The sequence below is a fragment of the Ruegeria sp. BHSC043 genome (assembly GCF_059612985.1).
This window is the reverse complement of sequence record NZ_JBXWRS010000003.1, coordinates 54,480-164,846: the sequence shown is the minus strand read 5'-3', so window position 1 is coordinate 164,846 and position 110,367 is coordinate 54,480. Positions and strand designations below refer to the sequence as shown.

Genomic DNA, 110,367 nt, shown 5'->3' with positions numbered 1-110,367 from the left:
GCACGTCGATATAGTTCACGACATTGTCGCGGTCCTCGCCCGGGATCTGCGGGTCGCGCGGGTTGACGCCGGTGGCGATCACCACCTCGTCGAACCCGGCCAGATCGTCGGCGCCAACCTCGCGGCCCAGTTCGACCTTGACGCTCAGATCGTCCAGCATGGTGCGATACCAGTCCACCAAGCCCCAGAACTCTTCCTTGCCAGGCACCTGCTTGGCCATGTTCAGCTGGCCGCCGATCTCGTCGGCCTTGTCGAACACGGTCACGTCATGGCCGCGCTGGGCGGTGGTCATCGCCGTGGACAAGCCCGCCGGACCCGCACCCACGATGGCCACGCGCTTGGGCGTGGCGGCCTTTTCGATCACCAGTTCGGTCTCGTGGCAGGCGCGCGGGTTCACCAGGCAGGAGGTCAGCTTGCCGCTGAAGGTGTGATCCAGACAGGCCTGGTTGCAGGCGATGCAGGGCGCGATCTTGGCCGACTCGCCGGCCATGGCCTTGGCCACGAAATCCGCATCCGCCAGCATCGGCCGCGCCAGAGAGACCATGTCGGCGCAGCCCTCGGCCAGCACCTGCTCGGCCACTTCGGGCGTGTTGATCCGGTTCGAGGTGATGACCGGAATCCCCACCTTGCCCATCAGCTTCTTCGTCACCCAGGCAAATGCCGCGCGCGGGACGCTGGTGGCGATTGTGGGAATCCGCGCCTCGTGCCAGCCGATGCCGGTGTTGATGATCGTGGCCCCGGCCTTTTCGACCGCTTGCGCTAGCTGCACCACTTCTTCATGAGTCGAACCATTCGGCACAAGGTCGATCATCGACAGCCGGTAGATGATGATGAAATCGGTACCCACCGCCGCGCGGGTGCGGCGGACGATTTCCAGCGGCAGACGCATCCGGTTCTCATAGGACCCGCCCCAGCGGTCGGTGCGCTTGTTGGTATGGGTCACCAGGAACTGGTTGATGAAATACCCCTCGGACCCCATGATCTCGACCCCGTCATAGCCCGCCTTCTGCGCCAGCACGGCGGCGTTCACGATGTCGCTGATCTGTTTCTCGATGCCGTCCTCGTCCAGCTCGGTCGGCGGGAAGGGCGAGATGGGCGACTTCACCGGGCTGGGCGCCACGCATTTCGGCCCATAGGCATAGCGGCCCGCGTGCAGGATCTGCATGGCGATCTTGCCGCCCGCCTGATGCACCCGGTCGGTGACGATCGAATGGTTCGCCACGTCCTTGTCGCTGGTCATCATCGCCGCCCCCGGCAGGACCGAGCCTTCGAGGTTCGGCCCGATGCCGCCCGTCACCATCAGCGCCACGCCACCGCGCGCGCGGGCAGCATAGAACTCGGCCACCCGGTTCCAGTCGCCGGTTTCCTCCAACCCGGTATGCATCGAGCCCATCAGGACCCGGTTCTTCAATGTGGTAAAGCCCAGATCCAGCGGGGCCAGCAGGTGTGGGTAGTCGGTCATCAGAATCTCCCTTGCTTGCGCGCACCATTGCTTTACGCGCAGGTCATGTCACGCCAAACGCCGCGTCAGACCCTTGCACTGACGCAACGACCGATTAGGAATGGGGCGACATCAAGCCCGGAGACCCCCATGACCCCCGAACAGATCGCCAAGCTGCCCTACCGCCCCTGCGTCGGCCTGATGCTGATGAACGATCAGGGCCAGATCTTCGTCGGCCAGCGCAACGACCGGTTCGAGGACGCCTGGCAGATGCCCCAGGGCGGCGTGGATGAAGGCGAAGACGCGCGCGAGGCGGCCCTGCGCGAGTTGCAGGAGGAAATCGGCGTCACCCCCGACCTCGTGGAAATCGTGGCCGAAACCGACGGCTGGCTGCCCTACGACCTGCCGCACGACATCGTGCCCCACATCTGGAAGGGCCGCTTTCGCGGGCAGCAGCAGAAATGGTTCCTGATGCGGTTTCTGGGGACCGACGACCAGATCGACATTCAGACCGAGCACCCCGAGTTCACCCGCTGGAAATGGCAGGACCCCGACCGCCTGATCGCCGAGATCGTGCCATTCAAGCGCGCGGTCTACGAGCGGGTGATGGAGGCGTTTGGGGGGTATTTGGGGTGAACTAGACCCCGGTCGAGTGGGTTCCGCATTGCGCACAAAGTGCCCAGCCCATGGTTCTCTGCTATGAAATTCGCGAACCTGTGTTAGGCCTTGGTCATGGCAAAGACCTCGACACAAACCGGACCGGCTATTCCCTTTGCGCTTGCGGTTGCAGGCGTTCTTTTCGCGTCGATCTGCTTTGGGCTGGTGCCCTATTTCAGCAGAGGGCTGACGCAGCAGGGTGTCGCGCCTTATGCCGTCGCATTCTACCGCTACATCGTCGCGGCAATTCTGCTGCTGCCCGTTCTCGTCATGCACCGCAAAGCTTGGCGCGAGATTTGTTGGGGCCTCTCGGCAGGAGCCGTGATGGGACTTGGGTGGATTGGATACGTGACGGCGTTGGAGACCTTGCCCGCGTCAACCGTAGGCGTGCTCTACATGACCTATCCGGTTTTTACATTGGTCATCGCCTGGGCGCTTTTCTCTGATGCACCCACGCGGAGCGCCTTGCTCGCTTCTGGCCTTATCGTTCTGGCTGCAATCATTGCTGGTTCGCCCGCATCCGTGTCACCACAACACATACCAACTCTATTGGTGGCACTGGCGGCCCCGTTCGGCTTTGGTTTCGGTATTTGTGTTTTGGTCCACAGGCTGTCCCGCATCGCGCCGCTAGCGCGCATAGCCTCGGTTTCCTTGGGATCGGTTCTTGGGCTCTTTCCGCTGATGCTGAGTGCCGATGTGCAACAGTTGCTCCCGGAGGGGCAATCCGACTGGATCTTGATCGTCGGAATTGGCCTGGTCACGGCGCTTGTGCCTCAGCTCATCTACACGATCTGCTCGCCGTTGATCGGCGCCTCTCAAACCGCGGTCGTCGGAAGCATAGAATTGCCCACGATGTTCGTGGTCGGATTTGTTGCTTTTGGCGAAGCAATCACGGCGCCCCAAGCCATAGCGTGCGCTTTGGTTCTTGGTGCGATTGGAATCACCCGAAGCCGAACGACACGCACCTTGACCACTGTGATTGCGAAAGAACCGAAAAGGTAGGTTTGACCTCAAACCAACCCTTCTTCCCGCAACAACTCCAGCACGTTGGTATCCGGCCGCGGGCCGATATGGCTGATCACCTCACGGGCGCAGACATTGCCGATGCGGGCGCAGGTTTCCAGGTCGCGGCCCGTCGCCATGCCGAACAGGAACCCGGCGGCGAACTGGTCGCCCGCGCCGGTGGCGTCCACCGGCACGATCTTCTCGACCGGCACGTCGATGCGCCCCTCGCCGCTCAGCACCGTCACCCCGTCGCCCGAGCGGGTGCAGACCACCAGCGGGCAGATCGCCGCCGTGCGCCGCAGTGCCTCTTCCAGATCGTCGGTCTCGAACAGTGACTTGATCTCGGCCTCGTTGCCGATCACGAAATCCAGCTCGTTCTCGATCAGCGACAGGAAATCGGCGCGATGGCGTTCCACGCAGAACGGGTCGGAAATGGCGATGCCGGTCTTGCCGCCGCCCTCGCGGCAGTCGCGCGCGGCCTCCAGGAACGCGGTTTTGCCCTTGTCCTTGTCGAACAGATACCCTTCGAGGAACATGATCTGCGCATTTCCCGCCACCTCGCGCGGCACGTCGGCGGAACTCAGCTCCGAGGAAATACCCAGGTAGGTGTTCATCGACCGCTCGCCATCGGGCGAGACGAAGATCATTGACCGCGAGGTCGGCAGCTCGCCATCCTGCACCGGCGGATTGACGAAATCCACCCCGTCCTCGTTCATCGCGGCGGCATAGAAATGGCCCAGCCGGTCGTCATGCACCCGCCCGATGAAGGCCGCGTCGAGCCCCAACGCGCCCGCGCCCGCGATGGTGTTGGCAACCGAGCCGCCCGGCGTCTGCACCCGGTTCTCCATCGAGGCATAAAGCAGCTCGGCCCGTTCGCGCTCGATCAGCTGCATGATGCCCTTCTCGATATCCATCATCTCGAGGAAATCGTCGTTGCATGTGCTGATGACATCGACGACGGCATTGCCGATGCCGACAAGCTGGTAGGTTTTCATAGATTCTTGTCCTCGAATTGGCACAGGTCGCGGATGATGCAGGTGGCGCACATCGGTTTGCGCGCCTTGCAGTGATAGCGGCCGTGCAGGATCAGCCAGTGATGGGCGTGCAGCTGGAAATCGACCGGAATGTTGTCCTCGATGGCGCGTTCCACGGCGTCCACGTCCTTGCCGGGGCAGATGCCGGTGCGGTTGCCGACGCGAAAGATATGGGTGTCGACCGCCTGCGCCGGGTGCCGCCACCACATGTTCAGAACCACGTTGGCGGTCTTGCGCCCAACGCCCGGCAGCGACTGCAGCGCCGCGCGCGAGTTGGGCACCTCGCCGCCGTACTGTTCGACCAGGATGCGCGACATCTTGATGACGTTCTTGGCCTTCTGCCGGAACAGGCCGATGGTCTTGATGTGCTCGATCAGCCCCTCTTCGCCGAGGTCGAGCATCTTCTGCGGGGTATCGGCGATCTTGAACAGCGCGCGGGTGGCCTTGTTGACGCCCGCATCGGTCGCCTGCGCCGACAGCGCAACGGCGACGACGAGGGTATAGGCGTTCACATGCTCCAGCTCGCCCTTGGGTTCGGGGTCGGCCTGCTGGAACCGGGTAAAGATCTCGCGGATCGTGTGATAATCAAGCTGCTTTGCCATCCGGGCCTTAATGCCGCCCGCGGTGCCGGGTGACAAGCCCAAAGCCCGCTGCACCGGCAATGCGCAAGTTTCGGGTCGCCCCGTCGGGCCCGGCCCGGCTAGGATGGTGCAAGCCACAGCAAGGTGAATGCCATGAACGTCCAAACATCCGAATCCGGGTACCACTACAACGTGATGCGGCGAGCGATCGAGCTGATCGACCGGGGCGGCGAGTCCTTGTCGCTGGAAGAACTGGCCCGCCAGATGGACATGAGCCCTGCGCATTTCCAGCGCCTGTTCTCGCGCTGGACAGGCGTGTCGCCGAAACGCTACCAACAATATCTGACGCTGGGCCATGCCAAGGCGCTGCTGCGCGAGCGGTTCACCACGCTGGAGACCGCGCACAGTGTCGGCCTGTCCGGCAGTGGCCGCCTACACGACCTGTTCCTGAAATGGGAGGCGATGAGCCCCGGCGAATACGCCCGCAAGGGCGCGGGGCTGACCATCTATTGGGACTGGTTCGACAGCCCCTTTGGCCAGGCGCTGGTGATGGGCACGGCCAAGGGCATCTGCGGCATGGCCTTTGCGGCCGAGACCGGCGAAGAGGCCGCGATGCAGGACATGCTGTCGCGCTGGCCGATGGCCGACTATGTCGAGGATCCGATGCGCCTGCGCCCATGGGTCCTGTCGGCCTTCGGCGCGGCCAGCGACCGCCTGGAGCCAACGCCGCTGTACCTGATCGGCTCACCCTTGCAGATCAAGGTGTGGGAGGCGCTGATGCAGATCCCCTCGGGCCAGGTGACGACCTATTCCCAGATCGCGCAGGCCGTGGGTGCACCGCAGGCGGTGCGGGCGGTGGGCACGGCGGTGGGCCGCAACCCGGTCAGTTGGCTGATCCCCTGCCACCGCGCGCTGCGCAAATCGGGGGGTCTGGGCGGCTATCACTGGGGGTTGCCCGTCAAACGCGCCATGCTGGCCTATGAGGCGGCGCAGGCCGATGCCTGATTGACTTGGGGTCCCGCGCCTGCCACAAGGCGCGCAGGTTCGGGTCTCCTGCCGCTCGCGGCCCTTTGGCTTTGGTGAAACCCGGTTCAAACCACATCTGTTGCCCTTTCCCGGCGCGCGGATGGCAAGGCGAGCCCCGTCCAATACTCGCGCCCGTTTTTGGAAACGAGGCAAGACATGACACAGATCCGAAACATCGCCCCCGTGGGCGAGCTGAAAGTGCAGGCCAAACGCCTGCGCGAGAAACTGCATGGCGCAGGTGTGGCCCTGAGCCATGCGCAATCGCTTGAGATGATCGCCCATCAGCACGGCGCGCGCGACTGGAACACGTTGCACGCGTTGGCCGGAAACCGGCTGCACCTGAAGGTCGGAGACCGCGTGCGGGGCACCTATCTGGGCCAGCCCTTCACCGGGGAAATCCGCGGCGTGACGATGCTGGGCGACGGCGCGCAGCGGCGGATCACGCTGCAGCTCGACACTCCGGTCGACGTGGTGACCTTTGACAGCTTCTCCTCATTCAGGCAGCGCGTCAGTGGTCAGATCGGCTGGGACGGTCGGTCGACCCGCCACACGTCCAACGGCGAACCACAACTGGTGGTGCGCCCGGCATGACGAAAACGGGGCAAGGTGCCTGTCCGCGCCTTGCCCCGCATTTTGTGCGTTCCTGTGCCGGGTTTATTCCGGAGTCCAGCCGCTGACGGCCTTGACCTCGAGGAAGTCCTCCAGGCCCCAGACCCCGCCTTCGCGTCCGTTGCCCGACTGCTTCATGCCGCCAAATGGCGAACCGGCGGCGCGCGACTGGCCGTTCATCTCGACCATGCCCGAGCGCAGTTTGCGCGCCATGCGGTTGGCGCGGGCGCCATCCTGCGTTTGGACATAGTTGGTCAGGCCATAGGGCGTGTCATTGGCGATCTCGATGGCCTCTTCCTCGGTATCGAAGGGGATCATTGTCAGGACCGGGCCAAAGATCTCCTCGCGCGCGATGGTCATCTGGTTGTTGGCGTCGGCAAACACGGTGGGGCGCACGAAGTAGCCTTTGTTGAACCCTTCGGGCCGACCGGGACCGCCGGCGACCAAGCGCGCACCCTCGTCGATGCCTTTCTGGATCAGGGCCTGGATCTTGGTCCATTGCAGCTCGTTCACGACGGGGCCGATATGGCGGCCTTCCTGCATCGCCGGGCCCACGGTGACCTTGTTGGCCACCTCGGCCGCGGTTTCCACCGCCTTATCATAAATCGGGCGCTGCACCAGCATCCGGCTGGGCGCGTTGCAGCTCTGGCCGGTGTTGTTCATCATGTGTAGCACGCCGCGCTTGACCGCCTTGTCATCGGCATCGGCAAAGATGACGTTGGCGCCCTTGCCGCCCAGTTCCAGATGCACTTTTTTCAGCGTGTCGGCGGCATTCTTGGAAATCGCCGTGCCCGCGCGGGTCGAGCCGGTGAAGCTGACCATGTCCACGTCGGGGTGGCCCGAAAGCTGAGTGCCCACGCCGGCCCCGTCCCCGTTCACAAGGTTGAACACGCCCGGCGGGAAGCCCGCCTCGTGCATCATCTCGGCAAAGATCATCGCGTTCAGCGGGCTTTGCTCGGAGGGTTTCAGAACCATGGTGCAGCCCGCGATGGCCGCCGCGCCAACCTTGAGCGTGATCTGGTTCATCGGCCAGTTCCACGGGGTGATCAGCGCGGCCACGCCGACCGCCTCATAGATGATCCGGTCACCGGGGGCATGATCGCCCAAGGGGCGTTCGAACTGGAAGTTCTTGGCCGCACGAATGAAATTCTTCAAATGCCAGATCCCGGCGCCCACCTGCTGGGTGCGCGACATGTCGATCGGCGCGCCCATTTCCATCGACATCGCCTGCGCGAGGTCTTCGGCGCGGGTGGGGTAGATCTCGATCAGCTTTTCCACCAGCGCGATCCGTTCGACCACTGGCGTGGCCATCCAGCCCGGCAGCGCCGCCTTGGCCGCCGCCACGGCCGCATCGGTATCGGCCTGACCGCCCAGCGAGATCACCGTGCAGGGCTCCTCGGTCGAGGGGTCGATCACATGGAAATCATTGGGCTGGCTGGGGGCGACCCACTGGCCGTTGATGTAAAAGTCGCGTTTCTCGATCATGGCGTGTCCTCTTGATCCGCATTCATTCGACCGCGCGGTCGGTTTTCTCGGGCACTCTGTCATTGCGGCCCCCTTGGGGCAAGGCAATTCTGGGAATTTGATCAAATTATTGATCGCACGTTTTTTGTCGCTGTGCCACATCAATGGTTTAACCTGTGGGCAAAGTGATTAGGTTTGCACCAACCGACTCGGGTTTTCACAGGAAAGGAGATGCATCATGGGTTTGCGCATCAACGATACCGTCCCCAATTTCACCGCTGAAACGGACCAGGGCACCATCCAGTTCCACGACTGGATCGGCGACAGCTGGGCGATCCTGTTCTCGCACCCCAAGGACTTCACTCCGGTCTGCACCACCGAGTTTTCGGCCGTCGCGCAATTGAACGATGAATGGGCCAAGCGCAACACCAAGGTGATCGGCGTATCAGTCGATGGTGTCGAGGACCACAAGAAGTGGAAAAAGGACATCGAGGCCTATGGCAAGGCCAACCCCGGCTTTCCGATCATAGCCGATGACGGACTGGCAGTGTCCAAGGCCTTCGACATGCTGCCGGCCGAGGCATATCTGCCCGACGGCCGCACCCCAGCAGACAGTGCAACGGTGCGCTCGGTCTTTATCATCGGGCCGGACAAGCAGCTGAAACTGTCGATGACCTATCCGATGACCGTGGGCCGCAATTTTGCCGAGATCCTGCGCGCGCTGGACGGGTTGCAGATGAGCGCCAAGGGTGTGGCCACCCCGGCCAACTGGGTGCCGGGCGAAGACGTGATCATTCCGCCTTCGGTTTCGGACGAAGACGCGAAGGAGAAGTTCGGCGAGTTCGAGACGATCTTCCCCTATCTGCGCAAGACCAAGGCGCCGGCCTGACGGCGACCGGGTCGGGGGCTGTCTGCCCCCATCGCGCCCCAAGGTGCGCGATTCCCCCGAGGATATTTTCAGCCAGATGAAGCAGGCGCGCGCTGCGGATGCAGATGCAGTTGTGCTCGGTAGGCGGCGCGCTTGAATTCGCGGGTCAGTTTGTCGGTCAGAGGCGGTTTCGCCTGGATCGTCGAGCCGCCGATTTCGCCGGCCACCTCCCGGTTGCCGCTGCCCAACAGCGCATGGACGGGTTGGCCCGTGATCCAGTGCATTTGCAAAAACGTGTCCACCGGGCGGTCAATCTGGTCGGTGGCGGCGAGTAGGCGTTCGGCGGCATTCCGCCCCACCACCTGACAGCAGCATTGCAGGCCGATGACCTTGGGCAGGATCAGGCGCAAACCGTCGCGCTCGGCCAAGGTTTGGGCGGCGGTTTCGCGCTGCTTGACCGGGATACGGATATAGTGGTCAGGCGTTGCGATCGGGCGTAGTAGTTCCAGCGCCGCTGACATCCGGTCGGGATCGATACGCAGGTCATCCTCGGCGGTGATGGCCAGATCGATCCCCTCATCGACCATCTTGCGCCAGATTCGTCGGTGGCTTTCGAACACGCCGATTTCGGCCGGGCGCAGGGCGAAGGGGTAGCGCGGGCGATGCAGGTTTCCCGGGTGCAGTGTAACCCCGGCAATCTGCGCTGGATCCCGCCCGTCGACCGCTTCGATCAGTTCGGCATTGGGCAGCTCGGCGCAGAGTTTCTCGGCATTCGGGCGGCGCGCGGTGCTGGACGACATGTGTATGACGAAGGATCGCATGGTACCGTCCATAAAACAGGGGCGCGGCCCGGGAAAGGCCCCGGGCGAACAAAAAAGACCCCGGCCGGAACCGGGGTCTTGGATCAAGCAAGGGGCAGGGCGGATTATTCCGCGCTTTCCTCTTTCTTTTCCTTCTTCTCGGGCACGATCTCTTCGCCGGTTTCCTGATCGACGCATTTCATCGACAGGCGCACCTTGCCGCGATCGTCAAAGCCCAAGAGCTTGACCTTCACTTCCTGACCTTCCTTCAGAACGTCCGAAGGATGGTTCAGGCGGCGGTTCTCGATCTGGGACACGTGGACCAGACCGTCGCGCTTGCCAAAGAAGTTCACGAAGGCGCCGAAATCGACGATCTTCACGACCTTGCCGGTATAGATCTTGCCCTCTTCCGGCTCGGCCACGATCGAATGGATCATGTCATAAGCCTTCTGGATGGCTTCGGCGTTCGGCGAGGCGATCTTGATGATGCCGTCGTCGTTGATGTCGACCTTGGCGCCGCTGGTTTCCACGATCTCGCGGATCACCTTACCGCCCGAACCGATCACTTCGCGGATCTTGTCGGTCGGGATCTGCATGGTTTCGATGCGCGGGGCGTGGACCGAGAACTCGGCGGTCTCGCTCAGCGCCTTGCTCATCTCGTTCAGGATGTGCAGACGGCCGTCCTTGGCCTGGGCCAGGGCCTTCTCCATGATCTCGGGCGTGATGCCCGCGACCTTGATGTCCATCTGCAGCGAGGTGATGCCGTTTTCGGTGCCCGCCACCTTGAAGTCCATGTCGCCCAGGTGGTCTTCGTCACCCAGGATGTCGGTCAGAACGGCATAAGAGCCGTCTTCTTCCAGGATCAGGCCCATGGCCACACCGGCCACCGGCGCCTTGAGCGGAACGCCCGCATCCATCATCGACAGCGAGCCGCCGCAGACCGATGCCATCGAGGACGAGCCATTCGACTCGGTGATCTCGGACACAACGCGGATGGTGTAGGGGAAGTCGGTCGGCGCCGGCAGAACCGCCTGCAGCGCGCGCCAGGCCAGCTTGCCGTGGCCCACTTCGCGGCGGCCCGGAGGGCCAACGCGACCCACTTCACCGACCGAGTAGGGCGGGAAGTTGTAGTGCAGCAGGAAGTTCGATTTGAAGTTGCCGTGCAGCGCGTCGATGAACTGTTCATCGTCACCGGTGCCCAGCGTGGTCACGGCCAGCGCCTGAGTTTCGCCACGGGTGAACAGGGCCGAACCGTGGGTGCGCGGCAGCAGGCCGGTTTCGGCCACGATCGGGCGCACATCGGTGGTCGAACGACCGTCGATCCGCTTGCCGCCCTTCACCACGTCGCCGCGCAGGATGCCGGCTTCGAGCTTTTTCATCGCCGAGCCGAGATTCGGGTCTTCCAGCTGCTCTTCGGTCAGGGCGGCCTTGATGGCCTCGCGCGCGGCGGCCACGGCTGCGGTGCGCTCCTGTTTGTCGGTGATCGCGAATGCGGCGCGCATCTGCTCTTCACCGGCGGCCTTCACGGCGTCGTACAGCGCGGAATAGTCCGGCGGGGTGAATTCGAACGGCTCTTTCGCGGCTTCTTCGGCCAGGCTGATGATCAGGTCGATCACCGGCTGGATCTGCTGATGCGCGAAAGTCACTGCGCCCAGCATCTCGGCTTCGGACAGCTCGTAGGCTTCCGATTCCACCATCATCACAGCGTCCTTGGTGCCGGCAACAACCAGGTCCAGGCGCTGCTCGGGGTTCAGGCGCAGGTCCTGCATGTCGTCAACGGTCGGGTTCAGGACGTATTCGCCGTTGGTGTAGCCCACGCGGCAGCCGGCGATCGGACCCATGAACGGTGCGCCTGAGATGGTCAGAGCGGCCGAGGCGGCGATCATCGCCACGATGTCGGGGTCGTTGACCAGATCGTGGCTCAGGACGGTGCACATCACCAGAACTTCGTTCTTAAACCCGTCAACGAACAGCGGGCGGATCGGACGGTCGATCAGGCGCGCGGTCAGCGTCTCTTTCTCGGTCGGACGCGCCTCGCGCTTGAAGAAGCCACCCGGCACCTTGCCGGCAGCATAGTATTTTTCCTGATAGTGCACGGTCAGCGGGAAAAAGTCCTGACCGGGCTTCTGTTCCTTGGCGAAGGTCACGTTGGCCATGACACTGGTTTCGCCCAGGGTGGCAATCACGCTGCCGTCGGCCTGACGGGCAACCTTGCCGGTTTCCAGTGTTAGCGTCTCTTCGCCCCACTGAATTGATTTCTTCGTTACATCAAACATTTGCGTATCCTAGAAGGGAGCTCTCCCAGGCCCATCCCGGGTCTCCCGTTTGCGTGGCGGCCCCATTGCCGCCGACCCCATTCATCCTTGTTTCGAGTGCCGGGGTCAGGGCACAACGTCTCAGATGCTGCGCGCATACAATAGAATCCGCCGGATTGAAAGAGAAACCGAACGGCCCCGGCCCGCACGGGCAAGTGGGGCTATGGACGCACCGGGGTCGCGGCGCTAGGGTAGCGGAAGGAGGCGTTCCGTTGTCGTCGGATCGACCCAAGCGGAGGGACAGGTATGCGAGGCGGACGAGTGTTGGCTCCGTTGGCAGCCTTGCTGATGGCGGCTCAGGCGACCTTGGCCGGACCCGCGTCGCTGAACTGGTCCGACCTGCGCGACCCCTCGGTGCAGCAGTTCGAGGACCCCTATCGCGACCTCAGCCCCGAACAGTTCGACGATGTGCTGTTTGCCGTGCGCCTGCGCGGGCGTCTGCAACAGGATCGCGGCACGTCCGAGGACCGCCAGAACTGGCAGGAATTGCTGGATGAAACCGAAGACGCCCTGGCCGCCGACGGGATCGATGTGGATTGGTTGCTAGGCCAACGCGAAGCGGTCACCGAGCGCCGCCGTCGCGCTGCCACGCAGGGCAATCCCGTGCTTGACGGTCAGACCGTGACCTTGGCGGGCTTTGCGATCCCCGCGCCACCGGATCCCGACGGGCGCGCCGTGGCTTATCTGGTGCCCGAACGCGGCATGTGCAGCCACATGCCGCCGCCGCCGCCGAACCAGATGGTCCGCGTTCGGCTATCCGATGACTGGGTGCCCACGTTCAATCACGAGCCGGTCCGCCTGACAGGTCGGCTTGTCATCGACCCGTCCGATCAGCAGATGGTCGTCGTGGACGGGTTGATGCCGATGCGCGCTACGTTCCGTCTTGATGTGATGGACGCCGAGCCGTTGGCACAGACGGCGCCGTCGACCGAGGATGCCGCCGAACGGCTGCGCGCCGCTGCCCGGCGCAAGACCGGCGGGGCCTCGGACTGATCCTGCCGGTCGAGGGCCGGCGAAAATCGCACCGAAACTGCAATATTGCGCAACCGGTCGTTTGGTCACGAGGTAGAATTCGTTCGCCGCAAAAAATGAAACGATAGGATTTCCGCCGGAACCCGCCCGGACTTGGACTCCTGCGAAAAACACGAAGCCTTACGGTAAGCAGTCATTTCTGTGCGCGTCCGGTCGCCCCGGGAAGTCGGGCGAATTGCCCTGCGGTTGGAGTTGCTGGCGTCATTGCCGCAACAAAGCCTTCGCAAATTGAATGAACATTGCGATGAATACGCCGACCCCGACGAAAATGTAGATCACGGTGAAGATCTTGCCGATCTTGGTCGCCGGGGACAGATCGCCGAACCCGACCGTCGAGAGAGTGGTCGCGCTGAAATACAGCGCGTCCACCCAATGCCAGCCCTCGACACTGCTGTAGAACAGCGTGCCGGACAGAAGAATAAGCACACACAGCAGCAACCCACCCCGAAAATGCGGATCATCCCAGGATCGGACGATCGCCTTGAGCAGACGGTAGGCATTGAGGATCAGAGCAATCATTCTATGCGCCCTCAGGTTGTTTTGACGATTTCTCAGTTAGGCTTCAACTTCTCGAGTGAAATTCCGCATGTACAAATCGGATTATTTGCTAAGATGCCGGTGTTTGACAGGAGATACTTTATGCGTATTCATCTTTTGGTGGCGATGGTTGCCGCCACCTCGGTTTCCGCGCAGCAAGACCCGGCTCAGACCCTGATCACCAATGTGCATGTATTTGATGGCGTCAACGACGGGCGCATCGAAAACGCGAATGTTCTGATCGAGGGTAACCTGATTGCGGCTGTGTCAACAGACCCGATCTCGGCCGAAGGAGCAAATGTGATCGACGGTGGTGGGCGCACCCTGATCCCGGGTCTGATCGATGTGCACTAGCACACCCTCTATTGTTGCAGCCCGCAAAGCTCGGTTGTGACCGATGATATTTTGGGTGTGGCGATCCGTGGCGCATTGGGGTCCGAAGGCACTCTGATGCGGGGCTTCACGAGCGTCCGTGATGTTGGCGGCAATTCCTTCGCCATCAAGAAGATGATCGACGCCGGCGAAATCCCCGGTCCGCGAATCCTGCCGTCCGGTCCGCCGATCACGCAGACGGGCGGGCATTTTGATTACCGCCCTTATCAGGCGGTGCCGACAAACGAAGGCGATGCTTTGTGGTATTGGTACAGTGTTGGCCTGATGATGCAGGCAGACGGCGTCCCGGAAGTCACCAAGCGGGCTCGAGAAGTCATGCGTATGGGGGCCACGCAGCTAAAGATTTCGGGCGGCGGCGGTGTGTCGTCCACATACGACCCGCTGGACGTTCGCCAATACACAAAGGATGAAATCGAAGCCTTTGTCGAAGTGGCCGACACCTACAACACCTATGTTGCCTCTCATCTTTTCACCGACGATGCTGCGCGCATCGCGATCGAGGCCGGTGTGAAATCCATCGAGCATGGCTTCCTCATGAGCCGTGAGACCATGGAAATGATGCGTGACAATGACGTGTGGCTGTCCGTGCAACCGCTGCTGGATGACGAAGACGGGTTTTCCTTTGATGACCCCGTCAGCCAACAGAAGTGGATCGACGTGACCAACGGCACCGATTTCACCTACAAGACCGCAAAGGAAGTGGGGGTCAAAACCGCCTTCGGGACCGACATCCTGTTCGACCCGAAATTGGCCGAGCGGCAGGGGGCGTTTCTTGCCAAGCTGCAGCGGTGGTACTCTCCTTACGAGGTTTTGCAGATGGCCACTTCGACCAATGCCGAACTGCTGGAATTGTCCGGCCCCCGGCACCCTTATCAGCAAGGACCGCTGGGCCAGATTACAGAAGGCGCTTATGCCGATTTGATCCTTGTGGATGGCAACCCGCTAGAAGACATCGATCTGGTTGCCGACCCACACGAAAACTTCGACCTGATCATGAAAGACGGTGTGGTCTACAAGAATACGCTGGACTGAACACCGTGCTCCTCTGACAATAAAACGCCCGCCAAATGGCGGGCGTCTCGAACTTGAAAGCGGTGTGTTCCGCGCTTAGCGGCGGATGCCCAGCTTTTTGATCAGGTCCTGATACCGGGCTTCGTTCTTGCCCTTCAGGTAGTCCAGCAGCTTGCGGCGCTGGGCGACCATCTTCAGCAGACCACGGCGGCCGTGGTTGTCTTTCTTGTGGGTCTTGAAGTGCTCGGTCAGGGTGTTGATGCGCGAGGTCAGGATGGCAACCTGGACTTCCGGCGAACCGGTGTCGCCGTCCTTGGTTGCGAATTCTTTCATGACGCGTGCTTTTTCTTCGGCAGTGATCGACATCGGGGTCTCCTTTACAGGTTAGAGTTGATGGCGCAGGCCGGGATGTCGTCCAGCACAGGCCCATGGAGAAAACCGCACCGATTCCGATGCGGATGGGCGCGTATAGGCGCATTTGGCGCAAATGGCAAAGGGATTCTGGTCCGTCAGCCGGTGGCGGTGGATTGGGAGTTCGTCAAGGTCGAAACCAACTCGATATCGTCCAGCGTCAGCCCCTCGGCGTCGAGCAGCTGTGCCACCAACTGCCCGTTGACCAGCACCTGCGTCATGTCCGGGTTGTCGGCATCCTGTTCGATCGAGATCTCGGGCGCCTCGGGCTGGTCCCAGGACACCAGCAGCTTGTCCTGCCCGTGGGCAAAATCCATGACGGTCACTTCCGGCCCGTCCGGGGCGCCGTCGAAGATGAACGTGTCGCTGCCCGCGCCGCCGGTGGCGATGTCGCCCGGGCCGGCCAGGATAGTGTCGTCTCCGGCCCCCCCGTTCAGAAAATCGGTGTCCGGGGTGTCTTCGCCATAGGACCCGTCCAGCGTGTCGTCCCCGTCGCCGCCGAACAGGGCATCCTCGCCCGCGCCGCCGGACAGGTGGTCATCGCCATCGCCGCCCTGCAGCGAATCCTCACCCGCATCACCGACCAAGCCGTCGTCACCCTGCCCGCCGTAAAGCTTGTCCGCGCCGGAACCGCCGGTCAGCCTGTCGTCGCCGTAATGGCCAAACAGCCTGTCGTCGCCGGTGCCGCCATCCAGAGTGTCGTCGTCATCCTGCCCGTGCAGGGTGTCGTCGCCCGCGCCGCCGGTCAGCCTGTCTGCGCCCTGATCGCCGAACAGAACGTCATCCCCGTCGCCGCCTTCCACGGTATCGTCGCCGCCATATCCGTTGATCTGATCATTTCCTGTACCTCCGGCCAGAACATCGTCGCCTTCGGTCCCGGCAATGACCAGGTTGCCGTCATAGTCGGACAGTACGGTGCCGGCAGAGGGTGTCTCCTCCGCATTCGTCGCGCTGTCCTCGGGCGCAATTTCGTCAGTCGCGGTTGCCGTGATGGGCTCGACAAGGTTGCCCTCGCTGGGCACGTCGTCGATCTCGAGCAGGTTGCCTTGGGACAGGTCGTCGATCTCTTCGTCATCGATCACGTCGGTGTCTGTCTCGTCCTCTACCGAGGGCGAGAGGACATCGCTCATGGCATAGGCGGCGCCGCCGATGGCGGCCAGTCCAAGCAGGCCAAACAGGAACATGAAACCCTCCGAGCGGAAATTGCTCCGAGTGTGAAATATCCCACCCGATCAGGGCGTTGGTCAAAGGCTACCTTCCTCTGTGGTTAACCGTTGGTCACCGGCCCCAAGACTGCGGTTGCTGCGAATAGGCGATGTACAACGGGTGCTTGGGGTGGCCGTCCTTGGTCAGGCCCAGGTGGAACAGCGGCTGGCCGGTGCCGCGCAGCAAGCGCTCGACCGCCGGGCCGCGATCCAGATGCGCGCCATGGGTGCCCCAGGCGGCGATCACCTGATCGGCCCAGTCCACGCCGGCCAGGATGGCGGCGTCGTTTTCCGGCCCCACCGGATCGGCCGCTGCGCGCATCTTGCGCGGGTCGGTGTCGCGCCAGGCAAAGATGTTGGTCACTTGGAACGCCCCGAACCCCAAGGCCCGCGCGCGCCGCTCGCAACGCTCGACGGTCGGGTCGTTCTGCACCTCGGTCGCGGTCGAGGGGTTCAGCATCACGAACAGCGCCCGGCGCCCGGCCGGATCCCAGATGCGGGTCAGGCTGTAGCGATAGCGTTCGCAGTCGGAATAGACAGCTGTTGAGGGCGCATCGCCCTTGGTGTGGGAGCGGGTGATCATGCGCCTTCGCTTAGCACGGGACCTAACCGGCGAACACCCGGCTGGGGTGCAACTCACCGGATTTGTAGATCCCCACCGCCACGGCCTTGCCGTCGAACGAGGCCCAGGCCTCGTCGCCGTATTCCACGTCGTTGGCCAGAACCATGCCGGGGTTGCCGTTGCGCAAGCGGGTAGCGCCTTCGGGGGTGCATTTCAACTCGGGCAGGTCGGCCAACCCTTCTTCCAGCGGGCGCAGGTAGTCATCCAGCGCCGGGGTTTTCGCCATCTCGTCGATTTGCTCGATGCTCAGGCCGTCTTCGACCTCGAACGGTCCCGACCAGATCCGGCGCAGCGCCTTGACATGGCCATGGCAGCCCAGCGCCGCCCCCAGATCACGGGCGATCGAGCGGACATAGCCACCCTTGCCGCAGGTCATTTCCAGCACGACATGATCGGGATCGGGGCGGTCGACCAGCACCAGTTCCTCGATCCATAGTGGGCGGGCGGTCAGTTCGACATCCTCGCCGTCGCGGGCCAGCTTGTAGGCGCGCTGGCCGTCGATCTTGACCGCCGAGAACTTGGGCGGCACCTGCATGATCTCGCCCACGAAGGGCAACAGGGCCTGCTTGATCTCGTCATCGGTGGGGCGCAGGTCGCTTTCCGCGATCACTTCGCCCTCGGCATCGTCGGTATTGGTGGCCTGACCCAGCCGCACGGTAAAGGTATAGGCCTTGAGCGCATCGGTGATGTAGGGAACGGTCTTGGTGGCCTCGCCCAAAGCGACGGCCAGAACGCCGGTGGCCTCGGGGTCGAGCGTACCGGCGTGGCCCGCCTTCCTGGCGTCCAGCGCCCAGCGAACTTTGTTGACCACGGCGGTCGAGGTCATGCCCGCGGGCTTGTCGACCACCAGCCAACCGGAAATGTCACGACCCTTGCGTTTGCGTCCCATGATGCACCTTGTCGTCTGTTAAGGCGCGCGACCTAGCGGATCGGTCCGACGCTGTCAATTTGCCGGGATGTCCTCGACCACGCCGACGATCGGTCCCAGCGAGAAGCCCACGTCCGACCGGTTCGCCGCCCGGTCATACATACGCGAGATGTTGCCGTCGAAAAACAGCGCGTTGGGCGTGTTCAGCACGTCGCGGAACAGACGACCGAATTCATGGAAGGTGACATAGTCCTCAGAGATCACGAACACAGCACGGCTGCCATCGGCGCTGGTGCCCACCCCGTTGCGAACATAGCGCGAGGTCGAATCCTCGAGAAACCGTGGATGCAATTCGCCGTCGATCACCAGCATCGGGCCGGATTGGGTGGCAAAGCGGCAATCGGGTTTGCGATCAAGATAGTCCAGCGTCTCGAACACGTCGGCGCGGCCTTGGCGGATGCAGAACACCCCGTTGGGCAGCAGGCCGAAATTGCCAGGGCCGGCGTTGGGAATCACGCGCATGAGTTCCTGCCCGTCTTCGACATAGTGGCCCACGGGCGAGCGGTCCTCGTGATACATGCCGGCGTTCATCGCAAAGCTCAGGCGCTGGCCAGCATCGGCCAGTTCCTCGTTTACCGACGAGAAATGGCCCAGCACCTGGCCCGCGTCGTCATACAGGAACAGGCGCAGGTCCTCGGTGGTGGCGTCAACCTCGCACACGGTATAGCGCCGGTCTTCGTGGACCATACGCTCGCACGTCACAGCCGCGGCCTGTCCGGCCCAGAGCAATGCGATCACAGCGGCGGTCCTGCGGATCACTCGTCCAGGTCCCGGCGCACGGCGTCCTGTTCGAACATCCGGCGGGTGTCGTCCATGCGGTCGAACGTGTCGTCCAGCCGGAAGCGCAGGTCGGGGGCGAATTTCAGGCCGACCTTCTTGCCGACCATGCGACGCAGCTCGCCCTTGTTGCGGGCCAGCAGCTCGATCACGGTGTCCTGCCCCTTGCCGCCCAGCGGCAGCACATAGGCGGTGGCGATCTTGAGGTCGGGCGAGGTGCGCACTTCGCCCACGGTGATCGACAGGCGGTTCAGGTCAGGGTCGTGCACGTCGCCGCGCGCCAGCACCTCGGACAGGGTGCGGCGGATTAGTTCGCCGACGCGAAGTTGCCGTTGCGAGGGGCCGGGGCCGTCGTGGAATTTGTTCTTAGCCATGTCCCCGATCTAAGCGCAAAGCGGGGCTTTGCCAAGCGGCCCCGAACCGGGTAGGAGGCTTTGAGCCGAATTTCAGAAGAAGGACCAGCGCAATGACGCATATTCCGGGAATTGTCGTGACCGGGGCTTCGGGCCGGATGGGGCAGATGCTGATCAAAACCATCTCCGACAGCGATCTGGCGCGGCTGGTCGGCGCGGTCGAGCGCGCTGGCCATGACTGGATCGGTCAGGACGTTGGCACCGCGATGGGCGCCCAGCCGCTGGGCGTGACCGTCACCGACGATCCGCTCGAAGCCTTTGCGCAAGCCCAGGCGGTGATCGACTTCACCGCGCCCGAGGCGACGCTGGAGTTCGCCGCACTGGCGGCGCAGGCGCGCTGCGTGCATGTGATCGGCACAACCGGCATGAGCGATGAACAGATCGCTGCGCTGGAACCTGCCGCGCGCCATGCGGTGATCGTGCGGGCGGGCAACATGAGCCTGGGCGTGAACCTGCTGGTGCAGCTGACCAAAAAGGTCGCCGCCGCGCTGGACGAGGATTTCGACATCGAGGTGATCGAAGCCCATCACCATCACAAGGTCGATGCGCCTTCGGGGACGGCTCTGATGCTGGGCGAGGCCGCGGCCGAAGGGCGGGGCGTAGACCTTGCCGATGTCGCCGACCGGGGCCGCGACGGGATCACCGGCGCCCGGCAGCGGGGCCATATCGGCTTTCACGCCATCCGCGGTGGCGACATCGTTGGCGAACACGACGTGCTGTTCGCCGCGGCGGGCGAACGGATCGTGCTGCGCCACGTGGCGACTGACCGGGCGATCTTTGCCCGAGGCGCGCTGAAGGCGGCGCTGTGGGGGCAGGGCAAGGCCCCCGGCCAATACGACATGGTGGATGTGCTGGGGCTTTAACCCTCGCCCAGATGCCGGTCGACCATGCGCTGAACCATCGGCGCGAAATGGTCGAAGCCGGGCGTGTCCATGTCGGGCCGTTTGCCGGCTTCGTCCAGATACCGGACCTGGATGATTTCCTTCAGGTTCGGATTGGCCTCGAATGCGGTGACTTCCTCGGCGCTCATCGGGCCGCCCTGCAATTCCAGCGTATGGACCGAGGCCGCCGACAGGCGGTTGAAATACTCGGGCTTGGTTGCACACAGATATCGCTTGGCCGCGACGTGATAGCGGCAGCAATCGGTGATGACCGACGGAAAGAACCGCTCCAGCATCTCGGCGCCGGCATCCTCGTGGTGGCGGTCCTCGGTGTCGTCGGGGTGGTAGGTGCCGAATTCCGAGGTGAAATGTCCGATATCGTGCAGCAGAGCGCCCACGATGATCTCTTCGGGCATGCCGTTCTGCTCGGCGATGGTGGCGCCCTGCAGCATGTGCTGGGCCATGGTGACCGGCTCGCCCAGGTATTCCTCGCCCCCGCGCCGGTCGAAGATATCGGCGATGAAGGCCACGATGTTGTCGCGGGTCAGGGTCTGGAAATCGGGTTTCATTCCGCCGCCTCCGGTTGCGCCATCCGCATAGCGGCGAGGGTCGACAGCAGCCCGTCCTTGTCGGCATAGCATCCCTGCAGCCAGCGCGACCCGGCACCCGAATATCCCAGACGCGCATGCAGGACGCGGGTGTTGTCGACGATGAAGCTCTCGCCCGGTTCCAGCTTGAACGCCACGCCCATGGCTGGGTCGTCGATGATCTCGCCCAAACGGCGGTAGGCGGCGTAATAGGCCTCCATCCGGTCGAAGGGCACATCCACGAACGGGGCCGAGGACCGGTTGTTGAAGCGGATGCCGATCAATTCGCCATCGGGCGACAGCTCGATCATCGGGCGGCGCGCGCGCAGGCAGACCCCGTCCGAACCGCGGTATTCGAACCGCGCGGGATAGCCGGCCAGCAGGGCAAAGCCTTCGGGGTTTTCGTCGCGCAGGCGCTGGGCCGCGCGAAAGCCGTCGACCACGATCGACTCCCCGCCTTCGGCGCTGTTTTCCAGGCAATAGAGGATCTGCAACGTGGGGACCGGGTCGCGATAGGGATTGTCGGTATGCGCCTGCAGGCCAAGGCCGGTATAGGCCAGGTTGGTCGGGTTCACCTCGGTCCGAACCTCGAAATAGGGGCCATAGTTGGTCTCGCGCACATAGCCGAACAGATCGGCGACCTTCAGCAGCGAACCGGGTTCCGTCGGGCCGTTGGTCAGCTTGGCAAAGCCGTATTCGGCGACCGCCGCCAGCCAGTCGCGCTTGGCGGCGGGGATTTCATGCACCTGCGTCCAGTCGCCGGCCGGGGCCGCGAACCCGCCGTCCCAAGTGGTGATGCCGGGCGACAGCCAGCCCATCGGGCGGGTCTGGTCCCGATCATAGACATGCGCGGCCAGCCAGTTTGCGGGGAAGCTGACGGTCTTGTCTTCGGGGGCGAAGGTCACCTGCAGGTCACCGCCCGCCACCTCGGCCGCTTGAATCGCGATCTCTGCCGGAATGTCGCCGATCGTGATCAGGCGCTGGCCGTTGCCGGGGTCGCGCGTCTGCGGGTCCAGCGCATTGTCGCGCAGCCAGATGGCGTGGAAACGGGCGCGGGTGCCGTCTTCGAACTCAACCGAAACGACCGCCGGGCCATGGGTGGCGTAGCGCAGCATGGGACTCTCCTGTTCAGCGCAGGCTTTGATTGAGGAGATACGCGCGATATGGCATTACGACAATTAAGTCTTGTTTCCTCTGAGGGTTGGAAAATCTAATGAGCAAGAAAAAGGTCGGCCTGCCCCCGCTGGACTGGCTGCGCGTCTTCGAGGCGGCCGGGCGGCTGGGCGGATTTTCGGCCGCGGCGCGCGAGTTCGGCCTGACTCAGGCGGCGGTCAGCCAGCGCATCGCCAATCTGGAATCCTGGCTGGGCCGGTCCCTGTTCGTGCGCGAGGCGCGCGGCGTGTCGCTGACGGTCGAGGGCGAAAGCTATCTGCCGCTGGTGCAGGACAGCCTGCGCGCGTTGGAACGCAACACCGAGGATCTGTTCGGCACCGCCCCGCGCGCGCTGCGGGTGGCCGGGCTGTCCTCGCATATCCAGGCGCTGGTGTTGCCCAGCCTGGGGGGCTTTCGCGCCCTGCGGCCCGAGGTGCAGGTCACCACGGATTCGGTGGCCCGGCGGTCCTCGCTGGAGGACGAGCGGACCTGGCTTCAGATCCGCTATGGGCGTGGCAACTGGCCGGGGCGCGCCGCGGACCTGATCGCGCCCGAGATTCTGACCCCGATGGCGGCACCGGGCGTCGACTGGGGCGCGCCGGTGATCGACCTGCGCGGCGAACGGCCTGGCTGGCAGGACTGGATGCAGAAGACAGGCGATACAGACCTGCCACGCGCCGGTCTGAGCTTTGACTCGATGGAACATGCCCTGAGCGCGGCGCGGCAGGGGCTGGGGGTCGTTCTGGGGTCGGTCGCCCTGGCCTCGGTGGATCTGGCCTCGGGCCGCCTGATCCGGCTGGGGCGTCTCGACCTGGAAACCCGCGACGGATACTGGCTGACATGGCCGCGGGACCGGGCGCAGTCGAAAAAGCAGCAGGCCCTGATCGGCGATTTCCTGCAGGCCCTGCGCGCGGCAGTCTGAGCGGTCAGAAATCGATCGCGATGCCCTTCTTCTCCCAATCGCCATAGCGCGCGGGATCGGGGCCGTCGCGCCCGCCAAGTTCCTTGGGCAGGGGTTTGGCCTCTGCTTCGGCCTTGCGCCGGCGCTCTTCGGCCTCGGCCAAGGCGCGCTGGGCGGCGGGTGGCAGATCTGTGCGGTCGTCGCTCATGACATCGGGTTCCTTTCCGTGCATGGCCTTGATATACGCCCTCGTCCGCTGATGGCAATGCGGGCGAAAACCTTGCAAAGGCGGTTTCATGTCCAACACCCCGACAGAGGCGCGGCGCAGCGTCATCTATCTGCTGGATCAGATCCTGGGCGAGGGGCGCTTGCTGTCCGAATGCCTGGCGGCCGGGGCGCTGGATCGCCTTGCTCCCGAAGACCGCGCGCGGGCGCAGCGGCTGACGCTGGAGACCTTGCGCGGACTTGAACGCGCCGACCGCCTGCTGGAGGGGCATCTGCGGCGCACACCGGCTTTGACCGTCCAAAACGCGCTGCGTCTGGGAACGGTCGAACTGTGCCAAGGCGAGGCCGCGCATGGCGTTGTGAACGCGATGGTCGAGATCATCGGCCGCTCGCGCAAGCACGGGCGGCTCAAGGGGCTGGTCAACGCGGTTCTGCGCAAGATCGCGGCCGAAGGCCCCGAGGCCTGGCCGAAGATGCGGGTGCCGCGCCTGCCGGACTGGCTGCGCGAACCGCTGATCGCGGCGTGGGGTGCGGATGCGGTCAAGGGCATGGAGCAGGCCCATTTCGCCGGCGCGCCGCTGGATCTTTCGCCAAAACCCGGTGCAACGATCCCCATGGGCATCGAACTTCCGACCGGCTCGGTTCGGGTTGCTGACGCGGGTCAGGTCTCGGCCCTGCCGGGTTATGCGAGCGGAGACTGGTGGGTGCAGGATGCCGCCGCTGCCCTGCCGGCGCGGATTCTGGCCCCCCGGCCCGGCGAGCGGGTTCTGGACATGTGCGCCGCGCCCGGCGGCAAGACGCTGCAACTGGCGGCGGCGGGGGCAGAGATCACCGCGCTGGACATTTCCGAGGCCCGGCTGTCGCGGGTGCGGGAAAATCTCGAACGGACCGGGCTGTCGGCCCGGGTGGTCGCCGGCGACGCGCTGGACCATCAGGGCCAGTACGATGCGATCCTGCTGGACGCGCCCTGTTCGGCGACCGGCACCATCCGGCGTCACCCGGATCTGCCCTTTGCCAAGGACGGCTCCGAATTCGGCGGCTTGATCGCATTGCAGGCCCGGATGCTGGCCCATGCCTGGACCCTGCTGAAACCCGGCGGGCGGCTGGTTTATTGCACCTGCTCGCTGCTGCCCGACGAAGGCGAAGTGCAGATCGAAGAGGCTCTGCCGCAATATCCCGACATGCAGGTGGACCGCGCCGCGCTGCAGGTGCCCGGCGTTCAGCCCGACTGGCTGACCGATGAAGGCGGGTTGCGCCTGCGTCCCGATTATTGGCCCGATCTGGGCGGCATGGATGGGTTCTACATCGCCTGCCTGAACAAATCGGCCTGACCGGTCGCTTTTCGATGACTTGACGAACCGGCCCGGCTATCGTTGGTTCAAACGCCAGCAGAGCGGCAGGGGCAGAGCAACACACGTCATGTCGAATTCGGACACCATGGCCAACCGATGGGTGCGGTTTCAGAACCGTCTGTATGCGCGTCTCAGCCAGCGCCGCAAGCCCGTCAGCGGCTTTGCCGGTCAGCCCGAGCCGCGCACCGTCGGTTCATTTGCGCGCGGGCGGCAGCTGGTGGCCGGAAATCTCTTGTTTGCCGGTTTTCTGGTCGAGGCCCGCGATACCGGCCTGTGGGAGGTTCAAGCCCCCAACGCTGCGTTCGAGGATGAACGGCATGGATTTGCCTGGCTGGACGATCTGGCAGCAGTGGGTGATGCCGCGGCGCGGGAAAAGGCGCAACGCTGGGTCTGGGGTTGGATCGAGACCCACGGCAAGGGGCAGGGTCCGGGTTGGGCCCCGGACCTGACCGGACGCCGCCTGATCCGCTGGATCAATCACGCGCTGTTTCTGCTGCGCGGTATGGACGAGGCCCACAGCCGCCTGTTTTTCCGGTCTCTGTCACAGCAGACATGGTTCCTGTCCAAACGCTGGCACGCGGCGACACCGGGATTGCCGCGCTTCGAGGCTTTGGCAGGCTTGGTTCAGGCAGGATTGGCGCTGGAGGGGATGGAAGACATCTCGGACCCGGCCGTTCGGGCCCTGGCGCGGGAATGCGAGGCCCAGATCGACGCCCAAGGCGGCATTCCCACGCGGAATCCGGAGGAATTGCTTGAGGTTTTTACCCTGCTGGCCTGGACATCCGCTGCGCTCAGCGAAGTCGGGCGCGGCACGCCCGCCGCTCAGACGGCAGCAATCAAACGGATTGCTCCGACCCTGCGCAGCCTGCGTCATGCCGACGGCGGGCTGGCCCGGTTTCACGGCGGTGGCCGCGGCGTAGAAGGCCGGTTGGAACAGGCCCTTGCCCAAAGCGGGGTCAAACCCAAACCCGTCAAAGGTCTGACCATGGGCTATGCCCGTCTGGCCGCCGCCCGCACCACGGTGATCATCGACGCAGCACCCCCGGCCAAAGAGGCGGCCTCGTACATGGCGCACGCCTCGACACTGGCTTTCGAACTGACCTCGGGGCGGCGGCCATTGATCGTCAATTGCGGTTCGGGCGAAAGCTTCGGGTTGGAGTGGCGTCGGGCAGGGCGCGCCACGCCTTCGCATTCGACCCTTTGCCTGGATGGATACTCCAGCGCCCGGTTGGCTGCTCCGGCCAAGGGAACCGCGAACGAAGCAATGGTGGACGCCCCGAGCGAGGTGCCGGTGGAGTTCGAAGATTCGTTCGAAGGCGCGCGCGTGATGGCGGGCCATGATGGGTACGCAAAGGTGTTCGGGCTTACCCATGCCCGTACGATCGAGCTGCGCTTTGACGGGCGGGAGGTAACCGGTGAAGACATCCTTCTGACGGCCACCGACAAGGCAAAACGCCAATTTGATCGGGCGGTTGACGCATCCAAGCTGTCAGGGATCGGTTTTGATATCCGGTTTCACCTGCATCCGGACGTGGACGCCGCGCTGGATCTGGGGGGGTCTGCGGTTTCGATGGCGCTCAAAAGCGGCGAGATCTGGGTTTTTCGCCATGACGGCGCCGGAAAATTGTCTCTTGAGCCAAGCGTTTATCTGGAAAAAGGCCGTCTGAAGCCCCGCGCGACAAAACAGATCGTTCTATCCGGCCGCGCAATCGAGTATGCGACGCGCATCCGGTGGACGCTGAGCAAGGCGCAGGATACAGCCTATGCCGTGCGCGACGTGCACCGGGACGAGCCCGATTTCGACTGAGCCAAAAGGACCTTTGGACCCATGACCGACCTTCACCCCGTGCGCCGCGCGTTGCTTTCCGTTTCCGACAAGACCGGATTGATCGAACTGGGCAAGGCCCTGGCCGACCGCGGGGTCGAGCTGCTGTCGACCGGCGGCACCGCCAAGGCGCTGCGCGATGCGGGGCTTGCGGTCACGGATGTCAGCGAGGTCACGGGTTTCCCCGAGATGATGGATGGCCGGGTCAAGACGCTGCACCCTATGGTGCATGGTGGCCTGCTGGCGCTGCGCGACAATGACGCCCATGTGGCGGCGATGCAGGAGCATGGCATCGGCCCGATCGACCTGCTGGTGGTCAACCTCTACCCGTTCGAGGAAACGGTGGCCAATGGCGCAGGCTATGACGAATGCATCGAAAACATCGACATCGGCGGCCCGGCGATGATCCGCGCCGCGGCCAAGAACCACGCGTTCGTCAACGTGGTGGTCGATGTCGAAGACTACTCGGCCCTGCTGGATCAGCTTGAGGAAAACTACGGCAAGACGTCGCTGGGCTTCCGCCAGTGGCTGGCGCAGAAGGCCTATGCCCGCACCGGAGCCTATGACGCGGCCGTGTCCAGCTGGCTGGCCGACGCACTGCAGATCGACACCCCCAAGCGCCGCGTGTTCGCTGGTGAGCTGAAACAGCCCCTGCGCTATGGCGAGAACAGCCACCAGCAGGCGGCGTTCTATGTCGATGGCTCGGGGCGTTCCGGCGTCGCCACCGCCGTGCAGCATCAGGGCAAAGAGCTGAGCTACAACAACATCAACGATACCGACGCCGCCTTTGAATTGGTGGCCGAGTTCGACCCGCGCGACAGTGCCGCATGCGCCATCATCAAGCACGCGAACCCCTGCGGCGTGGCCAAGGGCGCGACGTTGCTCGAGGCATACAAGGCCGCTTTCGACTGCGACCGGACCTCGGCCTTTGGCGGGATCGTGGCGCTGAACCGGCCGCTGGACGCGGAAACCGCGCGCGAAATCACCGGCATCTTCACCGAGGTCGTGATCGCCCCCGGCGCCACCGACGAGGCCAAAGCGATCTTTGCCGCCAAGAAGAACCTGCGTCTGCTGACCACCGAGGCGCTGCCCGACCCACGCGCGGGCGGGCTGGCCTTCCGCCAGGTGGCCGGCGGGCTGCTGGTGCAGGACAAGGACAACGGCCATGTCGAGATGGATGACCTGAAGGTCGTGACCAAGCTGGCCCCCACGCCCGAGCAGATGCGCGATCTGCTGTTTGCCTGGAAAGTGGCCAAGCACGTCAAGTCGAACGCCATCGTCTACGTCAAGAACGAGGCCACGGTGGGCGTCGGCGCCGGTCAGATGAGCCGGGTGGATTCGGCGCTGATCGCTGCCAAGAAGGCCGAGCGCATGGCCGAAAGCCTGGGCCTGCCCGAACCGCTGACCATCGGCTCGGCCGTAGCCTCGGACGCGTTCTTCCCCTTCCCCGACGGGCTGATGGAGGCTGCTGCCGCAGGCGCAACCTGCGTGATCCAGCCGGGCGGGTCGATGCGCGATGACGAGGTGATCGCCGCCGCCGACGAGGCGGGTCTGGCCATGGTGTTCACCGGCATGCGGCACTTCCGTCACTGATGCGGGTCCGGGTTCTGCTCTGGGCGGGGCTGGCCGCATTTGCGATCGACCAGCTCAGCAAATATCTGGTCGTCCACGTGTTGCGCGTGGCCGACCGGCCCGGCGGTATCGACGTGCTGCCGCCGCTGCTGACCTTTCGGTACGGCGAGAATCGTGGAATCAATTTCGGCTTGTTTCAGGGCAATTCCGAAGCCGCGCGCTGGGCGCTGGTGGCCGTGTCGCTGGCCGTCTGCGCGGGCGTGGCGATCTGGCTGTGGCGCAGCGCGCAGCCCGTCCGCATGGTGATCTGCGGCGGTTTGCTGATCGGCGGAGCGCTGGGCAACGTGGTCGACCGGGTGCTGTACGGGTATGTTCTGGATTTCCTGAACATGTCCTGCTGCGGCATCAACAACCCCTATGTGTTCAACCTGGCCGACGTGTTCATCTTTGCCGGCGCGCTGGGGCTGATACTGCTGGATGGCAAAAAGCCCTCGTGACGCGCCGGATGTTTTGCGATAAAAGCGCGTGAAACAGGCTGGAGACCAAGATGCGGATGCCGCGCGCAACCATTGCCCTGACACTCGCCGCCCTTGCCGCGGGATGTTCCGATATCGGCCTGCGCCATCTCGAAGCGCCCGGCTCGGGGCCTGACGAGTTTTCGGTGATGCCGGTCAAGCCGCTGACCCAGCCCAAGGATTATGCCTTTCTGCCCGCCCCCACACCGGGCGGCGAGAACCTGACCGATCCCAACCCCAAAGGTGACGCGGTGGCCGCGCTGGGCGGCAATGCGGCGGCGCTGAAGCCCGCGGGCGGCATCCCATCGTCGGATGCGGCGCTGGTCACGGCTTCCAGCCGCTATGGCGTGGCGCCCGACACCCGGCAGGCGCTGGCCGCCGAGGACGAGGCTTTCCGCACGCGCCAGGCGCGCTGGACCCGTCTGCGCCTGTTCAAGGTTGACCGCTACTCGCAGGTCTACAAGCGCGAGTCGATCGACGCCGGGCAGCAGGCCGAAGCTTTCCGCCGACAGGGATATGAAACCCCGTCCTTCCCGCCGGATGAATAATCCTTAACTTTCCGTCATCGCTCTTGATCCCGCCCGGCGCCACCGTAGTTTGAAGGTTAACGACACAGACGGAGGATGCCCCATGGTTCGGGTCCTGGCGTTTTGCGCCGCACTGACAGCCGCAGCCCCGGTTCTGGCCGGAACCGGGCACGAGGCCGTGACCACCTTTACCCTGGACAACGGTATGGACGTGGTGGTGATCGAGGATCACCGCGCCCCGGTCGTGCAGCACATGGTCTGGTACCGGGCCGGATCGGCGGACGAGCCGGTGGGATCATCCGGCGTGGCGCATTTCCTGGAACATCTTCTGTTCAAGGGCACCGACAGCATGGCCCCCGGCGAGCTGTCGGCCACCGTCGCGGCCAATGGCGGCAATGACAATGCATTCACCTCGTATGACTATACGGCCTATTTCCAGCGCGTGGCCGCCGATCGGCTGGGCCTGATGATGAAGATGGAGGCCGACCGGATGCGCAACCTCAGGCTCTCGCAGGAGGACATCGCAACCGAACGCGACGTGATCCTGGAAGAGCGCAACCAGCGCACCGAGAACAACCCCCGTGCCCTGTTCGGTGAACAGATGAGCGCGGCGCAGTACCTCAACCACCGCTACGGCGTTCCGGTGATCGGCTGGAAGCACGAGATGGAAGAACTGGACATGGAGGACGCGCTGTCCTTCTACCAGACTTATTACGCGCCCAACAACGCGATTCTGGTGGTGACCGGCGATGTGGACCCGGCCGAGGTCAGGACCCTTGCCGAGACTTATTACGGCGTGATCCCGGCCAACCCCGACCTGCCCGAGCGGGTCCGCTCGCAGGAGCCGCCTCAGACCGCCGCCCGGCGCCTCACCTTCAAGGATGCGCGGGTGTCGCAGCCTTATGTCCAACGCAGCTATCTGGCGCCCGAACGCGACGCTGGCGCGCAGGAGAAGGCCGCGGCGCTGTACTTGCTGGCCGAGCTGCTGGGCGGTAGCACCACATCCTACCTGAACGAAAAGCTGCAGCTCGAGCAGCAATTGGCGGTCTATGCCGGGGCGTTCTATCGCGGGGTGTCGCTGGATGACACGACCTTTGACCTGATCGTCGTGCCTGCGCAGGGCGTGTCGCTGCAACAGGCCGAGGAGGCGATGGATCAGGCGGTGGCCGATTTCATCGCCGAGGGCGTCAAGCAAGAGGATCTGGACCGGATCAAGCTGCAACTGCGTGCCGCGCAGATCTATGCCCGCGACAATGTCGACGGAATCGGCAACCGCTATGGCCGGGCGCTGACCAGCGGTCTGACGGTCGAGGACGTGCAGGCCTGGCCCGACATTCTGCAGGCCGTCACCGGCGACGACATCATCGCTGCCGCGCGCGACGTTCTGCGCCCCGAGGCTTCGGTCACCGGATGGCTGATGCGTGATGACGAGGTAACCCAATGATCCGTTTCCTTGCCCCCCTGATTGCCCTGCTGTTCGCGCTGCCCGCCTGGGCCGAAATCAAGATTCAAGAGGTCACCTCGCCTGGCGGCATCCGGGCCTGGCTGGTCGAGGATCACTCGATCCCCTTCACCGCGCTGGAACTGCGGTTCCGCGGGGGCACCTCGCTGGACGATCCCGAAAAGCGCGGCGCGGTCTACCTGATGAGTGGCCTGCTGGAGGAAGGCGCAGGCGACATGGATGCGCGCAGCTACGCGCGGGCGCTGGAGTCGCTGGCGGCCTCCTTCGGCTATGACGCGTCGGATGACAGCGTGGCGATCTCGGCCCAGTTCCTGACCGAAAATCGCGATCAGGCGGTGGACTTGCTGCGCACCACGATCCAGCAGCCGCGGTTCGATCAGGATGCGATCGACCGGGTGCGGGCGCAGGTGCTGTCGGGGTTGCGGTCCGACCAGACTGACCCGAACACCATCGCGGGGCAGACCTTTGCCTGGATGGCCTATGGCGATCACCCTTACGGCTCGGACGGGAAGGGCACGATCGAAAGCGTTTCGGCCCTGACCCGCGATGACATCGTGGCGGCCCACAAGGGCGTCTTTGCCAAGGACCGGCTGTATGTGGGCGCCGTGGGCGACGTCACCCCCGACGAACTGGGCGCGCTGCTGGACCATCTGCTCGCCGATCTGCCCGAGACGGGCAAGCCGATCCCCGGAAAGGCGCAGGTGAACATCCCCGGCGGCGTCACGGTGGTCGAATTCGACACGCCGCAATCGGTGGCGCTGTTCGGCCAGAAGGGCATCGACCGCGACGACTCGGATTTCTTCGCGGCCTACATCCTGAACCACATCCTCGGCGGCGGCGGTTTCGAAAGCCGTCTGATGCAGGAAGTGCGCGAGAAGCGCGGCCTGACCTATGGCGTTGGGACCTATCTGGTGCCCAAGGATCTGGCCTCGGTCTATCTGGGGTCGGTGTCCTCGGCCAATGATCGGATCGCGCAGGCGATCACGGTGATCCGTGACGAATGGCGCCGCGCCGCGACCGAAGGCGTGACGCAGAAAGAGCTGGATGACGCCAAGACCTATCTGACCGGTGCCTATCCCCTGCGCTTCGACGGCAATGCCCGGATCGCGGGGATCATGGTGGGGATGCAGATGGAAGGCCTGCCGATCGACTACATCGCCACCCGCAACGACAAGGTGAACGCGGTGACGCTGGACGAGGTGAACCGCGTCGCGGCCGAGCTGCTGGACCCCGACGGGCTGCATTTCGTGGTGGTGGGCAAACCCGAGGGGCTCGAGACAACGAACTGAGGTGCGGGGCTGAGCGGTGCTCAGCCCTTGTTGCCGGCCATGTCGCGCAGCATCTGCCCCATCATCTGGCCGAACCGGCCCGAGCCGCGCTGATACAGCGCCCCGTCCACGGCCAGAACCGTCCCGCTGATATAGCTGGCCATGTCCGAGGCCAGAAACAGGCAGGCATTGGCCACGTCCTGCGGCGTGCCCCAGCGGCCCAGCGGCACGTCCTGAAGCAACTGCTTGCCCGCGTCGGGTGTGGGGGCGAGACGCTTGGCGCCCTCGGTGCCCTCGATGAAACCCGGCACCACCGAGTTCACCCGGATGCCTTCCACGCCCCATTCCATCGACAGGGTGCGGGTGATCTGATCGACCCCCGCCTTGGCCGCGCAGACATGGGCCTGGCCCTCGTAGGGCAGGTAGGATTGCGGGGCCGAGATGTTGATGATGTTGCCGCCGGGCCGTTTCAGATAGGGATAGGCGCCTTTCAGAACATGCACGGTGCCCATCAGGTCGATCTCGACCACGGTGCGGAAGGCGTTGACCGACATTTCCGCCATAAGCGCCGGGAAGTTGCCCGCCGCCCCGGAAACCAGAACGTCGAAATCACCGAGCGCCGCGTGGAACTGTTTCAGCCCCTCGGCGACCGCCTCAGCATCACGCACGTCAAAGGCCGCGCCGATCGCCTCGGCCGCGCCCGCCGTCTTCAGCGCGGCGATGGTGTCGTCCACCTTCTCCTGTGAGCGGCTGGCCACGGCCAGTTTCGCGCCCGAGGCCGCGAAGGCCTCGGCGATGCCCCGGTTGATACCGCTGGTGCCACCGATGACGATGACCGTCTTTCCTGCGAAGTCCATGCAGAGCCTCCCCCTGATGCGGGAGCCCTACTCGCCGTAGGGCACCCAGATGTTCTTGATCTCGGTCGCAGCCTGCAGGAAGCGGCGGGTGTGGTCCACGCTCCAGTCAAATGCCGTCGCGTTATTCACCCAGGTCCGCTTGAGGTTCCCGGCCGAGGCTTTCTCGATCTGTGCCGACAGGTTCGACGACGAGAAGGACCAGACCGCATCCACGTTCAGATGCGAGGCCAGCGGTTTGGCCAGTTCCTCGTGGCTACCGGTCAGGATGTTCACCACGCCGGCGGGCACGTCCGAGGTGTCCAGCACCTGATAGAAATCGGTGGCCGCCAGCGGATAGGGCTCGGACGCCACCAGAACCACCCGGTTGCCCATCGCGATCGCCGGGGCCATGGCCGAGACCAGACCCAGCAGCGGCGCCTCGTCAGCGCAAAGCGTGCCGATCACGCCAACCGGTTCCTTCATCGCAATCGCCACGCCGCGGATCGGAACGCCATGCACCTGGCCGTCATACTTGTCGGCCCAGGCGGCGGCGGTGAACAGGCGCTGGATCGCGGCGTCGACCTCTTTCGCACCGTCCTTGCGGCCGGTCATCGCGTCGATGCGATGCGCGAACTCCTCGGCGCGGGCCGAGAGGTTCTCGCCGATGTAATACAGGATCTGCGCCCGTAGATGGCCGGTGGTTTTCGACCAGCCCGCCGCCCCCGCCGCGGCCTCGACCGCGTTGCGCACGTCCTTGCGGTTGGCCAGACCCACATGGCCCAGCAGCCCCGCCTTGCCCCAGACCGCGCGGGAATAGCCGCCATCGGGCCGCGCCTGCTTGCCGCCGACATACAGTTTGGCCGTGCGGTCGACCGGATCGACCGGGCCACCCTCGCCCACGACTGGGTCGATCCTGGCCAGAGGCTTGGTTTTACCCTTGGGCTTGGTATAGGCGCTCAGCCCTTCCCAGCCACCTTCGCGCCCAAAGCCGCTTTCGCGCACGCCGCCAAAGCCCGCGGCCGCGTCGAACAGGTTGGTGGCATTGACCCAGACCACGCCGGCGACCAGCTTGGGCGCGATGTCCAGCGCAAGGTTGACGTTCTCGGTCCAGACCGTGGCCGCCAGCCCGTAACGGGTGTTGTTGGCCAGTTCGACCGCTTCGGCCGGGGTGCGGAAGGTCGATGAGACCAGAACCGGGCCGAATATCTCCTCCTGCATCAGCGGGTCCGAGGTCTCGAGTCCGGTGATCAGCGTCGGCGGGTAGTAGCAGCCATTCGACGGCAACTCGCAGCCGGGTTGGTAAACCTGGCCCACCGCGTTGCCCTCGACCATCGACTTGATGGTCTGCAGCTGTACCGGGTCCACCACCGCGCCCACGTCGATGCATTTGTCCAGCGGGTTGCCGATGCGCAGCTTGTCCATGCGGGCGCGCAGCTTGGTGTAGAAGCGGTTGGCAATGCCCTCCTGCACCAGCAGGCGCGAGCCCGCGCAACAGACCTGGCCCTGGTTGAACCAGATCGCATCGACCAGACCTTCGATGGCTGAATCGATGTCGGCATCGTCAAAGACGATATAGGGCGACTTGCCGCCCAACTCGAGCGTCAGGGACTTGCCCGACCCGGCGGTGGCTTCGCGGATGCGGCGGCCCACTTCGGTCGAGCCGGTAAAGGCGATCTTGTCCACGTCCGCCTTTACGATCATCTCGCCCACCGTGCCGTCGCCGGTGACGATGTTGACCACGCCCTTGGGCAGACCGGCCTGCATGCAGATATCAGCAAACAGCAGCGCCGTCAGCGAGGTGTATTCGGCCGGCTTCAGAACAACCGTGTTGCCCATGGCCAGCGCCGGGGCCACCTTCCACGCCAGCATCAGCAGCGGGAAGTTCCACGGAATGATCTGGCCGCAGACCCCCAGCGCCTGCGCGTCGGGCAGCTCGGCTTCCATCAGCTGGGCCATGCCTGCGTGATAGTATAAATGCCGCTGTACCAGCGGAATGTCGATGTCGCGCGATTCCCGGATCGGCTTGCCGTTGTCCAGCGTCTCGAGCACTGCGAACAGGCGGGCGTGTTTCTGGATCAGCCGCGCGATGGCATAGAGGTAGCGGGCGCGGGCCGGGCCGCCCAGCTTTTCCCATTTGGGTTGCGCCTTTCGCGCGGCGGCCACGGCGGCGTCCACATCGGCCCGGGTGGCTTGGGTTAGGGTCGCCAGAACCTCGCCCGTGGCCGGGTTGCGGCTTTCAAACCCTTGGCCGGGCTTGGTGAAGGCGCCGTCGATGAAATGGCCGAACTTGTCGCCCTGATCGACCAGCCATGCCAGGGCCTCGGCGGCACTTTCCGGGGCGGGTCCGTATTCCATGGTCTCGAAAATCTCTTTGACTGTCATTGTTCCTGTCCTCAGCCCATCGGGTGCCGGTAACCGGCCGAGTATGCCCCGGTGACGAAATGTTCCAACTGCCGCTCGATATCGCCCAGCAGGGACGAGGCGCCAAAGCGGAACAGGTCGGGTTGCAGCCAGCGGCCGCCCAGCTCGTCCTTGATCAGCGACAGGTAGACCAGCGCGTCCTTGGCCTTGGAAATCCCGCCCGCGGGCTTGTAGCCCACGCGATAGCCGGTGCGGTCATAGTAGTCACGGATCGCGCGGATCATCACTAGCGACACGGGCAGGGTGGCGTTGACGCTTTCCTTGCCGGTCGAGGTCTTGATGAAATCCGCCCCCGCCATCATGCAGACCAGCGAGGCGCGCGCCACGTTGCGCAGGCTGCCCAGCTCGCCGGTGGCGAGGATCGCTTTGACATGCGCCTCGCCGCAGGCGTCGCGAAACGCCTTCATCTCGTCATACAGCGCCTGCCAGTTGCCCTGCAGCACATGGCGGCGCGAGATCACGATGTCGATCTCCTCGGCCCCGGCCTTCACGCTTTCCTCGATCTCGGCCACGCGCAGGTGAAAGGGCGACAGACCCGCCGGAAAGCCGGTGGACACGGCCGCGACCGGAATGCCGGTGCCTGTCAGCGCATCCACCGCCGTTTCAATCATGTCGTGATAGACACAGACCGCGCCGGTGGTGATCGGCGGCATGTCCAGCGCCCTCAGCAGGGCGGGGGACACCGGCTGCCGGGCCTTGGCGCATAGGCGGCGAACGCGGCCCTCGGTGTCATCGCCCGAAAGGGTGGTCAGGTCGATCATGGTGATCGCCTTCAGCAGCCAGGCGGCTTGGTATTCTTTCTTGACCGACCGCCGCCCAGGCAGGGTCGCGGCGCGGCGCTCGATGGCCGAGGTGTTGGCCTGCACGGCGCGGACCCAGTCCAGGTCCAGTTCCATGCCGGGGTTTCGGGGCTCGGTCACTTGCGGCAGATGCGCGGTGCGCACGGGGCTTTCTGAGCTCTGCGTATCCATTGTCACGTCCTTTGGGAGGTTTGCGCCAAAATCGCACGGCAGGCCGGCGAAGGAAAGGTGTCGCGTGCTGCGGGGATCAGGTTTTTGACCAAATGGACAAAATAGGCGTTTTCTTGCGAGTAATTCGCAATTGCATTGACTTAGTTGCGAATGGTTCTCATATTTGGGGTCAACATGAACCCAACCCGAGGTCAAAAATGATTCGCCGTCAGTTTCTTGCCGCGCTTGCCGTTGCTGCCACGCTTCCGGTTGCCGGATGGGCCGGGGCCCCGCTGAAGGTGGTGGCCACGACCGGCATGATCGCCGATGCGGTGCGTCAGATCGGGGGCGACCAGGTCGAGGTGAAATCGTTGATGGGCCCCGGCGTGGACCCCCATGCCTATCGTCAGACCCGCAGCGACATCGTCGCCATGACCCGCGCCGACCTGGTTCTGTGGCACGGCCTGTATCTCGAGGCGCAGATGGAAGATTTCTTTCACGATCTCGGCCGCAAGCGCCCGGTGGTGGCCGTGGCCGAGGGGGTCGACAAGTCGAAACTGCGCGCTCATGACGATTATGCCGACAAGTACGACCCGCATCTGTGGATGAGCCCGGTCCTGTGGCGCGACGTCGTGATCGAGGTGCAGCAGGCCCTGACCGAGGCGCGCCCCGAGGCTGCCGACCTGTTCGCCGCGAACACCCAGGCGTTTCTGGACCGGATCAACCGCCTGCATGCCTATGGCCAACAGGTTCTGGCGCAGATCCCCGCGGACAAGCGGGTGCTGGTCACCGCCCATGACGCCTTTGGCTATTTCGGCGCGGAATACGGGTTCGAGGTGACCGGCATTCAGGGCATTTCCACCCAGTCCGAGGCCGGGCTCAACCGGATCGGAGAACTGGTCGACATGCTGGTCGAACGGCAGGTGTCGGCGGTGTTCGTCGAAAGCTCGGTGTCCGACCGGTCGGTTCGGGCGCTGATCGAGGGGGCGGCGGCCAAGGGGCACACCGTTGCCGTGGGCGGCGAGCTGTTCTCGGACGCGATGGGCGCGCCGGGCACCTACGAGGGCACCTATGTCGGCATGCTCGATCACAACTTCACCGTCATCGCCCGCGGGCTGGGCGCCGATGTGCCCGCGCGCGGCATGGACGGCAAGCTGGCGGCGGGGTCCTGACATGGTTGAGCTTGCCGCGAAACAGGGCACCCGCCCGACCGATCCGTCGGTTCAGGCCAGCCCGCTGGCCATTCGCGGGCTGACCGTGTCCTACAACCAGAAACCGGCCGTGTTTTCCGTGGACATCACCGTTCAACCGGGGTCGATGACCGCGATCATCGGCCCGAATGGCGCGGGCAAGTCCACCCTGCTGAAGGCCGCGCTGGGCATCGTCCGGCCGGTATCCGGGCAGGTCACCGTCTTTGGCAGGCCGCTTGAGAAAGAGCGCGCCCGCATCGCCTATGTGCCGCAGCGCGCCAGCGTCGATTGGGATTTCCCCACCCGCGTGATCGACGTGGTCCTGATGGGGCTGTCGCGCGAGCTGGGCCTGCTGGGCCGGGTGCGCATGCGGCACATGGCCCGCGCGATGGACTGTCTGCATCGGGTCGGGATGCATGAATTCGCCGACCGGCAAATCGGCCAGTTGTCGGGCGGTCAGCAGCAGCGTGTCTTTCTGGCGCGCGCGCTGGCGCAGGAGGCCGACCTGTACCTGCTGGACGAACCCTTTGCCGGCGTCGATGCCGCCACCGAAAAGGCCATCATCAGCGTTCTGAAGGGGTTGAAACAGGCCGGCAAGACGGTTGTCGCCGTGCATCATGATCTGGCCACCGTCACCGATTATTTCGACCATGTGTTCTTGATCAACACGCGCAAGATCGCCGAAGGCCCCGTGGCCGAGGCCTTTACCGCCGAGACCCTGCAGGCGACCTATGGCGGGCGTCTGGCCACGGCGCAGATCGACCAGATCGCCGGGGCGCTGGGCTAGGCCATGCTGTGGGACGCGCTGACCCTGCAACTGGGGTACAACGCCACTTTGGTCGCTATCGGGGCGACGCTTCTGGGGTTTGCCGCCGGGGTGACCGGTACCTTCCTGTTTCTGCGCAAACGGGCGCTGGTCAGCGATGCGATCAGCCATGCGACCTTGCCGGGCGTCTGCATCGCCTTCATGGTCATGGTGGCGCTGGGCGGCGAGGGGCGCAACCTGCCCGGCCTGCTGGCGGGCTCGGCGCTGTCGGCCTGGGTGGGGCTGTTGTGCATCATCGGCCTGACCCGGCGCACCCGGTTGGCCGAGGATGCAGCGATCGGGGCCGTTCTGTCGGTGTTCTTCGGGTTCGGCGTAGTGCTGCTGACGGTGATCCAGACGATGGGCGTTGGCCGTCAGGCGGGGCTTGAGGGGTTCCTGCTGGGCTCGACCGCGGGGATGCTGTTTGCCGACGCGCTGATCATCGCGGTGGGCGGGGCGGCGACCGTGCTGCTGGTCATGATCCTGCGTCGCCCGATGCTGATGGTGGCCTTCGACGCCGAATACGCAGCAGCTGCGGGGGTGCCGGTGCATCGCGTTGACCTGGCGATGATGGGCCTGGTGATGGCGGTCACGGTGATCGGCTTGAAGATCGTCGGCCTGATCCTGGTCGTGGCCCTTCTGATCATCCCGCCGGTTACGGCGCGGTTCTGGTCGGACCGGGCGGATCGGGTGGTGCTGCTGTCGGGGCTCGCCGGGGGGCTGGCGGGGTATCTGGGCGCGGCCGTATCCGCCTCGGCCCCGAACCTTCCGACCGGCCCGATCATCGTGCTGATCAGCTTTGCGCTTTTTGCGCTATCGCTGTTGCTGGCGCCGGTGCGCGGCGTCTTGGCCGCGGTGGTGCGTCACCGGCGGTTTCAGCGCCGCGTTCATATCCGGCAGGGCCTTTTGGCTTTGGCGCAGGGGCAGGAAGTCTATGAACCCTATACCCGGCGTCTGTTGCGCCGGTCCGGGCTGATGCGGGCCGACGGCGTGGCCACCGATGCGGGTCGGGCGCGGGCGGCCAAGGCGTTGCGCGACGAAAGGCGCTGGGGCCTCGTGCGCGCGGATCAGACGCACGAAGCCGCAGCGGCGCAATATGACGGCCTGCGCGAAATCGAAACCGTCCTGACCCGCGATCAGATCGACGAGATCGACCGCCGAATCGGCCCCCCGCATGAGGTGCGCACATGAGCGGTGAAGAATTCGTTTCACTGTCCTTGACGCCACTGCTGATCGGCATTTGCGCGGCGGTGGCCTGTGCGCTGCCGGGCAATTTCCTGCTGCTGCGCCGGCAGGCCCTGATCGGCGATGCGATCAGCCATGTGGTGCTGCCGGGCATCGTGGTGGCGTTTCTGCTGACCGGGGTGATCTCGACCTGGCCGATGATGCTGGGCGCGGCAGGCGCGGCCGCAGTGGCGGTGATCCTGATCGAGGCCATCCGGCGGCTGGGCCGGATCGAGCCGGGCGCGGCGATGGGCGTGGTGTTCACCACCATGTTCGCCGCCGGGGTGTTGCTGCTGGAACAGACCGACACCTCGAGCGTGCATCTGGACGTGGAACACGCGCTGTATGGCAACCTCGAAAGCCTGATCTGGCTGGACGCGACGGGCTGGGCCTCGGTTCTGGATCCGGTGGCGCTGGCCGGATTGCCACCGGAACTGCCGCGGATCGCGGTCACGCTGCTGGCCGTCAGCCTGTTCATCCGACTGTTCTGGCGGCCGCTCAAGATTTCGACCTTCGACGAAGGGTTCGCCCGCACGATCGGCATCCGCACCGGCGCGCTCGGCCTTGCGTTGGTGCTGGTCGCGGCGATCTCAGCGGTGGCTGCGTTCGACGCGGTGGGCTCGATCATCGTGATCGCGATGTTCATCTGCCCGCCTGCCGCTGCCCGGATGATGACCAACCGGCTCGAGGCCCAGATCGGCTGGAGCGTCCTTTTCGCGGTGCTGTCGGCCGTGATCGGCTATGCCCTGGCGGGCTATGGGCCGCTGTGGCTGGGCTGGGCCGATGCGGTCAGTGCCGCCGGCATGATCGCCACGGTCTCGGGTGTCATCCTGGCCCTGACCGCCGCTTTCGGGCCATGCCGCGGGCGGGCGGGGGTGCCGGGCACCGGTTGATTCCGCAGGTTTTCGCCGCCGGGACCCGCACTGCTTCGGCCAAACTTCGCCGAGACCGGGCGGGGCGGAAATCAGGACGCGCTTTGAGCGGCACATCGTGCTACATCCCCAGCCATTGCAAAATGCACGACCACCACTCACCTCGGGTCGTTCGGGCAGTCGCGATGATACAGGCAACCTGTCGAGCTTGCCGGTTTCGATGGCCCGGACGATCCGACCCCCCTCTCCTGAACCTGTCCAAACCTGTGGCAGAATCGCGTGCGATTGTGCTAGGTCTAGCGGTATGGCGCAGGCAAACCCCAATATCAGCGAAAATCGCCCCGTAATCCGGCAACTCGACGAAGCCGCGATCAACCGCATCGCCGCCGGTGAAGTGGTCGAACGCCCGGCCTCGGCCGTCAAGGAACTGGTGGAAAACGCGATCGACGCTGGGGCCACCCGGATCGCCATCGACATCGCCGATGGCGGCAAAACCTTGATTCGCGTCACCGACGACGGGTGCGGCATCGCGCCCGAGGATCTGCCGCTGGCCCTGTCGCGCCACGCGACCTCCAAGATCGACGGGTCGGACCTGCTCAACATCCACACCTTCGGGTTCCGGGGCGAGGCGCTGCCCTCGCTGGGTGCGGTGGGGCGTCTGACCATCACCAGCCGCGCGCGGGGGGCCGAGGCGGCCCAGATCCGCGTGGCCGGCGGCCAGATGGAGCCGGTGAAACCGGCAGCCCTGCGCGCGGGCAGCGTGGTCGAACTGCGCGACCTGTTCTATGCCACGCCCGCGCGGCTGAAATTCATGCGCACCGACCGGGCCGAAGCGCAGGCGATCTCGGACACGGTCAAGCGGCTGGCCATGGCGGAACCCTCCATCACCTTCACCCTGAGCGATGTCTCGGGCGGGGGCGAGGGGCGCGTGGTGTTTCGCGCCGACCGCGAGAACGGAGACCTGTTCGACGCGCTGCACGCCCGTCTGGCCCGCATTCTGGGGCGCGAGTTTGCCGAGAATGCCTTGCAGATAGACGCTACCCGCGAGGGGATCCGGCTGTACGGATATGCCGCGCTGCCCACCTATTCGCGCGGGGCCGCAGTGGCGCAGTTCCTGTTCGTCAACGGCCGACCGGTGCGCGACAAGATGCTGACCGGGGCGCTGCGGGCAGCCTATTTCGATTTCCTCAGCCGCGACCGGCACCCGGCGGCGGCGCTGTTTCTGGACTGCGATCCTACGCTGGTCGACGTAAACGTGCACCCCGCGAAATCCGAGGTGCGGTTCCGCGATCCCGGCGTGGCGCGCGGGTTGATCGTCTCGAGCCTGCGGCACGCGCTGGCCGAGGCGGGGCACCGCGCCTCGACCACCGTGGCCAATGCGACGCTTGGCGCGATGCGGCCGGAACCGGCCCCGGCGGCGCCCGCGCGGGTCTATCAGATGGACCGGCCGTCGCCTGCGGCGCGGTCGGTGGCCTATCAGGCGCAGGCGCCCGGATTTGCCGATCTGGCCAAAGCCTACAGCGGTAGCGTGGTCGAGCCCGTGGCCGAACCCGCCTCTGCACAGCCCGACCAGACGCCACCCGAACATCTGCCCCTGGGGGCCGCGCGCGGGCAGGTGCATGAAAACTACATCATCGCCCAGACCGCCGACGGTATGGTGATCGTGGACCAACACGCCGCGCATGAACGGCTGGTCTATGAGAAACTGAAGAAACAGATGGCTGAGAACGGCGTGGCCGCGCAGGCGCTGCTGATCCCCGAGATCGTCGAACTTTCCGAGGGCGACTGCGCCCGCCTGCTCGCGGTGGCCGATGACCTGTCGCGCCTGGGCCTGACCATCGAACCCTTCGGCGGCGGCGCGGTGGCGGTGCGCGAGACCCCGGCCATTCTGGGCGAGGTCAACGCGCGGGCGATGATCCTGGATATTCTGGACGAGTTGGCCGATCAGGGCGAAAGCCAGACGGTGCAGGCGCGGATCGAGGCGATCCTCAGCCGCGTGGCCTGCCATGGCTCGGTCCGTTCGGGCCGCCGGATGCGCGCCGAAGAGATGAACGCCCTGTTGCGCGAGATGGAGGCCACGCCCCATTCCGGCCAGTGCAACCACGGGCGGCCGACTTACGTGGAACTGAAGCTGGGCGATATCGAACGGTTGTTCGGCCGCAGTTGATCCGGCCGCCGGTCGGCGATAGAAAAGAAGAAACAAAACAAGAACACGCAGGTTGAGATGATCGAGATTGCAGGCACCCGATATTCGCTGGAAGACCCCATGGTGATGGCCGCCCTGATCGGGGCGGGGGTGGTTCTGCTGATCCTCGTCCTGCTGTTTCTGGCCCTACGCGCGGCCAACCGCTCGGCCCGGATGGCCGAGCCGCTGGCGCAGCAGCTGGCCTATCTGGGCCAGCATGTGCAGCAGTTGGGGCAGGGGCAGGAACAGCTGCGCGGCGGGTTGCAGCATGTCTCGGACACGCAGGCCAATGCGCAGGTGCAGGTGATCCAGACGGTCGAGGCACGCCTGTCGGCAGTGCAACAGCACATGAACGACCGGCTGGCCGACAACGCCATGAAATCCGCCCGCGCGCTGGCCGAAATGCAGGAGCGGATGAAGGAAACCCTGCACGGCACCTCGAAACAGACCGCGACCTCGCTGACCCAGCTGCAAGAGCGTCTGGCCGCCATCGACAAGGCGCAGGACAACATCACCAAGCTGTCGGGCGACGTGCTGTCGCTGCAGGACATCCTGTCGAACAAGCAGACCCGCGGCGCCTTCGGCGAGATCCAGTTGAACGACATCGTGTCCAAGGCGCTGCCCTCGGACAGCTATGTGCTGCAGGCGACCCTGTCGAACGGCAAACGCGCCGACTGTCTGATCCGCCTGCCCAACCCGCCGGGGCCCATCGTGATCGACAGCAAGTTCCCGCTGGAAGCCTATGAGGCGCTGGTGGGCGCGGGCAGTGACATGGAGTTGAAGGCGGCGGTGCAGATGTTCCGCAGCACGGTGCGCAAGCACATCACAGACATCTCGACCAAGTACATTTTGGACGGTGAAACCGCCGACGGGGCGCTGATGTTCCTGCCCTCCGAGGCGGTCTATGCCGAACTGCACGCCAAGTTCCCCGAACTGGTGCAGGAGAGTTTCTCGAAACGGGTCTGGATCGTCTCGCCCACCACCTGCATGGCCACGCTGAACACGATGCGCGCCATACTCAAGGACGCGCGGATGCGCGAACAGGCGGGCGCGATCCGCAAGGAACTGGGTATGCTGCACAAGGATGTCGAGCGTCTGGGCGACCGGGTGGCCAATCTCGACCGGCATTTCGGTCAGGCGGCCAAGGATATCTCGGAAATCAAGATCAGTGCCGAAAAAGCCGGTCGCCGGGCGCAGCGGCTGGACAATTTCGATTTCGAGGAACTGGCCCCCGAGGACCGCGCCAACGTGGTGCCGCTGGGCAAGTCCGAGGGCTGAGGCCTACTGGATTGATAGGTCTAGATTGTAGCCCACGGTCTTGCCGGTGTCCCGGTCATTGCCCATCAGGTAGACGCGGATGGTATAGTCTCCGTCCTCGGGCAGGTTGATCCGGGCGGTATTGCCGTTGACCGAGCCATTGTAGATCGCGACCCCGTCGCTGCCCGGCGGCAGGATGTTGAAATAGATCACGCCGTTGCCGTTGGTGTCGCTGACCTGAAGCTCGGCAAACAGTTCCTGCCCGCCCTTCGCACCCAGTACGTAGTCGAAATATTCATCACCCGTGATGGTGCCGCTGACCATGGAGCCGAAATTTCCGGGATGGAATTTCACCTCGGCTTTCCTTTGGGCCAAGGCGGGCAAGGCCACAACGGCAATGAACAGGGCTGCCAGAGCTTGTTTCAACATTCTGCATATCCTCCCGGTGATTCCCGGCTCCAAGCCTAGCACAACCGAGGGACCGTTCAGATTCGCAGGAAGGGCTGCACCAAACGTGGGATCAGGCTATTGAACTTCAGCGGAGCGTCGGTCACGGCCAGGCAGATGCAATCCTCGGACATGTCGGCCACGGGCGTGTGTTCCAAGTCCTCGTCTGCGATCTCGACGTCACCGCGGGCGAAATGGTCCACCTCGTCGGAAAATGCGCCTTGCAAAACCATGGTCAGCTCCATGCCTTTGTGGCCGTGATCGGGTACCGCAGCACCGGCCGGGATGAACAGCAAGCGTGCGGATGCTTCGTTGCTGGTCGGAAGTATGGCCTGCTTGACGCCCATGCCGATCGATTTCCAGCGGATGCTGTGCACATCGCCGCCAACGTAATCCTGCAACGGGGCGGGCAGAACACTGCAGGCCGCGCGCTTGGGTTTCGACGCGGGCGCGCTCTGCGCGATAAGCGCCATGGTTGCCGCCAGCGAATCCTGGCTCATCGCCACCGTGTCGTCCTGATCTTCCAGCAGATGCCCGCCGACGGCCTCGTAGCTTTCGGCGCGCGCGCGGCAGTGGTCGCACAACGAGATGTGCGTGGCGACCATCAGGTCAAATGCCTCGGGCAAGGCGCCCGCGGCATAGGCCATCAGCAGATCGTCTGTCAGGTGGTGTTTGATCGCGTTGCTCATATTTGTCATCTCAGTTCATCGCGTGGCGCAGGCGATCCAGCGCCAGTCGTATTCTCGATTTGATCGTACCCAGCGGCAAACCCGTCTGCGCGGCAATCTCGCGGTGGCTCAGGTCGCCGAAATAGGCTTTCACGATCAGTTCCCTTTGTGCCTCGGGCAGCTCGCGCAGGGCCGTGCGCAACTGCGCCGTTTCCTGCTGCAACGCAACCACGTCAGCCTGTTCGGGCTCCGCCTCGGGGCCCCAGGTCAGTTCTTCCGGTTCGGGACGCCGCTGCTTGCGCAGGGCGTCGATGCGTTTGTTCCGCGCAATCGTGAAGACCCAGGTGGATACCGTCGCCCGCGTCGGGTCGAACAGATGGGCCTTGTGCCACAGCGTCGCCATGACCTCTTGCGCGCACTCCTCGGCCAAACCGGCGTCGGACCCCGAACGGATCAGGAACGCCTTGACCCGAGGGGCAAAGTGCTGGAACAGCTCGGCAAAGGCCGTCTGATCCTGCGCCTCGCGGATACGCTTCACGTGGTCGATCCACGGGCACCGCGCTGCGCCATTCGTTTGTGTTGCGTTCACCGAACTTCCCTTGGTTCGTTTGCTACCGCTGCTGGCGCGCTGTGCCGCGGTTTCTGCCGCGGCACTGTCCAAATCAACGGTGTCGATCTCGGTAAACATAACCGCATTACGACGCTTGGCCCAAGCTGGATCACAGGAAACGAGATTTTTGATCCGAAAACGGATAATTTTCGTACACAAAATGAAAGCCGCACGAAAAACCGTGCGGCCTCAAGCAGTTGAAGACGGCACCAGTTTATGACTTCGATCGAATTCGTCCCCGCCCACACCTATCACGGCAGGAAAGGTGCGATCGAGAACGCCTTTCGCTATTCAGTCGACTATATTCTGCTCGATCCCGAAGTCCGGCCGCGGACGCCGCTTCTTTTCTCGGTGGACCGCGCCAACATCACCAATTGGCGCATCCGCGACCACGGTGGCCTGCCAGGGCGGGGCAGTGGGGCCGTCTGGCTACGCGCGCGCCTTCAGGAAATGGACATTCCGCAGCCCGCCCGGATCGCCCTGCTGACGCAACCCAGAGTCTTCGGCCATGTGTTCAACCCGGTCAGTTTCTGGTTCTGCCTCGATGATGCGGACCAACCCTATGCAGTCGTGGCCGAGGTCACCAATACCTACGGCACGCGCCACAGCTATGTCTGCCACAAGCCCGGATTTGGACCGATCGGGCCATCGGATCGCATCCGTGCAGAGAAGCTCATGCATGTGTCCCCGTTCCAGAAGATCGAGGGGACATATACCTTCCGCTTCGATTTCCGGCCCGACCGGGTTGGCGTTTGGATCGACTATGGGCGCGACGGGGGCGGACTGATCGCCACGCTTACCGGCCCGCGCCGGGCGCTCACCAACCGGGCGATCCTGTGGTCGTTGCTGCGGCGGCCATTCGGGGCCCGGCGTGCGGTCTTTCTGATCCACTGGCAGGCGCTCAGGCTGTGGGTCAGGAAAGCGCCCTTCCTGCCGTTCCGCACCGCGCCGGTGCCGGCCGACCCCGTGTCGCGGTCGCACGAGTGACCGGCGCAATTTGCGCAAGATCAAGGACGACGCCCGGTGCGGATGGTTCAGATGGGGGGCAAACGCGGACAGAGGAGTTGACACCGATGCTGGAAATCTCGCCCAGAAAAGTGGCTCAGGTTGCCCTGATGGGGCGCGAACTGCACCGGGCCGAAGGCGAACTGCGCGCCTTCATCGACCGGATGAGCGAGGACGAGCAGGCCGAGCTGGTCGCGATCATGTGGATCGGTCGCGAAAGCTTTTTCCCCGAGGACCTGGCCGAGGCGATCGCAACCGCGCGGGCCGAGGCCTCGACCCCCTGCGCCGACTATCTGATCGGTACGCCGCATATGTCTGACCACCTGGAAAATGGATTGGACGCACTTGGAATCTCGGCCGAGGATGTGGAAAACGATCTGATGTGAACCGCTGTCGCCACGGACACGCGCATTTGGTATGGTGAGCTAGGTCCCTGGTTTTTGATGAGGCGGCGTGGTGGAGAGGCGGCACATTTCGAGTCAAGTAACTCTGTTGCAAGTTCTGGCATTGCTGTGCGCCTTATTCGTTCTGAACAGCCCGGCGCGGGCTTGCACGGTATGCGTGACGCTGCCCGAGCATTCGCTGGCCGACCGTTTGATGATGTCGCAATTCGTGGTTCTGGCCGCACCGACAACAGACAACCCGTTCCGATACGTGCCCGTCGAGGTGTTGAAGGGCAACAGCAAAGACTTGGCGGTTTTGCCCGAAATCCCATTTTTGGTCGATAGCGTGACGCGGGCGGCGGTGCGAGCGGATCCGGATCGTTCGGTATTGATGATGTACGGCCCCGACAGTCGTGACCGGGCCGGGCGCGCTTTGGTGCATGGCTGGACCAAAGGCTTCTTGATGACGCCCGCGCGGAAAGACTTTGTGGCGTTGGTACTTGCACAGGGGCCGGGCTGGAGCATTGGTGGATCCGCTTCGGCTGAGCGGGTCGCATTTTTTGCAGGTTTTCTTCAGGATGATGATCGCCTGTTGCGCAATACCGCCCTGATTGAATTGCACCGCGCACCTTACGATATCGTGCGCGGGCATCGCGACAGCGCTTCTACCCGGCAGCTGTTGCATGACCTGCGCAATCTGAACCGAATTGCCTATGCACCTGCCTCCATTCGTATGCTGGGTTTGCAATCCGACGACGCGGCCTTGGCTGCTGTAAAGTCCGTCTATCCGGGCGCGTTGGAAACCGGTGGTCTCAACCTGCGGGATTGGGCGCTTGCGGCAATCGAGGTGGATGGCGCAGTCGCGCTTGTCGCGATCGCACAGTCGCTTCGTTCTCCTGTAGCGGCCAGTGAAGACGCACGAGCATTGGTTCGCGCCCTCGTCGATGCTGGCAACGCGTTGCCAGCACATCGCGCGGCCATCGTAGCAATCTTTGCCGAAGTTTTGGAAACAGACACCGAAAACGCGGCGCGTATTGCATTTGCTGTCCGCGATTGGGGCGACGAGACGCTGGTGCCGCGATTGCGCAAGCTGCTGTTTGATCCGGAAACCGATCCCGCCACGGCTTTTGCCCTGCGCGCGACTTTGCCAGCAGGCCAATGACACGCTTCACCTTTCGTTTCGGCAAAGGATTAACTCGGCTTAATGGTTCGGTCCGGAACCGTTAACGTAGGCCTCCTTTATCTAGTGTCAGTGCTGCATCGCAGCTCAGTTTTCGGGAGGACACGACAATGGCAACCGCACGAACAGAAAAGCTTCAATCCAGCCTGATTAGGGGCATATTCGCCAAATACACGGATGCCAGAGTTGAACGATCCCGCCGCCGTATCCTGGCAAAAACCGTGCGCGATCTCGAGCGGCTCAGCCATGATCGGCTGAAGGACATCGGTGTCGATCGAACGGAGATCAATCGCCGCGCATACCAGAGCGTTTATCGCAACGCACCATATCGGCAGTCGCGTTGACTGACGCCCAGCCCATGCAACCATCCGGGGAGGAAGGGAAAATGTTTGACCGCGTCATACCGACCAGCCGACATGAGCCGACCGCCAGCGCTTTGTTATTGTTTGACAGAGCCATGCGCATTCACGCGATCAAGGGCGATATCGTAAGTGCCGCTCAGCATTTGAATACGTTGAGCGATCATCATCTGTCCGAGTTGGGGATCAACCGCAGCGATCTTGAGGAAACGATCGAGCGCTACATCTGACGCCCGAGGCGACGATCGGACAGTCTTGTCCAGCCGGAAAAAAAGCCATTCCGGTGCGTCCGGAATGGCTTTTTGGTTGGTTCAGGCCAGGTGGTCGACCTCCTGCAGGTGCTGCGCTAGCTTGTCGATCTCGGCCATCCAGGCCTGGACCAGTTTCGGGTCGCTGGGGGCGGCGTGGACTCCAGCGGGGATGGCGCGGTTCAGCACCGCCTCGACCGCAAGCGAGACCGGGATTGAGACGAGGCGGGCCATGGCGCTGCCGCGCGCGTCGCCCCAGGCGTCCATCACATAGGTCTTGTGCCAGACCGGCCTGCCGTCCTTCTCGGCCTTCAGGCCGACGCAGAGCACAACGCGGTCGGGCTCGCCCTCTTCATAGGCGTTCTCGGCCCAGAACTGGTCGGACATTTCCTTGAGCCGGGCATCGCCCTCGGGGCCTTCCAGCGTTTCGATTTCGCGGAACACCTCCGACCACGCATCCGACCAGCCGTTCAGCCGCAGGGTGCCGCGGACGAATTCCTTGACCGGCCAGTGCTCCTCGAAATGGTACTGCTGCATGAAGGGGATCGAGTCGCGGTTCGGATAGACCTCGAAACTTTCGGGCGTGGGCAGCGGCGCGACATAGGTGCTGATCGCGTCCCAGGGCCGGGCCACGTCCAGCGGGGCATAATCGCGGATCGACCGCGAGGGCGAGCGCAGCGCCTTGAGCACGCCCAGGGGCGACCAGCTGAACTTGTAGCGGAACGGGTTCGGGTTCTTGGGGATGCCGCCGCAATAGGAAATGAAGCTGAGGTGGTTTTCCGGGTCGAAGGCGTCGGAGGCGCGGTAATCGTCGACCAGCGCATGGGCCATCAGGTGGTCGATGCCCGGATCCAGCCCGACCTCATTGACCAGCGCGACGCCGGCCTCGCGAGCCTTGTCGTCCAGCGTGCGCATTTCGGGCGCGATGTAGGAGGACGAGACAAAATGCGCGCTCTTCTCGATCGCCAGTTCCGCCAGCGGTACGTGCCAGTCGCCCGGCAGCATCGAGACGATCACGTCACCTTTTCCCAGCACCGCGCCCAAGGCGTCGATGTCGAAGGCCCGGATGTCGTCGGTCAGGTCGCCGACCTCGGCGCGGGCCTTTTCGACGGTCCGGTTCCAGACGGTCACTTTGTGGCCGGCCTCGATCAGGCGTCGCAGGCCGGGAATGGCCGACAGGCCGGTGCCGCACCAATGAATCGTCATGGCTCAGATTCCCTTCATGTGAGTTTCGAATGTCGCCTTGGCCCGGCCCCAGACCCCGCTGTCGATGTCGGTCAGCGCAAGCAGCGAGGGCAGAAGCTGCGCGGCGTAGTCTTCCGAGCTTTCGACAGGCAGCATCGAGGGCAGGTTGTCTATGGCCATCACGTCCAGCACCGGGTCGGTGGCCACGCGCAGGGCGGGTTCTTCCCAAGTGGTGGCGCGGTCATAGACCGGGACCGGGTTGTAGTCGCTGTCGGGGTCGCAGGCCACGTCGCCGATGGCGGTCAGCTGGCGCGGGGCATTCAGCGCCTCGCGCGGGACGAAGACCGGGGTTCCGGGCCGCGCGAAGATGCAGTTGAGGAAGATGTCGTGTTCGAGGATTTCGGGGAACGGCCCGCCATGGGCGGTTTCCGCCATGTCCCATTTCGTCACCTCTACCCCCATTGCCTCGCACAGGTCGGACGCGCCGGTGCCGACCCTTCCCAGCGCGCCGATCACGATGGCGCGGGGGCGGGGCGCGCCGGTGGCGTCCAACTCGGCCAAAAGTTCGGCGTTCAGCGCATCCTTGCCGGGATAGGCGCCGACGAGGCCGCAGATCTCGCCGCGCTGCTGCGCCGCCCAGGTCTTAAGCGTCACCGCCGCGCCGGCATACCCGGCCCAATAGCCGAAGGCCGCGACGCGCCGCCCGGTCTCGTCCACCAGGTATTCCAGGTCATACAGCGTGCCGTCGCCGGCCTTGAACCGCTCCAGAAGCTTTCGGCCCGAATGCTGGCCCTTGAAGGCATGACCGAACATGATGTGGCGATGCGGCAGGGGCGTGCCGTCCTCGGGCAATTCCTTGAGGCCGAAGATGATCGCATCCAGCGGCGCCTCCGGCCAAGAGTTTTCCGGCGCAATCTCGCAGCCCGCCGCGCGGTAGCCGTCGATCGGGATGGCGCGGACATGGCTTTCCTCGACCGTCACGCGGATGCCGGCGTCGATCAGTTGCGCCGCACCCTCGGGCGTCAGCCCCACCCGTTCCTCGTTCGGGCGCTGTTCGGCCCGGACCCAAAGATGTGTCATCTGTTCTTCCTGTTATCCCAGCATCCCGGCGGCTCGAACCGCCCTGACGGATGCGCGCGCCTCCATCGCGTCGCGAAACGCGACGATCTTGGGAAAGGCCGAAACATCGACCCCATCCCCCTCGAGCCAGCTGCACACCACGTAAAGATACGGGTCGGCAAGGCTGAACCTTTCGCCCAGCACGAACGGGCCGCGCAGGCCGTTCGTCTCGACATACTTGCAGGATGCGGTCATGGTCTGGGCCACCTTGGCCGCCATGTCCTTCCAGCTGGAATTCCTGTCGGCCCAGCGGTGCCCACGCATCTTGTGCGCATGGTTCACATGCATCGTCGAGGCCAGGTAATACATCACCTCACGCATCCGCGCCGCCTGCAGCGGGTCGTCGGGGACAAGCCCGGCCTCGGGGGCCTTGGCGGCAATGAATTCCAGCAGGGCGCCGGTCTCGGTCAGAATGCCGCCCTTGACCACCAGCGCGGGCACGCGCCCCTTGGGGTTGATCTGCCTGTAGGCCGCCGTCGTCTGCTCGCCCGAAGCGAAGTCCAGTCGGACCGGCTGATAGTCCAGCGCTGCCTCTTCCAAGGTGATGGCGGTCGCAACCGATATGGTGTTGGGCGCATAGTACAGCTGCATCGGCGGCTCCGTCGGGTTGGGCGGTTACAGATGCGTCTGGGCGAACTGCCGGTCGGGCGCTTCCAGATGCGGGACCGCGTTGAACAGAACGGGGCTCAGATCGGCCCCGATCGGGTGCAGACGATGCAACGACGTGTTCATGATGGCAAGGGCCACCCGCGCCATCGCCGGAATGTCCAGCCCCATCGCCTGCCGCACCACCATCGAGATCAACCCGCCCGAGGTCACCACGATGGCCGGCCCGTCCCCGGCGTGAATCTCTCGCAGAGCGTCCGAGACGCGGGTTTCGAACTGTTCGAAGGTTTCCGGCGCATCTTTGATATCGCCCCGCGCCCAGGCCTCGAATGTCTGCGGCAGGTGCCGGACAAAGCCCTCGCGGTCGGTCGGGATCGCTACGCCGTGCTGTTCCTCGAACAGTTTGGCTAGGGTGAAATACTCGATTTCGTTCAGGCGCGGGTCACGGACCGGATCCGGCAAGCCCATGCTGGCCGCCGTTTCCAGGTGGCGGGTCAAGGTGCCGCAGAACACGCGCGGGTAATGCGCCCGCGTGTCTTGCAGATAGGCACCCAGCCACCGTGCCTGCTGATGGCCCAGCGGGCTGAGCTTGTCGTAGTTGACCTCATCGCGCGCGGCGGTGTTGGCCTGTCCGTGGCGAACCAATGTGATGTATGACATGTGCGTCCCTCTTGCTGCGAAGTCTTAGGGCAGGTTTCCGCAAGGGGCCAGAGGCGTTCGACCGGCAGGGCCGTAAATCTCGCGATCACGACACAGGCGGCCCGGATCAATTCGCGTGTTGCTTAACGGAAAAAAGTTTCCTATAGGAACATTGGCTGCCGTATGCGGCCGTATACCTCTTGTCTTGCATCGCGATTTGGGCCGCAATGACCGCCACCCGATTGACGCCACCGCTGATCCGGTCTCACCCGCAGGAATGGGGGTCATGCGTCGCGCTTATTGGGCTAGGATGGGGTCGAGTCGAGACCGCCTTCCCTTCCGGTGTGACACAGCCCCTGCGGTCTTATCCAAGGAAAGGTCATTGAAATGACAGACACGCTCCGCCGCACGCCGCTGCACGCTCTTCATGTCGAACTGGGTGGCAAGCTGGTTGACTTTGCAGGCTGGGAGATGCCCGTTCAGTATCCTTTGGGGATCATGGGCGAGCACAAGCAATGCCGCGAGAAGGCGGCGCTGTTTGACGTGAGCCACATGGGCCAGGTGATCCTGCGGGGTGAGAATGTGGGCGAGAAGCTCGAGGCATTGTGCCCGCAGGCTTTTGCGACACTGCCCGAAGGCAAGGCGCGCTACGGGTTCTTCACCAACGAAGACGGCGGGATCATGGACGACCTGATCGTGTCGAACGCGGGCGATCATTTCTTCGTGGTGGTGAACGCGGCGCTGCGCGATCAGGACATTCCGCACATGCGCGCGCATCTGGACGGGGTCGAGGTGATCGAGATCTTCGACCGCGCGCTGGTGGCGGTTCAGGGCCCGAAAGCCGAGGACGTGGTGGGCGCACTGTGCCCGGCCGCCCGCGATCTGAAGTTCATGGAAACCACCGTGGCCCCTATCAATGGCGTCGAATGCCGGATCTCGCGGCTGGGCTACACGGGCGAGGACGGCTACGAGATCTCGATCCCCGAGGACAAGGCGATCGAGATCACCCGCGCCCTGCTGGCGCATGAGGATTGCGAGCCGGCGGGCCTGGGCGCGCGCGACAGCCTGCGGCTGGAGGCGGGGCTGTGCCTTTACGGCAATGACATCGACCAGAGCACCTCGCCGATCGAAGCCAACCTGGCCTGGGCGATCCAGAAGCGGCGCAAGGAAGAGGGCGGCTTTCCCGGCGCGGCACGCATCCAGAAAGAGCTGGCCGCCGGCCCCACGCGCAAGCTGGTTGGGATCAAGCCCGACGGCCGCGCCCCGGCGCGACAGGGGGTCGAGGTGCAGGATCTTCAGGGCAACACGATCGGTCAGATCACCTCGGGCGGGTTCGGCCCGACGGTCGGCGGTCCGGTTGCGATGGGCTATGTCGCCGCTGGCCACTCCGAGCCGGGCGAACAGGTGAGCCTGATCATCCGGGGCAAGGCGCAGCCGGCGCGGATCGTGGCGCTGCCCTTCGTCAAACAGAATTACAAGCGTTGAAGTCAGGAGAGAGACATCATGGCAACCTATTATTCCGAAGAACATGAATGGCTGACGGTCGAGGGCGACACGGCCACGCTGGGCATCACCAAGCACGCGGCCGAGCAGCTGGGCGAGGTGGTCTTCGTCGAGCAGCAGGAGGTGGGTGAAGAGTTCGAGAAGGACGGCGAGATCGGGGTGATCGAATCCGTCAAGGCGGCCTCCGAGATCTATGCCCCGGTCGATGGCGAGATCCTCGAGGTGAACGAAGCGCTGGCCGACAACCCGGGCGCGCTGAACGAGGATCCCGAGGGCGAAGCGTGGATCTACAAGATCAAGATCACCGATGCCGCGCAGCTGGAAGATCTGATGGACGAGGCCGCCTACAAGACGTTCATCGGGTAAACCCGACCGGAGTCCCGGCATGGGGCTCCATCGTTTTTCATATACCGCCGAATTTGGGCTCCGCCCTTCATCTGGCAAGAAATATCCCCGCCGGAGGCTCCCGCAGTCTCCGCCGGGCCTGACCTATCCATGGGAGCGCTGCAATGGCCTTCAAACTGACCGACTACGAAGCCTATGACTTTGCCAACCGCCGCCATATCGGTCCCAGCCCGACCGAGATGCGCGACATGCTCAAGGTAATCGGCTTCAAGACGCTGGACGATCTGATCGACGCCACCGTCCCCCCGGCGATCCGGCAGAAAGACCCGCTGGACTGGGGTCCGGCGATGACGGAACGCGACGCGCTCTATCACATGAAAAAAGTGGCGGGTAAGAACAAGGTTCTGACCTCGCTGATCGGTCAGGGCTATTACGGCACCACCACGCCTGCGCCGATCCTGCGCAACATCCTGGAAAACCCGGCCTGGTACACCGCTTATACGCCCTATCAGCCCGAGATCAGCCAGGGCCGGCTCGAGGCGCTGTTGAACTTCCAGACCATGGTCAGCGACCTGACCGGGCTGGACGTGGCCAACGCCTCGCTGTTGGACGAGGCGACCGCAGCGGCCGAGGCGATGGCGATGGCCAAGCGCGGCGGCCGGTCCAAGGCCAACAACGCGGCCTTCTTCGTTGACCGCAACTGCCACCCGCAGACCATCGCGGTGATCAAGACCCGGGCCGAGCCCCTGGGCATCGACGTCAAGGTCGCCGATCCTGACGAACTGGATCCCGGCGCGGTCTTTGGCGCGATCTTCCAGTATCCGGGCACCTATGGCCATGTGCGCGACTTCACCAAGGAGATTGCGGCGCTGCATGAACACAACGCCATCGCCATCGTGGCCGCCGACATCCTGTCGCTGGCGCTGCTGAAATCCCCGGGCGAAATGGGCGCCGATATCGCCGTGGGCTCGACCCAGCGCTTCGGCGTGCCGATGGGCTATGGCGGCCCGCACGCCGCCTACATGGCCACCACCGACAAACTCAAGCGGGCGATGCCGGGTCGGATCATCGGCGTCAGCATCGATAGCCGCGGCAACAAGGCCTATCGCCTGGCGCTGCAGACCCGCGAACAGCACATCCGCCGCGAGAAGGCCAATTCGAACGTCTGCACCGCGCAGGCGCTGCTGGCGGTGATCGCCTCGATGTATGCCGTGTACCACGGCCCCGACGGGATCAAGGCGATCGCGCAGTCGGTGCACCGCAAGACCTCGCGCCTCGCGGCCGGGCTGGAAGAGCACGGCTTCAAGGTCGAACCCGAGGTGTTCTTCGACACCATCACCGTCGAGGTCGGCCCGCTGCAGAAGACCGTCATGGAGGCGGCCGTGGCGCGCGGCGTCAACCTCCGCAAGGTGGGCGAGACCCGCGTCGGCATCAGCCTCGACGAACAGACCCGGTCCGAGACGATCGAGGCCGTCTGGGGTGCCTTTGGCATCGACAAGAAGGACGACAGCTCGAACAAGCAGTACCGCCTGCCGGACTATGCGCTGCGCGAGACGCCCTACCTGACCCACCCAATCTTTCACAAGAACCGGGCCGAGGCCGAGATGACCCGCTACATGCGCCGTCTGGCCGACCGCGACCTGGCGCTGGACCGGGCGATGATCCCGCTGGGCAGCTGCACCATGAAGCTGAACGCGACGATCGAGATGATCCCGGTCACTTGGCCCGAGTTCGCCAATATGCACCCGTTCGTTCCGGAAGATCAGGCGCAGGGCTATCACGAGATGATCGCCGATCTGAACGACAAGCTGTGCCAGATCACCGGCTATGACGCGATCAGCCAGCAGCCCAACTCGGGCGCGCAGGGCGAATATGCGGGCCTGCTGACGATCCGCAACTATCACATCGCCAACGGGCAGGGGCACCGCAATGTCTGCCTGATCCCGACCTCGGCGCATGGCACCAACCCGGCCTCGGCACAGATGGTCGGCTGGCAGGTGGTGCCGGTGAAGGCGGACGCGAAGGGCAACATCGACCTGACCGACTTCCGCGAGAAGGCCGAGAAGCACTCGGACAACCTGGCCGGCTGCATGATCACCTATCCCTCGACCCACGGCGTGTTCGAGGAAACCGTGCAGGAAGTCTGTCAGATCACCCATGACCACGGCGGGCAGGTCTATATCGACGGGGCCAACATGAACGCCATGGTGGGCCTGTCGCGCCCCGGCGACATCGGCGGCGACGTCAGCCACCTGAACCTGCACAAGACCTTCTGCATCCCGCATGGCGGGGGCGGCCCCGGCATGGGCCCGATCGGCGTCAAGGCGCATCTGGAGCCCTACCTGCCGGGCCACCCGGAATACGGTGCCGCCGTGGGTCCGGTCTCGGCGGCGCCCTTCGGGTCTCCGTCAATCCTGCCGGTCAGCTGGGCCTATGTCCTGCTGATGGGCGGCGCGGGCCTGACCCAGGCGACCAAGGTGGCGATCCTGAACGCCAACTACATCGCCGCGCGTCTGCAGGAGGCCTATCCGATCCTATACACCTCCGAGTCCGGCCGGGTGGCGCATGAATGCATCCTCGACACCCGCCCGCTGGCCGAGGCCGGCAACATCACTGTCGATGACGTGGCCAAGCGGCTGATCGACAGCGGCTTCCACGCGCCGACCATGTCCTGGCCGGTGGCCGGCACGCTGATGGTCGAACCGACGGAATCGGAACCCAAGGACGAGCTGGACCGCTTCTGCGACGCCATGCTGTCGATCCGCGCCGAGGCGCAGGACGTGATCGACGGCAAGATCGACCCCGAGAACAACCCGCTGAAGAACGCCCCCCACACGGTGCGCGACCTGGTGGGCGAGTGGGACCGACCCTACACCCGCGAACAGGCCTGCTTCCCGCCGGGTTCCATGGGCGTCGACAAATACTGGTCGCCCGTCAACCGCGTCGACAACGCGTACGGAGACCGGAACCTCGTCTGCACATGCCCGCCCATGGAAGCGTACGAGGAAGCCGCCGAATAAAAAAACCTGAAACCCCCGCCCGATCCGGCGGGGGTTTTTCCTAGGGCTTGAAGTCCGCGGGCACGCCAAAGGGCGGCGCGTCCACGCTCATCCCGGTCAGGGCGTGCAGGAACACCACCAGTTGCGCGATCTCATCGTCGCTCAGAGCAACTGGCGTGATGTCGACCTTGGCGCGTTGGCGCGCCATCTCGAACCGGTCCTGCCAGACGATGAAATCGGTCTGTTCCAGCCACAGCGCCTTGGGCAGCGCGGCCTGATCGGTTGTCCAGCGCGACAGGCTGGTTGCCGGGTTCAGGTGATGGCGGATGATCCCTTCGAGGTCGGGAAAGGCGCCGTTGTGGCCATAGGGTGCGGTCAGCGCCACGTTGCGCAGCATGGGCGTGCGGAACCGGTAGGCGTCCTCCAGCCGGTCGCTTTCGCCCATGCGGCCCACGTCGCGGGCATAGGCGTCCCATTGCCGGGTGCGGCCCGGGCCGAATGGCGGCAGGGCCAGCGCGTGGAATTTCTGATCCGACAGCAGCGGCCCCGAATGGCAGGTGGCGCACCGCGCCTTGCCGTAGAACAGCCGCATCCCGGCCTTCTGATCGGGGGTCAGGGCGGTCTCGTCTCCGGCCAGGTACTGGTCGAACGGGCTGTCGGTGCTGCGCCATTCGATGGCCATGAAAGCGGCCAGAGCGTTGGCGACATGGGTGATGGTTATGTCCTCGGTGCTGTCCACGTCGTCAAAGGCGGCCACCATCGCCGGGCCGTATTTGGGGTCGGTCCGCACCCGCTTGGCCAGAATCGGCCAGCCCTTGTCGATCCGGTCATGCACGGCGCCGGTGACCTCGTTCTCGGCCACGTTCCCGGCCATTTCGAACTGAGCGGTCAGCGGAAACAGCGCCTGCGCGGCCAGCAGCGAGTTCAGCCCTTCGGGCAGCCATTCCTGCGCGGGCGAGTTGAACCCGTTGCCATAGACGTCCGACAGGCTGAGCCGCCCGTCATGAAACATCGTGTGGATGTCGCGCGCGCCCAAGTTCCATAGGCCCGGCGCGTTGCGCGGGATGCGTTTGCGGATGCGGTCCGCCCCGGTGCCGGGTGTGCGGTCGGGGCCAAGACCCTCGCCGCCCTCGCCGATGCCAAGCGACAGGCCATCGGAGGTGCCGAAATCGGGGTGGTGGCAATGGGCGCAGCTGATGTTGCGGTTGCCCGACAGGATCGGGTCATAAAATAGCTGGTGACCGATCGCGGCCTGTTCCCTATCAAAGAACAGAAAGTCGTCATCGGTCAGTGGCGCGGGCAGGTCCTGCGCCCAGGCCGCCCCGCACAACAGGAGACCCACCGCACCATGCGCCAGCTTGTGCTTGCCCTTTGTCTTGCCGCCACGCCCGTTTGGGCCGAACTGGAACAGGCCCGCGACCTGATGGAGGCGGGCAAGTTTGCCGCCGCGCGCGAACAGCTTCTGCCGGCGGCCCGGTCGGGCAACGCCGAGGCCGAGGAGCTGATCGGCGTGATGTACGGCCTTGGCCTTGGGGTTAAGCAGGACTACGAGCGCGCGTTCGAATGGTATCTGCGTGCCTCGATGAAGGGGCATCCGGGCGCGCAATCGGGTGTCGGATGGTATTACGAGCTGGGCCTGGGCCTGCCTGCGCCCGATCTGGTGCGGGCCTACATGTGGTATACGCTCAGCGCCATCGGCGGCGACCCCGATGCGGCGATCAGCCTGGAAGAGGTGGTCAAAAAGATGACGCCCGAACAGATCGAAAAGGCCCATGTGCTGGTCAATGACTACAAGGGGTGGATGTACCCCTTTCGGTAAGGGCGGGCCGGGATGATGCGACACCCCGGCCCGAACCGCATCAGTTCAGGTCGGCGGCGCGTTCCGCGTTGATCTCGGCCTCGGCCTCGGTCACGGCAGCGGTCAGCGCGGCATAGATCTCGTCCCCGCGCGCGACGTTCTGCTGGAACCAGTCATAGACCGGGGTCGCGGCCTGCTTGAACGCCTCTTTTTCTTCGGGGGTCGGCACGTACAGGTCGCCGCCACCGGCCACGAAATCCTCGTAGGCCTGGATCGACTTGCGCTTGGGCGAGGCAAAGGTGGCCTGCTGCAGCGCATAGAACCCATCGACGACGACACGGCGCAGGTCTTCGGGCATTTCCTGGAACTTGGCGTTGTTCATCCACCACAGCGCGCCCATATAGGCGTGCCCGTCCAGCGTGACATATTGCAGGCCGGCATCGGGGAATTTCATGCCCATGATGTCGGTGATGCCGTTCTTCGAGCCGTCAACCACACCGGTCTGGAAGCTGGTGAACAGTTCCGGCCACGGGATAGGGGTGGGCGAGGCGCCCAGGGCCTTGACCAGTTCCTGCGGCAGGTCTGCGACCACGGTGCGGATCTTCAGCCCGTCCATGTCGGACGGCTGGGTCACGCGGCGCTTGGTGTTGGCGAAGTTGCGCCAGCCGCCGGTGTTGCCGATGGTCATCAGGCGGATCGCGCCGCCCGAATCTTCCAGCGCCATTTCGCGCATCTTGCGGGTGAAATCACCCGACAGTACCCGCTCGGCGATGCGGTCGTCGGCCATCAGATAGGGCAGGTCCAGAACCTGCACGTAAGGGAAGATGCCCGAGGCCCCGCCCGAGGTCGAGATGTAGATGTCGATGGTGCCGTCGGCCACGCCCTGCAGGCATTCGGCGCCGTTCGAGCACAGCTGCGTGCCGATGAACAGTTCGACCTCGATCGCGCCGTTCGAGGCGTTCTCGACGAAGTTCTTGAACACGACCAGGCCGTCATAGTCCTCGTCGTTTTCGTTCGAGTTGGCAGTAGCGCGCAGCGTGTAGTCGGCCGCCGAGGCCGCCAGCGCCGAGGCCGCCACCAGCGACGTGGCCAGTGCTGTGGTTTTGAAGAATGTTCTGAGCATGCGTTTCCTCCCTGTGGTACTCAGTCTAGTTTGCAAATCCCGTCAAACGCGGGATCGTCATGGATATTGCGGGGACATAGGTGATCAGGAAGATCACTGCGATTTCGACGGCCAGGAACGGCAGGATCGCCTTGGCGATGGTTTCTACCCGTTCGCGTGACACGGCGGCGGCCACGAACAGCACCAGCCCCATGGGCGGCGTGGCCAGGCCAACGGTCAGGTTGACGCTCATGATGATGGCGAAATGGATCGGGTCGACCCCCAGGCTGGTGAAGATCGGGCCCAGGATCGGACCCAAGATGATGATCGCCGGGCCTGCATCCAGGAACATGCCCACGACGAACAGCAGCAGGTTGATCAGGAACAGCAGGATCAGCGGATTTTCCGACAGTCCGAGGATCAGCGCGGCCAGTTGCTCGGGCGCGTGGCTGAGGCTGACCACGGTCTTGAACGCCATCGCCGCCCCCACCAGCAGCAGCACCACGGCCGAGGTCATGCCCGCATTGCTGAGGACTTCGGGCACCTCTTTCAAGGTCAGCGTGCGCAGCACGAAAAACCCGATGATGAAGGCATAACCCACGGCAACGGCGGCGGCCTCGGTCGGGGTGAAGATGCCGCCCAGGATGCCGCCCAGGATGATCACCGGCGTCATCAGCGGGAAAAACGCCTTGAGGCTGGCCTGACCGCGTTCGGGCCAGGTGTATTTGCGGCTGGCCACCGGGAAATCATAGCGGTTGGCCATGACTTTGATCATCAGCATCAGGCCGATGCCCACCATGACGCCCGGCACGATGCCGGCCAGAAACAGGGCCGCGACGCTTTCGCCCATGACATAGGCATAGATGATCATGATCCCCGAGGGCGGGATGATCGGTCCGATGACCGAACTGGCTGCGGTGATCGCTGCGGCAAACTTGCGGGTATAGCCCTGCTTCTCCATCGCCGGGATCAGCATCGATCCTAGCGCCGAGGTATCGGCCACCGCAGAGCCCGACAGCCCCGCGAACAGGATCGAGCTGAGCACATTCACATGCGCCAGCCCGCCGCGCAAGTGCCCCATCAGGGCCTGGCTGAACTCGACCAGACGGATGGTGATGCCGCCGCGGTTCATCAGCTCTCCGGCCAGCATGAAGAAGGGGATGGCCATCAACGGAAAGCTGTCCATCCCGTTGTAGACGTTGCGATACAGCAGTGTGATGTCGTTGGTCTGGCCGTTCAGCCACAGCAGCAGGCCGGGCGCGGCCAGCAGCGCGAAAAAGACCGGCAGGCCGATCAGCAGAAACACCAGAAAGACGGGCAGGAACCAGACCAGCATCTATTCGGCCCCCACGGCGGCTTCGGGGATCTCGGGCAGCAGGTCACCGCCGCCAAGCATGGTGATGATCGAGCGCAGGATCAGTTCGATGTTGACCGACAGCAGCAGGATCACACCCACCAGAAGGGATGCCATCATCCAGCTGCGCGGGATCCGGTACCATTCGTCAAAGCCCAACGAGGTGGGCAGGTACAGCGCGGCGGTGGCGAAACGCCCGCCAAAGCCCGTGACCTCGGACCAGCCGATGCGCACGGCGACCACCAGAACCGTCAGGCTGAGCAGCAGCAGAAACAGGTTCAGCAACTGGCCGGGTACGCGCGGCAGAAAGCGGACCAGCATGTCGATGGCCACGAACCCGCCGCGCCGGAAGGCGGTGGGTGCCATCAGGCCGGTCATCCACAACATGCTGAACCGCGCCGCCTCGTCGGGCCAGGGCAGGGCGTTGCCCAGAACGTATCGGAAGAACACCTGAATCAGGATCGCGATCACCATGAGGGCGATCGCAACGACGCCAACCGCGCGGCCCAGACGCAGCGCGGTTTCGTTCACGAATGCAATCGGCGCAAGCACCGATGTCAATCCGCCCATGCGGATCCTCCCTGTTCAGGCCGCGGGTTTGGCCCGCGACCGTGTCCCGCGCTTATTGGTGCGCGAATTGGCCGAGCTTGCCGGCGTAAAAGGTCAGCGCGTCTCCGTCCGCCATGCTGGCTCGCAAGACCTTGCCCACCACGATAACGTGATCGCCCGCATCGTGATACGCATGTTGTTCACATTCGAACCGCGCCAGGCATCCGCGCAGCAGCGGCGTACCGTTTTCGCAGCGGTCGTGGTCGATGTCGCGCAGGGCAAAGGCGTCTTTCGAGCAGCCAAAGCACAGCTCGGCCTGGTCGGCCGACAGCACGTGAATGCTGAAATGTCGGGCAGCGCGGAAATAGGGGAACCGGCGCGAATTCCGGTCTCCGGCCCACATCACCAATGGCGGGTCCAGCGACAGCGAGGAAAAGCTGTTGGCCGTGATGCAGACCGGCCCGTCGGGGCTGTCGCAGGTCACGACGGTGACGCCGGTGGCGAACCGGCCGAAAGCGTCCCGCAGGGTGCGGGTGTCGTCCTTGTGCGGAATGAAGGTGCGCGCCATGTCGTTCGAAAACGCGTTCATCATGGTACCTCATGCCCCAGCGCCGCCTCGTAGAGGCGGAACCAGGTTTCACGATCCAGATTGACTTTCAGGGCGTCCGAGATGCGCTTGATGCGGTCCAGGCTGTTGGTGCCCAGAACCGGCAGGATGCCGGCCGGATGGGCCAGCAGGAAGGCCACGGCCACCGCGGCACGGTCGACGCCGAACTGCGCGCCGATCTCATCCGCGACGACGCCAACCGGAGGATTGCCCGCCATCAGCGCTCCGCCGCCCAGCGGCGACCACGCCATCACCGGGTGGCCGTGCTGCTGGTGAAACGCCAGATCGCCATTGGTGAACGGGGCGATCGCGCCCAGAGAAATCTCGATCTGGTTGGTCACCAGCGGGGTCTTCATGGCCGATTGCAGCAGCTGCCAGTCCCAGGGGCGGAAATTCGACACGCCCACCGCGCGGACCTTGCCGCTGGCCACGACCTCGTCCAGCGCAGCGCCGGTTTCATGGTGGTCCATGAACGGGTCGGGGCGGTGGATCAGCAGCAGGTCGATATGGTCGATCGCCATTTCCCGCAGCGAGGTGTCGACCGATTTCAGGATGTGCGCGCGCGAGGTGTCATAGTATTTCACCTTGGCATCCGCATAGCGCCCGCAGGGGGCGACGATGTCGCATTTGGTGACGATCTCCATCCGATCCCGCAGGCCGGGATTGGCGCGCAGGGCGCTGCCCAGAATCGCCTCGGCGCCATAGTCGCCATAGATGTCGGCCTGATCGAAACTGGTGATGCCCTGATCCAGACAGGCGTGGATCTTGGCCGCCACATGCGCGGCCGAGGTATCGCTGTCATCGCCCAGCCGCCACATGCCATAGACAAGGCGGCTCAGCTCCAGGGTGTCAGAAAGCTTGATACGTTGCATCAACGACGAACTCCGTTGCCCAGCGGCGTCGCCGGGGTGTCAGCAGGGACCCTTCCATAGGCTTCGGGAAGGGAGCAGGTTTTCAGATGTGGCATCACACGGGTGCCGAAATGGCGGGCCTCGTCCATATGCGGATAGCCCGAGAAGATGAAGGCACGGATGCCCATCTTCTGATACTCTTCGATCTTCGACAGCACCTGGTCTGTCGACCCCACCAGCGCCGCGCCGCAGCCTGACCGCGCCCGGCCGACGCCCGTCCACAGGCCCGGCTCGACATAGCCGTATTTGTCCGCCAGCTCGCGGTTCCTGGCCTGATGCGAAACACCTAATGAGGTGGCGTCCAGCGCCCGTTCGCGGATTGCGCGGCCGTATTCGTCATCCAGTTTCGACACGATATAATCGGCATATTCCTTGGCCTCGGCCTCGGTGTCGCGCACGATCATGTGTACCCGCAGGCCATAGTCCAGCGTGCGGCCATATTCGTCGGCCACCGCGTGTACGGCCTTCATCCGCTCGGCCAGCTGGTCCTTGGTTTCGGGCCACATCAGATAGACGTCGCAATGCTGGCCGCACAGCTTCAGCGCATCGGGAGAATAGCCCCCGAAATACAGCAGCGGCCCGCCGGTCTGATAGGGTTTGGCCGGATCGGTCGTCAGGCCCGAGAAATTGTAGACCTGACCCTGATAGTTGATCTCATCCTGCGTCCAGGCCTGTTTCAAAATCTCGACCACCTCGCGCGAGCGCTGGTAGCGATAGCTGCTCTCGGCCTTTTCGCCCGGAAAATCCGACGAGATGATGTTGACCGTCAGCCGCCCCTTCAGCATGTGATCCAGCGTCGCGATCGTGCGTGCCAGCATGATCGGCTGCATCTCGCCGCAGCGCACGGCGGCCAAAAGGTTGATCTTTTCTGTGATCGGGGCGCAGCCGGCCACGAAACTCAGCGTGTCCTGCCCCACCTGATACGAGGACGGGCACAGGATGTTGCGGAAGCCCTGCGCCTCGGCCTCTTTCACGATGCCCGAGCAATGTTCCCAGCTGGAGCGCAGATCGCCGTCGGGCACACCGAGAAACTGATAATCGTCCGAGCACAGTGCCGCGAACCACGAAACCTCGGCCGCATCCAGATCGGGGGATGTGATGGGGACGATCGTCATCTGATTCTCTCTCCTGCCGGGCTCAACTTTTCTCTTGCGTAGCAACCACATTGATGTAGATCAATAGTGTATCAATTTTTTCTGCGACCAAGTGAAGCGCCCGCGTGCCCCCATCCACCAGAAACCCCAACGCCCTGCCGATCTATGTGCAGATCGCCGAGCTGCTGATCCGCGACATCGCCGCCGGCCGGCTGATCGACGGCGAGCGTCTGCCGCCCGAGCGGGACATGGCGGCGCAGCTGAACGTCTCGGTCGGAACGCTGCGAAAATCGCTCGCCGAGCTGGAAAAAAAGGGGATGCTCGAGCGGATCCAGGGCTCGGGCAACTATGTGCGCGAGACCGGGACCCAGAACAGCGTTTATGCCATGTTCCGGCTGGAGCTGCCCGAGGGCGGCGGCCTGCCGCGCGCCGACATCCTGTCGGTCGATCACTTGGACAAGCCCGCCGACCTGCCCGATTTCGGCACCTCACGGCGCGGGTCGCGCGTCCGGCGGTTGCGCTATCTGAATGACACAATCATCGCGGTCGAGGAGATCTGGCTGGACGAATCAGCCGGTCTGATCGACCGGCGGCTGCTGTCGGACTCGCTGTATCGCTATTACCAGCAGCAGCTTGGGTTCTGGATCACCCGCGCCGAGGATCGGGTTTCGGTCGGGCGGCTGCCCGACTGGACCCCTGCGAACTTCACCCGGCCGGCGGGCGAGACCGTCGGTTACATCGAGCGGTTCAGCTGGTCGGAACGGCCTGAACCCGTCGAGTTTTCGAAAACCTGGTTCGACCCGGACCGGGCAACTTACGTCCAACGACTGAAATGACGAGGAAACGCGCATGACCCGGACCATCAATTACGGGCTGATCGGATGTGGCATGATGGGGCAGGAACACCTGCACAACATCGCCCTGCTGGAGGGCACGCAAGTGGCCGCCATTTTCGAGCCCGACCCCGAGATGGCGCGCGCCGCGCAGGCGATTGTGCCGGGGGCCCGGATGATGGCTTCGGTGCAGGACCTGCTGGCGGTCGCGGCGCTGGACTGCCTCGTCATCGCCAGCCCCAACCATCTGCATGTGGATCAGATCGCCCAGATCGCCGAAACGCGTCCCTTGCCGCTGTTGGTGGAGAAGCCGCTGTTCACCAACCCCGATGATGCGGCCCGTCTGGCCGAGATCGAGCGCAGCTATCCCTGTCCGATCTGGGTGGCGATGGAGTACCGCTATATGCCGCCCATCGCCGCCCTGATCGCCGAGGCGCAGGACACCAGCGGCGGGGTCAAGATGCTGAGCATCCGCGAACACCGCTTTCCGTTCCTGGAAAAGGTCGGCAACTGGAACCGGTTCAACCGCAACACGGGCGGCACCTTCGTCGAGAAATGCTGTCATTTCTTCGACCTGATGCGCCTGATCCTGCAATCCGACCCAGTGCGCATCAGCGCCAGCGGCGGTCAGGCCGTGAACCATCTGGACGAAACCTATGACGGCGAAACACCTGACATCCTCGACCACGGCTATGTCATCGTCGATTTCGCCTCGGGTGCGCGGGCGATGCTGGAACTTTGCATGTTCGCCGAGGGCGCGCGGTATCAGGAGGAAATCTCGGTCGTCGGCCCCAAGGCCAAGATCGAGGCGCTGGTCCCCGGGCCGGGCCGGTTCTGGCCCGAACATCTGGGCGAGCCGCCGGTGCCGCAGCTGATCGTCAGCCCGCGCGACCCCAAAGGTCCGATCGCCCGCGACATTCCCGTCGATCCGCGCCTGCTGGCGGCGGGCGACCACAACGGCTCGACCTTCTATCAGCACCAGGGCTTTCTGGCGCTGGTGCGCGGTGAGCGCGACGCCCCGGATGTCAGCCTGACCGACGGCATGTGGGCCGTGCGCATGGGGCTGGCGGCACAGCAATCTCTGGCCACGGGTGAAACCATCTGGCTGGATCGCTGAGGTCTTTCTGCGGGTGCAAAATGCGCCGATCGGAAACCTGTGTTCCGATTTGGCGTCACAGTCCATGTCGTTTTTGATATTCAAAGCGTCTTTTCCGCTTGCCCGTCCATCTGCGGCCCCCTAGGTCTGGCCGCGGGACACCCCTCCCCAACGAGGGGCGTATATCTGGAAGGGTAACACCAATGACCATCGAACGACCGGCAGCGCGGCCGGCCAATCCGCGTTTTTCCTCGGGCCCCTGCGCCAAACCCCCCACATTCGAGCTGAACAAGCTGGCCGGTGCCGCGCTGGGCCGGTCGCACCGCGCCGCCATCGGCAAGGACAAGCTGAAAGCGGCGATCGAAGGCACGCGCGAAGTGCTGGGCATTCCGGCCGACTATCGTATCGGCATCGTTCCGGCCTCGGATACCGGCGCGGTGGAAATGGCGCTTTGGTCGCTGCTGGGCGAACGCAAGGTCGAGATGCTGGCCTGGGAAAGCTTTGGCGCGGGTTGGGTCACCGACGTGGTCAAACAGCTGAAGATCGACGCCGAGGTGAAAACCGCCGATTACGGGCAGATCGTCGATCTGGCGACCATCGATTTCAACAATGACGTGGTCTTTACCTGGAACGGGACCACCTCGGGCGTGCGGGTTCCGAATGGCGACTGGATCGCCGATGACCGCGCCGGCCTGACCATCTGCGACGCCACCAGCGCCGCATTTGCGATGGACCTGCCTTGGGACAAGCTGGATGTCACCACCTTCAGCTGGCAGAAAGTTCTGGGCGGCGAGGCCGCGCATGGCATGCTGATCCTCAGCCCCCGCGCGGTCGAGCGGTTGGAAAGCTATACCCCTGCGTGGCCGCTGCCGAAGATCTTCCGCCTGACCAAGGGCGGCAAGCTAATCGAGGGCATCTTTACCGGCGCAACCATCAACACGCCGTCGATGCTTGCGGTCGAGGATTACCTTTTCGCGCTGGATTGGGCCCGCTCGGTCGGCGGGCTGCAGGGCCTGATCGCCCGCGCCGATGCCAATGCGCAGGCGATTTTCGAATTCTGCGACCAGAACGACTGGATCGACAACCTGGCCGAGGACCCGGCTACCCGGTCGAACACCAGCGTCTGCCTGAAATTCACCGATCCGCGCATTCGCGACGGCGCCAGCTTTGCCAAGGCGGTCGCCAAGCGGCTGGAGGCCGAGAACGTGGCGCTGGACATCGGCGCGTATCGCGATGCGCCGGCCGGGCTGCGCATCTGGTGCGGCGGCACGGTCGAGACGTCCGACATCCAGGCGATGCTACCCTGGCTGAAATGGGCGTTCGAGACCGAGATCGCAGCCCAGGCCGAAGCCGCCTGACCCCTTTCCCTTACAAGATCCGGGCCGTGTCCGGCCCGGAGTTATCATTCCATTCAAGGACCACGCACATGGCCCCCAAAGTACTCGTATCCGACAAGCTCAGCGAAACCGCGGTTCAGATCTTCCGTGACCGCGGCATCGACGTGGATTTCATGCCCGACGTGGGCAAGGACAAGGAAAAGCTGGCCGAGATCATCGGCAACTATGACGGCCTGGCCATCCGCTCCGCCACCAAGGTCACCGAGAAGATCCTGGAAAAGGCCGACAAGCTGAAGGTGATCGGCCGCGCCGGCATCGGCACCGACAATATCGACAAGGAAGCCGCCTCGAAAAAGGGCGTGATCGTGATGAACACGCCGTTCGGCAACATGATCACCACCGCCGAGCACGCCATCGCGATGATGTTCGCCGTGGCGCGTCAAATCCCCGAGGCCAATGCCAGCACCCATGCGGGCAAGTGGGAAAAGTCCAAATTCATGGGGGTCGAGCTGACCAACAAGACGCTGGGCGTGATCGGTGCCGGCAATATCGGCGGCATCGTCTGTGACCGGGCGCATGGCCTGAAGATGAAGGTCATCGCCTATGACCCCTATCTGGGCCAGGAGAAGGCCGACAAGATGGGCGTGGAAAAGGTCGAGCTGGACGAGCTGCTGGCGCGGGCCGATTTCATCACCCTGCACGTGCCGCTGACCGACCAGACCCGCAACATCCTCAGCCGCGAGAATCTGGCCAAGACCAAGAAGGGCGTGCGCATCATCAACTGCGCCCGCGGCGGTCTGGTCGACGAAGAGGCGCTGGCCGAACTGATCAAATCCGGCCATGTCGCGGGAGCAGCCTTCGACGTGTTCAGCGAAGAGCCTGCCAAGGAAAACCCGCTGTTCGACCTGCCCAACGTGGTCTGCACCCCGCATCTGGGCGCGGCGACCACCGAAGCGCAGGAAAACGTGGCGCTGCAGGTGGCCGAGCAGATCTCGAACTATCTGCTGACCGGCGCGGTCGAGAATGCGCTGAACATGCCCAGCGTCACCGCCGAAGAGGCCAAGGTCATGGGGCCTTGGATCAAGCTGGCCGGCCATCTGGGCAGCTTCATCGGCCAGATGACCGACGAGCCGATCAAGGCAATCAACATCCTGTATGACGGCGTGGCGGCGCAGATGAACCTGGCGGCGCTGAACTGCGCGGTGGTAGCGGGGATCATGAAGCGCTCGAACCCCGAGGTGAACATGGTCTCGGCCCCGGTCGTGGCCAAAGAGCGTGGCATCAAGATCTCGACCACCAATCAGGACAAGTCGGGCGCCTTCGAGGGCTATATCAAAGTGACCGTGGTGACCGACAAGCGCGAACGCTCGATCGGGGGTACCGTGTTCAGCGACGGCAAGCCGCGCTTCATCCAGATCAAGGGCATCAACATTGATGCCGAGGTCGGCGCGCACATGCTCTACACCACCAACGAGGACGTGCCGGGCATCATCGGCACCCTGGGGAAGACCATGGGCGAGCATGGCGTGAACATCGCCAACTTTACCTTGGGCCGCGCCCAGGCGGGTGGCGAGGCGATCGCGCTGCTGTATGTTGACGAGCCGGTTCCGGCTGAAGCCCGCGCCAAGCTGGCTGAAACCGGGCTGTTCACCCAGATCAAGCCGCTGGAGTTCGACGTGATCTGATCTGGCAAGACCCGGATGAAAGCGATTGACGCCTGCACCCGCCCGGTGCAGGCGTTGTCGTTGCAAAGGCCCGCAAATCCAACCCGGCCCGGAACGGAGACATCGGCATGACCGCGCCCTGTCCCTGATCGAGCAGGATGGCGGACGCGATGCGCGGATCGTGTTTCTGGGCGACTACGTCGATCGGGGCCCCGACAGCAGGGGTCTGCTGGACCGGCTGATTGCCGGGCGCGACGCGGGGCGAAACTGGGTCTTGCTGCTGGGCAACCATGAATTGATGTTCGCGTGGCTTTTGCAGGATGAGCTGTGCCATGATCCGCATCTTCTAGTCGGCTACCACTTGCTGCACGCGCGGCTGGGCGGAACCGAAACCCTGCGCAGCTATGGTGTCGAATTCGAAGATCGCATCCGGCTGCAGAATGTGCATCGCGCGGCTCACGCGGCGGTGCCGGCTGCGCACAAGGCATTTCTGCGCGACCTGGTGCGGAAGCACCAGACCCCCGAGCTTGCTTTTGTCTATGCCGGCATCCGGCCGGGCGTGCCGCTGAGCGCGCAGGCCGAGGATGATCTGGTTTGGCTCCGTCAGAGCTTTCACGCCCGTCAGACCCCGAACCCCAAGCTGATCGTGCATGGCCACACGGTGGTGGACCACCCCACAAATTACAGGAACCGCATCAACCTGGACATCGGCGCGGGCTATGGCCGCCAAACCGGGGGTCGCCGTGTTCGGGGGGCGCGACTGCTGGCTGCTGACCGAAGCCGGGCGCGTGCCGCTGCGCCCCTGATCAGCCGCCCGCGAACATGTCCTTGTAGGTCTCGCGCAGAACGTTTTTCTGCACCTTGCCCATCGTATTGCGGGGCAATTCGTCCAGCAGGATCAGCTTGCGGGGATGTTTGAAACGGGCAAGGCTTTGGCTCACCGCATCCATGATCGCACCCAGATCCGGTGCCGCTTCGGCCTCGGGCACCAGTATGCCCAGAACGGTTTCCCCGAAATCCGGGTGCGGCACGCCGATCACTGCGCTTTCCAGCACGCCGGGCTGTTCATCCAGAACCAGCTCGATTTCCTTGGGATAGATGTTGTAGCCGCCCGAGATGATCAGGTCTTTGCCGCGCCCGACGATATGCACATAGCCGTCAGCGTCGATGCGGCCCAGATCACCGGTGATGAAGAACCCGTCCTCGCGCAGCTCGGCGGCGGTTTTCTCGGGCATCTGCCAATAGCCCTTGAACACGTTCGGGCCGCGCACCTCGATCATGCCGATCTCGCCCTGCGGCAGCGGATCGCCCGTTTCGGGGTTGGTGATCTTCAACTCGACCCCCGGCAGCGGAAAGCCCACCGTCCCGGCGCGGCGCTCGCCGTCATAGGGGTTCGAGGTGTTCATGTTGGTCTCGGTCATGCCATAGCGTTCCAGGATCCGGTGGCCGGTGCGTTGCTCGAACCGCGTGTGGGTTTCGGCCAGCAACGGCGCCGAGCCGGAAATGAACAGCCGCATGTGTTGGGCCAGATCCCCGGTGAATCGGTCGTCGTTCAGGAGGCGAGTATAGAAGGTCGGCACTCCCATCATCGAGGTGGCCTTGGGCATCAGGCGAAGGATGTCGTCCAGATCGAAGCCCGGCAGAAAGATCATCGACCCGCCGGCCGACAGCATGACATTGGTGGCCACGAACAGGCCATGGGTGTGAAAGATCGGCAGCGCGTGCAGCAACACGTCATCCGCGGTGAAGCGCCACTCCTGCACCAGCGTTTCGGCGTTCGAAAGCAGGTTCGCCTGCGTCAGCATGGCGCCCTTGGACCGCCCGGTAGTGCCCGAGGTATAGAGAAACGCGGCCAGATCGTCCGAAGTGCGGCGCACCGGTTCAAACGCCGGCAGCATCCCCAGCGCGCGCCGCATCAGGCTGCCCGAGCCGTCGGCGTTCAGCGTTTCGACCCGCGCGCCATGGCTGTGGGCAATGGGCTCCAGTTCGGACAGCGTACCCGCATCGCAGACCACCAGCGCAGCGCCGCTGTTATCGATGAAATAGCTCAGCTCGGCGCCGGTATAGGCGGTGTTCAGCGGCAGAAAGATCAGCCCGGCTTGAACGCAGGCCGCATACAGCGCCAGCGCCTCGGGCGATTTGTGGACCTGAACCGCCACCCGGTCGCCCGGTTCCAGCCCCAGCCCCGTCAGCGCATTGGCCACCCGCGCCGCCATGTCCAGAAACGCGGCATGGGTCAGCGTACGGCCGTCCGGAAGATGCAGAAACGGCGTGTCTTTGCCCGCATGGATGCCGAACAGACGATCATAAAGCGGGTTGGCCATTTCGGGTCCTCCTGATTGCGGTGCTGCCGATCCGGACCCTGTATCGGATTGCGCCGCTGGTAAAGACCCTGTTGTGGGCCTTTTTGCATCAGAGCCGGGTGGTCATGCGATAGCCAGCGGCAAAATACATCTTGGCCAGCGTCACAGGTGCGCCCTGCAGCCATGTGATGCGTTCGGCGGTAAAGACCGGCTCGCCTTCGGTCACGTCCAGAAAACCGGCCAGCGTGGCGTCGGCCCGGCTGGCCAGAAAGGACAGTTCGACATTGGTGAAGGGGACCGTCTGCACCAGCCATTCATTCGGGCCGATGGCGGAGAAATCGGCCTGTTCGACCTGCGGCACGCTGTCGATGACGATCCAGCGGTCCTCGAACTGAAAGGGGGTGTTGCCGGAATAGTGCATGCAGCGCACATGCACCACGCGCTGCCCCGGTGTAAGCGCCAGCCGCGCCCCCAGCCATTCTGGCGCGGTCTCAGTCAGCGCTGAGACCAGTGCATACCGATAGGTGCCGCCCATGGCCTCGACCTCGTCGCGTACCAGCGGGATGGTAAAGCGGGCCTGCCGCTGCGGGGCGCTGGACACGCGGGTGCCCGCCTTGCGGCGGCGTTCCAGGAAACCCTCCTCGGCCAGTTCGCGCAGCGCGCGGTTCACCGTGGTGCGGGTGCAGGAAAACTCGACCGCCAGTTCCTCTTCGTTGGGCAGCAGTGTGTCGGGCCGCCATTCGCCGGAACGGATGCGGCCTAGCACGGTCTGTTTGATGTCCTTGTAGCTGGTGGTCTCGGGGCTTTGGGTCATAGGGCGCTCGGCTTGGTGTTGGAGTTGATTAGACCCGGGACAGCAGATCGGCAATGGCCCGGCGATAGGCGGGGATGATCGTGTCGCGCGCGACGTGGCGCCCGGCGCGGACCATGTGGCGGCCGGCCGACCACAGATCGGTTACCAGCCCGTCGGGGGCCGCGAAACACAGCCCGTCCAGCAGTTGGTCGTCTCGCAGTGCGCACAGGGTCGGGTGCGCGCGGTCGATGGCCACCAGATCGGCCAGCTTGCCTGGGGCGATTTCGCCGGCGTCGCGCCCAAGCGCCTGCGCGCCGCCTTGGGCCGCACCTGTATACAGTGCATGCCCGACCGAGCCTTCGCCCCGCACCAGAACCGCCCGCGTGCGGTCGCGTAGGCGTTGCGAATATTCGAGGGTCCGCAGTTCCTCGGGCAGCGAAATCCGAATGTTAGAGTCTGATCCAACCCCGAACCTCCCGTTCTCACCAACAAAGGTCGGACCTTCGAAAATACCGTCGCCCAGATTGGCCTCGGTGATTGGGCACAGCCCCGCCACGGCGCCCGACCGTGCTAGGACCCGGGTTTCGCCGGGCGTCATATGGGTGGCGTGGACGAGGCACCAGCGGTCATCGACCGGCAGGGTGTTCAGCAACCACTCCACCGGACGGCTGCCCAAAGCGGCCTGCACGTCCTGAACCTCTTTCACCTGCTCGGCGATGTGGATGTGAACAGGGCCGTCCGGGACGTTGTCGATCAGGGCGCAAAGGTCGCCGGGGCGGGTGGCCCGCAGCGAATGCGGGGCGATGCCGACAACGGTGTCGGCCGGGGCCTGTCGGGCCCGGTCCCGGGTCGCGTCGAGCAGGTCCAGATAGCGGACCAGATCGTTGCCGAACCGCATTTGCCCGCCGGTCAAAGCCTCTTGCCGGACTCCGCCAAAGGTATAGAGCACCGGCAGATGGGTCAGCCCGATCCCCGTCTGCTGCGCGGCGGCAAAGATGCGCTGACTCAGTTCGGACAGATCGGCATAGGGCGCGCCGCCGGGTTGGTGATGGACATAGTGGAACTCGCCGACCGCAGCATATCCGGCCTCCTGCATCTCAAGGAAGGTCAGGGCGGCGATGGCCTCGATATGCCTAGGCGTCAGGTTCTCCAGAAACCGGTACATCAGCTGCCGCCAGCTCCAGAAGCTTTCCCGGCCAGCGGTCCGGGTCTCGGTCATCCCGGCCATGGCGCGTTGAAAGCTGTGGCTGTGCAGGTTCGACAGGGCCGGCAGCAAGAGATCGACGCATGTATCACCGGGCGCGGGCGGGACGTTGGCCTGCAGCCCGGCAATCCGCCCTTCGGTGATTTCCACCCGCAGGTTCGGAACCCAATTAGAGCCTAACAAAGCGGTTTTTGCGTGTATCATCATACTGCGTTCAATTTGTGTAGACTTTAGATTTTTACCCGTATACGAAAAATCCAACTGCAACGGGAGTCCAAAAGAATCGCCATGGCCGAAAAAACTGTCCTCCGCTGTCAGCACGTTGCGACCATGGCCGAAGGCGCGTCGCCCTATGGCCTGATCGAGGATGCCGTCATCGTGCTGAACGGCGACCGGATAGACTGGGTGGGTTCTTGGCAGGACCCCTTGGCGCGACAGGCCGGCCCGGTCATTGATTACCGGGATCGCCTGATCACGCCGGGCCTGATCGACCCGCACACCCATGTCGTGTTTGGCGGCAATCGCGCCGCCGAGTTCGAGATGCGTCTGAACGGTGCCTCTTACGCCGATATCGCCCGGGCCGGTGGCGGTATCCTGTCCACGGTGGCGGCCACTCGCGCGGCCAGCCAGCAGGAGTTGCTGGACACCGCCTTGCCCCGCGTCGATGCCATGATCGCCGAAGGGGTGACCTGCATCGAGATCAAGTCGGGTTATGGTCTGGAGCCAGAAGCGGAGCTGCGCATGTTGCGCGTGGCCCGTCAGATCCCGCAGCTGCGCCCGGTTCGGGTAATGACCAGCTTTCTGGGCGCGCATGCGATCCCGCCCGAATTCACCGGGCGCGCGGATTCCTATATCGACACGGTCTGCATCCCGACCCTGCGTGCGGCCCATGCCGAGGGGCTGGTCGACGCGGTCGACGGGTTCTGCGAGGGAATCGCCTTCGATACGGCTCAGATCGCGCGGGTGTTCGACGCCGCGCGTGAGCTGGGGCTGCCGGTCAAGCTGCATGCCGAGCAATTGTCGAATCTGGGCGGGGCCCGGCTGGCGGCGTCCTACGGCGCCCTGTCGGCCGATCATCTCGAATATGTGGACGCCGCAGGGGTGGACGCCATGGCCGAGGCCGGAACGACTGCGGTTCTGCTGCCCAGCGCGTTCTACACGCTGCGGGAAACGCAGGCCCCGCCGATCGACCTGTTCCGCAAGGCCGGGGTGCCGATGGCCCTGGCCACCGATTGCAATCCGGGGTCCTCGCCGCTGACGTCGCTGCTGCTGTCGATGAACATGGGCTGCACCCTGTTTGGCATGACCCCGGCCGAGGCATTAGCCGGGGTCACCCGCAATGCCGCCCGCGCGCTTGGGCTGGCCGATGCCGGTACGATTGCGCCTGGCCAGCGGGCGGATCTGGCTGTGTGGGACGTCTCTCACCCGGCCGAGCTGGCCTATCGGATCGGGTTCAACCCGCTGCACGCACGCATTTTCGGAGGGTAGGCATGAGCGCTCTGACCTTGGTTCCGGGGCAGGTCTCGCTGGCCCAACTGGCGGACATCTACTGGAACGAAACGCCGGTGGTTCTGGATCATTGCTGTCGCCCGGCTGTCGAGGCCGCCGCCGCTCGCATCGCCGAGGCCGCCGCCGGTGACCAGCCCGTCTATGGCGTGAATACCGGTTTCGGCAAGCTGGCCAGCCTCAAGATCGCAGCCAAGGACACCTCGGCGCTGCAGCGCAACCTGATCCTTAGCCATTGCTGCGGGGTTGGCCCGGCGGTGCCGCGGCGCTTGGCGCGCCTGATGATGGCGCTCAAGCTGTTGTCCTTCGGGCGCGGCGCATCCGGTGTGCGGTGGGCGCTGGTGGACCTGCTGCAACAAATGCTCGCCCGTGGCGTGACCCCGGTGATCCCGGCGCAGGGCTCGGTGGGGGCCTCGGGTGATCTGGCGCCGCTGGCCCACATGACGGCGGTGGTCATCGGCGAAGGCGAAGCCGAGCTGGACGGCACGGTCATGCCGGGCGCCCAAGCCTCGAAAAAGGCCGGGTTAGAGCCTGTTCAGCTGGGGCCGAAAGAGGGCCTGGCCTTCATCAACGGCACCCAGTTTTCGACAGCCTACGCCTTGGCGGGTCTGTTCGAAGGCTGGCGCGCGGCGCAGAACGCGCTGGTCGTTTCGGCCGTTTCGACCGATGCCATCATGGGGTCCACCGCGCCGCTGCAACCCGAGATTCACGCTCTGCGCGGTCATCGCGGCCAGATCGAGGCCGCCAGCGCCATGCGCGCCGTGTTGCAGGGGTCGGAAATCCGTGAAAGCCATCGCGAGGGTGACAGTCGCGTGCAGGACCCGTATTGCATCCGCTGTCAGCCGCAGGTCACCGGTGCCGCGATCGACGTAATCCGGCAGGCCGCCGCGACCTTGCAGACCGAGGCCAACGCGGCCACCGACAACCCGCTGGTGCTGTCCGATCCCGACATGATCGTCTCGGGCGGCAATTTTCACGCCGAACCGGTGGGGTTTGCCGCCGACATGATCGCACTGGCCTTGTCCGAGATCGGTGCCATCGCGCAGCGCCGGATCGCCTTGATGGTGGATCCGACGCTCAGCTTCGACCTGCCGCCATTCCTGACCCCCGACCCGGGTCTGAATTCGGGCTTCATGATCGCCGAGGTCACGACCGCCGCGCTGATGAGCGAAAACAAGCATCTGGCCAACCCGTGCGTCACCGACAGCACGCCCACCTCGGCCAACCAGGAAGATCACGTCTCGATGGCCGCCCACGGTGCGCGGCGTTTGACGCGTATGGTGGAAAACCTCAACCACATTCTGGGGATCGAGCTGCTCTGCGCCGCTCAGGGCGTCGAGTTCCGCGCCCCGCTGGTCACCAGCGCGCCCTTGCAGCGGGTGATTGCGCGGCTGCGCGCCGACATCCCGCCTTTGGCCGAGGACCGGTACCTGGCCCCGGAACTGGAACAGGCCAAGGATCTTGTGGCCAGCGGCGCGATCCTGGAGGCGCTGGGCGTACCGCTCCCGGAGGTGACGGCATGATCGTGGTCGAGGTGCAGCAAGGGCAGAGCCCGATCGTGCTGGGCCAACCGCATGGCAGAACCTTCGTGCCCGAGGAGATCCATGCGCGCCTGAACCAGACCGGCCGGGCGTTGGCCGACACGGATTGGCACATAAACAGGCTCTATCAAGGGCTCTTGAGCGATGCGACGGTGGTTCAGTCCCGCGTGCACCGCTATGTGATCGACGCCAATCGCGATCCGGCGGGCGTGTCGCTCTATCCGGGGCAGAACACGACGACCCTGGTGCCGCTGACCGATTTCGACGGGCAACCCATATGGCTGGAAGGACAGGAACCGTCGGAAGATGAAATCGAGGAGAGGCGCGAAAAGTTCCACGCTCCCTATCACGCCGCGTTGCAGGAAGAATTGGAGCGGGTGCGGGTCAGGCATGGCGTGGTGATCCTGTTCGACTGCCACTCGATCCGGTCCCTGATCCCCTTCCTGTTCGACGGAGAGTTGCCGGTGTTCAACACGGGCACCAATGACGGCACCACCTGCGCACCCGAGGTCGCGCAGGTGGTGGATGCCGTGGCTCAGGCGTCGGGCTGTACCGCGGTGCCGAACGGCCGATTCAAGGGCGGTTGGACCACCCGGCACTATGGCCGCCCGGACAAGGGCATACATGCGATCCAGATGGAGATCGCCCAACGCGCCTATATGGACGAGACCCCGCCCTGGACCTGGCGCGCGGACCGGGCTGAACGCCTGCGCCCGCACCTGCAAGAGATGCTTGACCGCCTGCGTGCCTTGGCCTTGTCGGGCGCACTGGCCGAAAAAGGAGCCCCGAAATGAGTGACCCGCGCAAGAACACCCGTGACGTCTTTCCACCGACCGGACCGGACCTGAATGCCAAAAGCTGGCTGACCGAGGCCCCGTTGAGGATGCTGATGAACAACCTCCACCCCGACGTTGCCGAAAACCCGCACGAATTGGTAGTCTATGGCGGCATCGGCCGTGCGGCGCGAACCTGGAAAGATTTCGACACTATTGTGGCCAGTTTGAAGGATCTCGAGGCCGACGAGACCCTGATCGTGCAGTCCGGCAAGCCGGTGGCGATCATCCGAACGCACAAGGACGCGCCGCGGGTTCTGATCGCCAATTCCAACCTCGTGCCGCATTGGGCGACCTGGGACCACTTTAACGATTTGGATCGGAAGGGCCTGATGATGTACGGCCAGATGACGGCCGGGTCGTGGATCTATATCGGCACGCAGGGCATCGTTCAGGGCACCTATGAAACCTTCGCCGAGGCCGGGCGCCAGCACTATGGCGGCGACTTGACCGGGCGATGGATCCTGACCGGGGGGCTGGGCGGCATGGGCGGGGCACAGCCCCTGGCGGCAGTCTTCGCCGGGGCCTGCTGTCTGGCGGTGGAATGCAACCCCGACAGCATCGATTTCCGTCTGCGCACCAAATACCTGGATGAGAAGGCCGAAACGCTGGACGAGGCGCTCGCCATGATCGACCGCTGGACCAAGGCGGGCGAGGCGAAATCCGTGGGTCTGCTGGGCAATGCGGCCGAGATCTTCCCTGAGATTTACCGCCGCATGGCCGCGGGCGGGATGCGCCCCGACATCGTGACCGACCAGACCAGCGCCCACGACCCGATCAACGGGTATCTGCCGCTGGGCTGGACTCTGGCGCAGTGGCGCGAAAAGCGGGAAACAGACCCTAAAGCGGTGGAAAAGGCCGCGCGCGCCTCGATGAAGCAGCATGTCGCGGCGATGGTCGATTTCTGGAACGCGGGCGTGCCGACGCTGGACTACGGCAACAACATCCGGCAGGTGGCGCAGGACGAGGGGCTGGAGAACGCCTTTGCCTTTCCCGGATTCGTCCCGGCCTATATCCGCCCGCTTTTCTGCCGTGGCATCGGCCCGTTCCGCTGGTGCGCGCTGTCGGGCGACCCCGAGGATATCTACAAGACCGATGCCAAGATGAAGGAGCTGTTCCCCGAGAACGAGCATCTGCATCGTTGGCTGGACATGGCCCGTGACCGGATCGCGTTTCAGGGTCTGCCCGCGCGGATCTGCTGGATCGGGCTGGGCGACCGGCACCGGGCCGGGCTGGCCTTCAACGAGATGGTCGCGAATGGAGAGCTGAGCGCACCGGTCGTCATCGGCCGAGATCACCTGGACAGCGGCTCGGTCGCCAGCCCCAACCGCGAAACCGAGGCGATGCTGGACGGGTCCGACGCCGTGTCGGACTGGCCGCTGCTGAACGCATTGATCAACACCGCCAGCGGCGCGACCTGGGTGTCGCTGCATCACGGCGGCGGGGTTGGCATGGGCTTCAGCCAGCACGCGGGCGTGGTGATCTGCGCCGACGGCACCGAGGACGCCGCGCGGCGGCTGGAGCGGGTGTTGTGGAACGACCCGGCCTCGGGCGTGTGGCGCCATGCGGATGCGGGTTATGACATCGCCAAGGACTGCGCCCGCGAACACAGTCTACGCCTGCCGGGCATTCTGGGTTAGCGGCGCGGAATTGGCCTCTGGCGGAAATGCTGCGCCTGCGATATGCGCAGGGCAGGCTGCCGGAGGATCAAGATGTACGTTGCCACCCTGTTGACCAACCCCAAGACGCCGTCGCTGGACGGGGCGCTGATCGACGCGTTGCGCAATGCCTGGGGTGGGGGCGACATCCAGTGGCTGAGCCCCGACGAAGCGGCCGAATTCGCCCTGCCGGCGGTTCCAGCCAACCGCTGGGATGTCTGGGCCGACCTGCAGAAACTGGGCGTCGATCTGGTGGTGCAGCTGGCCGAGGGCCGCCGCAAGAAGATGCTGTTGGCCGATATGGACAGCACGATGATCCAGCAGGAATGCATCGACGAACTGGCCGACGAGGCCGGGGTGGGCGAGCGGGTCAAGGCCATCACTGCCCGCGCCATGAATGGCGAACTGGATTTCGAAGGCGCGCTGACCGAGCGGGTGGGCCTGCTGAAGGGGCTGGACGTGTCGGTGATCGACCGGGTGCTGAACCAGCGCATCACCCTGATGCCGGGCGGCCGAGAACTGGTTGCTACGATGCGGGCCAATGGCGGCTATGCCGCGCTGGTCTCGGGCGGGTTCACCGCGTTCACGGCCCGCGTGGCCGAGCTGCTGAGCTTTGATGAGAACCGCGCCAACACGCTGCTGGCGGAGGACGGCAAGCTGACAGGTGACGTGCAGCGCCCGATCCTGGGCCGTCAGGCCAAAGTTGAGGCGCTGGAACAGATCTCGGCCCGGCTGAAAATTTCCGAGGCCGAGGTGATCGCCGTGGGCGACGGGGCGAATGATCTGGGCATGCTGGAGCGTGCCGGGACGGGGGTGGCCCTGCACGCCAAACCCTCGGTCGCCGCGCAATGCGACGTGCGCATCAACCATGGCGACCTGACCTCGCTGCTGTATCTGCAGGGATATGCCCGATCGGATTTTGCGCAGGGCTGATCCGACGGTTTCGGGTTTTCATTGTTTAACATTCGTGTTAAACAATGGGTATGAACACGCTGCTCGATGCCTTTTCGGCCCTGTCCGACCCGACCCGATTCACGATCGTTGAACAACTGATGGATCAGGGCGAACTGCCCGCAGGCGACCTTGCCCGGGGCAAGGGTATGTCCGGCGCCGCCATTTCCCGGCACCTGAAGGTTTTGCGGCAGGCCGGGCTGGTGAGCCAGCGCGTCAACGGCACCCAGCGGATCTATTCGATCCGCCCCGAGGGGCTGCGGGCGATTGCCGAATGGGCCATCTCGAAACGCCAGTTCTGGGAGGCCAGCCTGGACCGCCTGGGCGACATTCTGCAGGAGGACCCCTCATGGCCGACCTGAAGCTGGTGCGCGACTTTCCGGTCAGCGCCGAAACCCTGTTCGTCTGGATCAGCGACGGAACCAGATTGTTGCAGTGGTGGGGCCCTGAAGGGGTCGAGGTGCCGGAGCACGACCTGGATTTCTCGCGCCTTGGTCCGTGGTATTCGGTCATGGTCAATGGCGACGGGCAGCGGTTCAAGGTGTCCGGGCATGTGACCCATGTGGACCCGCCGAACTCGGTCGGGTTCACCTGGGGCTGGCATGACGACCAGGACCAACGCGGCGCCGAGAGCCATGTAACGCTGACGGTCGAGCCGACCGGCACCGGGGCGCGCCTGATCCTCGAACACCGCGATCTGGGCGATGACGACGTCTCGGCCAATCATGAAAGCGGCTGGACCTCGTCGCTGCGCAAGCTGGAAGCCCGGCTTGCCAACCCTGTCTGACCAAAAGGGAGACCAGAAAATGCCTCAGTACCTGTTTGTCTATCACGGTGGCACCACGCCGACGGACCCGGCCGAGATCGAAGCCGCCATGGCCGCCTGGGGCGCGTGGTTCCAGAACATGGGGCCGGCGCTGGAAATCCCCGGCAACCCGGTGGGCCAGTCCCATACCGTCAGCGCCGATGGCGTGGCCGACAATGGCGGGCCGAACCCGGTCTCGGGCTTTACCGTCGTCAAGGCCGACAGCATCGAAGCCGCCACCGAGATGGCCAAGGGCTGCCCCATGGTGGTCAACGGCTCGGGCTCGGTCGAGGTGGCCGAGATCCACGAGATCGAGATGTGACCCTCACCCGGGGAAACCCGGCGCGGGGCGGATCACGCCGCATTCCAGCCCGCGGCGGCTGTATTGCGTGGCGTTCATGAATTTGCGCGTGGCCGGGTGATCGGCTTCGAGCACGCCGAGGCTGACGAGAATGGCGGCGATCGCGCATTCGCTGGCGCGGGTGGCGCCATCGGTGATCTTCAACGCCACGCCCATCTTCTTTTCCGGGATGATCGCGACAAACACGGCCTCGGCCCCGGTCTTGATCGCGGCACGCCCGTTCATCGCGCGCATCAGTTCGGTGCAGGCGCGGGTTTCCCCGGCCACCAACTCGGGGTGGGCGACCATCGCCCGGGTCAATTGCAGGGCCGCGTCGCTGGCCCGGTCCGACCGGTCGCCGGCTGAGGCAAACCACGCCATCGACCGTGCCAGCCCCACCAGCGAAGTGGCGAAATTGGGCGCCGAGCAGCCGTCGATCCCGTAGCATGGGCTATCCTCGCCCGTGGTCTCTTCGAAAGCCGACAGGCAGGCCTGCTGCACGGGGTGGTCGATCTCGATATATTCGGGGCCTGCACCCATGTGCCGGGCAAGGGTCAGGAACCCGCAATGCTTGCCCGAGCAGTTGTTGTGGATCTGGCAGGGCGTGTCATCGGCCAGGATCAGGCTGTCGCGCGCGGCCATGTCGGCCGGCTCCTGCGGGCCGCAGCGCAGATCGGGCTCGGACAGGCCCAGATGATCCAGCCATGCGGTCACGCGTTCGGTATGGATCGCTGCGCCGTTGTGCGAGGCGCAGGCCAGTGCTAGGTGCTCGGAGCCCAGCCCGTATTTGGCCGCCGCGCCCGAGGTGACCAGCGGCAGCGCCTGGATCATCTTGGCCGACGACCGCGGATAGATCACCGCATTCGGATCGCCCCAGCTGCGCACGATCTGACCGCTGTCGTCGCAGATCACCGCATGGCCCAGATGAAGGCTCTCCAACAGCGGTCCGCGCCATAGTTCGGTCATCGGTACGGGTTGCGTCATGTCGTCCCTCCGGAATGTGCGCAAAATTCTGCCAATCGCCCTTTCGCCTGTGGCGAAACCTGCGTTAGTGTGTGTATGTCGGCAATCATCCGGATGCGCAACTGCAACAGACGGACCGTCAGGGTTCGCGGCCATCCGGGGTGGAGTTGAGGTGTGGGTCGAGCCAGGAGGCTGAACAGATGAGATCGAAGCTCGTCCGCGTGATCGCGGGCCTTTGCGTGGCGGGGATGGCCACGACCGCAATCGCCCAGCAGGCGACAAGCACGAACCGGGTGGCGGCAAAGACCGACTGGAGCGTCTTCGTCGAGGACGATCCGACCGAATGCTGGAGCGTCTCGGCGCCCAAGGAAACGGTGAATACCCGCGGCGGGCGGGTCGTGTCGGTGCGGCGCAGCGACATTCTGCTGTTCGTGTTCTACCGTCCGAATGCCGAGGTCAAAGGGCAGGTCACCTTTACCGGCGGATACCCGTTTGCGCCGGGATCGACCGTCAACCTGAAGATCGACGACAACGAATTCGAGCTGTTCACCGAAGGCGAATGGGCGTGGCCGGCCAGCGCCGCGGATGACGCCAAGATCGTGACCGCGATGAAACGCGGCACCGAAGCCGTTCTGACCGCCCGGTCGGCGCGCGGAACCCAGACCAAGGACACCTTTTCGCTGCTGGGCTTCACCGCGGCCATCGAAGAGGCCGAGAAACGCTGCACCCAGCAGTAAGAACCGTTCTTGGCTCCATGCGAAAGCTCCGCCCATCCGGCGGAGCTTTTTTCGGTGCAGGTTTCCGCTACGTCGCCGGCTCGATTTGATCCGTATCAAGGCCGAAGCGGCTTGAACCTGAACAATCCGGTTCAGTTCAAACCAAAGGAGCCACGCCATGACCACCAAACCATTCCTTGTTCTTCTGGTCGCTGCCGCCGCCGTTCTGAGCGCCTGCGAGAAATCCGCCGACACCTATCCGGTCACGGGTGAGCAGTGCGGCCCGAACGATCCAGTCAAGAAACTGGACGCCGAGGATTGTTACATCCCGCCGGCGGGGCTGTAATCGCAACGGACGCATGAAGCGTGCCCAAACCCTTCTGCCGTGCTAACGTTCGTTTCAGTGCACAGCGATAAAGGGGCTAGCCATGCGTTGGGTTTGGGCAGTGATATGTGTGCCGGCATCGGTTTTCGCGGACCCCGCATTGGAATGCACCGATGCCGGATCGCAGGTTGAGATCGGTGCCTGCGTCGGTCAGGCCGAAGCCAATGTCGAGGCTGCTTTGGTGCAGGCCTTCGGTCTCGCGGCCAATGCTGCGAAGGAACTGGACGAGGTCACCGGGCGCACCGTCGCGCTGCCTGCGCTCGAGGCCTCTCAAGCCGCGTGGCAGGCCTATCGCGACGCGCAATGCGAGGCGGTGGGTGCGTCCTATGGTGGTGGATCGGGAACGGGTATCGCGATCACCTCGTGCCGGGTCGAGCTGGGGCGGACCCGGGTGACCGAACTGCTGCGGTACGTGAACTGACACCTGGGTTGCACGAATCCTTTTGATCTTTGCCGGCGTTCCTATATAGAGGCGCATCCCAAGCCAGAACGCCCGAGAACCACCATGACCGCCAAAGCGCCGATCACCCAGGATGTCGTGACCATTCCCCGCAAACTGCCCGAGGGAAAGATCAACCTTGTCGGTCTGACCCGCGACCGGCTGCGCGAGGTTCTGATCGAACACGGCACCCCGGAAAAGCAGGCCAAGATGCGGGTGAACCAAATCTGGCAGTGGATCTATCAATGGGGTGTGCGCGACTTTGACCAGATGACCAATCTGGCCAAGGCCTATCGCGCGCAGCTGGCCGAGCATTTCGTGATCGAAATCCCCGAGGTCGTCACCCGCAAGATCTCGTCCGACGGCACCCGCAAGTACCTCGTGCGCATCGCCGGTGGGCACGAGGTCGAGGTCGTCTACATCCCCGAAGAGGATCGCGGCACGTTGTGCATCTCTTCGCAGGTGGGCTGCACGCTGACCTGTTCGTTCTGCCACACCGGAACGCAGAAGCTGGTACGCAACCTGACTGCCGCCGAGATCATCGGTCAGGTGATGATGGCGCGCGACGATCTGGACGAATGGCCCACCCCGGGCGCGCCCAAGAACGAGACGCGCCTGCTGTCGAACATCGTGCTGATGGGCATGGGCGAGCCGCTTTACAATTTCGAAAACGTCCGCGACGCGATGAAGATCGCGATGGACCCCGAGGGCATTTCTCTATCGCGCCGGCGTATCACCCTGTCGACCTCGGGCGTGGTTCCCGAGATCGCCCGCACGGCGGAAGAGATCGGTTGCTTGCTGGCGATCTCGTTCCACGCCACCACAGACGAGGTGCGCGACGTTCTGGTGCCGATCAATAAGCGCTGGAACATCGAGGAACTGCTGCAGGCGCTGGCCAGCTATCCCAACGCGTCGAATTCCGAGCGGATCACCTTTGAATACGTGATGCTGGACGGCGTGAACGACAGCGACGAGGACGCCCATCGCCTGATCGACCATATCAAGCGCCACAACATTCCGGCCAAGATCAACCTGATCCCGTTCAACGAATGGCCGGGCGCGCCCTACAAGCGCAGCTCGAACAACCGGATCCGGGCCTTTGCCAACATCATCTATCAGGCCGGGTACGCCTCGCCCATCCGCAAGACGCGGGGTGACGACATCATGGCCGCCTGCGGTCAGTTGAAATCGGCCACCGAGCGCGCCCGCAAATCGCGCCGCCAGATCGAGGCCGAGGCCGGGCTGAAAGGTTGATTCGACGCCCGCGGGTTCGCGGGCAAATGGTCTGTAATTTTATCGCCGGATTTGGTAGTCTTGAGCCATGAGACGTGCGCTGTGGCGCGCACGTGAAATCTGCGCACAAGACGGTGAGTTGGACAGTCCGTTTTCTGGTGCGTTTCGACCAGTCCGCTCCTATTTGTCGGGGAAATCTGCGGAATTCAGGCAATCCTTGAACAGGGTGGGCCAATACATGAACGCACTGACGAAACTGTCAACGATCTGCATGACCGCCGCGTTGGTGGCATCGGGCGCCGCCATTTCATGGGCGCAATCCAACGAGACCGAGGCGCATCTGGCGATCGAGAACCCGGCGGAGCTGAGCAAAGAGGACGCGCAGCAGCATTATCGCGCCCTGAAGAAACAGATGGATCGCGGATATGCCACCGCGCATCTGGATCAACTGATGAACTATCAGCACTGGCCGCTGTTCAACGACGCACCGTACCTGTCGGCCACGCATGGGCAGCGCTACGTCAACAGCTATGCCAACCGGATGGCCCACAATTATGGCACGTTGCAACCGGGGGAAGATTTGCCCGTGGGCTCGGTCCTGGCCAAGGACAGCATGACCGTCACGGATGAGGGCCGGGTGCATCCCGGCGCCCTGTTCGTGATGGAGAAACTGCCAGAAGGCACCAGCCCCGACACCGCCGACTGGCGCTATGTCATGGTGATGCCCGACGGGTCGCTGTTCGGCGACACGATGGGGGATCGCGCGGGGGCGGTTGCCTATTGCCATGTCTGCCACGAAGCGGTCGCTGACCGCGACTATACGTTCTTCGTGCCAGAGGATTACCGCGTCGGCAACTGATCGCGGGCCGCGTCACCGGGTAGTTTCAGGGCGGCGGCCTCGCGCCGGCTGAGCTGTTCACCCTGCTTGCGTTTCGACAGAACCTCGCGCGCCAGCGCGTATTTGTCATCCTGCCAGAAGATCAGGCAGCCGTTGCACCCCTTGCCGCAGCAACCCTCGGTGCCCACGCGGTTGGTCTTGAACCGGCGCGCGGTGCCGTCTTGGCCAATCTTCGCCACCAGCTCGTCCCGGCGGCGGGCATAGGCGGCGGGATTGTCGCGCCCCGAGGTTTCCAACCCCTGCACCAGCTTGTCAAAGCGGATGCGACTCCAGTGCTCGTCGGTCAGGGCGCGTTCCTTACGCAGGACCGAATATACGGGGAAGCGGGCGCGAAGGTCGTCGGGGTCTTCGTGATCGAACAGCGAAAACGGCAGACGGATCACGGTTTTCGTGCTGCCATGCACCACGTCCAGCTTGGCTCCGTCGCTGGCGCGTTCGAACTCGTAGACGCGCAGCAGGACCGTCTCGCGCGAGATGGGCGAGACGAAATCCAGCACGTCGCCGGGTTCGAGCTTGTTCTTCACCTCGACCAGGAACGCATCCTCGGTCACGTCGGTCACCAGCCCGGCATATTCCCATTGGGCGATGGTCGCGGTGTGCTCGTAATCATGCGCGTAATTGGTCAGCCGCCCCTCGTGAAAGGCCAGCGTATAGCCGCGGTTTCCCACGGTCTCCAACTCGCGCATATAGGGTTTCGGGTCCCAGTTCTCGGGGTCGGCATAATAGTCGTCGATGGCCATGCGATAGGCGCGCGCGACGATGGCGGCATAATATTCCGACTTGCCGCGCCCTTCGACCTTGAGGCTGTCGACACCGATCTTCAGGTATTCGTCCAGCTTGGGCATGATGCACAGATCGCGCGAATTGAGGATGTACGAGCCGCGATCATCCTCTTCGATCGGCATCAGTTCACCCGGGCGGCAGCCTTCTTCCAGCAGGAATTCGAACAGGTCGGCGTTTTCCTCGGTGATCCGCAGTTCCTGATGGGTGCCGTCCTTCAGGCGCAGCTTCAGCGCATAGTTCCAGCGGCAGGAATTGGCGCAGTTGCCCTGGTTGGCGCCGCGCTCGGCCATGAAGTTCGACAGCAGGCAGCGGCCCGAATAGGTCATGCACATTGCACCGTGCACGAAGGCCTCGAGCCGGATGTCGGGGCATTTCTCGCGGATCTCGACCAGTTCGGGGTACGAGACCTCGCGCGCCAGCACCACCAGTTCGGCCCCCTGATCCTGCCAGAACTTCACCGACAGCCACGAACAGATATTGGCCTGGGTCGAGATATGCAGCGGCAGTTCCGGCGCGCGTTCGCGCACGTACTGGAACACGCCGGGGTCGGCGATGATCAACCCGTCGGGCCGCACCTTGCGCACGGTGTCGATGTATTCGTCCAGCTTGGGGATGTCCTTGTTGTGCGAGAACAGGTTCAGCGTCAGATAGGCGCGGCGTCCATGCGCGTGGCAGAACGCGACCCCTTCGATCACCTCGTCCAGCGAAAACTCGGACTTGGTGCGCAGGGACATGTCGGGCGTGCCAAGATAGACCGCGTCCGCCCCGTACAGGATGGCCAGTTTCAGCTTGCGCAGATTGCCCGCAGGCATCAGCAATTCCGACTTGGTCCGTGTCATCGCAGCACCCGGTTCCGACTCGATGGCGCCTTCTAAGGTAAAACCACCGACTCCAGAAGGGCAAACCAGCCTTGCACGCAGGCTCTAACTGCGACGGAACCGCGCTGTTCCGATCCGTTCGACCAACTGGTTGCGCACCGGGTCGGGTTGGGCGTCGATGGCGCGCAGCACCTCGCGCAGTTCCGCCCGCAGACCGTGCATCTGGTCGATCAGCGACAGCACCATCGACAGGGCGTCGGGCTCCATCTCGTACTGGTCGTCCAGCTCGCAGGCCAGTTGCAGGCGCGCCATGTCCAGCCGCTCGTAGACCAGCCCCTGGTCGGACTGGCGCGGGATCACGATCCGGGCGGACAGGAAACGGGACAACCGCTCCGAGGTCAGGTTCTGGACGGCTTCGATCAGTTCGGCTTCGGTCAGAGAACGGGTCATGCCGGCATTCCTTTCCGCGGGTCATAGCTGTGCGAATTGCGCCAGTTCTGGATGAACTGCTTCAGTTCGTCGTCGATCTTGTCGGGCATCACCACGCTCAACTCGATCAGCTGGTCGCCGCGTTTGTCCGAGCCGCGTTTCCTGACGCCCTTGCCCCGCAGACGCAGGGTCTTGCCGCTACTGGTGCCCTCGGGCACGGTCACGTTCACCCGACCGTCGATCGTGGGCGCGGGGACCTTGCCGCCCAGAACGGCCTCGTCGATGGTGATCGGCAGGGTGATGCGGATGTCGTCACCCTCGCGCTTGAATACCGGGTGTTCAGCCACGCGGATCGTGACCAGCGCGTCACCCGGTGGCCCCTCGCCATAGCCCGGCGCGCCCTTGCCGCGCAGGCGGATGGTCTGGCCGTCTGTGATGCCGGCGGGGATCTTCACCTCGATCCGGTCGCCATTGGGCAGGGTCAGCTTTTGCATGGCGCCAAAGACGGCATCCAGGAAACTGATCTGCAGGCTGTAGTTCACGTTGTGACCAGGCGCATGAAACTCGCGCGCACGCCCACCGCTGAAGCCACCGTTGCCACGGTTGCCGAAGAATTGGGCAAAGATGTCGGACATGTCGTCGTCCTCGACCCCGCCGCCCGAGCGATAGGGGTTGCCCGCGGTTTCGGCATATTCGCGGTAGTATTGCTGCTGCGGGCGTTCCTGGCCCGAGGCGTCGATTTCGCCCCGGTCGAACTTGGCCCGGGTTTCGGGGTCCTTCAGCAGGTCATAGGCGGCTGCGGCGGCCTTGAATCTGGCCTCGGCATTGGCGTCGCCGGGCTTGAGGTCGGGGTGGCAGTCTTTGGCGATGCGCCGGTAGGCTTTTTTGATTTCGGCAGCACTGGCGTCTTTCGAGACGCCCAAAACCGAATATGGATCGTCGCTCATGTATCTCTCGTTTCTGATTGGTTTCGCCAGTGGATGTTGTTGGCAGTTAACCCTTCAGATTGTGTCGTGTCATGGAATTTCAACAGGGCCGAATACCGAGGAGATTGAATTCTCTCGAAAAATTCCGGCATCCTGATACTATCCGCATGTTTCGAACCGTTGCGGATGGAGTCAAACGCATGTCACGCAGAATCAAGTCGGCCCTGGCCCTGTTGGCGGGCAATGCCATCGGTCTGTTGCTGGCCAGCCTGTTGCTGACCGGCTTTTCGATCAAACCGGTATCGTTCATCGTGGTTGTGATCGTGTTCACCTTGGTTCAGGTCGTGGCCGAGCCATTGATCCTGAAGATCGGGGAAAAGAACGTGCCGGCGCTGAAGGGCGGAATCGCGCTGGTGGTCATCTTCGTGGGCCTGCTGGTCACCGATCTGGTCACTGAAGGGCTGACCGTGGGCGGCATCTCGAACCTGCTGGCGGCGACGCTGCTGGTGTGGCTGGGCGCCCTGATCGCCGGGGTTCTGCTGCCGATCTACGTCTTCACCGAACTGCGCGAGCCCAAGAAATAGGGCCTAAGCCAGCGCAGTCAGGCTGTCGTTCAGAGCCTGCCACAGCTCATCCACCGGCTCGCACCCGATTGAAAGACGCACGAAGCCGGGATCGACCTGATCTCCCCAACGCGCGCGCCGCTCGGCCGAGCTGTGCACGCCACCAAAGGAGGTGGCCGGGCGCAGCAGCGGGCAGCCATTGATGAACCGTTCGGCCTGGTCCTTGGAGGCCAGCGTGATCGTTAGCAAAAAGCCGAACCGCGTGGTCTGTTTGCGGGCCAGATCGTGCGACGGATCCGACGGAAGGCCGGGATAGCGGATCTGCTTGACCTTCGGGTGATCGGCCAACCGTTCGGCCAGAACCTGCGCCGAACTGCACATGCGATCGAACCGGACGTCCAGCGTCTCCAGCCCGCGATGCAGCAGCCAGGCCTCATGCGGTCCGGGGATCGCGCCCGAGACGCGGCGCCATTCCTCGACACGTTCCATGATGTGGGTGTCACGGCCGGCCACATGGCCCATCAGCAGATCGGAATGCCCGCCCATCGCCTTGGTGTCCGAGGCGACGACGATGTCGATACCCAGGTCCAGCGGGCGTTGTCCCAGTGGGGTCAGCGTCGTATTGTCGGCGATGGTGATGCCACCCGCGGCGCGCACGTCTCTCGCCACCTGCGCCAGGTCGATCATGTCGAGCCCGGGGTTGGACGGGCTTTCGACGAAAACCACATCTAACCCGTCGAACCCGCCCTGCGCGAATGCGGTCGTGGGGCGCTCTTCGACCGACACGCCCAGCTTGGCGAGGAACCGGTCGGCCAGCAGGCGGGTGACATAATACCCGTCCGACGGGATAAGGATGCGCGACCCCGCCCGCACGGTGGCGAACAGCGCGGCCGAAATCGCGCCCATGCCGGACGGAAAGATCAGGCAGGGTGCGTCTTCGAGATGCGCCAGCACGTGCTCGACCTGCGTCCAGGTCGGGTTGTCAACCCGGCCGTAGGTCGGGTGCCCGTCCGGCGCGCCGGGCAGGTGGAACATGCTGCTTTGGGTCAGCGGCAGGGCCACCGGCTCGCCCTTGCTCAGCGCGTTGCCGCGCAGATGCAGCATCTCACCGGTCTTGGGAGGGCGCGCCATCGCTCAGCGCCCCGGAATGTCGCTGCGCGGCGGGGCGGGTTCCCAGCGCTCGATGATGTCGACCGCCTCTTGCGCGGTTTCGACAAAGCGGAACAGGTCCAGATCCTGTTCGGAAATCGTGCCGGCATCGGCCAGGGCTGTCCAGTTGATCACCCGTTCCCAGAATTCGCGCCCGAACAGCAGGAAGGGCACGCGCTCCATCCGGCCGGTCTGGATCAGCGTCAGCGACTCGAACATCTCGTCCAAGGTGCCGAACCCGCCGGGGAAGATGGTGATCGCGCGGGCGCGCATCAGGAAATGCATCTTGCGGATGGCAAAATAGTGGAAGTTGAAACACAGATCCGGCGTGACGTACTGGTTCGGGGCCTGTTCGTGCGGCAGCACGATGTTCAGCCCGATCGAGCAGCCGCCAGCATCATGCGCGCCGCGGTTGCCGGCCTCCATCACGCCGGGGCCGCCGCCGGTGACGATCACGTTCTCGCGGCAGCCGCACAGCTTGGATTTCTCGGTCATTAGCCGTGCGAATTCGCGCGCCTCGTCATAATATTTCGAAAGTTCGGCCAGGGTCCTGGTCCGCGCGCCGTCTTTCTTGGACGGTTCTGGTATGCGCGCGCCGCCGAACATCACGATGGTCGACGTGATTTCGCGCTCGGAAATGTTCAACTCGGGCTTCAGCAACTCCAGTTGCAGCCGCACGGGGCGCAGCTCGCTGCGCAGCAGGAATTCTTCATCGGCAAAGGCCAGCCGGTACGAGGGCGAGCGTGTCTGCGGGGTGTCCGGAACCTCGCTTGCGGTCGAGCGGTCGGTCTGGGCGTCGCGGAAGGGGCTGAGGCGTTGATCTTTCATTGCTGGGCGTTCCCTGCTTGCGTGTTTTCCAAACAGCTATAGGGTTCGCGGGCGGAGTGCCAGTCACGGAAAGATAAGAATGGATTGGAAACACGAGATTTCGGCGGCGGCCCAGAGGATTGCCGGCCATGCGCAGGTGACGCCGGTCATGACCAGTGCTGGTCTGGGGCTGGGCTATCCCGTCGAGCTGAAGCTGGAGCACCTGCAGCACACCGGCAGTTTCAAGGCGCGTGGCGCCTTCAACACTTTGCTGAGTACGGATGTGCCCGCGGCCGGAGTGGTGGCGGCATCGGGCGGGAATCACGGTGCGGCTGCGGCCTATGCCGCGCGGGCGCTGGGCCATCCGGCCAAGATCTTCGTGCCCGAGATGGCCGGTCCGTCCAAGATCGCCCTGATCGAACGGATCGGGGCCGATCTGAGCGTCGTGCCGGGCGAATATGCCAATGCCCTGACGATGGCGCGTGAACACGAAGACCGAACGGGTGCGATGCAGATACATGCCTATGATGCGCCCGCAACGGTGGCCGGGCAGGGTACCTGTTTCGCCGAATGGGACAGCCAAGGCTTGCAGGCCGATACCATATTGGTGGCGGTGGGCGGCGGCGGGCTGATCGCGGGGGCGCTGGCCTGGTTTCAGGGCGCGCGCAAGGTCGTTGCGGTCGAGCCGGAAACGTCACGTGCGTTGAGCGCCGCGTTGCAGGCCGGTGCGCCGGTGGATGTTCCTGTGTCGGGTATCGCTGCCAACGCGCTGGGTGCGCGGCGGATCGGCGACATCTGTTTTGGGCTGGCGAAGGGGATGACGTCGGTGCTGGTCAGCGACGATGCGATCGCCGAGGCGCAGCAGCGCCTGTGGCAGGCGCACCGTATTCTGGTCGAGCCGGCGGGCGCGACGGCACTCGCGGCTCTGACCTCGGGCGTTTACACGCCGGAACCCGGCGAGCGGGTCGCGGTTCTGGTCTGCGGGGGCAATATCGCACCTGATCCTCTCACCGCTTGAATTTGCGCCTTGAGGGCCGAGCCTTGGGATTATAGATAAAATCCCATGACCGCCACGATTGCAGATTCCATCTATGCCCGGCTCAGCCAGCGCATCATCACGGGCGAGCTGCCCGCGGGTGAGAAACTGCGGCAGGACCATATCGCGCGGGCGTTCGACACCAGCCATGTCCCGGTGCGCGAGGCGCTGTTGCGGCTTCAGGCGCATGGTCTGGCCCACAGCGAACCACGGCGCGGCATGCGTGTCACCGCGCTGGACCCGGCCGAGGTGCGCGAGGTGATCGAGATGCGCGTGGCCCTGGAATCGCTGGCCCTGCAACATGCGATCCAGAATTTGACACCGGCGGATCTCAAGGCGGCCGACAAGGCCCGCATCGCCTGCGACGAGGCGCAGGACATGCCAACATGGGAAACCCGGAACCGCGCCTTCCACCGGGCGATCCTGACACCCTGTGCGCGGCCGCGCCTGCTGCATACGATCGACGATCTGCACATCGCCAGCGCCCGCCATCTGTTCGCCCATTGGCGTCACCGCTGGGTCCAGCGGAAAGACACCGACCACGCCGCCATCGTGCAGGCGATGAAGCGCCGCGATATCGCCACGGCCACAGCGATTCTGGTGCGCCATATCCGCCGCGCCAGCTGAGACCGGCGGGTTTTGGCACCGGGTGGCCGCAAATGGCCCCGCCAACGTCGCATTGCGCATTGGCCCCGGCTTTCATATAGGCAACACCAACCAAACGAGAGTCAGCACGGAGTAACCCCATGTCCAACGCCCAACTGGAAACCGCCATCGAGGCCGCATGGGAGGCCCGCGACACGATCACGCCCGCCACCACCGGTGAACAGCGCGAAGCGATCGAGGACACTTTGAACGCGCTGGACAGCGGCGCGCTGCGGGTTGCCGAAAAGCAGGCCGATGGCAGCTGGCATGTGAACCAGTGGGCCAAAAAGGCGGTTCTGCTGGGCTTTCGCATCAAGGACATGGAAATCCAGTCCGGCGGCCCGCAGGGCGGCGGCTGGTGGGACAAGGTCGACAGCAAGTTCGCCGGCTGGGGTGAAAACCAGTGGCGCGCGGCCGGTTTCCGCGCTGTGCCCAACTGCGTGGTGCGCAAGTCGGCCTATATCGCGCCGGGCGCGGTACTGATGCCGTCTTTCGTGAACCTCGGCGCCTATGTGGACGAGGGCACCATGGTCGACACTTGGGCCACGGTCGGCTCCTGCGCGCAGATCGGCAAGAACGTCCACCTGTCCGGTGGCGTCGGCATCGGCGGCGTTCTGGAGCCCATGCAGGCCGGCCCGACTATCATCGAGGACAACTGCTTCATCGGCGCCCGCTCCGAGGTGGTCGAGGGCTGTATCATCCGCGAAGGCTCGGTTCTGGGCATGGGCGTCTATATCGGCCAGTCCACCAAGATCGTGGATCGCGAGACCGGCGAGGTGTTCTATGGCGAGGTGCCGCCTTATTCGGTGGTGGTGTCCGGCTCGATGCCGTCGAAGAACGGGATCAACCTGTACTGCGCGGTGATCGTAAAGCGGGTCGATGAGAAGACCCGTTCGAAGACCGGGATCAACGAGCTGCTGCGCGATTGATCGTAGACGTCGATCAATGTTCCGAAGGTCGCGGCTCTGGTCCGCGGCCTTTTTTGTTCGGCAGGGTCGGACCTATCCCGCCCGGTAGTCGGCGAGATCCTCGGGCGCGTGCAGCAGGGTGCCTTCGTATTTCGGCAAATCATCGCGCAGATCCAGCCAGGGCAGCTTGCTTTGATAATTGACGTGAAAGGTTGGCGCAAAGTCTGAAGGGTCTTCCAGCGAGGTCGCGTACAGATGCATCCCGCCCTCATAGTGGTCGGCCTCGAACCCCATCGGAGAGCCACACGTGGCGCAGAAATGACGCTGGACGCCGTTCGAACTGGCGAAAGTACGCGGTGTTGCGGCGGTCCATCGGAAATTGCGTGAGGGTACGCCCAACCACGCGACCACGGGCGCGGCGCAATTGCGGCGGCAATCATCACAATGGCAATAGCAACTCCAGGTCTCGGCGCCCTCAAATTCCCAGCGTGTTTCACCGCACAGGCAGCGGCCGCGTTTGGTCATGATGTCCTCCGTCGTTTTTCGCGACCAGTCTGACTGGACGGTGGGCTTGAGCGCGTCAAAAAACGACACGGCATCCGGGAACCGCGTCGAGCTGCCATGCTTGACCATCGACCGGCCCCCGGCTAAGGCCCACGGCATGGAAAAGCAAAAGAAACCCTCGCGCCAGCAGGTCTATACTCTGTTGGTTCAGATTGGTCGCAAGGATGGCGACGGCCTGCCCGAAGGCGCCACCGGCGCGGCGCTCATGTGCTATGCCAGCGGCGTGGACGAGGCCGAGGCCGTGCGCGAAACCGTGGCCATTCTCAAACAGGCCGATACGGCCCCGCTGGACGTCACCGGCTATGGGACCCTGGCCGAGCGCGAGGCGCAGGGGCACGAGATCGACCCGGACGAACGCACGCTGATGCAGAGGGCGCTGGATGAAAACGCGGTGATCGTGGCGCAGATGACACCGTTTTTCGGCGACAAGCCTGAAGGCAGCTAGCGCCGCGCGCCGAACCACTTGCTATAGATCTGGTCGTAGGTGCCGTTCTCGCGCAACGTGAGCAGCACCCGGTTGACGTCTTCGTCCAGGGGTGACCCGGTCGGGAACAGGATGCCGTAGTTCTCGCGCAGGAAGACGCCGCCGGTCATTGCCGCAATCTTGCGCCCCTCGTGGGTAGCAAAATAGGACAGGATCGGCGCGTCAAACACGACAGCATTCAGGTCCCCATCCCTGAACGCGGTCAACATGCCGTCGAGGTCATCATAGCCGACGAATTCGATCTCGCGCCGGTTCAGGAAACTGGCGGCGGTCGAGCCCGAGATCGTGCCGACCTGTTTGCCGTACAGGTCGTTGACCGAGTTGATGTTGCTGGTGATCGCGTCCACCGTCATCACCGAGGTGATCCGCGCGGTGAACACGGATACGATGAACAGCGAGGACACGACCAGCACCACACCCAGAATGCGTCCGAAGGGGGTGCGGGGCATGCGCTCTTCGAACCCGCCATTGACCACCAGGTTCAGCGCCCACCAGAAGGACGGGAACCAGGCCTCGTTCAGGTCGCGGTCGAAATAGGGTTGGGATCGGCGTTCGAATCCCCACATCAGCATGCCGCCACCCAGCAGGATGGCAAAGGCCAGCCCGATGGCGATGAACAGCTCGCGCGACAGCAGCGCCTGCATCAGGGACGGGCTGCGCGCCGCGTCGGAGGGCACCATGATCTGCAGACCGGCCTCGAAGATCGGCTGGCTGAAATCCATTCGGGCTTCGCGGTCGGCGGTGATCGAGATGTTGGCGATGGCCATGTCCGCCTCGCGGTTTTCGACCGCCGACAGCATGTCGCCGAACGTGTCCATGCGGACGACCGTATATTCCCAGCCCAGCTCCTCGGCCAGTGCGGCCAGCAGATCCATTGAAAACCCGGTATCCACGCCCTCGACTTCATACGAGAACGGTGAGCGGTCCACCGTCGCGACCGTCAGAGTTTCGGCCTGGCTGGCTTGTGCAAGGGCTGCCATGGTCAGGCAGATCAATGCGAAAAGGGCGCGCGTCATGGGGTATTCACCTGTTTCGCGGCCCTCTAGCTCAATTTGGCGTGCTGCGGCAAGGCCGTCGCAAGGTCATCACCTCAGAATTCTTTGTCCCGCATTTTCGGGCCGGATCGCCGGAAAACCGTAGATCGGGGTTGGCATCGCCGCCAATTCGTTGAATCTGTGCGGTATCCCGTCCCACGCCGAAACCGCGAGGCCCCCGAATGACCGACCCCGTAGACCTGACCGCAGACCTGATCCGTTGCCCCTCGGTCACACCCGAGGAAGGCGGGGCGCTGGTTCTGCTGGAAGAAATCCTGTCGCGGGCCGGTTTCACCTGCACGCGGGTGGATCGCGGCGGCGTCTGCAACCTGTTCGCCCGGTGGGGCGACAAGGGGCATGCGCGCAGTTTCGGGTTCAACGGGCATACCGATGTGGTGCCGGTGGGCGATGAGGCCGCATGGACCTGCCCGCCGTTCGGCGCGGAAATCCATGATGGCATTCTGTACGGCCGGGGCGCGACCGACATGAAATCGGGGGTTGCGGCTTTTGTTGCGGCGGCGGTCGATTTCGTGCGCGACACTCCGCCGGACGGGGCAATCATCCTAACCATCACGGGGGATGAGGAAGGCGATGCGGTGGACGGCACCACCGCGCTGCTGGACTACATGCAGGCGCGGGAAGAGCGGATGTCAGTCTGTCTTGTGGGCGAGCCGACCTGCCCCAACGAGATGGGCGAGATGATGAAGATCGGCCGCCGCGGGTCGATGACCGCTTGGTTCGAGGTGACGGGCGTGCAGGGCCATTCGGCCTATCCGCATCGTGCCAGAAACCCGGTGCCCGCTCTGGCGCGGCTGATGGACCGGCTGGCCAGTCACGAACTGGATCGGGGGACGGACCATTTCGACGCCTCGACCCTTGCTGTGGTCACGATGGACACCGGCAACGCGGCCACCAACGTCATTCCGGCCCAGTGCCGTGGCGCGGTGAACATCCGGTTCAACGACCTGCATACAGGCGTCAGCCTCAGCAACTGGCTGAAGGCGCAGGCAGCCAACGTGGCGGCGGAGTTCGGCGTGCAGATCGACACGCGGATCAAGGTCTCGGGCGAAAGCTTTCTGACGCCTCCGGGGCCGCTGTCGGATCTTGTGGCCCGGGCCGTCGAGGCCGAGACCGGCCGCTGGCCCGAGCTGTCCACGACCGGCGGCACCTCGGACGCGCGGTTCATCAAGGATCACTGCCCCGTGGTCGAGTTCGGCCTGGTCGGTCGCACCATGCACCAAGTGGACGAATCCGTCCCGGTCGAGCAGGTCCGCCAGCTCAAGGCGATCTATGCCCGGATCCTGGCCGACTATTTCACCTGAGCGATTGATGCGCCCGGCCGCTTTTTGGTCATGACGCGGTCGTATAGGCATGCTAGGCGGACATCATGAAACGCATACCGACCAAGCAGGAGATCCTCGACTGGATCTCGGCGAACCCCACGCTCACTTCGAAACGCGACATTGCCAAGGCCTTTGGCATCAAGGGCGCGGACCGGATCGACCTTAAACGGATCCTCAAGGAGCTTGAGGCCGAGGGCCATCTTGAAAAGCGCAAGCGCAGCTATCGAGACCCGGACCGCCTGCCGCCGGTCAGCGTGTTGCAGGTCAAGGCGCCGAACGCCGATGGCGACCTGTTCGCGCGACCGCTGGAATGGCATGGAGAAGGGGTCGAGCCGATCGTGCTGATTATATCCCGCGCCAGCGACCCGGCGCTGGGCGAAGGTGACCGCATCCTTGCCCGCCTGACCCAGGTGCATGCAGAAGACCACAATTACGAGGCCCGCCTGATCCGCCGCATCGGCGCCAATCCGCGCCGGGTCGTCGGGATTTTCCGCAAGGGCGCCGAGGGCGGGCGGATCGTGCCGATCGACAAGGCCGGATCGACCGAATGGCTGGTGGCCGAAGGTGCGGCGCTGGGCGCCAAGGATGGCGAATTGGTCGAGGCCGAGCAGGCCGGGCCGAAAAACCGTATGGGGCTGCCGCGCGCGCGCATCGTGGAACGGCTGGGCGATCCGTCCGCGCCCAAGGCGGTGTCGCTGATCGCGATCCACCAGCACGGCATCCCGGACGATTTTCCCGATGACGTGATCGCCGAGGCCGACCTGGCCAAGCCCGTCGGGCTGAAAGGGCGCGAGGATCTGCGGGACATCCCTCTGGTGACCATCGACCCGTCGGACGCGCGCGACCGTGACGACGCCTGCCATGCCCATCCTGACGACGACCCGAAAAACCCGGGCGGCCACGTGATCTGGGTCGCCATTGCCGATGTGGCCGCCTATGTGCGCCCAGGCAGTGCGCTGAACCGCGAGGCGCGAAAGCGGGGCAACTCGACCTATTTCCCCGACCGCGTCGTGCCGATGCTGCCGGATCGTCTGTCGGGTGATCTGTGTTCGCTGCACGAAGGCGTGCCGCGCGCCTGTATCGCAGTGCGGATGCGGATCGATGCAAACGGCAACAAGATCGACCACCGCTTTGTGCGCGGGCTGATGCGCTCGGGCGCGTCTCTGAACTATGCCGAGGTGCAGGCGGCCATCGACGGCACCCCCAATGACCGCACCGGCCCGCTACTGGAGAGCGTTCTGAAACCGCTCTATGCCGCGTATGGCGCGCTGAAGACGGCCCGCAACGAACGTCAGCCGCTGGACCTGGACCTGCCGGAACGCAAGATCGTGCTGAACGACAAGGGCGGGGTCGAAAGCGTGGCCTTCCGCGAGCGGCTAGACGCGCACCGGCTGATCGAGGAATTCATGATTCTGGCCAACGTGTCCGCGGCCGAGACGCTGATCGCCAAGCGCAGCCCGCTTCTGTTCCGGGTGCACGAGGAGCCGGCGCCCGAAAAGCTGGAAAGCCTGCGCGAAACGGCACAGGCCGCTGGGCTGAATCTGGCCAAGGGGCAGGTGTTGCAGACCCGTCACCTGAACGCGCTGCTGAATGCCGCCGCCGGCACCGAGGATGCCGAGTTGATCAATCTCAGCACATTGCGGTCGATGGCGCAGGCCTATTACAGCCCCGAAAACTTTGGCCATTTCGGGCTGGCGCTGCGTAACTACGCGCATTTTACCTCGCCCATCCGCCGCTATGCCGACCTGATCGTGCACCGGGCGCTGATCTCGGCCCATGGCTGGGGCAAGGACGGTCTGACCGCCGACGAGATCGAACGTCTGGAGGAGATCGCCATCCATATCTCGGACACCGAGCGCCGCTCGATGATGGCCGAGCGCGACACGACTGACCGCTATCTGGCGGCCTATCTGAGCGAGCGCGTCGGCAACGAGTTCACCGGCCGCATCAGCGGTATCGCCCGGTTCGGGGCCTTCGTCAAACTGGATGAAACCGGGGCCGACGGGCTGGTGCCGGTGCGGTCGCTGGGGCGCGAGTTCTTCCATTTCGACGCTGAGGCCGGCACCCTGATGGGAGCCGATACCGGCCTGACCATCGCCATCGGTCAGCGTGTCACCGTGCGCCTGACCGAGGCCACGCCGGTGACCGGCGGGCTGGAACTGGAGCTGCTGTCCATCGACGATCAGCCGATGCCACGTGGGGGCGGCCGTGGAAAGCCGGGTCGTCCGACGCGGCGCAAGGCAGTCAGCACCAAGCGCAAGAAGGACAAGATCAAGCGCAAGGTCGAGCGCAAACGCCGTCAGCGGTGATGGTGCGCAGCGCCTTGCAAAGGAACGCTTTGTGAATTTCCGGATTCGGGTTACCCTGAGCGCGAGCAGTCATCAGGAAAACCTGAATCATGAAATATGTGTGTGGCTTTTTGGCCGCCGCAGTTTGGGTATCCAGCTTGCAGGCGGAGACGACCAACCTTTCCCTTGGGCCAGCAGACGCCAGGGTTCAACTGGCCTCGGCCGATCTGACCGCGTCGCTCAGGCCGGTGCCTAGGCCCGCGCACGGCGCGCATCGTGTGGCGGCGGTAAATCCCCGGTTCGAGGTCTGGCTTGGCGCGTTCCAACGCCGGGCCTTGGCGCAGGGGATCAGCCAGGCCACGTTGAACCGCGCGCTGAGCGGCGTGACCCAAGACCCTGACATAATCAGACGCGACCGAAACCAAGCCGAATTTTCCAAGCCGATCTGGGAGTATCTGGACTCGGCCGTCTCGGACCAGCGCATCGCCAACGGGCGCAAGGCGCTGGAACGGCATCGCCGTGTTCTCGACCGGATCGAGGCGCGATACGGGGTCGAGAAAGAGGTCGTCGTGGCCGTCTGGGGGCTTGAGACGTCCTTCGGCAGCTTCCGGGGCAGCTCGCCCACGATCCGATCGCTGGCGACCTTGGCTTTTGACGGGCGGCGGGCGGAGTTCTTTGAAACCCAGCTGCTGGCCGCACTGCAAATCCTGCAGGCGGGCGACGTGCGCCCCGAGGCGATGACCGGCAGTTGGGCCGGGGCCATGGGGCACACGCAGTTCATGCCGACCTCATATCTGGAACACGCGGTGGATTTCGACGGTGACGGCCGGCGCGACATCTGGTCGGACGATCCCACAGATGCGCTGGCCTCGACTGCGGCCTATCTTGCGCGCTTCGGCTGGACCGAGGGCCAACCCTGGGGCGTCGAGGTACGCCTGCCGGCGGGGTTCGACTATGCCCAGGCCAGCCGCGAAATCACCCGGTTGCCCTCGGACTGGGCGGCGTTGGGTGTTCGGGCGGCGGATGGGCGGGCGATTGCCGATCATGGGCCGGCTTCGATCCTGCTGCCGGCGGGCAGCAATGGCGTGGCCCTGATGATCTTTGACAATTTCAGCGTGATCGAGCGCTACAATGGCGCCGATGCCTATGTCATCGGCATTGGCCACCTGTCGGACCGGCTGGCCGGGCAAGGCCCGTTCCGCGCCAACTGGCCGCGCGACGACCGGGTGCTGAGCTTTGCCGAACGCAAGGAACTGCAACTGCGCCTGACCCTTGCCGGGTTCGACACGCAGGCCATCGACGGACGGATCGGTCCGAACACCATCAATGCGCTGCGGGCCTATCAGGTGGCACGCGGCCTGGTGCCCGATGGCTATGCCACCGTGCAATTGCTGGAACGGATGCGCTGAACGAAAAAGGGCGGCCGCGTCGGGCCGCCCGTTTGCGATATTTCCGTGAAATCATGAGGCCGCTTTCATCAGGCCCTGGGCGATGATCTCGGCCTGCGCCTCGTCCAGCGACTTGTAGATGCGCACGAACATCTCGTCGATATCGGCCGGGGTCAGAATCAGCGGCGGCGAAATGATCATCCGGTCGCCCACATGGCGCATGATCAGGTTGTTGGCAAAGCAGCGATCGCGGCAGATGTACCCGACCGTGCCCGGATCGGAGGCGAATTTGGCCCGGCTGGCCTTGTCCGGCGTCAGCGCGATCGAGGCCATCATGCCCACGATCTTGGCCTCACCGACCAGCGGGTGCTCAACCAGCGCCTCCCATTTCTGTTTCAGATAGGGGGCGGCGACATCGCGCACATGCTCGACGATCTTTTCTTCTTCCAGAATGCGCAGGTTTTCTAGCGCAACGGCCGCCGCGACGGGGTGGCCCGAATAGGTATAGCCGTGGTTGAACTCGGTCCCGCCGATCACCTCGGCGATCTCGCCATTGACGATCGAGCCGCCGATTGGCGCATAGCCCGAGCTGAGCCCTTTGGCGATGGTCATGATATGCGGGCGGATGTTCATGGTCTGCGAGCCGAACCAGTTTCCGGTGCGACCAAAGCCGCAGATCACCTCGTCGGCGATCAGCAGGATATCGTACTTGTCGCAGATGCGCTGGATTTCCGGCCAGTAGGTGTCGGGCGCGACGATCACGCCGCCCGCGCCCTGGACTGGCTCGGCGATGAAGGCGGCGACGCGGTCTTCGCCCAGTTCCAGAATCGCCTCTTCCAGCTCGCGCGCGCGGGCCAGGCCAAATTCCTCGGGCGTCATGTCGCCGCCCTCGGCCCACCAGTTGGGCTGGTTGATGTGGTGGATGTTCGGGATCGGGATGCCGCCCTGTGCGTGCATGCCGGCCATGCCGCCCAGCGACGCCGACCCGACGGTCGAGCCGTGATAGGCGTTGCGGCGGCTGATGATGATGTTCTTGTTCGGATGGCCCTTTTCCGCCCAATAGGTGCGAACCAGACGGATGTTGGTGTCATTGGCCTCGGACCCGCCGGCGGCGAAGAAGACATGATTCAGGTCGCCTGGCGCCAGCTCGGCCAGTTTGGCCGCCAGCGCGATGACCGGGACATGGGTCGTTTTGAAGAAGGTGTTGTAGTAGGGCAGTTCGCGCATCTGGCGTGCCGCCACCTCTGCCAGCTCGTCGCGGCCATAGCCGACGTTCACGCACCACAGACCGGCCATGGCGTCCAGAATTTCTTCGCCCTCGCTGTCGGTCAGATAGACGCCCTTGGCACGGGTGATGACGCGGGCGCCTTCCTTGCCCAGGGCATTGTTGGCCGAAAACGGGTGAAGGTGATGCGCCGCGTCCAGCGCCTGCAACTCGGCGGTCGGCATGTGGTTGGTGATGGTCGGCATCGGGAGGTTCTCCTGCAACAGCGGTTGGCGGCCAGAATATGATCAAATTTTTTCCTGTCAATCGACTTGGGCGCTCTCAGTCGTCCGCCAATGCCTCGGCCATCAGCTCCATGCCCTGTTCGATGTCTTGCGTCGTTGCTTTTGCGACCTTTTCCGCGTCACCCGCCCGCAACGCGCCGATGATATCCTTGTGCCGATCCGGCAGGCTTTGGGTGCCGAACCGCCCGCAGACGACGCGCAACGAAGGACCGAATCGCAGCCACAGACGCTCGGCCAGGTCCTTGAGGATCGGGGCGTTCGCGTGGTCATACAGCTTTTCGTGGAAGGCGTGGTTCAGACGCAGGTAGCCGCTGACATCACCATCCGCGATCATGCGATCCAGACGCCGGTCGATTTGCTCCAGCTGGTCGATGTCCGCCGTGGTCATTCTGCTGGCCGCGCGACGGGAAAGTTCTGATTCCACGGCGTTTCTGGCAAAAATCATCTGTTCGACATCCGCCGCCGTCAGCAGCGGAACGCTGACCCGGCGGTTGCCCTGAAAAATCAGCGCGCCATCCGAGATCAGGCGGCGGATCGCTTCGCGCACCGGGGTCATGCCGACCCCCAGTGATTCGGTCAGGCCCTGGATCGTGACCGGCTGGCCGGGTACCAGTTCGCCGAACAGGATCTGTGACCGCAACGTCCGATACACTTGTTCATGCGCCGGCGCCTTCTGCGCTCCGTCATCGACCCCGGATGCCTTATTTTTGATCAAATCCAAGTGTTTCACCTCGATCCCGATGGTCCTGACTTGTCAGGTTTGCTGCCGCGTGAAACCATACGACGGATCGACGGAAAACGCAAAACTTGATCAAATCCAAAAAAACGGGATGATACCCCTACACTTGCAGGGAGAAGAAAATGAAAATCAGAACGCTGACGATGACGGCGATCGCCGCCTTGGGGACGTCGGCCGCATTCGCGGAAGAGGTGCGCGTCTACAACTGGTCGGATTACATCGACGAAGAATTGCTGACCAAGTTCGAGGAAGAAACGGGCCTGACCCTGATCTATGACGTGTTCGACAGCAACGAGGTTCTAGAAACCAAGATGCTGGCCGGCGGGTCGGGCTATGACGTGGTGGTGCCTTCGGGCACGTTCCTGCAACGGCAGATCCAGGCCGGTGCGTTCCAGAAGCTGGACAAATCCAAGCTGCCGAACCTGGCCAACTTGTGGGACGTGATCGACGAGCGCACGGCGCAGTATGACCCGGGCAACGAATACGCCATCAACTATATGTGGGGCACCACCGGAATCGGGGTGAACGTGGGCAAGGTTCAGGAAGCGCTGGGCGAGGACGCCCCCATCGACAGCTGGGACCTGGTGTTCAATCCGGCGAACATGGAAAAGCTGGCCGGCTGCGGCGTGCATTTCCTGGACGCGCCGGCCGAGATGATCCCGGCCGCGCTGAAATATATTGGTGAAGACCCCGACAGCCAGGATCCGGACGTGATCGCCAAGGCAGAGGGCGTTTTCATGGCGGTGCGTCCCCACATCCAGAAGTTCCACAGCAGCGAATACATCAACGCGCTGGCCAATGGCGACATCTGCGTGGCCGTGGGCTGGTCGGGCGACGTTCTGCAGGCCCGCGACCGGGCGGACGAGGCCGACAACGGCGTGACAATCGCCTATCACGCGCCCAAGGAAGGCGCGCAGATGTGGTTCGACCAGATGGCGATTCCGGTGGATGCGCCCAACCCGGACGGTGCGCACAAGTTCCTGAACTTCATCATGGACGCCCAGAACATGGCGGCGGCCACGAACTATGTCTACTACGCCAACGGCAACAAGGCCTCGCAGGAGTTCATCCTGCCCGAGATCCTGGAAGACCCGGCGATCTATCCGCCCGCCGACGCGTTGGAGAACCTGTTCACCACCCGGCCCTATCCGGCCAAGGTGCAGCGGGTCGTGACCCGTCTGTGGACCAAGATCAAGTCGGGCACCTGATCAGGTGCTCGGGCGCAAGGCGGCGACTGCCCGCCTTGCGCATTCCCAGTTCCGGCTGACTTACGGGGGTCCCTTTGAACTCTACCGTCTTTGCGCCGTGGGACGACCCACAGGCGAAACCCTTGATCCAGTTCAAGAACGTCACCAAGCGATTTGGGGGATTCACGGCCATCGACAACCTGTCGCTGGATATCTTCGAACGTGAATTCTTTGCCCTGCTTGGTCCGTCGGGCTGCGGCAAGACCACGATGATGCGGATGTTGGCCGGGTTCGAGCAGCCCTCGGAAGGAACCATCCTGCTGAGCGGTCAGGACATCGCGCCGGTCCCGCCCAACAAACGGGCGGTGAACATGATGTTCCAGTCCTACGCGTTGTTTCCGCATCTGAACGTGTGGGACAACATCGCCTTTGGCCTGCGCCGGGACAACATGCCCAAGCATGATCTGGAAGACCGGGTCGAGGAAATGCTGCGCCTGACCCGGCTTGAAAAATTCGCCCGCCGCAAGCCACATCAGATCTCGGGCGGGCAGCGGCAGCGCGTGGCGCTGGCTCGGTCGCTGGCCAAGGCGCCCAAACTGCTGTTGCTGGACGAACCGCTTGGCGCGCTGGACAAAAAGCTGCGCCAGGACACCCAGTTCGAGCTGATGGACATTCAGGAAAAGACCGGCACCACCTTCGTGATCGTGACCCACGACCAGGAAGAGGCGATGACGGTCGCCAGCCGCGTTGCGGTAATGGATCAGGGCAAGCTGATGCAGGTCGCCACGCCAGACCGCATTTATGAAAACCCCAATTCCGTCTATGTCGCCGATTTCATCGGGGACGTGAACATCATCCAGGGCCGGGCCACCTCGATCGGCGAGGACACCTATCGCGTCGACTGGGCCGAGGGCCAGCCGCCGCTGACCGCGACGTCGGCCAACCGGTTTGCCGACGGTCAAACCTGCCACCTGGCCATCCGGCCGGAAAAGGTGACCATCTCGGCCGAGCGCCCGGCCGATGCCGTCAACGCCGTGCAGGGCAAGGTGCATGACATCGCCTATCTGGGCAATCTGTCCACCTATTACGTCGAACTGTCCAACGGCATCATCATCAAGGCGCAGACGGCCAATACCCGCCGCATCTCGCGCCGGTCCTTCACATGGGAAGACCCTGTCTGGCTGTCTTGGACGGCCACGGCGGCGGTTCTGCTGGCAGACTGATGCGCCGCGCGGTCCTGATCGCCATTCCCTATGTTTGGCTGCTGGCCCTGTTTCTGGTGCCGTTCTTCATCGTGTTGAAGATCTCGCTGTCGGACATCGCGCTTGCGATCCCGCCCTACACCCCGACCCTTGATCTGTCGCAGGGCTGGGCCGGGATCAAGGAATTCTTCAGCCAGTTGGATTTTGAGAACTTCGTCTGGCTAACAGAGGATGACCTGTACTGGAAAGCCTACCTGTCCAGCGTCAAGATCGCGCTGATCGCGACCGCGCTGACCCTGCTGGTGGGCTATCCGATCGCCTATGGCATGGCCCGAGCGCCCGAGGAATGGCGCCCGACGCTGATGATGCTGGTGATCCTGCCGTTCTGGACCTCGTTCCTGATCCGCGTCTATGCATGGATGGGGATCCTGTCGAACGAAGGCTACCTGAACCAGTTCCTGCTGTGGACGGGCATCATCTCGACCCCGCTGACCATCCTCAACACGCAGACGGCCGTCTATATCGGCATCGTCTACACCTATCTGCCGTTCATGATCCTGCCGATCTATGCCGCGCTCGATCGGCTGGACGGCTCGCTGATCGAGGCGGCCGAGGATCTGGGCTGTTCGCGTACGCAGGCCTTCTGGCTGGTGACCATCCCACTGTCGCGCCCGGGCATCATCGCGGGATGTTTCCTGGTGATGATTCCGGTGATCGGTGAATTCGTGATCCCGTCGCTGCTGGGCGGGTCGGGCACGCTGATGATCGGCAAGGTCTTGTGGGAGGAGTTCTTCTCGAACCGCGACTGGCCGGTGGCCAGCGCTGTGGCGGTGATCCTGCTGCTGATCCTGGTGATCCCGATCGTGCTGTTCCAGCGCAACCAGCAGAAACAGGCGGAGGCCGAGCAATGAACAGGCTGAGCTGGTTCAACACGGTCTCGCTGACGCTGGGCTTTGCGTTTCTGTACATCCCGATGGTGATCCTGATCATCTTCAGCTTCAATGAAAGCAAGCTGGTCACGGTCTGGGCTGGGTTCTCGACCAAATGGTACGGCGAGCTTATGCAGAACCAGGCGTTTCTGGATGCGGCCTGGGTCACCGTTCGCGTTGCCGTGTTCTCTTCGACGCTGGCGACCATTCTGGGCACCATGGCCGCCTATGTCATGGTGCGGGGCGGGCGGTTCTTTGGCCGCACGCTGTTTTCCGGGATGATCTACGCGCCGCTGGTGATGCCCGAGGTGATCACCGGCCTGTCGCTGCTGTTGCTGTTCATCGGCATCGGGCTGGACCGGGGCATCCTGACCATCGTACTGGCGCATACGACCTTTTCGATGTGCTACGTTTCGGTCGTGGTGTCCTCGCGGCTGGTGACGTTCGATCAGTCGCTGGAAGAGGCGGCGCTGGATCTGGGCTGCTCGCCGGCGCAGGCCTTTAGGTTGGTGACGCTGCCGATCATCGCGCCGGCGGTGATCTCGGGGTGGTTGCTGGCCTTCACCCTGTCGCTGGATGACCTGGTGATTGCGTCCTTCACGTCTGGACCCTCGGCCACGACCCTTCCGATCAAGATCTTCTCGGCCGTGCGTTTGGGGGTCAGCCCCGAAATCAACGCGCTGTCGACCATCATGATCGCCGTTGTCACCGTCGGCGTGATCACCGCTTCGCTGGTGTCGAAACGCGCGATGCTCCGGCAGCGGCAAGAGGAACAAGCCGCCGCGCGCACCGAATGAAACGGATCTTTCCTGCCTACACTTATGGCCCCGGCCCGCGCGCGGGGTGTTGGTGGGATGAAACCGTGCCGGCCCCCGAGTGGCCGGTACATGAAGGTGATCTATCGGTAGACGTTGCGATCGTCGGCGGCGGGTTCACCGGCATGTCGGCGGCGCTGCATCTGGCGCAGCAGGGCGTTTCGGTCGCCGTGTTCGAGGCGGAAACGCCGGGCTGGGGCGCCTCGGGGCGCAACGGCGGGTTTTGCTGCAAGGGCGGGTCGAAACTGGGCCATGCCGCCATGGTGCGCAGATACGGCCCCGCAGCGGCCGAGGCCTATGCGCAAGCCGAGGCAAATGCGGTAGCGCTGGTTGCCCAACTGTTGTCGGCGCACGGGATTCAGGCGGATGTGCATTCGCAGGGCGAGACCCGGCTGGCCCACACGCCGCGGGCGATGGAGGCGCTGCGGCGCGATGCCGGGCCAGACGGTATTTTGCACGAGACCCGTGACCTGCCGAGTCTTGGGCTGGGTGGGCGCTTTTTCGGCGGATACACCGACCCGGTCGGGTTTGCACTGAACCCGCGCAAATACCTGTTTGGTCTTGCCATGGCCGCCCAGGCGCAGGGTGCGCGCCTGTTTCAGCGCAGCCCGGTGCAGGATGTCCGGCGCGCAGGATCCGGGTTCGCACTTGCGCTGCCGCGAGGCTCCGTGCGGTCCGAAACCGTTCTGATCTGTACTAACGGCTATTCCAGCGAAGACATGCCCGACTGGTTGTCGGGCCGCTACATGCCGGCACAGTCGACGGTCATGGTCACGCGCCCGCTGTCCGAGGCTGAGTTGCAGGCGCAGGGCTGGACGTCGCGCCAGATGGCCTATGATACACGCAACCTGCTGCATTATTTCCGACTGATGCCGGACAATCGGTTCCTGTTCGGAATGCGCGGTGGTCTGATGTCCTCGCCCCGGGCCGAGCGCGCGATCCGGCGCAAGGTGGTGCGGGATTTCGCCCGCATGTTTCCGTCCTGGGCCGGGGTTGAGGCAACGCATCTGTGGTCGGGAATGGTATGTCTTGCCCGCGATCTGGTGCCGTTTGTCGGGCCGGTCGCCGATCGGCCTGGCATGTTCGCGGGGCTGGCCTATCACGGCAACGGTGTTGCGATGGGCACGTTTTGCGGCCGAGCCCTGGCGCAGTTGGTCCTGGGGCAGGATGCGAACATCCCGGACCCCATCGCGCGCCCGCCGGGGCGGTTTCCGCTGGGTCGATGGCGGCGCTTGTTGATGCCGCCGGCTTATGCCGTCATGGCATTGGCGGATCTTTGATCCGGTCTAACGGGCGTCCGCCAGCCCCGCAAGTTCCAGCGATAATCCGTTCTCATAGGCCGGGGCGCCGTTTTCGACGCGCCACAGGCAATAGGCCGCCATTCGCCAAGCGTACCAGGGTTTGAGTTCACGGTATCGTTCCGCGGTTTCCGTGCAGCCATAGGCCTGCAGGAACCGGATTTCCTGATCGTGGGTCAGCGGGCGGCCGCGGTAAATCTGCTGCATCGCAGGTGACAGAAACAGAGCCAGATCCTCGCACCGATCCCCGACCGCAGGGCATTGCCAATCGATCAGCATCGCCCCCGAGGGCGAGGTCAAGATGTTGCCGGCTACCGGGTCGCCATGGATCAGGCAAATCCGAATTGTTGGCGGAACGCTTGTTTCTGGCATCAGCCCCTGCAGTGTCTTTCGGAGCTTGTCGTGGCAGCGGCTCAGAATCTCCGAGCCATGGCGAGCAAGATCGGCACTGCCGTTTCGACCGGCAGGCGCGGCAACAGGCGGATTCATGTCATGCAGGCGTCGTAGTAACCGGGCGACAGATTCGACACCCCTCTGCCAAGGGGCGCCCGGCGCATGGTCATACAATACCCAACCGTCCTTTCTGAAATGTCCCGAAGCACGCAGCCGAGGCGCCATACCCGTTTCTGACAGCGCCCGCAGGCAGGCCGCTTCAAGCCGTGCATCATTGCGGAACAACGGATTGGTCTGGGTCGTGTCATACAGCTTGAGGACCTTGTCCCGACCACGGTCCATGATTTTCCACACCCGGTTGGTTCGCCCGCCATACAGCTTTTGAAAGCTGGCCCCATGGACAATCAGGCCACCTTGGAAAAGGTGCTCGACAAGGCCTGATGGTGGCAAGAGAAGCTGGGACAGGGTGGCACCCTTCGACTGAGAATCCGGATGCGCCCAGCATTGGCCTGCGCATTGGTCAAGTTCAAGCGCTCGCGCGCACCGCCGCGACCTCGGTCGCCGAAAGTGACGCGCCGCTGTCCAGCATCAGCACGATTCCCCCTTTATCCAACTGCGCCTCAACGACGCGGCTGAAGGCCGCAGCCGGCTTCTGGGACAGCAGATTGTCCCCCTTGTAGCTTTCCAGACTGGCGGTATACGCCCCTTCGGCAACCGGCGCGCCCGTGATGTCCAGACCGGGCCAGACGAATTGCCGGTCTGTTGCGGGAACGTCCAGCCGGGTGACCACGTCACCATTGATGTCGCGTATGACAAGCACGGCCTTGTCGGCGTTGGGGTCGGGGTCAGCAAAGACCGTTCGCGGTTGTCCGTCAAATTGAAATGCGGCGGGCGCCCGCACCTCAACCCCGACCCATCCAGACAGTTCATCGAGATTCGCGCCGTTCAGTGCCGCGGCCAGCCCGGTCAGCAACTTGTTGGTCTGGACCTGCTGTTCGACCATCGAAAACTGTGCCAGCTGGGCGGCATATTCGGAGGAATCCAGCGGCTCGAGCGGATCCTGATTCCGCGCCTGTGTGGTCAGCATCAGCAAGAAGGTTTCGAAATCGGATGCCAAACCCGAACTCTGCGATTGGGTTGTGGCTTGTCCCTGAGCTGTGGTCTGTGTCGCAGGGTTGGTGGCGTTGATCATGGGTCATAACCTCAAGTCGAGTGGGCGCGAAGGGTCGGGCCGGCGTGGAACCGGAGAATCGGGGTCGGGCGAAACGGGATCCGCCTCGGTTTGAATCGCGCCTTGATGCTTCGCTTCCCCCTGCGTTTCGGAGCCGGCGGCACCATTCGAATCGAATTCAAGGCCCCCATAGCCCAGTTGCTGGAACTCGGTCGACAGCAGCGAGATGTGGCGGCGCATCAGATCCAGGGTTTCCGGCCGTTCGGCGGCAATCACCAGGTGGATACCGTCTTCCCGACCCATCATTCTGATCGAGATTCGTCCCAGCTCTTCGGGGTTGAGCTGCAGCTCGATGCAGCCTCCTGCTCTCGCGGAAACCGACGCCGAAATCTGGCTGGCGATCGACCTGGCCAATTCGGCGCCCGAGGCGCGATGCGGCACGGCCGGCGGCGGCATGCTTTCATGTGCGGTGCGGGCGGCAGACGGCTGCACCAGCTGAGGCGTCTCACCCAGATCCTCAGGCGGCTCCTGCGTGTCAGGCTGAACCGGCGGGAGCGGCTGATGGGATTGATTGGGCGACAGAGACGCGGCTGCCGCCACCATTTTGGTGGGCG

Annotated in this window: 112 protein-coding genes (2 of these 112 running past the window's edge); 63 read left to right on the top strand and 49 right to left on the bottom strand. The window is 64.2% G+C overall.

What is annotated here, in order from left to right; all coding sequences use genetic code 11:
* On the bottom strand, window positions 1-1,462 hold the 5' portion of the coding sequence (locus AC2FMM_RS07595; protein WP_496796232.1) for an FAD-dependent oxidoreductase. Its footprint begins 566 nt before the window's first position; only the first 1,462 of its 2,028 coding nucleotides appear in the window; it begins with the start codon at window positions 1,460-1,462; the stop codon falls past the left edge of the window.
* Between the two features lie 129 nt (window positions 1,463-1,591).
* Here AC2FMM_RS07595 and AC2FMM_RS07590 point away from each other — a divergent pair, with 129 nt between their 5' ends.
* Both AC2FMM_RS07590 and AC2FMM_RS07585 read left to right on the top strand, forming a co-directional pair.
* Window positions 1,592-2,077 carry an RNA pyrophosphohydrolase gene (locus tag AC2FMM_RS07590; RefSeq protein ID WP_496796231.1) on the top strand — a complete coding sequence of 162 codons (486 nt, stop codon included), beginning with the start codon at window positions 1,592-1,594 and terminating at the stop codon, window positions 2,075-2,077.
* A gap of 96 nt (window positions 2,078-2,173) precedes the next feature.
* Complete coding sequence (locus AC2FMM_RS07585) at window positions 2,174-3,100, top strand: DMT family transporter (RefSeq protein WP_496710841.1); 927 nt, start codon at window positions 2,174-2,176, stop codon at window positions 3,098-3,100.
* Window positions 3,101-3,108: 8 nt separating this feature from the next.
* Here AC2FMM_RS07585 and AC2FMM_RS07580 read toward each other — a convergent pair whose 3' ends face one another.
* Together AC2FMM_RS07580 and nth are read right to left on the bottom strand one after the other, a co-directional pair.
* On the bottom strand, window positions 3,109-4,098 hold the full coding sequence (locus tag AC2FMM_RS07580; RefSeq protein WP_496742580.1) for an adenosine kinase: 990 nt from the start codon (window positions 4,096-4,098) through the stop codon (window positions 3,109-3,111).
* Window positions 4,095-4,739 (bottom strand): endonuclease III, encoded by a 645-nt coding sequence (gene nth, locus AC2FMM_RS07575; RefSeq protein WP_496689375.1) that lies wholly within the window; start codon window positions 4,737-4,739, stop codon window positions 4,095-4,097. The genes AC2FMM_RS07580 and nth overlap by 4 nt, the downstream gene beginning before the upstream one ends.
* Window positions 4,740-4,871: 132 nt before the next feature.
* On the opposite strand from nth, the gene AC2FMM_RS07570 reads away from it, so the two are divergent.
* Window positions 4,872-5,723 (top strand): bifunctional helix-turn-helix domain-containing protein/methylated-DNA--[protein]-cysteine S-methyltransferase, encoded by an 852-nt coding sequence (locus tag AC2FMM_RS07570; protein WP_496796230.1) that lies wholly within the window; start codon window positions 4,872-4,874, stop codon window positions 5,721-5,723.
* Between the two features lie 177 nt (window positions 5,724-5,900).
* Entirely contained in the window at window positions 5,901-6,335 is a 435-nt protein-coding gene (locus tag AC2FMM_RS07565; RefSeq protein ID WP_496796229.1) for a glyoxalase superfamily protein, read from the top strand.
* A 63-nt stretch (window positions 6,336-6,398) separates the two neighbouring features.
* Here AC2FMM_RS07565 and AC2FMM_RS07560 read toward each other — a convergent pair whose 3' ends face one another.
* Entirely contained in the window at window positions 6,399-7,838 is a 1,440-nt protein-coding gene (locus AC2FMM_RS07560; RefSeq protein WP_496796228.1) for an aldehyde dehydrogenase family protein, read from the bottom strand.
* 217 nt (window positions 7,839-8,055) lie between these two features.
* On the opposite strand from AC2FMM_RS07560, the gene AC2FMM_RS07555 reads away from it, so the two are divergent.
* Entirely contained in the window at window positions 8,056-8,706 is a 651-nt protein-coding gene (locus AC2FMM_RS07555; protein WP_496689381.1) for a peroxiredoxin, read from the top strand.
* 68 nt (window positions 8,707-8,774) lie between these two features.
* Here the strand turns inward: AC2FMM_RS07555 and AC2FMM_RS07550 are convergent, their stop codons facing one another.
* Entirely contained in the window at window positions 8,775-9,506 is a 732-nt protein-coding gene (locus AC2FMM_RS07550; protein ID WP_496742582.1) for a glycosyltransferase family 25 protein, read from the bottom strand.
* Between the two features lie 104 nt (window positions 9,507-9,610).
* The gene (gene pnp / locus AC2FMM_RS07545; protein ID WP_496796227.1) at window positions 9,611-11,761 is read right to left on the bottom strand and encodes a polyribonucleotide nucleotidyltransferase; all 2,151 of its coding nucleotides are present in this window, start codon (window positions 11,759-11,761) and stop codon (window positions 9,611-9,613) included.
* A gap of 285 nt (window positions 11,762-12,046) precedes the next feature.
* Between pnp and AC2FMM_RS07540 the strand changes: the two genes are divergently transcribed.
* On the top strand, window positions 12,047-12,793 hold the full coding sequence (locus tag AC2FMM_RS07540) for a DUF3299 domain-containing protein (protein ID WP_496796226.1): 747 nt from the start codon (window positions 12,047-12,049) through the stop codon (window positions 12,791-12,793).
* 240 nt (window positions 12,794-13,033) lie between these two features.
* Here the strand turns inward: AC2FMM_RS07540 and AC2FMM_RS07535 are convergent, their stop codons facing one another.
* Window positions 13,034-13,351 carry a potassium channel family protein gene (locus AC2FMM_RS07535; protein WP_496683298.1) on the bottom strand — a complete coding sequence of 106 codons (318 nt, stop codon included), beginning with the start codon at window positions 13,349-13,351 and terminating at the stop codon, window positions 13,034-13,036.
* Window positions 13,352-13,354: 3 nt separating this feature from the next.
* Between AC2FMM_RS07535 and AC2FMM_RS07530 the strand changes: the two genes are divergently transcribed.
* Both AC2FMM_RS07530 and AC2FMM_RS07525 read left to right on the top strand, forming a co-directional pair.
* Window positions 13,355-13,723: a hypothetical protein gene (locus tag AC2FMM_RS07530; protein ID WP_496796225.1), complete on the top strand. Its 369-nt coding sequence runs from the start codon at window positions 13,355-13,357 to the stop codon at window positions 13,721-13,723.
* A gap of 36 nt (window positions 13,724-13,759) precedes the next feature.
* Entirely contained in the window at window positions 13,760-14,794 is a 1,035-nt protein-coding gene (locus tag AC2FMM_RS07525; protein ID WP_496796224.1) for a metal-dependent hydrolase family protein, read from the top strand.
* A 75-nt stretch (window positions 14,795-14,869) separates the two neighbouring features.
* Here AC2FMM_RS07525 and rpsO read toward each other — a convergent pair whose 3' ends face one another.
* The 6 genes from rpsO to rbfA all read right to left on the bottom strand — a co-directional run bounded on the left by rpsO (window position 14,870) and on the right by rbfA (window position 19,090).
* Window positions 14,870-15,139 (bottom strand): 30S ribosomal protein S15, encoded by a 270-nt coding sequence (gene rpsO / locus AC2FMM_RS07520; protein WP_490360262.1) that lies wholly within the window; start codon window positions 15,137-15,139, stop codon window positions 14,870-14,872.
* 143 nt (window positions 15,140-15,282) lie between these two features.
* Window positions 15,283-16,368: a calcium-binding protein gene (locus tag AC2FMM_RS07515; protein WP_496796223.1), complete on the bottom strand. Its 1,086-nt coding sequence runs from the start codon at window positions 16,366-16,368 to the stop codon at window positions 15,283-15,285.
* A gap of 94 nt (window positions 16,369-16,462) precedes the next feature.
* Window positions 16,463-16,972, bottom strand: a complete 510-nt coding sequence (locus AC2FMM_RS07510; protein ID WP_496683303.1) for a DUF1643 domain-containing protein — start codon at window positions 16,970-16,972, stop codon at window positions 16,463-16,465.
* 22 nt (window positions 16,973-16,994) lie between these two features.
* The gene (gene truB, locus AC2FMM_RS07505) at window positions 16,995-17,900 is read right to left on the bottom strand and encodes a tRNA pseudouridine(55) synthase TruB (RefSeq protein ID WP_496796222.1); all 906 of its coding nucleotides are present in this window, start codon (window positions 17,898-17,900) and stop codon (window positions 16,995-16,997) included.
* Between the two features lie 54 nt (window positions 17,901-17,954).
* The gene (locus AC2FMM_RS07500; protein WP_496796221.1) at window positions 17,955-18,677 is read right to left on the bottom strand and encodes a phosphodiester glycosidase family protein; all 723 of its coding nucleotides are present in this window, start codon (window positions 18,675-18,677) and stop codon (window positions 17,955-17,957) included.
* A gap of 17 nt (window positions 18,678-18,694) precedes the next feature.
* Window positions 18,695-19,090 carry a 30S ribosome-binding factor RbfA gene (rbfA, locus tag AC2FMM_RS07495; protein WP_496683311.1) on the bottom strand — a complete coding sequence of 132 codons (396 nt, stop codon included), beginning with the start codon at window positions 19,088-19,090 and terminating at the stop codon, window positions 18,695-18,697.
* A 92-nt stretch (window positions 19,091-19,182) separates the two neighbouring features.
* Between rbfA and dapB the strand changes: the two genes are divergently transcribed.
* On the top strand, window positions 19,183-19,992 hold the full coding sequence (gene dapB, locus AC2FMM_RS07490; RefSeq protein WP_496796220.1) for a 4-hydroxy-tetrahydrodipicolinate reductase: 810 nt from the start codon (window positions 19,183-19,185) through the stop codon (window positions 19,990-19,992).
* Here dapB and tmpB read toward each other — a convergent pair.
* Together tmpB and tmpA are read right to left on the bottom strand one after the other, a co-directional pair.
* Window positions 19,989-20,579 (bottom strand): (R)-1-hydroxy-2-trimethylaminoethylphosphonate oxygenase, encoded by a 591-nt coding sequence (gene tmpB / locus AC2FMM_RS07485; RefSeq protein WP_496796219.1) that lies wholly within the window; start codon window positions 20,577-20,579, stop codon window positions 19,989-19,991. The genes dapB and tmpB overlap by 4 nt on opposite strands.
* The gene (gene tmpA, locus AC2FMM_RS07480) at window positions 20,576-21,712 is read right to left on the bottom strand and encodes a 2-trimethylaminoethylphosphonate dioxygenase (protein WP_496796218.1); all 1,137 of its coding nucleotides are present in this window, start codon (window positions 21,710-21,712) and stop codon (window positions 20,576-20,578) included. Before tmpA ends, tmpB begins: the two co-directional genes overlap by 4 nt.
* Before the next feature lie 98 nt (window positions 21,713-21,810).
* Between tmpA and AC2FMM_RS07475 the strand changes: the two genes are divergently transcribed.
* Window positions 21,811-22,671 carry a LysR family transcriptional regulator gene (locus AC2FMM_RS07475; RefSeq protein ID WP_496683321.1) on the top strand — a complete coding sequence of 287 codons (861 nt, stop codon included), beginning with the start codon at window positions 21,811-21,813 and terminating at the stop codon, window positions 22,669-22,671.
* A gap of 4 nt (window positions 22,672-22,675) precedes the next feature.
* Here the strand turns inward: AC2FMM_RS07475 and AC2FMM_RS07470 are convergent, their stop codons facing one another.
* A complete protein-coding gene (locus AC2FMM_RS07470) occupies window positions 22,676-22,858 on the bottom strand; it encodes a DUF1674 domain-containing protein (RefSeq protein WP_093964397.1) in 183 nt (60 codons plus the stop codon).
* 88 nt (window positions 22,859-22,946) lie between these two features.
* Here AC2FMM_RS07470 and AC2FMM_RS07465 point away from each other — a divergent pair, with 88 nt between their 5' ends.
* The 7 genes from AC2FMM_RS07465 (at window position 22,947) to AC2FMM_RS07435 (ending at window position 31,417) form a co-directional block, all read left to right on the top strand.
* Window positions 22,947-24,206 (top strand): RsmB/NOP family class I SAM-dependent RNA methyltransferase, encoded by a 1,260-nt coding sequence (locus AC2FMM_RS07465; protein WP_496710829.1) that lies wholly within the window; start codon window positions 22,947-22,949, stop codon window positions 24,204-24,206.
* 88 nt (window positions 24,207-24,294) lie between these two features.
* Window positions 24,295-26,034, top strand: coding sequence for a heparinase II/III family protein (locus AC2FMM_RS07460; protein WP_496796217.1), 1,740 nt, complete (start codon window positions 24,295-24,297; stop codon window positions 26,032-26,034).
* Window positions 26,035-26,055: 21 nt separating this feature from the next.
* Window positions 26,056-27,645 (top strand): bifunctional phosphoribosylaminoimidazolecarboxamide formyltransferase/IMP cyclohydrolase, encoded by a 1,590-nt coding sequence (purH, locus tag AC2FMM_RS07455; RefSeq protein WP_496796216.1) that lies wholly within the window; start codon window positions 26,056-26,058, stop codon window positions 27,643-27,645.
* Window positions 27,645-28,121 carry a signal peptidase II gene (lspA, locus tag AC2FMM_RS07450; protein WP_490360251.1) on the top strand — a complete coding sequence of 159 codons (477 nt, stop codon included), beginning with the start codon at window positions 27,645-27,647 and terminating at the stop codon, window positions 28,119-28,121. Before purH ends, lspA begins: the two co-directional genes overlap by 1 nt.
* A gap of 50 nt (window positions 28,122-28,171) precedes the next feature.
* Entirely contained in the window at window positions 28,172-28,687 is a 516-nt protein-coding gene (locus AC2FMM_RS07445; RefSeq protein ID WP_496680591.1) for a DUF3035 domain-containing protein, read from the top strand.
* Window positions 28,688-28,769: 82 nt separating this feature from the next.
* Window positions 28,770-30,110, top strand: a complete 1,341-nt coding sequence (locus tag AC2FMM_RS07440) for a M16 family metallopeptidase (RefSeq protein ID WP_496689408.1) — start codon at window positions 28,770-28,772, stop codon at window positions 30,108-30,110.
* On the top strand, window positions 30,107-31,417 hold the full coding sequence (locus AC2FMM_RS07435; RefSeq protein WP_496796215.1) for a M16 family metallopeptidase: 1,311 nt from the start codon (window positions 30,107-30,109) through the stop codon (window positions 31,415-31,417). The genes AC2FMM_RS07440 and AC2FMM_RS07435 overlap by 4 nt, the downstream gene beginning before the upstream one ends.
* A gap of 20 nt (window positions 31,418-31,437) precedes the next feature.
* Here the strand turns inward: AC2FMM_RS07435 and AC2FMM_RS07430 are convergent, their stop codons facing one another.
* From AC2FMM_RS07430 to deoC, 3 genes are read right to left on the bottom strand one after another with little or no spacing between them, the layout of a single operon-like run.
* The gene (locus AC2FMM_RS07430; RefSeq protein ID WP_496680600.1) at window positions 31,438-32,253 is read right to left on the bottom strand and encodes an SDR family oxidoreductase; all 816 of its coding nucleotides are present in this window, start codon (window positions 32,251-32,253) and stop codon (window positions 31,438-31,440) included.
* Between the two features lie 27 nt (window positions 32,254-32,280).
* Window positions 32,281-34,614, bottom strand: coding sequence for an aldehyde dehydrogenase family protein (locus tag AC2FMM_RS07425; RefSeq protein WP_496796214.1), 2,334 nt, complete (start codon window positions 34,612-34,614; stop codon window positions 32,281-32,283).
* Window positions 34,615-34,625: 11 nt separating this feature from the next.
* Complete coding sequence (gene deoC, locus AC2FMM_RS07420; RefSeq protein ID WP_496796213.1) at window positions 34,626-35,624, bottom strand: deoxyribose-phosphate aldolase; 999 nt, start codon at window positions 35,622-35,624, stop codon at window positions 34,626-34,628.
* A gap of 197 nt (window positions 35,625-35,821) precedes the next feature.
* On the opposite strand from deoC, the gene AC2FMM_RS07415 reads away from it, so the two are divergent.
* From AC2FMM_RS07415 to AC2FMM_RS07390, 6 genes are all read left to right on the top strand, one after another.
* Window positions 35,822-36,775, top strand: coding sequence for a metal ABC transporter solute-binding protein, Zn/Mn family (locus AC2FMM_RS07415; RefSeq protein ID WP_496796212.1), 954 nt, complete (start codon window positions 35,822-35,824; stop codon window positions 36,773-36,775).
* A gap of 1 nt (window position 36,776) precedes the next feature.
* Entirely contained in the window at window positions 36,777-37,580 is an 804-nt protein-coding gene (locus AC2FMM_RS07410) for a metal ABC transporter ATP-binding protein (RefSeq protein WP_496796211.1), read from the top strand.
* 3 nt (window positions 37,581-37,583) lie between these two features.
* A complete protein-coding gene (locus AC2FMM_RS07405; protein WP_496796210.1) occupies window positions 37,584-38,789 on the top strand; it encodes a metal ABC transporter permease in 1,206 nt (401 codons plus the stop codon).
* Window positions 38,786-39,715 carry a metal ABC transporter permease gene (locus tag AC2FMM_RS07400; protein WP_496796209.1) on the top strand — a complete coding sequence of 310 codons (930 nt, stop codon included), beginning with the start codon at window positions 38,786-38,788 and terminating at the stop codon, window positions 39,713-39,715. Before AC2FMM_RS07405 ends, AC2FMM_RS07400 begins: the two co-directional genes overlap by 4 nt.
* Before the next feature lie 283 nt (window positions 39,716-39,998).
* Window positions 39,999-41,861, top strand: coding sequence for a DNA mismatch repair endonuclease MutL (gene mutL, locus AC2FMM_RS07395; protein WP_496796208.1), 1,863 nt, complete (start codon window positions 39,999-40,001; stop codon window positions 41,859-41,861).
* A gap of 57 nt (window positions 41,862-41,918) precedes the next feature.
* On the top strand, window positions 41,919-43,157 hold the full coding sequence (locus AC2FMM_RS07390; protein WP_496680618.1) for a DNA recombination protein RmuC: 1,239 nt from the start codon (window positions 41,919-41,921) through the stop codon (window positions 43,155-43,157).
* 3 nt (window positions 43,158-43,160) lie between these two features.
* Here the strand turns inward: AC2FMM_RS07390 and AC2FMM_RS07385 are convergent, their stop codons facing one another.
* Genes AC2FMM_RS07385 through AC2FMM_RS07375 form a run of 3 tightly spaced genes read right to left on the bottom strand, consistent with a single transcriptional unit; the run spans window position 43,161 to window position 44,939 of the window.
* Window positions 43,161-43,565 carry a hypothetical protein gene (locus AC2FMM_RS07385; protein WP_496796207.1) on the bottom strand — a complete coding sequence of 135 codons (405 nt, stop codon included), beginning with the start codon at window positions 43,563-43,565 and terminating at the stop codon, window positions 43,161-43,163.
* 56 nt (window positions 43,566-43,621) lie between these two features.
* Window positions 43,622-44,272 carry a ChrR family anti-sigma-E factor gene (locus tag AC2FMM_RS07380; RefSeq protein WP_496796206.1) on the bottom strand — a complete coding sequence of 217 codons (651 nt, stop codon included), beginning with the start codon at window positions 44,270-44,272 and terminating at the stop codon, window positions 43,622-43,624.
* A gap of 10 nt (window positions 44,273-44,282) precedes the next feature.
* Window positions 44,283-44,939, bottom strand: a complete 657-nt coding sequence (locus AC2FMM_RS07375) for a sigma-70 family RNA polymerase sigma factor (RefSeq protein WP_496796205.1) — start codon at window positions 44,937-44,939, stop codon at window positions 44,283-44,285.
* A gap of 138 nt (window positions 44,940-45,077) precedes the next feature.
* Between AC2FMM_RS07375 and AC2FMM_RS07370 the strand changes: the two genes are divergently transcribed.
* From AC2FMM_RS07370 to AC2FMM_RS07350, 5 genes are all read left to right on the top strand, one after another.
* Window positions 45,078-45,848 carry a DUF1365 domain-containing protein gene (locus AC2FMM_RS07370; RefSeq protein ID WP_496796204.1) on the top strand — a complete coding sequence of 257 codons (771 nt, stop codon included), beginning with the start codon at window positions 45,078-45,080 and terminating at the stop codon, window positions 45,846-45,848.
* An 86-nt stretch (window positions 45,849-45,934) separates the two neighbouring features.
* A complete protein-coding gene (locus AC2FMM_RS07365) occupies window positions 45,935-46,252 on the top strand; it encodes a DUF3775 domain-containing protein (protein WP_496680628.1) in 318 nt (105 codons plus the stop codon).
* A gap of 175 nt (window positions 46,253-46,427) precedes the next feature.
* Window positions 46,428-47,411, top strand: a complete 984-nt coding sequence (locus AC2FMM_RS07360; RefSeq protein ID WP_496796203.1) for a hypothetical protein — start codon at window positions 46,428-46,430, stop codon at window positions 47,409-47,411.
* A gap of 128 nt (window positions 47,412-47,539) precedes the next feature.
* Window positions 47,540-47,773, top strand: coding sequence for a hypothetical protein (locus tag AC2FMM_RS07355; RefSeq protein WP_496680633.1), 234 nt, complete (start codon window positions 47,540-47,542; stop codon window positions 47,771-47,773).
* A 41-nt stretch (window positions 47,774-47,814) separates the two neighbouring features.
* On the top strand, window positions 47,815-48,018 hold the full coding sequence (locus AC2FMM_RS07350; protein WP_496680635.1) for a hypothetical protein: 204 nt from the start codon (window positions 47,815-47,817) through the stop codon (window positions 48,016-48,018).
* Window positions 48,019-48,099: 81 nt separating this feature from the next.
* Here AC2FMM_RS07350 and AC2FMM_RS07345 read toward each other — a convergent pair whose 3' ends face one another.
* The 4 genes from AC2FMM_RS07345 to AC2FMM_RS07330 are packed head-to-tail and all read right to left on the bottom strand — an operon-like array spanning window position 48,100 to window position 51,606.
* Window positions 48,100-49,242, bottom strand: coding sequence for a saccharopine dehydrogenase family protein (locus AC2FMM_RS07345; RefSeq protein ID WP_496796202.1), 1,143 nt, complete (start codon window positions 49,240-49,242; stop codon window positions 48,100-48,102).
* A 3-nt stretch (window positions 49,243-49,245) separates the two neighbouring features.
* The gene (locus AC2FMM_RS07340; protein ID WP_496796201.1) at window positions 49,246-50,301 is read right to left on the bottom strand and encodes a saccharopine dehydrogenase; all 1,056 of its coding nucleotides are present in this window, start codon (window positions 50,299-50,301) and stop codon (window positions 49,246-49,248) included.
* A gap of 12 nt (window positions 50,302-50,313) precedes the next feature.
* Window positions 50,314-50,931, bottom strand: a complete 618-nt coding sequence (locus AC2FMM_RS07335; RefSeq protein WP_496796200.1) for a glutathione S-transferase family protein — start codon at window positions 50,929-50,931, stop codon at window positions 50,314-50,316.
* Between the two features lie 24 nt (window positions 50,932-50,955).
* Window positions 50,956-51,606, bottom strand: a complete 651-nt coding sequence (locus AC2FMM_RS07330) for a histidine phosphatase family protein (RefSeq protein ID WP_496680644.1) — start codon at window positions 51,604-51,606, stop codon at window positions 50,956-50,958.
* Between the two features lie 366 nt (window positions 51,607-51,972).
* On the opposite strand from AC2FMM_RS07330, the gene gcvT reads away from it, so the two are divergent.
* From gcvT to gcvP, 3 genes are all read left to right on the top strand, one after another.
* On the top strand, window positions 51,973-53,070 hold the full coding sequence (gcvT, locus tag AC2FMM_RS07325) for a glycine cleavage system aminomethyltransferase GcvT (RefSeq protein WP_496796199.1): 1,098 nt from the start codon (window positions 51,973-51,975) through the stop codon (window positions 53,068-53,070).
* An 18-nt stretch (window positions 53,071-53,088) separates the two neighbouring features.
* The gene (gcvH, locus tag AC2FMM_RS07320) at window positions 53,089-53,454 is read left to right on the top strand and encodes a glycine cleavage system protein GcvH (RefSeq protein ID WP_496680648.1); all 366 of its coding nucleotides are present in this window, start codon (window positions 53,089-53,091) and stop codon (window positions 53,452-53,454) included.
* A gap of 143 nt (window positions 53,455-53,597) precedes the next feature.
* Window positions 53,598-56,453: an aminomethyl-transferring glycine dehydrogenase gene (gcvP, locus tag AC2FMM_RS07315; RefSeq protein WP_496796198.1), complete on the top strand. Its 2,856-nt coding sequence runs from the start codon at window positions 53,598-53,600 to the stop codon at window positions 56,451-56,453.
* Window positions 56,454-56,493: 40 nt separating this feature from the next.
* Here gcvP and AC2FMM_RS07310 read toward each other — a convergent pair whose 3' ends face one another.
* A complete protein-coding gene (locus AC2FMM_RS07310; protein ID WP_496796197.1) occupies window positions 56,494-57,774 on the bottom strand; it encodes a cytochrome-c peroxidase in 1,281 nt (426 codons plus the stop codon).
* Window positions 57,775-57,780: 6 nt separating this feature from the next.
* Between AC2FMM_RS07310 and AC2FMM_RS07305 the strand changes: the two genes are divergently transcribed.
* Window positions 57,781-58,251: a tetratricopeptide repeat protein gene (locus AC2FMM_RS07305; RefSeq protein ID WP_496680654.1), complete on the top strand. Its 471-nt coding sequence runs from the start codon at window positions 57,781-57,783 to the stop codon at window positions 58,249-58,251.
* Between the two features lie 40 nt (window positions 58,252-58,291).
* Here AC2FMM_RS07305 and AC2FMM_RS07300 read toward each other — a convergent pair whose 3' ends face one another.
* From AC2FMM_RS07300 to AC2FMM_RS07275, 6 genes are read right to left on the bottom strand one after another with little or no spacing between them, the layout of a single operon-like run.
* Window positions 58,292-59,353 (bottom strand): TRAP transporter substrate-binding protein, encoded by a 1,062-nt coding sequence (locus AC2FMM_RS07300; RefSeq protein ID WP_496796196.1) that lies wholly within the window; start codon window positions 59,351-59,353, stop codon window positions 58,292-58,294.
* A gap of 25 nt (window positions 59,354-59,378) precedes the next feature.
* Window positions 59,379-60,668: a TRAP transporter large permease gene (locus tag AC2FMM_RS07295; RefSeq protein WP_093964183.1), complete on the bottom strand. Its 1,290-nt coding sequence runs from the start codon at window positions 60,666-60,668 to the stop codon at window positions 59,379-59,381.
* Window positions 60,669-61,256 carry a TRAP transporter small permease gene (locus tag AC2FMM_RS07290; protein ID WP_496796195.1) on the bottom strand — a complete coding sequence of 196 codons (588 nt, stop codon included), beginning with the start codon at window positions 61,254-61,256 and terminating at the stop codon, window positions 60,669-60,671.
* A 52-nt stretch (window positions 61,257-61,308) separates the two neighbouring features.
* Window positions 61,309-61,827 (bottom strand): flavin reductase family protein, encoded by a 519-nt coding sequence (locus AC2FMM_RS07285; RefSeq protein ID WP_496680661.1) that lies wholly within the window; start codon window positions 61,825-61,827, stop codon window positions 61,309-61,311.
* Window positions 61,824-62,714, bottom strand: coding sequence for an aldo/keto reductase (locus tag AC2FMM_RS07280; RefSeq protein WP_496796194.1), 891 nt, complete (start codon window positions 62,712-62,714; stop codon window positions 61,824-61,826). The genes AC2FMM_RS07285 and AC2FMM_RS07280 overlap by 4 nt, the downstream gene beginning before the upstream one ends.
* Window positions 62,714-63,868, bottom strand: coding sequence for an LLM class flavin-dependent oxidoreductase (locus AC2FMM_RS07275; RefSeq protein WP_093964187.1), 1,155 nt, complete (start codon window positions 63,866-63,868; stop codon window positions 62,714-62,716). Before AC2FMM_RS07275 ends, AC2FMM_RS07280 begins: the two co-directional genes overlap by 1 nt.
* Window positions 63,869-63,972: 104 nt before the next feature.
* On the opposite strand from AC2FMM_RS07275, the gene AC2FMM_RS07270 reads away from it, so the two are divergent.
* The 5 genes from AC2FMM_RS07270 (at window position 63,973) to AC2FMM_RS07250 (ending at window position 69,696) form a co-directional block, all read left to right on the top strand.
* Complete coding sequence (locus AC2FMM_RS07270; RefSeq protein WP_496796193.1) at window positions 63,973-64,683, top strand: GntR family transcriptional regulator; 711 nt, start codon at window positions 63,973-63,975, stop codon at window positions 64,681-64,683.
* A gap of 13 nt (window positions 64,684-64,696) precedes the next feature.
* Window positions 64,697-65,797: a Gfo/Idh/MocA family protein gene (locus tag AC2FMM_RS07265; protein ID WP_496743397.1), complete on the top strand. Its 1,101-nt coding sequence runs from the start codon at window positions 64,697-64,699 to the stop codon at window positions 65,795-65,797.
* Between the two features lie 182 nt (window positions 65,798-65,979).
* Entirely contained in the window at window positions 65,980-67,134 is a 1,155-nt protein-coding gene (locus tag AC2FMM_RS07260; RefSeq protein WP_496796192.1) for a phosphoserine transaminase, read from the top strand.
* 68 nt (window positions 67,135-67,202) lie between these two features.
* A complete protein-coding gene (gene serA / locus AC2FMM_RS07255; RefSeq protein WP_496680671.1) occupies window positions 67,203-68,798 on the top strand; it encodes a phosphoglycerate dehydrogenase in 1,596 nt (531 codons plus the stop codon).
* A gap of 160 nt (window positions 68,799-68,958) precedes the next feature.
* A complete protein-coding gene (locus AC2FMM_RS07250; protein WP_496796191.1) occupies window positions 68,959-69,696 on the top strand; it encodes a metallophosphoesterase in 738 nt (245 codons plus the stop codon).
* On the opposite strand, the gene AC2FMM_RS07245 is transcribed toward AC2FMM_RS07250, so the two are convergent.
* From AC2FMM_RS07245 to AC2FMM_RS07235, 3 genes are all read right to left on the bottom strand, one after another.
* Entirely contained in the window at window positions 69,584-71,101 is a 1,518-nt protein-coding gene (locus tag AC2FMM_RS07245; protein WP_496796190.1) for a malonate--CoA ligase, read from the bottom strand. The genes AC2FMM_RS07250 and AC2FMM_RS07245 overlap by 113 nt on opposite strands.
* Before the next feature lie 88 nt (window positions 71,102-71,189).
* Complete coding sequence (hutC, locus tag AC2FMM_RS07240; RefSeq protein ID WP_496688571.1) at window positions 71,190-71,894, bottom strand: histidine utilization transcriptional repressor HutC; 705 nt, start codon at window positions 71,892-71,894, stop codon at window positions 71,190-71,192.
* Window positions 71,895-71,922: 28 nt separating this feature from the next.
* Window positions 71,923-73,284, bottom strand: a complete 1,362-nt coding sequence (locus tag AC2FMM_RS07235; protein ID WP_496796189.1) for a formimidoylglutamate deiminase — start codon at window positions 73,282-73,284, stop codon at window positions 71,923-71,925.
* An 81-nt stretch (window positions 73,285-73,365) separates the two neighbouring features.
* Between AC2FMM_RS07235 and hutI the strand changes: the two genes are divergently transcribed.
* The 8 genes from hutI to AC2FMM_RS07195 all read left to right on the top strand — a co-directional run bounded on the left by hutI (window position 73,366) and on the right by AC2FMM_RS07195 (window position 80,693).
* A complete protein-coding gene (gene hutI, locus AC2FMM_RS07230; RefSeq protein WP_496796188.1) occupies window positions 73,366-74,565 on the top strand; it encodes an imidazolonepropionase in 1,200 nt (399 codons plus the stop codon).
* 2 nt (window positions 74,566-74,567) lie between these two features.
* Window positions 74,568-76,106: a histidine ammonia-lyase gene (gene hutH / locus AC2FMM_RS07225; RefSeq protein WP_496796187.1), complete on the top strand. Its 1,539-nt coding sequence runs from the start codon at window positions 74,568-74,570 to the stop codon at window positions 76,104-76,106.
* Window positions 76,103-76,918, top strand: coding sequence for an N-formylglutamate deformylase (gene hutG / locus AC2FMM_RS07220; protein ID WP_496796186.1), 816 nt, complete (start codon window positions 76,103-76,105; stop codon window positions 76,916-76,918). The genes hutH and hutG overlap by 4 nt, the downstream gene beginning before the upstream one ends.
* Window positions 76,915-78,597 (top strand): urocanate hydratase, encoded by a 1,683-nt coding sequence (gene hutU, locus AC2FMM_RS07215; protein ID WP_496796185.1) that lies wholly within the window; start codon window positions 76,915-76,917, stop codon window positions 78,595-78,597. Before hutG ends, hutU begins: the two co-directional genes overlap by 4 nt.
* A 72-nt stretch (window positions 78,598-78,669) precedes the next feature.
* Window positions 78,670-79,548, top strand: a complete 879-nt coding sequence (serB, locus tag AC2FMM_RS07210; RefSeq protein WP_496796184.1) for a phosphoserine phosphatase SerB — start codon at window positions 78,670-78,672, stop codon at window positions 79,546-79,548.
* A gap of 50 nt (window positions 79,549-79,598) precedes the next feature.
* Entirely contained in the window at window positions 79,599-79,928 is a 330-nt protein-coding gene (locus AC2FMM_RS07205) for an ArsR/SmtB family transcription factor (RefSeq protein WP_496796183.1), read from the top strand.
* On the top strand, window positions 79,916-80,353 hold the full coding sequence (locus AC2FMM_RS07200) for an SRPBCC family protein (protein ID WP_496796182.1): 438 nt from the start codon (window positions 79,916-79,918) through the stop codon (window positions 80,351-80,353). Before AC2FMM_RS07205 ends, AC2FMM_RS07200 begins: the two co-directional genes overlap by 13 nt.
* Window positions 80,354-80,372: 19 nt before the next feature.
* Window positions 80,373-80,693, top strand: coding sequence for a YciI family protein (locus AC2FMM_RS07195; RefSeq protein WP_496688587.1), 321 nt, complete (start codon window positions 80,373-80,375; stop codon window positions 80,691-80,693).
* 3 nt (window positions 80,694-80,696) lie between these two features.
* On the opposite strand, the gene AC2FMM_RS07190 is transcribed toward AC2FMM_RS07195, so the two are convergent.
* Window positions 80,697-81,695, bottom strand: a complete 999-nt coding sequence (locus AC2FMM_RS07190) for an asparaginase (protein WP_496796181.1) — start codon at window positions 81,693-81,695, stop codon at window positions 80,697-80,699.
* Window positions 81,696-81,874: 179 nt separating this feature from the next.
* Here AC2FMM_RS07190 and AC2FMM_RS07185 point away from each other — a divergent pair, with 179 nt between their 5' ends.
* From AC2FMM_RS07185 to AC2FMM_RS07165, 5 genes are all read left to right on the top strand, one after another.
* Complete coding sequence (locus AC2FMM_RS07185; protein ID WP_496680697.1) at window positions 81,875-82,411, top strand: invasion associated locus B family protein; 537 nt, start codon at window positions 81,875-81,877, stop codon at window positions 82,409-82,411.
* A 157-nt stretch (window positions 82,412-82,568) separates the two neighbouring features.
* Window positions 82,569-82,736: a hypothetical protein gene (locus AC2FMM_RS07180; protein ID WP_496680700.1), complete on the top strand. Its 168-nt coding sequence runs from the start codon at window positions 82,569-82,571 to the stop codon at window positions 82,734-82,736.
* A gap of 82 nt (window positions 82,737-82,818) precedes the next feature.
* Window positions 82,819-83,196 carry a lysozyme inhibitor LprI family protein gene (locus AC2FMM_RS07175; protein WP_496680702.1) on the top strand — a complete coding sequence of 126 codons (378 nt, stop codon included), beginning with the start codon at window positions 82,819-82,821 and terminating at the stop codon, window positions 83,194-83,196.
* Between the two features lie 84 nt (window positions 83,197-83,280).
* Window positions 83,281-84,468 carry a dual-specificity RNA methyltransferase RlmN gene (rlmN, locus tag AC2FMM_RS07170; RefSeq protein WP_496680704.1) on the top strand — a complete coding sequence of 396 codons (1,188 nt, stop codon included), beginning with the start codon at window positions 83,281-83,283 and terminating at the stop codon, window positions 84,466-84,468.
* 217 nt (window positions 84,469-84,685) lie between these two features.
* A complete protein-coding gene (locus AC2FMM_RS07165) occupies window positions 84,686-85,306 on the top strand; it encodes a cytochrome P460 family protein (RefSeq protein WP_496680705.1) in 621 nt (206 codons plus the stop codon).
* Here AC2FMM_RS07165 and AC2FMM_RS07160 read toward each other — a convergent pair.
* From AC2FMM_RS07160 to AC2FMM_RS07150, 3 genes are all read right to left on the bottom strand, one after another.
* Window positions 85,288-86,967 (bottom strand): U32 family peptidase, encoded by a 1,680-nt coding sequence (locus tag AC2FMM_RS07160; protein WP_496796180.1) that lies wholly within the window; start codon window positions 86,965-86,967, stop codon window positions 85,288-85,290. The two genes, AC2FMM_RS07165 and AC2FMM_RS07160, sit on opposite strands and share 19 nt — an antisense overlap.
* Before the next feature lie 84 nt (window positions 86,968-87,051).
* On the bottom strand, window positions 87,052-87,396 hold the full coding sequence (locus tag AC2FMM_RS07155) for a hypothetical protein (protein WP_496688594.1): 345 nt from the start codon (window positions 87,394-87,396) through the stop codon (window positions 87,052-87,054).
* The gene (locus tag AC2FMM_RS07150) at window positions 87,393-88,322 is read right to left on the bottom strand and encodes a DnaJ C-terminal domain-containing protein (protein WP_496710791.1); all 930 of its coding nucleotides are present in this window, start codon (window positions 88,320-88,322) and stop codon (window positions 87,393-87,395) included. Before AC2FMM_RS07150 ends, AC2FMM_RS07155 begins: the two co-directional genes overlap by 4 nt.
* Before the next feature lie 179 nt (window positions 88,323-88,501).
* Between AC2FMM_RS07150 and AC2FMM_RS07145 the strand changes: the two genes are divergently transcribed.
* A complete protein-coding gene (locus tag AC2FMM_RS07145) occupies window positions 88,502-88,885 on the top strand; it encodes a hypothetical protein (RefSeq protein ID WP_496688597.1) in 384 nt (127 codons plus the stop codon).
* A gap of 3 nt (window positions 88,886-88,888) precedes the next feature.
* On the opposite strand, the gene AC2FMM_RS07140 is transcribed toward AC2FMM_RS07145, so the two are convergent.
* Window positions 88,889-89,995, bottom strand: a complete 1,107-nt coding sequence (locus AC2FMM_RS07140; RefSeq protein WP_496796179.1) for a cystathionine gamma-lyase — start codon at window positions 89,993-89,995, stop codon at window positions 88,889-88,891.
* A 3-nt stretch (window positions 89,996-89,998) separates the two neighbouring features.
* Window positions 89,999-90,841 carry an LOG family protein gene (locus tag AC2FMM_RS07135; protein ID WP_496680717.1) on the bottom strand — a complete coding sequence of 281 codons (843 nt, stop codon included), beginning with the start codon at window positions 90,839-90,841 and terminating at the stop codon, window positions 89,999-90,001.
* 79 nt (window positions 90,842-90,920) lie between these two features.
* Here AC2FMM_RS07135 and AC2FMM_RS07130 point away from each other — a divergent pair, with 79 nt between their 5' ends.
* The 3 genes from AC2FMM_RS07130 (at window position 90,921) to dapD (ending at window position 93,430) form a co-directional block, all read left to right on the top strand.
* Entirely contained in the window at window positions 90,921-91,838 is a 918-nt protein-coding gene (locus AC2FMM_RS07130; protein ID WP_496796178.1) for a threonine/serine dehydratase, read from the top strand.
* A gap of 45 nt (window positions 91,839-91,883) precedes the next feature.
* Window positions 91,884-92,483 (top strand): GntR family transcriptional regulator, encoded by a 600-nt coding sequence (locus AC2FMM_RS07125; protein WP_496710788.1) that lies wholly within the window; start codon window positions 91,884-91,886, stop codon window positions 92,481-92,483.
* A 119-nt stretch (window positions 92,484-92,602) separates the two neighbouring features.
* Window positions 92,603-93,430 (top strand): 2,3,4,5-tetrahydropyridine-2,6-dicarboxylate N-succinyltransferase, encoded by an 828-nt coding sequence (gene dapD / locus AC2FMM_RS07120; protein ID WP_496796177.1) that lies wholly within the window; start codon window positions 92,603-92,605, stop codon window positions 93,428-93,430.
* A 72-nt stretch (window positions 93,431-93,502) separates the two neighbouring features.
* Here dapD and AC2FMM_RS07115 read toward each other — a convergent pair whose 3' ends face one another.
* Window positions 93,503-94,042 carry a GFA family protein gene (locus AC2FMM_RS07115; RefSeq protein WP_496796176.1) on the bottom strand — a complete coding sequence of 180 codons (540 nt, stop codon included), beginning with the start codon at window positions 94,040-94,042 and terminating at the stop codon, window positions 93,503-93,505.
* A 28-nt stretch (window positions 94,043-94,070) separates the two neighbouring features.
* Here AC2FMM_RS07115 and AC2FMM_RS07110 point away from each other — a divergent pair, with 28 nt between their 5' ends.
* Entirely contained in the window at window positions 94,071-94,418 is a 348-nt protein-coding gene (locus tag AC2FMM_RS07110; protein ID WP_496688604.1) for a DUF8846 family protein, read from the top strand.
* Here AC2FMM_RS07110 and AC2FMM_RS07105 read toward each other — a convergent pair.
* The gene (locus AC2FMM_RS07105) at window positions 94,415-95,473 is read right to left on the bottom strand and encodes a transporter substrate-binding domain-containing protein (protein WP_496796175.1); all 1,059 of its coding nucleotides are present in this window, start codon (window positions 95,471-95,473) and stop codon (window positions 94,415-94,417) included. The two genes, AC2FMM_RS07110 and AC2FMM_RS07105, sit on opposite strands and share 4 nt — an antisense overlap.
* Window positions 95,474-95,673: 200 nt before the next feature.
* On the opposite strand from AC2FMM_RS07105, the gene dapE reads away from it, so the two are divergent.
* The 3 genes from dapE to AC2FMM_RS07090 all read left to right on the top strand — a co-directional run bounded on the left by dapE (window position 95,674) and on the right by AC2FMM_RS07090 (window position 100,531).
* A complete protein-coding gene (gene dapE, locus AC2FMM_RS07100; protein WP_496796174.1) occupies window positions 95,674-96,813 on the top strand; it encodes a succinyl-diaminopimelate desuccinylase in 1,140 nt (379 codons plus the stop codon).
* Window positions 96,814-96,878: 65 nt separating this feature from the next.
* Complete coding sequence (gene rnr / locus AC2FMM_RS07095; protein ID WP_496796173.1) at window positions 96,879-99,143, top strand: ribonuclease R; 2,265 nt, start codon at window positions 96,879-96,881, stop codon at window positions 99,141-99,143.
* An 89-nt stretch (window positions 99,144-99,232) separates the two neighbouring features.
* Complete coding sequence (locus AC2FMM_RS07090; RefSeq protein ID WP_496796172.1) at window positions 99,233-100,531, top strand: lytic murein transglycosylase; 1,299 nt, start codon at window positions 99,233-99,235, stop codon at window positions 100,529-100,531.
* Window positions 100,532-100,582: 51 nt separating this feature from the next.
* On the opposite strand, the gene AC2FMM_RS07085 is transcribed toward AC2FMM_RS07090, so the two are convergent.
* Both AC2FMM_RS07085 and AC2FMM_RS07080 read right to left on the bottom strand, forming a co-directional pair.
* Complete coding sequence (locus AC2FMM_RS07085) at window positions 100,583-101,980, bottom strand: aspartate aminotransferase family protein (protein ID WP_496796171.1); 1,398 nt, start codon at window positions 101,978-101,980, stop codon at window positions 100,583-100,585.
* A 76-nt stretch (window positions 101,981-102,056) separates the two neighbouring features.
* Entirely contained in the window at window positions 102,057-102,740 is a 684-nt protein-coding gene (locus AC2FMM_RS07080) for a GntR family transcriptional regulator (protein ID WP_496680743.1), read from the bottom strand.
* 140 nt (window positions 102,741-102,880) lie between these two features.
* Here AC2FMM_RS07080 and AC2FMM_RS07075 point away from each other — a divergent pair, with 140 nt between their 5' ends.
* From AC2FMM_RS07075 to AC2FMM_RS07055, 5 genes are all read left to right on the top strand, one after another.
* Entirely contained in the window at window positions 102,881-103,966 is a 1,086-nt protein-coding gene (locus AC2FMM_RS07075; protein ID WP_496796170.1) for a polyamine ABC transporter substrate-binding protein, read from the top strand.
* 74 nt (window positions 103,967-104,040) lie between these two features.
* The gene (locus AC2FMM_RS07070; protein WP_496680747.1) at window positions 104,041-105,168 is read left to right on the top strand and encodes an ABC transporter ATP-binding protein; all 1,128 of its coding nucleotides are present in this window, start codon (window positions 104,041-104,043) and stop codon (window positions 105,166-105,168) included.
* Window positions 105,168-106,058: an ABC transporter permease subunit gene (locus tag AC2FMM_RS07065; protein WP_005980379.1), complete on the top strand. Its 891-nt coding sequence runs from the start codon at window positions 105,168-105,170 to the stop codon at window positions 106,056-106,058. The genes AC2FMM_RS07070 and AC2FMM_RS07065 overlap by 1 nt, the downstream gene beginning before the upstream one ends.
* Entirely contained in the window at window positions 106,055-106,873 is an 819-nt protein-coding gene (locus tag AC2FMM_RS07060; RefSeq protein WP_496680750.1) for an ABC transporter permease, read from the top strand. Before AC2FMM_RS07065 ends, AC2FMM_RS07060 begins: the two co-directional genes overlap by 4 nt.
* Complete coding sequence (locus AC2FMM_RS07055) at window positions 106,870-108,171, top strand: NAD(P)/FAD-dependent oxidoreductase (RefSeq protein WP_496796169.1); 1,302 nt, start codon at window positions 106,870-106,872, stop codon at window positions 108,169-108,171. The genes AC2FMM_RS07060 and AC2FMM_RS07055 overlap by 4 nt, the downstream gene beginning before the upstream one ends.
* Window positions 108,172-108,177: 6 nt before the next feature.
* On the opposite strand, the gene AC2FMM_RS07050 is transcribed toward AC2FMM_RS07055, so the two are convergent.
* The 3 genes from AC2FMM_RS07050 to AC2FMM_RS07040 all read right to left on the bottom strand — a co-directional run.
* Window positions 108,178-109,032 (bottom strand): phosphotransferase family protein, encoded by an 855-nt coding sequence (locus tag AC2FMM_RS07050; RefSeq protein WP_496796168.1) that lies wholly within the window; start codon window positions 109,030-109,032, stop codon window positions 108,178-108,180.
* A 76-nt stretch (window positions 109,033-109,108) separates the two neighbouring features.
* Window positions 109,109-109,774 carry a flagellar hook capping FlgD N-terminal domain-containing protein gene (locus AC2FMM_RS07045; protein WP_496796167.1) on the bottom strand — a complete coding sequence of 222 codons (666 nt, stop codon included), beginning with the start codon at window positions 109,772-109,774 and terminating at the stop codon, window positions 109,109-109,111.
* A 3-nt stretch (window positions 109,775-109,777) separates the two neighbouring features.
* Window positions 109,778-110,367 carry the 3' portion of a flagellar hook-length control protein FliK gene (locus AC2FMM_RS07040; RefSeq protein WP_496796166.1) on the bottom strand. It continues 529 nt past the right edge of the window, so the window shows 590 of its 1,119 coding nt (coding positions 530-1,119); its start codon lies off the right edge, out of view — the gene reads right to left on this strand; its stop codon occupies window positions 109,778-109,780.

Excerpts from the sequence above, each read along its gene's own strand:
- AC2FMM_RS07590 (WP_496796231.1), top strand. The coding sequence starts at position 1,592 with ATGACCCCCGAACAGATCGCCAAGCTGCCCTACCGCCCCTGCGTCGGC.
- AC2FMM_RS07585 (WP_496710841.1), top strand. The coding sequence starts at position 2,174 with ATGGCAAAGACCTCGACACAAACCGGACCGGCTATTCCCTTTGCGCTT.
- AC2FMM_RS07580 (WP_496742580.1), bottom strand. The coding sequence starts at position 4,098 with ATGAAAACCTACCAGCTTGTCGGCATCGGCAATGCCGTCGTCGATGTC.
- nth (WP_496689375.1), bottom strand. The coding sequence starts at position 4,739 with ATGGCAAAGCAGCTTGATTATCACACGATCCGCGAGATCTTTACCCGG.
- AC2FMM_RS07570 (WP_496796230.1), top strand. The coding sequence starts at position 4,872 with ATGAACGTCCAAACATCCGAATCCGGGTACCACTACAACGTGATGCGG.
- AC2FMM_RS07565 (WP_496796229.1), top strand. The coding sequence starts at position 5,901 with ATGACACAGATCCGAAACATCGCCCCCGTGGGCGAGCTGAAAGTGCAG.
- AC2FMM_RS07560 (WP_496796228.1), bottom strand. The coding sequence starts at position 7,838 with ATGATCGAGAAACGCGACTTTTACATCAACGGCCAGTGGGTCGCCCCC.
- AC2FMM_RS07555 (WP_496689381.1), top strand. The coding sequence starts at position 8,056 with ATGGGTTTGCGCATCAACGATACCGTCCCCAATTTCACCGCTGAAACG.
- AC2FMM_RS07550 (WP_496742582.1), bottom strand. The coding sequence starts at position 9,506 with ATGCGATCCTTCGTCATACACATGTCGTCCAGCACCGCGCGCCGCCCG.
- pnp (WP_496796227.1), bottom strand. The coding sequence starts at position 11,761 with ATGTTTGATGTAACGAAGAAATCAATTCAGTGGGGCGAAGAGACGCTA.
- AC2FMM_RS07540 (WP_496796226.1), top strand. The coding sequence starts at position 12,047 with ATGCGAGGCGGACGAGTGTTGGCTCCGTTGGCAGCCTTGCTGATGGCG.
- AC2FMM_RS07535 (WP_496683298.1), bottom strand. The coding sequence starts at position 13,351 with ATGATTGCTCTGATCCTCAATGCCTACCGTCTGCTCAAGGCGATCGTC.
- AC2FMM_RS07530 (WP_496796225.1), top strand. The coding sequence starts at position 13,355 with ATGCGCCCTCAGGTTGTTTTGACGATTTCTCAGTTAGGCTTCAACTTC.
- rpsO (WP_490360262.1), bottom strand. The coding sequence starts at position 15,139 with ATGTCGATCACTGCCGAAGAAAAAGCACGCGTCATGAAAGAATTCGCA.
- AC2FMM_RS07515 (WP_496796223.1), bottom strand. The coding sequence starts at position 16,368 with ATGTTCCTGTTTGGCCTGCTTGGACTGGCCGCCATCGGCGGCGCCGCC.
- AC2FMM_RS07510 (WP_496683303.1), bottom strand. The coding sequence starts at position 16,972 with ATGATCACCCGCTCCCACACCAAGGGCGATGCGCCCTCAACAGCTGTC.
- truB (WP_496796222.1), bottom strand. The coding sequence starts at position 17,900 with ATGGGACGCAAACGCAAGGGTCGTGACATTTCCGGTTGGCTGGTGGTC.
- rbfA (WP_496683311.1), bottom strand. The coding sequence starts at position 19,090 with ATGGCTAAGAACAAATTCCACGACGGCCCCGGCCCCTCGCAACGGCAA.
- dapB (WP_496796220.1), top strand. The coding sequence starts at position 19,183 with ATGACGCATATTCCGGGAATTGTCGTGACCGGGGCTTCGGGCCGGATG.
- tmpB (WP_496796219.1), bottom strand. The coding sequence starts at position 20,579 with ATGAAACCCGATTTCCAGACCCTGACCCGCGACAACATCGTGGCCTTC.
- tmpA (WP_496796218.1), bottom strand. The coding sequence starts at position 21,712 with ATGCTGCGCTACGCCACCCATGGCCCGGCGGTCGTTTCGGTTGAGTTC.
- AC2FMM_RS07475 (WP_496683321.1), top strand. The coding sequence starts at position 21,811 with ATGAGCAAGAAAAAGGTCGGCCTGCCCCCGCTGGACTGGCTGCGCGTC.
- AC2FMM_RS07470 (WP_093964397.1), bottom strand. The coding sequence starts at position 22,858 with ATGAGCGACGACCGCACAGATCTGCCACCCGCCGCCCAGCGCGCCTTG.
- AC2FMM_RS07465 (WP_496710829.1), top strand. The coding sequence starts at position 22,947 with ATGTCCAACACCCCGACAGAGGCGCGGCGCAGCGTCATCTATCTGCTG.
- AC2FMM_RS07460 (WP_496796217.1), top strand. The coding sequence starts at position 24,295 with ATGTCGAATTCGGACACCATGGCCAACCGATGGGTGCGGTTTCAGAAC.
- purH (WP_496796216.1), top strand. The coding sequence starts at position 26,056 with ATGACCGACCTTCACCCCGTGCGCCGCGCGTTGCTTTCCGTTTCCGAC.
- lspA (WP_490360251.1), top strand. The coding sequence starts at position 27,645 with ATGCGGGTCCGGGTTCTGCTCTGGGCGGGGCTGGCCGCATTTGCGATC.
- AC2FMM_RS07445 (WP_496680591.1), top strand. The coding sequence starts at position 28,172 with ATGCGGATGCCGCGCGCAACCATTGCCCTGACACTCGCCGCCCTTGCC.
- AC2FMM_RS07440 (WP_496689408.1), top strand. The coding sequence starts at position 28,770 with ATGGTTCGGGTCCTGGCGTTTTGCGCCGCACTGACAGCCGCAGCCCCG.
- AC2FMM_RS07435 (WP_496796215.1), top strand. The coding sequence starts at position 30,107 with ATGATCCGTTTCCTTGCCCCCCTGATTGCCCTGCTGTTCGCGCTGCCC.
- AC2FMM_RS07430 (WP_496680600.1), bottom strand. The coding sequence starts at position 32,253 with ATGGACTTCGCAGGAAAGACGGTCATCGTCATCGGTGGCACCAGCGGT.
- AC2FMM_RS07425 (WP_496796214.1), bottom strand. The coding sequence starts at position 34,614 with ATGACAGTCAAAGAGATTTTCGAGACCATGGAATACGGACCCGCCCCG.
- deoC (WP_496796213.1), bottom strand. The coding sequence starts at position 35,624 with ATGGATACGCAGAGCTCAGAAAGCCCCGTGCGCACCGCGCATCTGCCG.
- AC2FMM_RS07415 (WP_496796212.1), top strand. The coding sequence starts at position 35,822 with ATGATTCGCCGTCAGTTTCTTGCCGCGCTTGCCGTTGCTGCCACGCTT.
- AC2FMM_RS07410 (WP_496796211.1), top strand. The coding sequence starts at position 36,777 with ATGGTTGAGCTTGCCGCGAAACAGGGCACCCGCCCGACCGATCCGTCG.
- AC2FMM_RS07405 (WP_496796210.1), top strand. The coding sequence starts at position 37,584 with ATGCTGTGGGACGCGCTGACCCTGCAACTGGGGTACAACGCCACTTTG.
- AC2FMM_RS07400 (WP_496796209.1), top strand. The coding sequence starts at position 38,786 with ATGAGCGGTGAAGAATTCGTTTCACTGTCCTTGACGCCACTGCTGATC.
- mutL (WP_496796208.1), top strand. The coding sequence starts at position 39,999 with ATGGCGCAGGCAAACCCCAATATCAGCGAAAATCGCCCCGTAATCCGG.
- AC2FMM_RS07390 (WP_496680618.1), top strand. The coding sequence starts at position 41,919 with ATGATCGAGATTGCAGGCACCCGATATTCGCTGGAAGACCCCATGGTG.
- AC2FMM_RS07385 (WP_496796207.1), bottom strand. The coding sequence starts at position 43,565 with ATGTTGAAACAAGCTCTGGCAGCCCTGTTCATTGCCGTTGTGGCCTTG.
- AC2FMM_RS07380 (WP_496796206.1), bottom strand. The coding sequence starts at position 44,272 with ATGAGCAACGCGATCAAACACCACCTGACAGACGATCTGCTGATGGCC.
- AC2FMM_RS07375 (WP_496796205.1), bottom strand. The coding sequence starts at position 44,939 with ATGTTTACCGAGATCGACACCGTTGATTTGGACAGTGCCGCGGCAGAA.
- AC2FMM_RS07370 (WP_496796204.1), top strand. The coding sequence starts at position 45,078 with ATGACTTCGATCGAATTCGTCCCCGCCCACACCTATCACGGCAGGAAA.
- AC2FMM_RS07365 (WP_496680628.1), top strand. The coding sequence starts at position 45,935 with ATGCTGGAAATCTCGCCCAGAAAAGTGGCTCAGGTTGCCCTGATGGGG.
- AC2FMM_RS07355 (WP_496680633.1), top strand. The coding sequence starts at position 47,540 with ATGGCAACCGCACGAACAGAAAAGCTTCAATCCAGCCTGATTAGGGGC.
- AC2FMM_RS07350 (WP_496680635.1), top strand. The coding sequence starts at position 47,815 with ATGTTTGACCGCGTCATACCGACCAGCCGACATGAGCCGACCGCCAGC.
- AC2FMM_RS07345 (WP_496796202.1), bottom strand. The coding sequence starts at position 49,242 with ATGACGATTCATTGGTGCGGCACCGGCCTGTCGGCCATTCCCGGCCTG.
- AC2FMM_RS07340 (WP_496796201.1), bottom strand. The coding sequence starts at position 50,301 with ATGACACATCTTTGGGTCCGGGCCGAACAGCGCCCGAACGAGGAACGG.
- AC2FMM_RS07335 (WP_496796200.1), bottom strand. The coding sequence starts at position 50,931 with ATGCAGCTGTACTATGCGCCCAACACCATATCGGTTGCGACCGCCATC.
- AC2FMM_RS07330 (WP_496680644.1), bottom strand. The coding sequence starts at position 51,606 with ATGTCATACATCACATTGGTTCGCCACGGACAGGCCAACACCGCCGCG.
- gcvT (WP_496796199.1), top strand. The coding sequence starts at position 51,973 with ATGACAGACACGCTCCGCCGCACGCCGCTGCACGCTCTTCATGTCGAA.
- gcvH (WP_496680648.1), top strand. The coding sequence starts at position 53,089 with ATGGCAACCTATTATTCCGAAGAACATGAATGGCTGACGGTCGAGGGC.
- gcvP (WP_496796198.1), top strand. The coding sequence starts at position 53,598 with ATGGCCTTCAAACTGACCGACTACGAAGCCTATGACTTTGCCAACCGC.
- AC2FMM_RS07305 (WP_496680654.1), top strand. The coding sequence starts at position 57,781 with ATGCGCCAGCTTGTGCTTGCCCTTTGTCTTGCCGCCACGCCCGTTTGG.
- AC2FMM_RS07300 (WP_496796196.1), bottom strand. The coding sequence starts at position 59,353 with ATGCTCAGAACATTCTTCAAAACCACAGCACTGGCCACGTCGCTGGTG.
- AC2FMM_RS07295 (WP_093964183.1), bottom strand. The coding sequence starts at position 60,668 with ATGCTGGTCTGGTTCCTGCCCGTCTTTCTGGTGTTTCTGCTGATCGGC.
- AC2FMM_RS07290 (WP_496796195.1), bottom strand. The coding sequence starts at position 61,256 with ATGGGCGGATTGACATCGGTGCTTGCGCCGATTGCATTCGTGAACGAA.
- AC2FMM_RS07285 (WP_496680661.1), bottom strand. The coding sequence starts at position 61,827 with ATGATGAACGCGTTTTCGAACGACATGGCGCGCACCTTCATTCCGCAC.
- AC2FMM_RS07280 (WP_496796194.1), bottom strand. The coding sequence starts at position 62,714 with ATGCAACGTATCAAGCTTTCTGACACCCTGGAGCTGAGCCGCCTTGTC.
- AC2FMM_RS07275 (WP_093964187.1), bottom strand. The coding sequence starts at position 63,868 with ATGACGATCGTCCCCATCACATCCCCCGATCTGGATGCGGCCGAGGTT.
- AC2FMM_RS07265 (WP_496743397.1), top strand. The coding sequence starts at position 64,697 with ATGACCCGGACCATCAATTACGGGCTGATCGGATGTGGCATGATGGGG.
- AC2FMM_RS07260 (WP_496796192.1), top strand. The coding sequence starts at position 65,980 with ATGACCATCGAACGACCGGCAGCGCGGCCGGCCAATCCGCGTTTTTCC.
- serA (WP_496680671.1), top strand. The coding sequence starts at position 67,203 with ATGGCCCCCAAAGTACTCGTATCCGACAAGCTCAGCGAAACCGCGGTT.
- AC2FMM_RS07245 (WP_496796190.1), bottom strand. The coding sequence starts at position 71,101 with ATGGCCAACCCGCTTTATGATCGTCTGTTCGGCATCCATGCGGGCAAA.
- hutC (WP_496688571.1), bottom strand. The coding sequence starts at position 71,894 with ATGACCCAAAGCCCCGAGACCACCAGCTACAAGGACATCAAACAGACC.
- AC2FMM_RS07235 (WP_496796189.1), bottom strand. The coding sequence starts at position 73,284 with ATGATGATACACGCAAAAACCGCTTTGTTAGGCTCTAATTGGGTTCCG.
- hutI (WP_496796188.1), top strand. The coding sequence starts at position 73,366 with ATGGCCGAAAAAACTGTCCTCCGCTGTCAGCACGTTGCGACCATGGCC.
- hutH (WP_496796187.1), top strand. The coding sequence starts at position 74,568 with ATGAGCGCTCTGACCTTGGTTCCGGGGCAGGTCTCGCTGGCCCAACTG.
- hutG (WP_496796186.1), top strand. The coding sequence starts at position 76,103 with ATGATCGTGGTCGAGGTGCAGCAAGGGCAGAGCCCGATCGTGCTGGGC.
- hutU (WP_496796185.1), top strand. The coding sequence starts at position 76,915 with ATGAGTGACCCGCGCAAGAACACCCGTGACGTCTTTCCACCGACCGGA.
- serB (WP_496796184.1), top strand. The coding sequence starts at position 78,670 with ATGTACGTTGCCACCCTGTTGACCAACCCCAAGACGCCGTCGCTGGAC.
- AC2FMM_RS07205 (WP_496796183.1), top strand. The coding sequence starts at position 79,599 with ATGAACACGCTGCTCGATGCCTTTTCGGCCCTGTCCGACCCGACCCGA.
- AC2FMM_RS07200 (WP_496796182.1), top strand. The coding sequence starts at position 79,916 with ATGGCCGACCTGAAGCTGGTGCGCGACTTTCCGGTCAGCGCCGAAACC.
- AC2FMM_RS07195 (WP_496688587.1), top strand. The coding sequence starts at position 80,373 with ATGCCTCAGTACCTGTTTGTCTATCACGGTGGCACCACGCCGACGGAC.
- AC2FMM_RS07190 (WP_496796181.1), bottom strand. The coding sequence starts at position 81,695 with ATGACGCAACCCGTACCGATGACCGAACTATGGCGCGGACCGCTGTTG.
- AC2FMM_RS07185 (WP_496680697.1), top strand. The coding sequence starts at position 81,875 with ATGAGATCGAAGCTCGTCCGCGTGATCGCGGGCCTTTGCGTGGCGGGG.
- AC2FMM_RS07180 (WP_496680700.1), top strand. The coding sequence starts at position 82,569 with ATGACCACCAAACCATTCCTTGTTCTTCTGGTCGCTGCCGCCGCCGTT.
- AC2FMM_RS07175 (WP_496680702.1), top strand. The coding sequence starts at position 82,819 with ATGCGTTGGGTTTGGGCAGTGATATGTGTGCCGGCATCGGTTTTCGCG.
- rlmN (WP_496680704.1), top strand. The coding sequence starts at position 83,281 with ATGACCGCCAAAGCGCCGATCACCCAGGATGTCGTGACCATTCCCCGC.
- AC2FMM_RS07165 (WP_496680705.1), top strand. The coding sequence starts at position 84,686 with ATGAACGCACTGACGAAACTGTCAACGATCTGCATGACCGCCGCGTTG.
- AC2FMM_RS07160 (WP_496796180.1), bottom strand. The coding sequence starts at position 86,967 with ATGACACGGACCAAGTCGGAATTGCTGATGCCTGCGGGCAATCTGCGC.
- AC2FMM_RS07155 (WP_496688594.1), bottom strand. The coding sequence starts at position 87,396 with ATGACCCGTTCTCTGACCGAAGCCGAACTGATCGAAGCCGTCCAGAAC.
- AC2FMM_RS07150 (WP_496710791.1), bottom strand. The coding sequence starts at position 88,322 with ATGAGCGACGATCCATATTCGGTTTTGGGCGTCTCGAAAGACGCCAGT.
- AC2FMM_RS07145 (WP_496688597.1), top strand. The coding sequence starts at position 88,502 with ATGTCACGCAGAATCAAGTCGGCCCTGGCCCTGTTGGCGGGCAATGCC.
- AC2FMM_RS07140 (WP_496796179.1), bottom strand. The coding sequence starts at position 89,995 with ATGGCGCGCCCTCCCAAGACCGGTGAGATGCTGCATCTGCGCGGCAAC.
- AC2FMM_RS07135 (WP_496680717.1), bottom strand. The coding sequence starts at position 90,841 with ATGAAAGATCAACGCCTCAGCCCCTTCCGCGACGCCCAGACCGACCGC.
- AC2FMM_RS07130 (WP_496796178.1), top strand. The coding sequence starts at position 90,921 with ATGGATTGGAAACACGAGATTTCGGCGGCGGCCCAGAGGATTGCCGGC.
- AC2FMM_RS07125 (WP_496710788.1), top strand. The coding sequence starts at position 91,884 with ATGACCGCCACGATTGCAGATTCCATCTATGCCCGGCTCAGCCAGCGC.
- dapD (WP_496796177.1), top strand. The coding sequence starts at position 92,603 with ATGTCCAACGCCCAACTGGAAACCGCCATCGAGGCCGCATGGGAGGCC.
- AC2FMM_RS07115 (WP_496796176.1), bottom strand. The coding sequence starts at position 94,042 with ATGGTCAAGCATGGCAGCTCGACGCGGTTCCCGGATGCCGTGTCGTTT.
- AC2FMM_RS07110 (WP_496688604.1), top strand. The coding sequence starts at position 94,071 with ATGGAAAAGCAAAAGAAACCCTCGCGCCAGCAGGTCTATACTCTGTTG.
- AC2FMM_RS07105 (WP_496796175.1), bottom strand. The coding sequence starts at position 95,473 with ATGACGCGCGCCCTTTTCGCATTGATCTGCCTGACCATGGCAGCCCTT.
- dapE (WP_496796174.1), top strand. The coding sequence starts at position 95,674 with ATGACCGACCCCGTAGACCTGACCGCAGACCTGATCCGTTGCCCCTCG.
- rnr (WP_496796173.1), top strand. The coding sequence starts at position 96,879 with ATGAAACGCATACCGACCAAGCAGGAGATCCTCGACTGGATCTCGGCG.
- AC2FMM_RS07090 (WP_496796172.1), top strand. The coding sequence starts at position 99,233 with ATGAAATATGTGTGTGGCTTTTTGGCCGCCGCAGTTTGGGTATCCAGC.
- AC2FMM_RS07085 (WP_496796171.1), bottom strand. The coding sequence starts at position 101,980 with ATGCCGACCATCACCAACCACATGCCGACCGCCGAGTTGCAGGCGCTG.
- AC2FMM_RS07075 (WP_496796170.1), top strand. The coding sequence starts at position 102,881 with ATGAAAATCAGAACGCTGACGATGACGGCGATCGCCGCCTTGGGGACG.
- AC2FMM_RS07065 (WP_005980379.1), top strand. The coding sequence starts at position 105,168 with ATGCGCCGCGCGGTCCTGATCGCCATTCCCTATGTTTGGCTGCTGGCC.
- AC2FMM_RS07060 (WP_496680750.1), top strand. The coding sequence starts at position 106,055 with ATGAACAGGCTGAGCTGGTTCAACACGGTCTCGCTGACGCTGGGCTTT.
- AC2FMM_RS07055 (WP_496796169.1), top strand. The coding sequence starts at position 106,870 with ATGAAACGGATCTTTCCTGCCTACACTTATGGCCCCGGCCCGCGCGCG.
- AC2FMM_RS07045 (WP_496796167.1), bottom strand. The coding sequence starts at position 109,774 with ATGATCAACGCCACCAACCCTGCGACACAGACCACAGCTCAGGGACAA.